Origin of the sequence: Mycobacterium spongiae (assembly GCF_018278905.1) — a bacterium.
Taxonomy (GTDB): Bacteria; Actinomycetota; Actinomycetes; order Mycobacteriales; family Mycobacteriaceae; genus Mycobacterium; species Mycobacterium spongiae.
Window position 1 is genome coordinate 3,515,347 of the sequence record NZ_CP046600.1, and the last position, 115,343, is coordinate 3,630,689.

The following is a 115,343-nucleotide window of genomic DNA, read 5'->3' on the forward strand; positions in this document are numbered from 1 at the left end:
AGCCTCACGGCCGTCGATGTGGTCGACGCCCACGATCCGTCCAGGACGCTGGTCTCGTTCTCCGGCACCGACCTGGTGGACCCCGCCTGCAGCTATGGCGGCTGCAACCGGTTGCGATTGCTCCCCGCCAAGCCCGCCCCCGACTCGAGCATCCCCCCGCGCGCGTCGCGGTCCTTGTTGATCGATTGCGCGTTCGCAGACGAGGCGCAGTTTCCCCGAAGCGGTGATGCTGCGGTTGCATGGCACCGGCGCGACCGCCCCCGGGTCCAAGACCCCGAACCCGATCGACACGTTGGGCGCTGTGTTCGACATATCGGCGGGCCCGCCGCGGGTGATCAGCCCACCGGTGCGGGGCGATAACTGGGTGGCGTTCAACGGATATGCCAGTCCGGGATGGGGCCACCGCGACGCGATTCTGCCGGCAAACATGACCCTCAACAACAGCCAGCGTTTCGCCATTGATTGGAAGCAGGCCAACGACCATGGCGACTTCTACGCCGGCGACCGGACCCGCAACGAGAGCTACGTCGACTACGGATCTCCCATCTATGCGGTGGCGGACGGCACCGTGACCTCGACGCTGGACGGCGTGGAAGCCAACGTGCCAGGCATCCTGCCCGCATCGGACCCCGTCCTTGCTGCGACGTTGACGATAGACAATGTCGACGGCAACCACATCATCATGGACATCGGCTCCGGCATCTACGCCATGTACGCCCATTTGGTCAGGGGATCGCTGCTGGTGAAGCCGGGCGACAAGGTCAAGAAGGGACAGCAGATCGCGGCGCTGGGCAACACGGGTAATTCCAGCGCATCGCATCTGCATTTCCAGCTCATGGATGGCCCGTCGCTGGGAGAAGCCGACGGCGTCCCCTACGTGCTGGACAGCTTCGACTATCAGGGGCAGATTGGCGAGGCAGCGGTCTGGGATGCCGACAATTACCTCAGCGGTTCGTTTTTCGGCTCGCAGCGCCTGCCGGCCCCAGAACAGCGGACCAACCAGCTACCCGTTCTGCTGGCGCTCGTGAACTTTCCGCAGAACTGAACGACGCTAGCGTGGTTGGTCGTGAGCGCCGACGCGACACCCAATCCCCTCGAAGAACCCACGCTTGAACAGCTGCGGCGTCGCACCAGCATGAAATGGCGCGCGCACGCCGCCGATGTGCTGCCGATGTGGGTCGCCGAGATGGACGTGAACCTCGCACCATCGGTGGCCGACGCCCTCCATAGGGCCATCGATGCCGGTGACACCGGATATCCCTACGGAACCGCGTACGCGGAGGCAGTCAGTGAATTCGCCGCGGAGCGTTGGCAATGGCACGGGTTGGCGGTCAGCCGTACCGCCATCGTCCCCGACGTCATGCTCGGTGTCGTCGAAATGCTGCGTTTGGTCACCGATCGGGGCGACACCGTCATTGTGAACTCACCGGTGTACGCCCCTTTCTATGCCTTTGTTTCCCACGATGGCCGCCAGGTGCTCGAAGCACCGCTCGGCCCGGACGGGAGGCTGGATCTGGGCATGTTGGAGGAGAGCTTTGCGCGGGCGCGCGCCTGTGGTGGGAAAGTCGCCTACTTGTTGTGCAATCCCCATAATCCGACGGGAGCGGTGCACACTGCGGACGAGCTCAGCGGCGTCGCCGAACGCGCCCGCCGGTTCGGCGTCCGAGTGGTCTCTGATGAGATTCACGCGCCGATGGTGTTGTCCGGGGCGCGATTCACTCCCTATCTGAGTGTCCCCGGCGCGGGGAACGCTCTCGCGCTCACGTCCGCCTCGAAGGCGTGGAATCTGTGCGGGCTCAAGGCCGCGGTGGCCATCGCCGGTCCCGAGTCGGCCGCGGACCTGCGCCGGCTTCCGGAGGAGGTCAGTCACGGTCCTAGCCACCTGGGCATCATCGCGCACACCGCGGCTTTCAGGACCGGCGGCGATTGGCTCGACGCACTGCTGGCCGGGCTCGATGCCAACCGAACATTGCTGGGCGAACTGGTCGCCGAGCGCCTACCCGGAGTGCAGCTGCTGCGTCCGCAGGGCACCTACCTTGCCTGGCTGGATTGCCGTGGGATCGGCGTCGGCGACGAAAAGACCGACGGGCTTGCGGTGGTGTCCGATATGTCCGGGCCAGCCCGCTGGTTCCTCGACAACGCCCGTGTCGCGTTGAGTTCTGGCCATGTGTTCGGCACTGGCGGAGGCGGGCACGTGCGGATGAACTTCGCGACGTCCCGGGCAATTGTCACCGAGGCCGTGTCGCGGATGAGTGAGGCACTCAAAGGCCGAACTGGTCCTCGATAACGCCGAGCCAGATCTGCGCCGCATCGATGGCAACCTTCTCGCTGATGAAGGCGTGCTGGGTTCCGGTGTACATGTCACGGAACGCCCGTTCCAAGCGACTGCCCTCGCGGATCGAGCTGGTTCCGGCAACAAGATGTGCCCATTGGGCGCAGCTGCGGCTGATATCGGTGGCATAGACGGCGGCCGCCCGCATATCGGCACGCATGGCCGGGGTCAGCTCGTCACCATCGGCAACAGCGGCCTCAGCGGTGGTGAAGGCATCAAGCACCAGCAAGCGAGCGGCCCGCCACGCCGCGACATGGTGTGCCAGGCCTTTCTGGAAGGTGGGGCGACTGGCCAAGGACGCCATGTCGCTCATGCGGTACTTGGTTGCCGCCAGTTCCGCGACGTCGTCGAGCATGCTCTTGGAGACCCCAAGCGCCCACGATGCGTGACCGGCGGCGGTTACCGGCATCAGCCCCATGCGGGTTGCCGGTGAGCCGCCTCGGCGCGGCTCGCGGGTGAACAGCGGAAACGTTCGCCAATGTGGCACAAATATGTCTTGGGCGCTGTAGTCGTAGGAGCCCGTTCCCTTGAGCCCCTGCACATGCCAACCGTCGTTGAACGTGATGTCCGCCCGTGGAACAACCGCGATCTGCATGTCCGGGACGCCTTCGCTGATCCAGCGCATCTCGCCGTTGTCCATCGGGAAGAACCCCGCCGCGATGTATTGCGAATGGCCGGTGCCTGAGCCGAAGCTCCACGACCCGCTCAACCGGTAGCCGCCGTCGGTGGCAGCCCCGTGCCCGTTGGGGAAGAATTGCCCGCCCATCGTGACACGGTTGTCGTGTGCGTCGAACACCTCGGCAAAGCCTTCGTCGGGCAAGTACGTCGCGGCCGCAAACCTCGACGGCAAGTTGGCTATGCCGATCCAGCCGAAAGAGCCATCTTGCCAAGCCATTTCGATCCACGTTTCGATCATCTCGGCGAACGACGGCTCCACGCCACCGGCGGCCACCGGGCTCAACGCCGCCATCAGCCCGGTGGACCACATCTCGTCGACGATTGCACTGGTTAGGGTACGCATCCGCTCGGATTCGCCGGCCTCGGCGGCCACCAGCTCACGCATGCCGCGTGCTAGCGAAACGACCTGGCCACTCACATCGGTTGTCGACGTCATCTGATGTTCCTATCGCTGCCCAACGACCCGAACACTACGCCGCCGGCATCACCCATCAGTCCGGTAAGCCAAACAGCGAAACCACGTCATGATCGCGGCCAGCCGTGTAGCCGCCGTCGACAGCAATGGCCTGACCGGTGACAAAGGAAGCATCGGGAGACAGCAGAAACGCCGCTACGGCCGCGATCTCTTCCGGGCGACCCAGCCGTTGCAGGGCATGCTCCTTGGTGATCGACGCCAGCGGACCCGCCATCTCCGGCTGCCCCAAGACGCTGTCAGTCATCGGCGTCGCGATGAACCCGGGGCAGAGTGCGTTCGCCCTGATGCCGCTCGGGCCGTAGTCGAGCGCGATGTTCTTAGTCAACAACACCACCCCGCCCTTGGCGGCGTTGTAGGCACTGCCGCCCGCCGTGCCTTCGAGACCCTCGATGCTGGCGAGGGTCACGATCGAGCCACGCTCGCCGTCAACCCGAGGCTGTTCGATCATGCGGGCTAGCGCCGCTTTGGCCACCAGGAACGTCGCGGTGAGGTTGATCCCAATCACCCGCTGCCATTCGGCGTCGTCGAGCAGATGGACCGGGCCGCCGCCGGCAACGCCCGCCGAATGCACAACACCGTCAAGCCGGTCGGGCACGGCGGCCAGCACGGCCGCGACCGCGGTTTCGTCGGTCGCGTCGGCCCGCACGAAGGTGAAGCCCGGGCCGAGATCGGGCGGCGCGGACAGGTCGGTGCCCACGACGGTGCCGCCTTCGTCCAGGAGGCGCCGGGCAGTCGCCAGACCGATGCCCGACGCCGCACCCGTCACCACGAACGTCCGCGACCGGGCACGGTCAGCGTTCAACATGGCCGGTCCTGTCTGAGAGGTCGAGCGGCCCTGGATTGCACAGCCAAGGCGGCCGACCCCGCGGCGGCCGCATTAGTTGGACAGGTGAAGTCTGCCACTCTCGCCGGCGCCCCGATCGTGTTTTCGCAATGAAAGTTCGCCTGATCCGCCCAGCGGTGCGCGCTACTGCTCCAGCGCCCGGGCGCAGGCGGACAGGATCCTCAGAAAGGTCGAGCGTAGTAACCGGCTGCTGAGCGCCTCCGTCAGCGTGCCTCCCACATAAACCGGGTGGGTGTAGTTGCTCCGCCAGTCGACGTGGGTGCCGTCCCCCGATGGAGTGAACGTCATGGTGCCACCCCGGTGATCGAACCTGGGGAACGCGCGAACGATGAGGTAGGAGTAGCTGTGGGGCCGATCGTAGGCGGTGATCTCCTCGCGCCCCCACATGCCAACTCCGGTCACCTCCCGAAAGGCTCCCGCGCCGGGTTCGCAACCCTTCGCGTACCCGGCCTTGAGCACCAACGGCGCGGTGGTGAAATTGACCGGGTCGGCCAGCCAGTCGAAGACCTGTTCAACGGGTGCGGCGATCGTCCGCTCGACATGAATCTCGACCATGAGCTCGCCGCCTTCGCACGAACCGAATTCTGCCCGACATGCTAGACCCCCGCCGACCGGCGACGGCTGGCTGGCCCCGGCCGGGGCTGGCGGCCGGATGATTCGAATAGATTCGGATCCATGGCATCCGAAGCCGACCAGGTCGTCGGCATCTACCAACGCCATGCTGACGCGTGGTCCCGTGACCGTGGCGATGAGCTGCGCGAAAAGCCTTGGCTTGACCGGTTTCTGGCTCTGCTGCCGCCGCGTCCCACGGTGCTCGACATCGGATGCGGCAATGGCGCGCCGATCGCCCGCTACCTTGTCGAGCAGCAGTGCCGGATGACCGGGGTGGACGCCGCAAGCGCGATGATCGCCCGGTGTCGCGATCGCTTCCCGGAACACGAATGGCTCGTCGCCGACATGCGCGCCGTGGCGCTGCATCGCCGGTTCGACGGAATCGTTGCCTGGAACAGCCTTTTTCACCTCCCGGCCGAAGACCAACGGCAGATGTTCACCACTTTCGGCGACCACGCCGCACCGGGTGCCGCTGTCATGTTCACCAGCGGCCCCGCGGCCGGGGAACAGGTTGGCACCTATCGGGGCGAGCCGCTCTACCACGCCAGTCTCGACCTCGACGAGTACCGCGCGCTTCTGCACGACAACGGTTTCGACGTGGCAACGCAGGTGGTCGAAGATCCCAGCTGCGGGCGTCATACGATCTGGCTGGCGCAGCGCACGTAGCCACGGCTCCTGCCGATCTGGGGCCGATGCGCCCCCGCCGCACGTGGGCCAGTAGACAATGGCACCTGCAAGACGGCCACTGGACGACGGCCCGAGGCGCGGGCAAGCTGGCGGTGACACCGGCGCAACGCCATCGAAGCAGTCGATCGGAGAAGCAGATCATGGAAGTCCTCAGAACCCCGGAGTCCCGGTTCGAGAACCTGGTGGGCTACCCGTTCGCCGCGCACTATGCTGACGTGGCGGCGAGCGACGGCCAGCCGCTGCGGATGCACTACGTCGACGAGGGCCCGCCCAGCGGCCCGCCGGTGGTGCTGCTACACGGTGAACCGACCTGGAGCTATCTGTACCGGACGATGATTCCGCCGCTCGCTGCCGGGGGACACCGGGTACTCGCACCCGACCTCATCGGCTTTGGCCGCTCCGACAAACCCAGTCGCCGTGAGGATTACACCTACCTGCGGCATGTCGAGTGGGTAACGGCTTGGTTCGAGAGCCTCGAACTGACGGAGGTCACGCTGTTCGTACAGGACTGGGGGTCACTGATCGGGCTGCGTATCGCCGCCGAACAGGGTGACCGGATCGCGCGCCTGGTGGTGGCCAACGGCTTCCTGCCCACAGCGCGGACACGCACCCCTGCGGCCTTCTATGCCTGGCGGGCTTTTGCGCGGTACACCCCCGTTCTCCCCGCCGGCCGTTTGGTGAACTTCGGCACCGCCACCAAGGTGCCCGCGGAGGTGCGCGCCGGCTATGACGCACCGTTCCCTGATAAGACATATCAAGCTGGAGCCCGGGTGTTCCCGCAATTGGTGCCCACCTCGCCCGACGATCCGGCGATTCCGGCCAACCGGGCGGCATGGGACACGTTGGGGCGATGGGACAAACCGTTCCTCGCCATCTTCGGATCTCGCGACCCGATCCTCGGGCGAGCGGACGGACCCTTGATCGAGCACATCCCAGGCGCGGAGGGCCAGCCGCACGCCCGCATCAACGCCAGCCACTTCATCCAGGAGGACAGCGGAGAAGAACTGGCCCGACGAATTCTCGCCTGGCAGCCGATCTCGCGCTAACCGCTTGGCGCTGCCGTTCGTGCCTGGCGCCAATCCTCATACAGCAGCTTGCATCCCAGGTACCCGAAGATGAGGGGGAACACGAAGTACTGGTATTGGGTCCACACCAGCGCGAGCAAGGTGTCGGCGACCCCGCCGGGCATGTTCTCGAAGCCACCGAACACTTCACTGAAGGAGAAGATGAAGGTCGCCACGACGGGCTCTCCGGCTCCCAACACCGGGATCAAGTACCGCATTGAGGAGCGCTTCTTGTTGAGTCGCCAGAACGCCAGGGCGGTCGCGACGTTGATGAAGGCGTAGATCTCCAGGGTGAAAAACGTCGAGTTGTGGTTGACCGTACGCAGGTCGACCGACCCGAACGACGCCAGATCCCACCAGTACATGTGCAGGACGTTCTCGCGGATCCAGGGCGTATAGGCGATGACATCGCCGAGGGTATTCAGGTCGTGAAACACGAACGGAGAGAAAATCACCCACGGAATCTCCCAGAGCAGGTTCGTCATCACATAGGACACCATCCAGAGCACCAGGCACTCGTGGAACAGCGCCATGCGGGGGCGGTGTCTGGCGCCCGGGAGCAACAGCGGGATGAACCATCCGTTGAGCCAGATACTGATTCCGTAGAGCGAGGCTTTGGTGCTCGTAGTGAAGTCGATGGCGCCCAGATAGAACAGGGTCGCCATGACGCCGGTTGCGCCCCAGAAGACGGCGGTCCAGATCCCAAAGGCTCGCCAGGTCCGAGGTGACACCCGGCGCTCCTCAACGGCGACCGGTTCGGCCCGGTCGAGATCGAAACTTGTCAATCTGCTCGCGGCAATGCTCTTGGACGTGCTCGTAGTAGCGCTCGTAGTACTCATGCCCGGCCCGCAATCTGGTTCGTCAGCCCTGGGTACTCCGCCTCCAGTGGCCCTTGCCAATGTCGAAATATCGACATATCGTTCGATATTATGACAGAGAGCGTAACCGCGCCCCCGATACGGAGTCAAGGCGCGTCACCGCCCACGGAGCGGGTGATCGCGGTGATCGAGCTGCTCGGCCGCAATCCGAACAAGCAGTTCTCCTTGGCCGAGATCTGCCGCACTCTGGGCATCAGCCGTGCCACCGGTCATGCGCTGCTGACCACATTGGCCGCTCACGAGTGGGTAATCAGGGACCCGGCAACTGCGCACTACAGTTGGGGCCCGGCCATCTCTGCGCTGGCCAGGCCGGCGAACACGCCGCTACACCGGGGCGCCCTGCAGGCGTTGGCCGCCGCCACTGGCACACAGGTCATGCTGGCGCGCCGGGAGGGCACCACACTGGTGGTGACCGATACCGTCGGCGAGTGTCCACGCGGACCGAGGGTCTGGCGCGGGATGCGAACACCGTTCGTCCCCCCGATCGGACGCGACTATGTCGCCTGGTGGAGTACCGATGCTCAGAATGAGTGGCTGGAGGCCATTGGAACGCCGAGCCGGCAATTCAAGCAGCGAATGACGGACGTGTTCCGCGCAATTCGGCAGCGCGGCTTCGTCGTCGAACGGCTGACGCACCAGTACGTGCGGGTCTACTCCGCGCTGCGGGCGCTGAGCGCTGACGGCCAGGTCGACGAGATCACCGCTCATCTGGCCCGCGCCTACGCTGATCTCGCCGTCATCGACGTGTTGGATGACGAACTGATTGCCGGCGCGACACACAGCGTAGCCACGATATCCGCTCCGATCCGCGACCCCGACGGTACCGCGATGATGACGGTCATGGCCGCGGTGTTTACGACTCTCGACGGTGACGCTATCCGTAGTTTGGGTGCGCAACTACGCGACTCTGCGCGGGAAATCGAACAGCGCATCGGAGCCGATCACGTTGTGCCCCAGGCCTTGACGTCGGACTAATCAGCGATCGGACACGTTCGGCTGTGGCTACTCGTCCTTGAAGAGGAAGTCGGGCGGACCCGCCATCGCAGTTCCGGCGCAGACAACGCCCAGGCCGGTCAGGGCCGCGGAAATGGTGACAAACTTCCAGATCGCGGGGCTTCTCATCGTTGGGGTCCCTTCCTCGCTACCCGCGCATTTCGCGGTCACGTTCAGATTTCCCGACCGATGTGAGTACTAGCGAAGATCACCATGAGAGGTCTCTCATCTGCCCTGTGCCCGGCGATGGTGGCCGTCGCGGCTGTCCACAAGGCAACCTGCAGAAACGATTCCAGCGCCTCTCGACCGCCGATAGCCAGTGCGCCTACGATACGTCAGTGGCCACCCTGGAGAATCTCGACGCACGTCTGTGTGCCCTAGACAAAGCCCTCAAAGAATTGCTCGAGGCGATCAGAGTAGTCGAGGCTACTCAGCGCGTGTTTGCTGACGCGATGCGGGAGTTCGCTATGACAAGAACCACGGCCGAAGACACCAATGCGCGTATTCGCTCGATTCAAGAACGCACCGACGCGATCAACAACCACCTCATCAAGGTCTCCGACAGCTGACACCACCTGGCACCACACCGCCACCCGACCGTGTACTTGGGTATCCTCCGAGCAACTCGCAACGCGCGAGAGATAGGCGGGAGACAGTGGTGAGGGGCGATGGCGATGAGCAATGAGGGTTCTGGTCGGGTTGCTACCCGCACCTGGTTGGCATGGGTGCTGACGGGATCTCTGGTTGTACTGTTCGCGGCCTCCTGCTGGCTGCTGTACCAAGCGGCAGACAATGCACACGTCAGCGAGACCCTGTGGGGCCGCTACGTCTATATCTTCGGCGCCCTCGAGGCCATCGTCTTCACGGCAATCGGATGGGTCTTTGGCAGGGAGGTCCACCGCACTGCGGCGGAGGTGGCCAACCAGGATGCCGCCAGGGCGCGCGCGGAGGTCGACAGGCTCCGCGAGCAAGCCGCTGCGGCCGCAGACCAAGCGGAGAAGGGACGCGCGCTGGCAGAGGCGGTCAAGGCTTCGATCAGCGCACTGGGCGGCATCGAGGGCATCGGGGGTGCCCACCCGCAGGTTGGCTCGACGCCGTCGCAGCTCATTTCGCTCACCCAGATGGCCGAGAAGCTGTTCCCCTAACCCGCGCGCACGGCGCCGGCGTTCCAGTCACGCCAGACTCCCTCATGGCGGCGCCCGCCAACGCGGGACGGGCGCGCTGTTCTATCGTGGCGACTATGGTGGATTCGACGGCGGATTCGATGGTGGATTCGATCGCCACGATGACTGGTCCCGATGACTGACTCCCCGATACACGAGAAGCTCGCGGTATCCGTCCGGCGGTTGATCGACGCAACGATCCGCACCGAGGTGAGCTCCGAAGTCGTCGCCGCGGCTACCAGCGAGATCGACAGCGTGACAGGCCAACTCGGCGCCGCTCTGATGCCTGGATCCTTCGGTGAACGAGCGGTCGCCAACGGGGCGAACCCGGTTTCGGGCAATGTCGTTGTCGGAGCGCGCAACCCGTCGGCTCCCCCGCTGGCGATCCAGCACGAAAGCGACGGATCGGTGTGGACGGAGTTCACTCTGGGTGCGGCGTACGAAGGCCCCCCGGGGTTCGTGCACGGCGGTGTTATCGCCATGATCCTCGACCACGTGCTCGGCGCGCCCGCCCACAAACCGGGACGGCCCGCATACACGGGGACGTTGACAGTGCGCTACCACCGAGCGACGCCTCTGCAGCGACCGCTGCGAGCCGAAGCCCGCATCCAGACCGTCGAGGGAGTGAAGAACTTCACGGTGGGCACCATCAGCGACGTCGACGGCACGACAGTGTCGGCCGAAGGAGTATTCATTCATCGGCGCTAGCCACCGTCGCGATGCCCTCAAGACAGCGGGCGATGAGCGCGACCTGATCACCGCACAGCACGGGGCCGACTGGTGTGCCCGCGCTCCGCCTGTTGAACAAATCAACTGTTTTATTTATGTTTTGAACAAATTGTCTGATATGTTGATGGCGCCGCAGAGGGCGGCACCCCGTGAGCACGGGAGAAAGGGGCCGTCATGGCGTCCACGGCACTGCAAGAGTCTCAGCTTCCGGCCGAACAGTGGCGCGACCGAAAGCGATACCTCTGGCTGGTGGGCCTGGTGCTGCCCATCTCATTGCCGATGAGCGTCGCGCTGGCGTGGGCCTTCGGCAAACTCGGGTTCAGCGCTGTCACCCCGGCGCTGTGGTGGGTCGGACCGATCCTGCTCTACGTGTTGCTACCGATCCTGGACCTGTTCTTCGGCCCCGACGGCCACAACCCGCCCGATGAGGTGATGGAACGCCTGGAGAACGACAAATACTACCGCTACTGCACGTACGCGTTCATTCCCTTGCAAATGGTCAGCTTGGTTCTCGCGTGCTACCTGTGGACGGCCGACAATCTGAGCTGGCTTGGCATCGATGGCGGCCTGGGCATCGTCAGCAAGATCGGGCTGACGATCACCATCGGCGTTGTGGGCGGAGTGGGGATCAACACCGCCCACGAGCTGGGGCACAAGCGCGAAGACCTCGAGCGGTGGCTGTCCAAAATCACCCTGGCCCAGACCTTGTACGGACACTTCTATATCGAGCACAACCGCGGCCACCACGTCCGCGTCGCCACTCCGGAGGACCCGGCCAGCGCTCGATTCGGAGAAAGCTTCTGGATGTTTCTGCCGCGCAGCATGTTCGGCTCGCTGAAGTCTGCGTGGGAGTTGGAAAAGACCCGTATGCAGCGGATCAATAAGACCACCTGGAGCCTTCACAACGACGTCCTCAACGCCTGGATCATGTCGATCGTCCTGTTCGGCGCGCTGACTGCGGTTTTCGGATGGCAGGTCCTGCCGTTTCTCATCATCCAAGCTTTGTACGGCGCGTCACTGCTGGAGTCCGTCAACTACCTCGAACACTACGGTCTGTTGCGGCAACGCACCGAATCCGGACGCTACGAACGGTGTGCACCGGTGCACAGCTGGAATTCCGACCACATCGTGACCAACATCTTCCTTTACCATCTGCAGCGGCACAGTGACCATCACGCCAATCCCCTGCGCCGCTACCAGACGCTGCGCAGCATGGACGGTGCCCCCAACCTGCCCAGCGGATACGCCACGTTGATCACCTTGACCTACCTTCCCCCGCTGTGGCGAAAGGTGATGGACCACCGCGTGATTGAGCACTACGGCGGGGACATCACCGCGGTCAATATCGACCCGCGCAAGCGCGACCAGATCCTCGCCCGGTACGGAGCCCGATAATGGCCGATCCCCGGCGGGCAACTACGTCTACGATGAGGCCAGCGGCGTCGGCGAGAAAGCCGACTTCGAACCCCAGGAGGCCTGACGTGACAACCGATTTCAAGCTCTACCGCTGCATGCAGTGTGGGTTCGAGTACGACGAGGCGCAGGGCTGGCCCGAAGACGGTATCGCCCCGGGAACCCGCTGGGACGATATCCCCGACGACTGGAGCTGCCCCGATTGTGGTGCGGCCAAGTCGGACTTTGAAATGGTCGAAGTCAGCCGGGCCTAGAGACCACGCCAAGAACCACTCGAAGGTCCACGAGAAGCCCACTGCGGCCCGACCACCGAAAGCACCGCCATGCGCACTAATCTCGCCTACATGGTCGAGTCCCAACCCTTGCGAAACCGCAACCCGTATCAAAGCACCGCGTTGAGTCTGATGCACGACGGGGTGTTGAACGCGCTGCACGGGTTGCTTCTCGAGCGGAAGTGGTCGTCGATCACCATGGCGGACGTGGCGACAGCGGCGGGCATCAGCAGAGGCACCCTGTACAACGAGTTCCGCTCGCGCCGCGGCCTGGCTCGCAGCTATGCCCTTCGATTGACCGACATCATCGTCACCGGAATGCGAACGGCGATCAACGACCACTACCAGGACGGCTACGGGGCGATGCGAACCGTGTTTCGCCAATTCTTCGACCGGGTGCACAACGATCCACTCGCACAAGTGCTGCCAACCGAGAACGCTCCCAACGACATTCTCCGGCTGATCACGGTGGATAGTCAGTTTCTGGTAGATCATGCCGTCGAGCAATTGTCGGCGACCTTCCAGCACAGCTGGGTGAACGCCAGCCGGTACGACGCCGAAGTGATGGGCCAGGCCGTGGTTCGGTCCGCGCTCAGCTTTCTCGCCCTACCGCCGAGCGATTCCGACGACGCCGCACGGGGGATGGCCCACCTCCTCGCGCCCTACATCGAAGCCATCAGCACCCGGAGCTGATCCGCCCACACCGCGCTGTCTGCACTGTCTGCGCGATGGGGATCCTCCTCGACGATGAACTTCAGCTCAGCTGGGGCAGGACAGCGGTGGCGAGCAGCTCTAGCTGCGCGATGTCGGAAATGTCCAGCAGCCACGCATAGATGCGTCGCACGCCGAGGTCTGACCACTGTCCGCAACGGTCGACGACCTCCGCCGGGGTGCCCGCCAGGGCGCTCCCGGCGGGCACTTCGATGCCCAGGCGGCCCATTGCGTCGGCGCGACGAGCGATCTCGCCGTCATTGCGGCCGATGCACAGCGCGAACACCGCCGAATAGACCATCGACTCGGCGCGCCGTCCCGAGGCGGCGACCGCCTCGGCCACTCTCTGCAGCTGTGGACCGGCCGCACCGGGTGGCGTGAGTCCCGGAAGGTTGAACTCGTTGGCAAACCGCGCCGCCAGCGCGGGTGTGCGCCTGGCCCCAAGACCTCCGATGATGATCGGCGGGCGCGGGCGCTGAGCCGGCTTGGGCAACGCGGGGCTGTCTGTGAGCTCGTAGTAGGCGCCCCGATAGTTGAACGTGGTACCGATTGGGGTGCCCCACAGGCCGGTGACGACCTCGAGCTGCTCGGTGAGCCGGTCGAATCGCTCACCTAGTGGCGGGAACGGGATCCCGTATGCCCGATGTTCGGCCTCCAACCAGCCTGCTCCGATGCCGAGTTCGACACGGCCACCACTCATCTCGTCGACTTGGGCGGTGGAGATGGCCAAGGGACCCGGATACCTGAATGTCGCCGACGTGACCATGGTGCCGAGTCGGATTGTTGTCGTCTCGCGGGCGATGGCGGCAAGCGTCACCCAGGAATCGGTGGGTCCGGGCAGTCCGTCGCCCTTGATGGGCAGGTAGTGATCAGAGCGGAAGAACGCTGAGAATCCCAGCTTCTCTGCGGCTTGCGCGACAGCAAGCTGGTCGGCGTAGGACGCTCCCAGCTCGGGTTCCACCACGACGCGAAACTCCACAGTGGCAGTCTGCCAGAACCTCCGGGCGATGTGGCGGTCGTCGCCCACACTCGCCATCGCCGAAACCGTTTCAGTACCGTGGCAGGAATGAAGTACCTGGACGCCGAGGGAATCGGCAAAGTCAGTCGAATCGGTCTCGGCACTTGGCAGTTCGGCTCGCGTGAGTGGGGCTACGGGGACCGGTACGCCTTTGGGGCGGCCCGCGATATCGTGCACCGCGCCCGCGCCCTGGGAGTCACCTTGTTCGACACCGCCGAGCTCTACGGGTTCGGCAAGAGCGAGCGGATCCTGGGCGACGCGCTCGGCAACGAACGCGCCGAGGTCGCCGTGGCCAGCAAAATCTTCCCCGTTGCGCCGTTTCCTGCAGTGATCAAACACCGCGAACGCGCCAGTGCGCGGCGGTTGCAGCTCGACCGCATCCCGCTGTACCAGGTTCACCAGCCCAACCCGGTAGTCCCCGATTCGGTGATCATGCCGGGAATGCGCGACTTGCTCGACAGCGGCGCCATCGGCGCGGCCGGCGTTTCGAACTATTCACTCACCCGATGGCGAAAGGCCGACACAGCTCTCGGACGTCCGGTAATCAGCAACCAGGTTCATTTCTCGCTCGCTCATCCAGGTGCGCTCGAGGATCTGGTGCCGTTCGCCGAGCGCGAGAACCGTATCGTGATCGCCTACAGCCCGCTGGCGCAGGGACTGCTAGGTGGCAAGTACGGACTCCACAACCGTCCTGGCGGCGTTCGCGCGCTCAACCCGTTATTCGGCACCGAGAACCTGCGCCGGATCGAACCCCTGCTGCAGACATTGCGCACAGTCGCCGCCGATGTCGACGCCAAACCCGCACAGGTGGCGCTCGCTTGGCTGATCAGCCTGCCGGGTGTGGTCGCCATCCCCGGTGCTTCCAGCGTTGAACAGCTGGAGTTCAACGTCGCGGCCACCGACATCGAGCTGAGCACGCAAGCCCGCGACGCCCTGACCGCGGCGGCCCGCGCCTTCCGGCCGGTGTCGGCGGGGCGCGTCCTTACCGACACGCTCCGATCCCGGGTGCGCCCGAACGGCGGGCCGTAAACGGGGATGGGCGGGTTCCGGAGCCGAGTATGCGTCGGCTACCGACGGCTTGGGCGTCCTCGAGGGCGTTCTAGAGGCCCGCGTTGCGGGCCAGGTCAATGGCGTATTGGTTCACGAACATGCCCGCGCCCGGGTCCCCGCGGCCGCAGGAACCGTCGGATTCCCCGGGACGCTTGATCCACAGGTAGGCGTCGGCATGCGCGCCGCCGGTAGCCGTGGTGGGCGGCGTGCCCAGCGCTCGGCCGCTGGGGTTACACCAGCTGAGCGCGCTGTCGGGCGCTGGTCCGGCACCGTTGCGCGACGTGTCGACGACGTAGTGGGCGCCGTTGGTGAGCCCCGAAACGGCCTCGCCGTAGCCGATTTCCTCATCGGTGGTAAAAAAGTTCGCCGTGTTGACGCTGAAACCCCTCGCGTGGTCCAGACCGATCTCGTTGAGGCGGGCGGCGAGTTCACCGGCGCTCAACCAGCGCGAGTGGCCGCCGTCGAGGTAGACGGCCGCCGCCGGATCGCGGGCGAGGGTATCCACGGCGTAGCGCAACAGGCCGAAGCGTTCTTGCCGCTGATCGGGCGACAGGCAGTCGGCCATGGCGACCGCGTCGGGCTCGACGATGACCGCCGCCGGCAAGGAACCCAAGCCGGATGCGACGCTGTCGATCCATTGCCGGTAGCTCGCCGCCGACCCGAACCCGCCCGATGCGAAGCTGCCGCAGTCGCGATGTGGGATGCCGTACAGCGTCAGCACCGGCATGGCGCCGGCGGCCTGTGCCGCGCCCGCGTACCTCGACACGGTGCCGGCGACAGAACCAGCGGGAAATGCCTGGTCAATCCAGTACGCCTGTGGCGTATTGGCGACGGCGTCCAGCTGAGGATTCGGCGGATCGGCGCTATGCGCCGCATTCATGGCCGAGGAGATGGGGTCGACATAGAACGGTTGGCCGGCTAACGGGTTGGCCGCGTCGGCCAGGCGCACCGCCGGGGCGGGACCGTTCTGCACCGGGTCGGCTGACAAACCGATGGCGAAGACGGTCGCAACCGCCAGAAAAGGAGAGATCCACCGCGCGACCGCGCTAGCAGCTGAGGACATCACGCGGAAAGCATACAGATCCACTACTAGGTGTTCAGGGGGACGCCTGAACCGATCGCCGGGAGCCGCTCCCGTCCTGGTGTCTACGCCGATCTGGCCGTGGCTGCTATCAGGGTGTGCTGCCGACACCTTTGCCGCGGGTGCGGCGGTGGTATCGGATCAGTGCGGGCGCAGACTTGAGTTGGTCCCATAAGGCGAGCCAGCCCCCGCGTTGCAATGATCGCCGCGCTGGGCCGGGCTTGGGCGGCGACACCTTATGCCCGCGATCGGGGGCGCTGCCCTGGTCGAGGAACTGTCGGATCGCCGGTGGGTGCGTCCAGATGTTGAGGTACTCGACGATGCCGCTGGGGTCGACGACGAAGGTGCAGTTGGGCATGCTTCCCAGCGCGCGATGCAACGTTCCGTCGAGGTCATCGATGAGGATTTCGCGCCGCTCGCCTTCGCGTTGCAGGTCGCGGGCGCAGCCGGTCTTGTCGGCGAGGTTGCGGTGTGGACCCCGACGTTCGCCGGGGTGGGCCTCACGCACGTAGAGTACCAGGAACGCCACGTCTGGATGTGCTGCCGCGATCGCGTTCATCGGCACGATTGTCGACACATGAGGTCCGCACGTCGAGGACCCTGTTTGAAGGACAAACGGGCGCCCGGCATAGTCGGCCAGTGACCGCGGTCGCCCATCAATCGTCGTCAGCGCGAAGGGCGGAAACGCCTCGCCGACGCGCGGGCCCTGCTAGTCGCCCAGGGGATAGTACTTGGGGTCGAAGCGGTCGTAATTGTAAGTCGCAGTTGTTGTTTGGGACATGTCAGCCTTCCTCAGGTGGACGGTTATCGGCTGTGGTCGGCGGCCAGCGCACGCGTGTAGGTGTCGACGATGACGGCGATGTAGGCGGCGTGGTCGTGGTGGGTGGGCGGGCGGTCGAGCACATGTGATAGAAGCGCATGAACCTGCAGCGAGCCAAGCAAGCCGAGCGCCACCGCTTCGTGGTCAACGTCGCGGATCAGTCCGCGCTGGGTGCAACGGCCAAGCCACGCTGCCAGAGTCCGGATTCCGAGAACCGGGGCCGGCGGTGACCCGTCGGGTGGTGCGAGCAGGTCACCGATCGAGACCGTGCTCCAGCGCAGCGCGACGTAATCCTGGGATAGGCGGGCGAAGAACTCCGCTGCGGCGGTGGCGAATTCGGAAAGCTGATCGGCGAAGGGGCGGTCGTCGGGTCCGTTGATCAATACGGCGAACACCGGCGGTGGTGACGGTGGGCGTAGCGCGTCGGTGAGCAGCCGATCGCGGCTGCCGAATCGTTTGAGGATGGCCTGACCGGAGACCCCGAGCTGTGCACCGATCGCATCGGTGGACACCGATGGACCGTGCGTGCGGATCATCGATCGGGTCACGTCGAGGATCTCGTCATCGGAGACGCTGCGCGGACGCGGTGACATCAGCCCAGGGCGGTCGGCAGCGTCGAGGCCGTGACGGCGCGCAGTTGTTCGCGACGAGACGGCCGACCACGCCAGGCGATCACACCGTCGGGCCGTACCAACACCGAGGTCGGCCGGTGCGCACGGTATACGCGGTGGGCCACACCACCACGATCCCATACGCAGAGCTGCTGCTGACCCTCGCCGGACGTTCCCGGGCTGGATGCCCGGCGGATCACGACGACGTCGATGCTGGCGTGGAGGAGTTCGCGATGGTCGGTCTGATCGCGCGCGCCACCGTCGAAGCACAGTAGGACGTGCCGGGGCGAGCGCAGGAGGTCGTGCAATCGCATCGTCGAGTCGCCACATTGCAGCGGTGCATCGGGGGCACGCTGGCCAGCACTGGGTTCGCCACCGAGGCGCGCGTGCGGCGATATCGCAGCCGTGGGTCCCGGCAGGGCGGTGCGCGGATAGGACACCGACAGCATCGTCAGGGCTTCGAGCACCCTGAGCCGAATAGGCCGGACGCGGGTCACCAGCTTCAGCATCCGTTTTCGCGCCGCGCGCAGCATCCTGGACTTGGAGGAGACCAACACGGCGTTGCGGCGGGTCTGGGCAAGCATGTGGGCCGCGACCGGCCGACGCTCTGCGTCGTAGCTGTCGAGCAGCGCCTCAGGTGCGCCTCGGCGGACGGCATCAAGTTTCCACACCAGGTTGAACGCGTCGTGCATACCGGCATTCATGCCCTGCCCGCCGACGGGAGAGTGCACGTGCGCAGCGTCGCCGGCCAGCAGCACGCGGCCTTTCCGGTATGCGCCGGCAAGACGGCTCTGGAACTGAAACGGCGCGATCCACCGCGGGTCGGAGAAGTGCGCCCGGCTCCCGACGCGGGCGCTCCACAGCGCCTCGATCGCGGCGAGATCGATCAGCGAAACATCGTGGGGACGAAGCGCATCCGTGTCTAGGGGCGTGGCCAACCGAAACAGCCCGGGTTCGGGCAGCGGGAGGACCGCGGTGGCACCGGCGTCCGACAGGAACAGGTTTATCCGGTTGGCGTCGAGGGCCGTGTCCATGTGCAGGTCTGCGACCAGAAACCACTGCGGGAACGGCTCACCGTCGAACCCAACGCCCAGCTGTTGGCGCACGCTCGAGTGCGCACCGTCGCAGCCTAAGACCCACGACACCGTCGTTTGCTCGCGTCGGCCGTCGGGGTGGGCAAGTTCGACCTCGACGCGGTCGCCCCGGTCACGAAGCGCCGCTAGCCGCACACCCCACTCCACCCCGCCACCGTCAGCGTGCACGCGGTCGAGCAGCACCCGCTCGGTAGCGTCCTGACCCAACGACAACGCGAACGGGTAGTGCGTCGCCAGACCCGCGAACGATAGGTCAGCGATCACCTCTCCGCGGTCATGAAAGCGAAAGCCACCGATCTCAACACCCACATCAACCAGGCGGGCGCTGATATCGAGGCGCTCGAGCAACTCCAGCGTCCGGGCATGAATGCCGATGGCTTTGGACGTCGTTGACAGACCTGACGCCGCATCGACCACGCGCACTGCGACACCACGTCGCCCCAGCTCCGCGGCCGCCGTCAAGCCGACCGGACCCGCACCGACGATCAAGATTCGGTCGCTGCCGTCCATAAGTTGGTAGTCTACAACCAACTTATGGCGCTGGGTAGCGCCCTGCAGCGAGCGAGCGGCTACACCGTGCGCGCGAGGCGGTCGGCGACCAGCTCGGCGAAGCGCGCGGGATCCTCGAGTGCACCGCCTTCGGCAAGAAGGGCCGTGCCGTAGAGCAATTCTGCGGACTCATTCAGCCGGGCCTTGTCCTCATCATCCGGGTTGTCCTGCTGCGCTTGGCGCAGGGCAGTGATGAGCGGATGGCTCGGATTGAGTTCGAGGATCCGTTTGCCGACCGGCACGTTCTGTCCCGAAGCCTGGTAGATGCGCGCGAGCGCCGGGGTCATCCCTAAGGCGTCGGTGATCAGGCAAGCCGGCGACTCGGTAAGCCGGGTGGACAACCGCACTTCCTTGACATGGTCGCTCAGCGTCTCCGCCAACCAGGTCAGCAGGTCGGCGAATTCTTTCTGCTGCTCCTCGCGCTCGGCATCGCTTTTCTCCTCGTCGGAGTCGAGGTCCACCTCGCCCTTGGCGACCGATTTCAACGGCTTGCCGTCGAACTCGGTCACCATGCCGGTCCAGACCTCGTCGACCGGGTCGGTGAGCAGCAATACTTCATAGCCTTTGGTCTTGAACGCTTCGAGGTGCGGCGACTTCAGCAGTTGCTGGCGCGTCTCGCCGGTGGCGTAGAAGATGTCGCTCTGGCCGTCTTTCATGCGCTCGACGTAGTCGGCCAGGGTGGTTGGTTCGTCGTCGCTATGCGTCGAGGCGAACGAGGCAATCTCCAGCAGGCTGCCCTGGTTGTCGAGGTCCGACATCAGGCCTTCCTTGAGGACCCGGCCGAATTGGGTCCAGAACTTCTGGTAATCGTCGGGCCGCTCGGACTGCAGATCTTTGATCGTGGAAAGCACCTTCTTGGTCAGCCGGCGACGGATTGCGTTGATTTGCCGATCCTGCTGCAGGATTTCGCGAGAGACGTTGAGCGACATGTCCTGGGCGTCGACGACCCCTTTGACGAAACGCAGGTACTCGGGCATGAGCTGGTCGCAGTCGCCCATGATGAAGACGCGCTTGACATACAGCTGAACCCCAGTCTTGGCATCCTGGTTGAACAGGTCGAAAGGCGCATGCGACGGGATAAAGAGCAGCGCCTGGTATTCAAAGGTGCCCTCGGCCTTCATCGCGATGATCTCGAGTGGGTCGTCCCAAGCGTGCGCGATGTGCTTGTAGAACTCCTTGTACTCCTCGTCGGTGACCTCATCTCTAGCCTTCGCCCACAAGGCCTTCATCGAGTTGAGGGTCTCCGTCTCGATAGTGACGACCTCGTCGCCACCCTCTTCGGGAGCCGGAGTGCGCCGCTCAACCTCCATGCGAATAGGCCACGCGATGAAGTCGGAATACTTCTTGACGAGATTGCGAATCGTCCATTCCGTGGTGTAGTCGTGCAGCTCGTCCTCGGCGTCCTCGGGCTTGAGATGCAGGGTGACCGACGTTCCCTGCGGAGCCCCCTCAACGGACTCAATGGTGTAGGTGCCCTCACCGCTGGACTCCCACTTGGTGGCTTCGCTCTCGCCGGCCTTGCGGGTCAGGAGCTCGATCTTGTCGGCGACCATGAACGACGAATAGAAGCCGATGCCGAACTGACCGATCAGCTCCTCGGAGGCCGCTGCATTCTTCGCCTCCCGCAACTTCTGCCGCAGTTCGGCGGTGCCCGATTTTGCCAGGGTGCCGATGAGGTCGACGACCTCCGCGCGCGTCATCCCGATGCCATTGTCACGAACGGTCAACGTCCGCGTGCCCTTGTCCACCTCGATCTCGATATGCAGATCCGACGTGTCCACGGTGTCGGCATCGAGATCCTTGTTCCGCAGCGCTTCGATCCGAAGCTTGTCCAGCGCATCCGAGGCGTTCGAGATCAACTCGCGCAGAAATGCGTCCTTGTTCGAGTAAACCGAGTGGACCATCAGATCCAGCAGTTGACGAGCCTCAGCCTGAAACTCCAGCTGCTCGACATGGGTGTTCATGTGACATTCCTTCCGACAAATCGCGACTCGAATCTAGCGATACCGAATCCGGGACTGTGCCAGGGGTGGTCACCCAATTGACGGCCCGGGCTGGTGGCATTCGCCAGACCAGCTGGCTGGTCGGTCCGGCTAGGCCGTATCGCGCGCAAGCCCGTAGAGGGTGCGATCGTGGGCGCAGACGATCAGCAGGTCTGGGTCCCGACGCTGGTGAAGCTCAACGATTCGCGCCTGGTTGTCGTACATTTGTTTGCGGTTGAACGACAGCAGATCTTGCTGAGCCTGGACGAAGAAGGGCACTCGGTGGCGCCTGTCCAGGGTGCCGAGATGATCGAAGGCGTCACCGCAGTGCAAGACCCAGCGGTGACCGGCGTCAACGGCGACCGCGGCGTGCCCACGGGTGTGACCGGGCATCGGCACCAACACCACGCCGTCGCCGATGGCGTCGAGGGGTTTGGCAGCGACGAATCCACGCCACGATTCCCCACCGGGACCGTGCTCCACCAGCTTGGGACCGTGTGCCCATTGGGTACGGCGATAGCGAACGCGCTCGCGGATCGAGGGAGCGTGGATGGCGCCGCGGGCTTCGGCGGCAGTGACATGGATGTCCGCGTCGGGGAAGTCGGCGATCCCGCCGATATGGTCGAAATCACAATGCGTCAGCACGATGTGGCGCACATCGGACGCGCGGTACCCCAGCTGTTCGATTTGGTATTGCGCAGTTTCGGTGGGCAGCAATGCCGGCCGGAGGAAGTGGCGGACCGGTCCTAGCCGAGCGGGATCGAGGCAGTCCCGGGCGCCGTAACCGGTGTCGACCAAGGCCAGCCCGTCGTCGGTCTCCAGCAGCAACACGTGGCAGATCAAGCCGACACCGGGCACGTTCATCGTGCCGCAGTTGAGGTGGTGGACTTTCACCGCCCCGTTCCGTCTCGTCCCGAGATACCCACGGTGTCAGGCTGCCGCATCGTCTCCAAGTCCGCATCCTTACCGGAGTAGCTGGTGGCCCACGGCGCCAATCCGCGCCGTCGACCACGTCAACTCTATCCACCGAACCCATGGGACCTGTCCCGTGGCCTGATGACCAGCACCCGAGCAATCTGCGCCGTGCCCGTTCGCGGCGAAGGAGCTCGGGCAATTTCGCCGGGCACGGGCGGCCGCCGCTCGCTACCATCGCCATGTGAGTGTTTTACGGAACCGCCGATTTCTCCCTGGGGGTGCCGCTGCAGTTCTGCTGGCCGCGGTGCTGCTGATTGCTCCCGTCACGATCAACGCCGGTGCCCCCGGCTCCGTTGCACCGGCCCGGGCGGCTTGCCCCGATGCCGAGGTCATCTTCGCCCGCGGGCGCACGGAACCGCCCGGGATCGGGGCCGTTGGCAATGCGTTCGTCAGTGCGCTGCGGTCGAAGGTCCCGAAGAACATCGGGGTCTACGCGGTGCAGTACCCGGCGGACACGGAGATCGATCAGGGCGCCAACGACATGAGCGCCCATATCCAGAGCATGGCGGGTAGTTGCCCGGACACGCGTTTGGTGCCGGGCGGCTACTCGCTCGGCGCGGCGGTCACCGACATCGTTGTGGCGGTCCCGACCCAGGTGTGGGGTTTCACCAATCCCCTGCCGCCGGGTAGCGACGAGCACATCGCCGCGATCGTGTTGTTCGGCAACGGAAGTCAATGGGTAGGCCCCATCACCGCCTTTAATCCGCGCTACAACGACCGGACCATTGAGCTCTGCCACGGCGCAGACCCCATTTGCAACCCGGCAGACCCGAACACTTGGGAGGACAACTGGCCACAGCACTTGGCCGGCGAATACATCTCGTCCGGGATGGTCAACCAGGCTGCTGACTTCGTCGCCGGAAAGCTGCAGTAGCGACTCGCCCAAATTCTCGTGCACCGGCGGTTTCTCAGTCACCGGCGGTCGCCGGGTTCGCGACAACCGATGACCTGGATGAGAACGTTCTCATCCAGCTATCATCTTCAGCAAAGCGCTGCCGTGAACGCTAGATCACATGCGGACACCGTTGATGATTGCAGTGGCAGTGGTTGCCGTCGCCGGGCTTGGCGCGGCGGCGGGTCTGAGCCTGTCGTCGTCCAGGGACGCCGAACCGCTGGCACCGATCGTCGTTGACGCCCCAGATTGGACACCGCCGGACACACCGCCGGCGTCACTGTGGGAGGCGTCGGGGATCCCGCATCCGCCGCCGCCGGAGAATCTTGACGGCATTTGTCCTCGCGCTGCCGCTGGCGATCAGGCACGATGACGATGAGCCAGACGACTTCCACGACGACTGAGGACGTGAAGCCGGTTGAAACCGTGCGCCACCGCGTTGAATTGCGTCGGGAGTGTGGTCTGGAGACGACAGTGAGCACCACCAACAGCGGTGTACGACGGTTGTGGCACCGGATCGCTCCGTCGGCGGCGCGGACCCGAATCATGGGTATGGTGCTTCTCTTGGTCATGGCGGCACTGGTCATCGTCACCTTCGTGACATGGCGTTTGCTCGTGTCGGTCATCGACGCGCGGATGGACCGAGCGCTCCGACTCGAGGTCGAGGAGTTCGCGGAGCTCACGGCACCCGGGATCAATCCCCGCACCGGACACCCGTTCACCAGCGTCGAACAGATGATCAGCGAGGCGATCGCGTACAACATCGCGCGGCCCAACGAGAAGTTCCTCGGCTACGTAGACGGCAAGTACCGCACCCAAAGCAGGCAGCAACCGGGATACCCGGAGGTGCTCGCGAAGGACGACACGTTCACCAGCCTCGTTGGCTCGGTCACCAAACCGACCGAGGGCCAGTACCGACAGCCCGAGATCGGCGAGGTCCGCTATCTCGCGATCCCGGTCAAGCTCGCGGGCGACCCGTCACGCGGCGTGATCGTCGCCGCCTATCTCGGCGACGCGGAACGCGCCGACGCCAACGGGGCCGCCCGACTGATGCTGGTGGCCGGTGGGCTCACGCTACTGGGCGCGACGGCGGCGGCGTGGCTGGTAGCCGGCCGAATCCTGCGGCCGCTACGCGACGTCACGGAGACCGCGCGGCGCATCACCGACTCCGACCTTTCGCAACGCATACCCACCGGCGCGTACCACAAGGGTGACGAGCTCGATGACTTGGTCCACACGGTCAACGGAATGCTCGATCGCGTGGAGTCCGGGGTATTGGCGCAGCGCCGCTTCATCGATGACGCCGGCCACGAACTACGCACACCGATCACCATCGTGCGCGGCCACCTCGAAGTGCTCGACCCCAACGATCCCGACGATATTCGAGCCACGGCCGCCCTGCTCGACGACGAGTTGGTGCGAATGAATCGGATGGTGTCGGATCTGCTGTTGCTGGCCCGCTCCGTACAACCGTCGTTCGTGCAACCTCGGCCCGTCTACGTGGCGGCCCTGACCCGTGAGGTGTTCGAGAAAGTTACCCAACTCGGTGACCGTGACTTCAGCCTGCAGTCGGTGGCCGAAGTGGACGCCGTGCTGGATCCGCAACGGATCACCCAAGCCTTGGTGGCGCTGGCCGACAACGCGTGCCATTACACCAAAGACGGCGACCAAATCGGCATTGGTTCTGCGGTGATGGGCGAATGGTTGTGGTTCTGGGTATCAGACTCCGGGCCCGGGGTCAGCGCGGAGGACCGAGCGCGGATTTTCGAGCGCTTCGCCCGGGGCACGGCCGGTGGCCATCGCTCCGATGGGGCCGGACTCGGACTGAGCATCGTACAAGCCATCGCTAAGGCGCACGACGGGCACGTCGAGCTTGACAGCACGCCCGGCAGTGGCGCCACCTTCATCGTCGTCGTGCCCGTCGGCAAGGGAGAATCATGTCACGCATCCTGATTGCCGAAGATGAGCCGCGAATCTCCGCGTTCATCGAGAAAGGGCTGTCTGCCAATGGATACGCGGTCACGGTGGTGACAGACGGACCATCGGCCTACGACTACGCAACGACGGGCGATTTCGATCTGATGATCCTTGACATTGGGCTGCCTGAGGTAGACGGCTTCGCGGTGCTAAGCAAGCTGCGCGCGGCGAACCACTCAATTCCGGTCATCATCCTCACCGCTCGCGACAGCGTCCAGGACACGGTTGCCGGCCTGGAAGGCGGTGCCGACGACTACATGCCCAAGCCGTTCCGGTTCGAGGAGCTGCTCGCCCGGGTGCGGCTGCGGTTGACCAGCGAGCGCGTAGGGGAGATCACTGTCTTGTCCTACGGCGGTTTGGAACTAGACTTGCGCACCCGACGCGCCAAGGTTGACGATCGCACTGTCGACTTGTCGGCGCGCGAATTCGCACTCGCCGAGACGTTCCTTCGCCATCCAGGCCAAGTGCTTTCCCGCGAACAGCTGCTCAGCCACGTCTGGGGTTTCGACTTCGATCCCGGTTCCAACGTCGTCGATGTTTACGTGCGCTACCTGCGGCGTAAGCTCGGCGGCGAGCGATTCACCACTCTGCGCGGCATGGGATATCGACTCGAAGCACTGTAATGACGAAGCGTCGCCCGCAATCCCGATAGGCTCGCCATAACGCGGCAACCCCACCGACGTGCCCGGACACGGAGACGGTCATGCAACCAGAGCTGAGCACGGGTTGTTGCGTCGCCGGTGGCGGCCCCGCGGGAATGATGCTGGCCTACCTGCTGGCCCGGGCGGGCGTCGAGGTCATCGTGCTGGAAAAGCACGGCGACTTCCTCCGCGATTTCCGCGGCGACACCATCCACCCCTCGACCCTCGAAGTCATGAACGAGCTCGGCCTTTATGACCGGTTGTTGCAGCGACCGCACCAGCCAACCCCGACGCTGAATGTCCGTTTCGGTACGCAGAAGATCACGGTGGTCGACTTCAGCCACTTGCCGGTGCGAGGCAAGTTCGTGGCGATGATGCCGCAATGGGATTTTCTGGATTTTCTCGCGGCAGAGGCGCAGAGCTATCCCTCCTTTCAGCTGATGATGCGGGCCGAGGTCACGAGCTTGGTCGAGGAGAACGGCCGGATTTGCGGCGTCGTCGCCCATACACCCGACGGCGAGAAGAAGATCCGTAGCGACCTGGTGGTTGGTTGCGACGGCCGGACCTCCACCGTCCGTGCTCAGGCGGGCCTGCGCGTGCTGGATATCGGTGCGCCCATGGATGTGCTGTGGTTCAGGATTTCGCGTCTGACCAGCGACCCGGACGAATCGATGGGCAACTTCGGGCAGGGCGCCATCCTCGTGATGATCAATCGCGGCGACTATTGGCAATGCGGCTATGTGATTGCCAAGGGTTCTTTGGCGCAGGTGCGCGAGCGCGGGCTGGAGACGTTCCGCGCCGAGATCGCGAAGGCAGCACCCTTCTTGGGGGGCCGCACCGAGGAAGTCACCGGGTTCGACGATCTACGGCTGTTGACAGTGGGCGTTGACCGCCTCGAGCAATGGCACCGGCCCGGGCTGCTGTGCATCGGCGATGCCGCCCACGCCATGTCACCGATCGGTGGAGTCGGTATCAACCTGGCGATCCAGGACGCGGTGGCTGCGGCCAATCTCCTGGCCAGGCCGTTGCTGCGCCGGCACGTGAGCGACGCCGACCTACACCGCGTGCAACGGCGGCGCGCGGCCCCGACCCGTATCACCCAGGCGGTGCAGGTGTTATTCCAAAAGAACGTCATCACCGCGGTGTTGGGCAGCCTCGACGAGTTCACGGTTCCGCTGCCGGTGCGGCTGATCGCACGGTGGCCCTGGCTGGCCCGCATTCCAGCACGGATGGTCGGCATCGGTTACCGGCCAGAGCATGCCGACCTGGCAGTGATCGACGGGGGTAGCTAGTCGCGGACGCACTCGATGATGATCGCGGGTGGATAGTGCAGGTAGTCGTCCCAATAGTCGCCCTCGTCGCCAGCTGGCGGCGCGGGCGAAAGTTCGGGCGGGTGTACCACGAAATCACGAAATCCTGCATCGCGGAGCGCGGATTCGTATGCGTCGATGGGCAGGTAGTAGTTCTCGATGACGAGCGGGCCGTCATCGAGAAACGCCGTCAGCTCGATGGGTGCTCCGTCGACTGCCTGTTCGGCGAGCGTGATCTGGAAACCGTACTTGCGGTAGTCGGGCACCTGCTCAAACGCGTACAGGTTCGGATTGGTCGTGATCGTGACGAATCGGCCGCCCGGCTTGACGCGGCAGGCCACGCCCCGACACATCCGTGCGAGCTGGTCGCGGTCTCGCGCGTACACCAAGAGATAGGCGGCAACCGCGATATCGAAGTCTTGTTGCGGCACCACGACGGTGGCGTCAGCGACGTGGTAGTCAATGCCTAGTGGTTCGCGGGCCTCCTCGTCGCGAGCAAGGCCGATCATTTTCTCGGAGATATCGAACCCGACAACGGGCGCGGCGCCGGCGCGCCGCAGGATGCGCGTGTAGTCGCCGGAACCGCAAGCGATGTCGATGAGCTTGCGCCCCGCGACATCGCCGATGTGTTTGAGGAACGAGTACGCCTCAATCCTGGAGCGGACCGGCACGTCCTTTGTCTTGCGATACTGTTCGGCGATCTCGCCCTCGTTGTAGTCGATCACCATAGTGTCCTCGGCTCGCGTAGTCCTCGGTTCGCCCCTGATCGCGCAATATACGCCCTATTTCGACGCCTGGTGATGCGAGCACCGACCGGGCCAGGACCGACGTGCGGCAGGATGGCGGTCACCATGACCGACAGCGAGACCCCAGCTACCAGCCGACGCCGCGACGCCCTGCGGCTGGCGCTGTTCACCGGGTTCTTGCTCGGGTTGTTCTACCTGGTTGCCGTGGCACGCGTCGTCGACGTCGAGACAGTGCGGCGCGCCATCGCGGCGACGGGTCCACTGGCGCCGCTGACGTATGTGTTGGTCTCGACCGCGCTCGGCGCGGTGTTCGTGCCGGGCCCCATCCTGGCCGCCGGAAGCGGTGTGTTGTTCGGGCCGGTGCTGGGCACATTCGTCACGCTCGGCGCGACGATAGGCACCGCGGTCGTTGCCAGTCTTCTCGGCCGCCGCGCTGGCCGGGACAGCGCCCGCGCGCTGCTAGGCGCCGATCGCGCCGATCGCCTCGATGCCCAGATCGAACGGCGCGGATTGTGGGCGGTGGTCGGTCAGCGCTTCGTTCCCGGGATCTCGGATGCGCTGGCCTCGTATACCTTCGGCGCGTTCGGGGTTCCGTTGTGGCAGATGGCGGTTGGTTCCTTTATCGGGTCGGCTCCGCGGGCGTTCGTCTACACGGCGCTGGGCGCATCGATCACACAGTTGTCGTCGCCGCTGGCGTACTCGGCGATCGCGGTGTGGTGCGTGACCGCCATCGTGGGGGCCTTCGCTGCCCGACGCTGGTACCGAAAATGGCGCGTGCACTCCAGCACCCCCGAAGCCACGGGTTCGGGCTAGCTTCGTGGGCGACCGAGCACCGGGGTTTGCGCCAAGAAACTGCGGATCGCGTCGAGCATCACCTGTCCATCGAGCAGTTCCCGGTCATTGTGGCCCACACCGGGAACCACGACGTAGCGCTTGGGCTCGGCGGCTGCGTCGACAAGCCGCTCGCTGAGCGCAGGGGGCACGATGTCGTCGGCGCTGCCAGCGATGACCAGCACAGGCGCGGACACTGAGGCGATGCGCTCGATCGAGGGATAGCGGTCCAATAGCAACCGGCGCAGCGGAAGCCACGGGTACTGCACCGCACCGACGTCGGCCAGCGACGTGAACGGAGACCGCAGTACCAGCGCCGCCGGCGGCCGCCGAACGGCGAGCCCGACCGCCACCGCCGCGCCGAGGGATTCACCGAAATAGGCGATTCTCTTGGGGTCGACGTCGATCTGTTCGGCCAGCCAGTCCTGCGCAGCCTCGGCGTCGGCGGCGAGCCCCTCCTCAGAGGGCTTACCCGGGTTACCTCCGTAACCGCGATAGTCAATGAGCAACGCCGACAGGCCCATCTGATTCAGCGCGACCGCCAGCTCCGCGCGCATCGACCGGTCGCCGGCATTGCCGTTGCATACCAGTACCGCGGGTCCACGACCGCCAGAGGTATGCGGGAAATACCAGGCGCCCAAACGCATTCCATCGGAGGTTTCGATCACGACGTCGCGGCCGGCGGGCAGAACAGCCGACGCGGACGGCACCGGACCCGGCGACGGGAAGTAGATCAACCGACGCTGTTGCGACCAGATAAACGCGATGACGCCCGATGCCACCAGCGCGACGATACCGACAACCGTCAACGTGCGAAGCCGCTTTCGCGACATTAAGCTCTGGTGGCGCAACCGGTTCGCGGGCTGAATGCCGCCCGCACCAGCAACCACCGACTGCTAGCGATCGCGGTGAACGATAATCGAACGGGTGCGCACGCAAGCGGTCGCGACTGAGCGCCGATCCATCATGTTGCGGCTGCCTCCAGTCGTTTTGGTGGCTACGATCGCGGTCGCTGCGTCAATGGCGGGTTGCACCGCGGCGGCACCCCCCAACGCCGCCTCATCACCGCGGGCGGTCGTCGCACCACCACCGTCTCCCAGCTCGGCGGCACCGTCGGCCGTCGCACCACCATCCGATGCGCCAGCCACACCTGCGCCGGCGACCGTCTACCCGGTCACCGCCGCCGAACTGGGCGCAAGCTGGCGGCCGGGCTGCCCGGTGGAGCCGGGACTGCTGCGGCGCGTCGAGGTCAACCACGTCGGTTTCGACGACCAGACCCACCGTGGCGAGCTGATCGTGCACGAAGACCTTGTGCCACAGGTCATCACCATTTTCGAGCGGCTCTACGTGCTGCGCTATCCCGTCGAGAAAATCCGCACGGTCAACAACTATCCGGGCGCCACCGATGAACTGTCCATGGAGGACAACAACACGTCCGCGTTCAACTGCCGCGGCATCCCCGGAACCACCCAGTGGTCGCAACACGCGTACGGCCGGGCCATCGACCTCAACCCCCTGCTGAACCCGTACATCGACGGCGCGGGGGCAATCCAACCAACGAATGCGGCGGAGTACCTCGACCGCGATCGCACCGACCCGGGACTGCTTCACGACGGCGATCCAGCCGTACTCGCCTTCACCGATCAAGGCTGGCAGTGGGGAGGCTTCTGGACGACGCCGATCGACTACCAACACTTCGAGCGACCCTGATCCACGCCGCGCGCGCCAGCGGTGGTCGCAGCTGCGGGAAGTTGTCGTACCCCGCTGCGATGATGAAGTCATGTCTTCGACCGCATCCACCAGCGCCGCTGGGGTGCGTCCTGATGAGCGCCTTGAGGTGTTGTTCGAGGAGTTGGCGGAGTTGACCGGCCAGCGCAACGCGATCGATGGGCGCATCGTGGAGATCGTCGCCGAGCTCGACCGTGACCAGCACTGGGGCGCCACCGGCGCGCGATCAGTCGCGGGATTGGTCGCCTGGAAAACCGGCTCATCTCCGGGCAACGCCACCACTATCGCCACGGTCGCGCACCGACTCGAGGAGTTCCCCCGCTGCGCCCACGGCATGCGGGAGGGCCGATTGTCGCTGGATCAGGTCGGCGTCATCGCCCACCGCGCGCCCGAGGGCTCCGATGCGCATTTCGCCGAGCTGGCCGGGGTCGCCACGGTCAACCAGCTACGCACCGCGCTCAAGCTCGAACCGCGACCCGAACCCAATTCTGACCCACACCCACAACCGTCGATCACCACCAGCAGCGACGACGAGTACACCTGCTGGCGGATCAAACTGCCGCATATCGACGCCGCGAAGTTCGACGCGGCACTGGCCGCCCATCGTGACGCGCTGATCGCCGCATGGCGTCGCGATCGCGAACACAACGACCAGCCATCCGATCACGCGCCCCCGATGCCGGGCACCGTCGACGCCTTTCTGCGCCTGGTCGAGGCCGGATGGGACGCCGAAGCCACCCGCCGCCCCCACGGACAGCACACCACGGTGGTGATGCACCTCGACGTGCACCAACGCACGGCGGCACTGCACCTCGGTCCGCTGCTGTCCGACTCCCAGCGCCGCTACCTGGGCTGTGATGCCACCTATGAAGTCTGGTTCGAACGCGACGGTGAGGTCATCGGCGCCGGGCGAGCGACCCGCCAGATCAACCGCCGGCTTCGCCGCGCCCTCGAACACCGCGACCGGGCGTGCGCGGTACCCGGCTGCGGGGCCAGTCGCGGTCTGCACGCCCACCACATCCGGCACTGGGAAGACGGCGGACCCACCGAGCTGGCCAACCTGGTGCTGGTCTGCCCGTATCACCACCGGCTCCACCACCGCGGCATCATCACCATCACCGGACCCGCAGCCCATCCCACCGTCACCGATGCCGCCGGCCGACCGCTCAGTGCAGGATCGCTCGCGCGCCCACCGATGAAACCCCCGCCGGCGGTCCCACCGTGCCCCGGACCCACCGGCGAACGCGCCAACTGGTGGTGGTACCAACCCTTCCAACCCCACCCACCACCAACAACCAACTAAGTTGATCCCCCGGCGCCGGTCATGGCGGAACATCAAGGCCGACAACGACACCCGCACCCCACCAACCCACCGCCCAAGCCGAGTCGACGCGGCATCGCCGTTGTACGCGGCGGTCGGGGTGGGGGCGGCGAAGGCTCAAGCGGAACCACCCGGTCGCAGCCACGCGGCCGCGTTGGAAAAGTTCAGGCCGGGCGTGGTCCACATCCCCTGGCGCCAAAACGACCAGTCAGGACATTTCACACCGTCACAGTTGACCCAGGCGATGCCATGGCCAGATCGACCACCGGGGCTAGTAGCCCTCAATGAGCGACCAGCCTTTTCAACCGGTCGTTTTCGGCCTAGAGGTCTTTGAGCCGGTTGGCGTCGTTGGCTCCCATTCCGCTCTAGTGAGCAAGCCAGCGATGCCACGTCGATTCGGCGATCTCCGGGTGCCGGCAAACCTCGCTGCGTTCCTGGCCCAAGCCGAGAAACATGTTGCCCTCGGCGAGCTTGCGCGCTTCTTAGATGCTGCCCGCACGTCCGAGCAACAAAGCCACATAACGACTGGGGCTTCCGTGGACCTACGTGCAGGCCCCGGGTGGCTCGAGAGTCAACGTTAGCCTGGCTAACTCGACGCCAAAGACATGCGGTATTGAGTAACACCGGCGATCGATCGGGCTTCCGATCACGAACGATCTACAAGACAAAACGCACGCCTACTGGTTCTCACTCACTTCTTGATTTCTTAGCGGACTACGGCGTGAGCAACGGCTCCGAGGCGCGCGTGACATATAGATCGGCGCGCCACCTCTCCCCCAACACCCGATATGCCTGCTTAATTTCCCTTGCAGATGTTGGGCGTTCAGTATCGAAACGAGTCGCCATCTCGTCCCGCCACCAATCCATTTTGCGTCGATCACCCAGCGGTGAGCTGATCGGTGACCGTAGGGGCGCGTCTTCGTCAGCGCGGGCGTAGGTGTCGAACAGCGTGAGCATAAATGCCTCGTAGGCCGCGAATAGTTCATTGGAAAACAGCACCCGATTGGCGTACATCGTCTCATCCAGTTGGCGCTTCAACAAGATTGCCTGGTCCGGTGTGATCTGCTTCCAGCTTCCGACGAACGTACCGAAACAGAACAACTGGTTCAGTTTCGGCGTGACCACCGAGAAGATCTCGATGCGGCGCGTCACGACCGTTTGGTTCGCCCGCTGCACCACCTCCACACTGCGTAGCCGACGATCCAGGCGATAACCTAGGACTATTACGGCGACAGGCGTCAATACCGCGGCCGCGAGCTTCATCGCTTCAAAGACGATCCACCACCCTTCGCCAGGATCCATCCCAAACTCCTTCCACCGCCGGGGAACGCGTCTATCCAGCATTGTCGCTGAAATTGTGAGGAGCTGCGCTCAGCGCGGCCGCACCACCAAATCCGTTTGAGGTCAAGATCTCACGCGCTGGCTGCCTTGGCGGAACATGCCATGCCAGGTCAGCCGGAAGGATGGCTCGTACATTCATCGGGAAGATCGCAACGCGGTCGGGTCGTTTAGGGATAGATTTGTCGCCATGCTCGAAACGCTAGACCCAATCGGCCTAGCAGTGCAGGGCCGCACCCAAAGCTAGTTGCCTTCCAACGATGCGCGCCAAGACGTTTTAGATGCGAGTCATTCCGTCGTAGTGGTGGGAGCAGAAGATGCATGGTTCGTTGTTTTCGCTGCCATAATCGACTTAGCGCGCCACTGTATTTCCGAAGGCCGTTGCTGTTTCGGCCTCGGGCGCTGGTTCGGCTGCCGGATCGCGGTGGGGCTTGAGTGAAGCTACGCCAGCCAAAAGTGGGGATGGGTCGTCGAAGTCGCCGGTGACATCGGCGACGGCCCTGCCGTCGACGAACAAGCTGTAGAGGTCGTGGTCGGGGAATCCGTGGTTGAGCCGAAGTACCCACCATTGACCGGAGTGCTGTGCGGCATAGGGAAAGAACTTGTATCCGGTCCGCCTCCAATGTGGCCGTGCGGTCTTGTCAATCCCGGGGCCGATCCACTGATGGTCCTTCTGCGCGGGTCACATTGCCATTTAGGCGGCGTCGCCGACATGACGATATCTCAGAGCCGCTGCCTTTGTTCGGTGTTGTTCAGGTTGTGGGAGCTGGTCGGGAATGCTTGGTGCACTGCGTAACTGAGCCGGGGGTTGCTGGGGAAGTTGAAGAGCCCTGGTGTCGTGTTGCGACCGCTGTCGGGCTGTCGCCGCGCAGTTCCGGCCGGGTGGGCGGACCTCCTTGCTGTGGCAGAACGCCTGGACGGAATCTCACAGCAGTCGGTTCCGTGACGAACTCGTAGTTCATCGCACCTCGACGCGCTGTTAGCAGCCCGCGCCATCAGCGAAGACCGGCGCTGCGACTACAAGGCCCACGGGCCGCATCCCGCCCACGGGGAACTCACCCCAGCCGAGTTCGCCCGACGTCACTTAACGGGGCGGAGCACAACTATCCCAGGGACCGTATTGAGGTAGTCAAAGAAGGGGCTGTCGACCACTTTGTTGTTGACCCGCAGTGATGACGCGTTTCGTAGGAAGGACCCATCGGGTGTGTCGACAAAGATGCCAATGTGCGTCACGTCGAGGCCGCCGTCTGCTGCGAATGCTCCGATATAGTCACCACTCCGTAGCTCGCTCACGACGCTGCTGTCGATCTGCTGACTGGGAATGTAGGAGATAGTTCGCGAGACAATCGGTATACCGGGCAAATACACCCCACCAGAATCTTTCTGATTGAGGTCCTTGGTCACCTGAATTGAATTGGCGCCAAGACTCCTCGTGATGTCGGTCGCCACTGGAGGAGCCACCGCGGACCAGTCCGTAAAGAAGTGCTTCCGGCTCCGGAATTCGACGACACCATCCTTATACCGAACGTCGACGAGACGTGCGATGAACTCGTCGCGATCATTGGCTCGTTTCAGCGCCTCCACATAGTCGGCATAGGTGAAACAGTCGACTTTCTGCAGCTGAACGACAAGCTGCTCTGCCTCATCCGCGGAACCGATAAGCGTATGTGCGCCATAGGGCACGCCCACGAACTGCCGTGACAACATCTCCGATCGCTCGGGTGTGCCCATGCTTGACGTGCGAGTCTTAACGCTCAGCAGATTTCGGAGTATGTGCTCGCTCTCGCTGGAGATCCGTACGGAAGGCGACGCCAGTGCATCCGGAGGAGGAGCGGCAGCGGCTGCGAGAGCCAGAATGACCCCTACGCGGACCCCCAGGCGGGCAAGCTTTGTCGCAAAACCGTGTCGGCGTGAAGACACGAATTGCTCCTCACCGGTGTGCGTCAGTTTCACCACTGTACGCAGTGTCGCGGATCGCCAGCAGGTTCAGGGTGTGGCCCAGTCTTCGGCCCACGCGTATAGGGCGGTCAGCAGAACGCCCAGTTCCCGTCCTTTCGGGGTGAGGTGGTAGCCAGCCTCGGTATGGTCGACGACTCCGAGGTCGCGCAGTTCCTTGAGGCGAGTGTTCAGCGAGCCCGGGTTGGTTTCGCATGCCTGTTGAAGCGCACGAAAGCGCAACGGGTCGTGGCGTAGCTCCCAGAGGATGCGTAACGCGCCTTTGCGGCCAAGAACATCCAGGACCACCATGATGGGCCGCCCTGAACGTGAACCGTGTGCGGGTCGACCGGCCGTCGCCGAACTCATGCTATACATTTTATAGCATCGGCAGTAGCCTACAACCATGGAACGCTATAAAAATTCTAGCGCCCGGGTTGCGCCGGCGCCCGAGCCGCTACCACCCGATATCCAGGAGGCCATCGACGCGATCATGAGGGGCCACCCGCCGCTCGCCTTGTTCACCACGATGGCTCGCGACCGGCGCCTATTCTTCAAGTTCTTCAATTCGGGAATGCTCGACCGCGGACATCTGAGCATCCGAGAACGCGAGATCGTGATCGACCGAGTAACAGCGACCTGTGGTGCCGAATACGAATGGGGCGTACACGTGTCGGTCTTCGCGGCTAAGGCCGCGCTCAGCGAGGCCCAAATCGAGTCGCTGACCCACGGAGGACCGGACGACGACTGCTGGACCGACCGAGAAAGAACACTGATCCGGTTGTGCGACACCCTGCACAACGTCTGCACGGTCGACGACGAACTGTGGGCTGACCTTTCCAGCGCGTACTCCGAAGAAGCGATCATCGAATTGCTCATGCTCGCCGGCACCTACCGCACGGTCAGCTACCTGGTGAACGGGTTACAGCTACCGCTTGAACCCAATGCTCGACGGTTCACCGACCTCCCCACCCGTTAACCCGCCGCACACGCGACCTGACGATTCCCTGGCCGGATCTCAGCCGCGCGCCCACCCACGGCCCGATCGTGCTACACAGGCTGGCATGAGCGCCCTTGCCGAGCAGACCCGTTGGATGGATGCGACCGATCAAGCAAAGCTCGTCGCCTCAGGAGAGGTGTCGCCGAGCGAGCTGCTGGAGGCTGCGATCGAGCGCATCGAACGCATCGACCCGGCCCTCAACGCGGTCGTGATCCGCTGGTTCGACCACGCCCGCGAGACCGCCGCCAGCGCCGATCTCCCCAATGGCGCGTTTCGCGGCGTGCCGTTCCTGATCAAAGACCTCTACGCCACATACGCCGGACAACGCATCAGCAACGGCAACCTCGCTTTCAAGGAAGCCCACGTCATCGCCGAGGCCGACACGACGCTCGTCAGCCGCTACCGCGCGGCCGGGCTGGTGATCGCCGGTCGAACGAACAGCCCAGAACTCGGCACCGTACCGACGACTGAGCCGGTCGCGTGGGGTCCGACCCATAACCCGTGGGACACAACCCGCACGCCGGGTGGATCGAGCGGCGGTGCTGCCGCAGCTGTCGCGTCGGGGATGGTGCCGTTCGCTCACGCCAGCGACGGTGGGGGCTCGATCCGGATTCCCGCGTCGTGCTGCGGCCTCGTGGGGCTCAAGCCGAGCCAGGGACGTATCACTCTCGGCCCGGCCCGCGAAGAGAGCTCACTGGCTGTCGAGCACTGCGTCAGCCGTACCGTTCGTGACACCGCCGCCTTGCTCGACGCGACGCGCGGCCCGGGCATCGGCGACACCGTGATAGCACCCCCGCCCACACGTCCATACGTCGACGAGCTTGGCGTGGACCCCGGTCAGCTGCGCATCGGTATCCTCGACCACCATCCACAAGGCGGGCACGTGGATGCCGAAGTGACGCACGCGACGCAGGCCGTTGGCCGGCTGCTCGAATCGTTGGGACACCATGTCGAGGCTTCGTGGCCGTTGGCCTTGGAGGACACCACGTTCAGCTCGAAGTTCGGCGCGTTGTGGAGCGCCAACGTTGGTCTGGCACGGCGCCGCTTCGAGGATCAACTCGGCCGTCGGTTGGCCGACAACGAGCTCGAGCCGGTGAATCGAGCCCAGGCTGACTTCGCCAAACACTTCACTTCCGTCGACTACGCGCAAGCGTTGTCCGCGATCGCGTCGTTTCGAAGGGCGCTTCAGTCGTGGTGGCACGACGGCTGGGATCTGCTACTCACACCTACCGTTGCCGAGCTGCCGATCACACTCGGCACCATCGCCAACGACCCCGAACACCCAATGGCACCAATGCGGCGCTCCGGGGAATTCGTGCCGTTTACTCCCCCGTTCAACACCAGCGGCCAGCCAGCCATCAGCCTTCCGCTGGAGTGGACGGCCCAGGGCCTGCCTGTGGGCGTGCAGCTCGCCGCCGCCTACGGACGTGAAGATGTGCTGATCCGCATCGCCAGCCAGCTCGAGCACGCAAACCCCTGGGCACACCGCACACCCAATATCTGACCGCGAACTGGCGCTCCACATCGCCGCGCCGGCCAGGCTGCCAGGTGTAACCTCGTCTTATGCCATCTGCCCTGGACGGCATGAGAGAGTATTGGGAACGGCTGCGGCGGCAAGGCCTGTGGCCCGTTCCAATCTGGGTTTCCGATGTGAACGACCCAGAGCCCGACGGCGACCCCCAGTCGGCAGTGGACACCCAGTCGGCACCGGTCACCATCAGCGAACCAGACCCAGCCGGCCAAGCCTTTGTCGAGCCGACGTCGTACGACTGGTTTGGCGGCACGATCGTCTAGGGCGCCCCACTTCCCTTCCCTTTCGCAGCGCAGACGCGCACGATGAAAGGGTCCCCGCAAGCCTCACGCGATCGAGAAGGGACAGACGATGAAGGCCAAAGTCGGCGACTTCCTCGTAGTCAAGGGCACCACTACGGAACGACATGATCAGCATGCCGAAATCATCGAAGTCCGTTCGGAAGACGGCTCGCCACCCTACGTGGTGCGGTGGCTGGTAACCGGGCATCAAGCCACGGTCTACCCCGGGCCTGACGCGGTCGTCGAGACCGCCGTCGAACACGCCGCTGCGGCACAGCGTGCCGCGGAGCGGGCCAGTCATCCCAGGAGATAACGAGGCGCAGGCACCCCGGCGATCCAGTCGACGAGCCATGCACGGCGATGAGATGTTCGTCACATTCTCGGGCGGCATGGCGGCGGCGCGAAGGCTAGCAAGCCTGCTGACGCCCCCGTTCCAAGACGCTGTGCCGAAGCGGCCGAAAGGTCGCTGACCTCGACGAAGACCTCTGCGAACCGGATTGGTCACAGCGTGGCGGGCCTGCCTCACCGATGACGGCGGTGAGTCGGCGGGCCAGCCCCGATGACCATCGCTCACGCATGGTCCCATCCTGGTTTGCCGCTCGTCGGTTTCGCGTCCAGCTTCGTGCCAGTTTCGCGGCGTATAAGTCGCCGTGTGAAAAACTTTGTGCGCTTCGCTGCAGCAAGTGCCGCGGTTACCGCCGGTTTGGGGCTCGCGGGCATAGCAACCGCGACCGGCGCCGCGGCCCAAACTGGGCCCGGCTTGTTCGGAACTGACCTGCCTGGTGATCCCGGGCCTGCGGACCCCGGTCCCGGCGGACCTGGTGGACCGGGCGGACCTGGTGGACCAGGCGGACCCGGCGGCCCGGGCGGTCGCGGCCCCGGCGGTCCCGGCTTGCCCGGCGCACCGGGCGGTCCCGGCGCTCCGGGCAGTCCCGGCTTGCCTGGCGGTCCGGGCGGTCCCGGCCGCGGCGGACCCGGAGGCCCCGGCGGACCCGGCGGCCCAGGCGGTCGCGGCCCCGGCGGTCCCGGCTTGCCCGGCGCTCCGGGCAGTCCCGGCTTGCCCGGCGCACCGGGCGCCCCCGGCGCTCCGGGCGCCCCCGGGGCTCCCGGCGGACCAGGCGGACCCGGCGGACCCGGCGGCCCCGGCGGACCCGGCGGCCCAGGGGGTCCCGGCCCCGGGGCCTGATCGGCTGGTGGGCGAGGGCCGTCCGGCAGGAGTGGACCAGTGAGTGGTCGGCTGAAAGCTTGGTTGTCGTGGCGACGTGTTCTCGCCGCAGTCGCCATGGCCGCGGTCCTCGTGAGCGCCCCAGTGACCGTGACGACCGACTCGGGAGACTCAGCACTAGTCGGATCAGTCCCAGTCAACGTCCTCGCCACCGCGCACGCCCAGCCCGACTGTTCCCCGTCAGCGCGGGCCGACTCAATTCGCGACATGGCCCGTTTTGTCGACGAGCACCCGGAGATTCGGACGATGTTGGGTGACGCATGGCGGGAGAGCACCCCGCAAGAGCGACGGGCCGCGATAGAGGCGTACCTGGCCCGGCACCCCGAAGAAGGTGGAGCTTGCCGCCCATAAACCGCCCATAGAGAATGCCGGCATGCCAAGGAATAAGACCCAGGGTTTGCCGGCGACCGTGCTCAGATTACGACCATTCGGTGATCTCGATACGGTGGCACACTCATGAGCGGGAGGCTTGCTGACAAGATCGCCGTGATTTCCGGGGGTGGCACCGGCATCGGCGCGGCTACCGCCCGCCGCTTCGCGGCAGAAGGCGCCCGGGTTGTGGTCACCGGACGGCGACGCGAGCCGATAGAGTCCGTCGCCGCCGACATCGGCGGCGTTGCGGTCGCCGGCGATACCAGCGAAACCGAGCACGCGACCGCCGCCGTCACCGCCGCGTTGACCCACTTCGGCGGGGTGGACATTGTCGTTGCCAACGCCGGCGTCGGGATAGGCGGCGATGTGTTGTCGGTTCGCGATGAGGACTGGCAGCAGATGTTGGACGTCAATGTGACCGGCGCGATGAAGCTGGCCCGTGCGGCGCTGCCGGCGCTCATCGACCGCGGTGGCGGAGCCATCGTCAACATCTCCTCGGTGAGCGCGTTGTCGGCCTCACCCGCCCGCGTGGGGTATGGCGTGAGCAAATCCGCGCTGCTCGCGTTGACCCGATCGATGGCGTATGACTATGGCCGCCAAGGCATCCGAGTCAACACGGTGTGCCCTGGCTGGGTCCGTACGCCGATGGCCGATGCGGCGATGGACTCGTTGGCGAACGCCAAAGACATTGACCGCGAAGAGGCCTACCGAAGGGCCGCAGCGCATCTGCCGCTGAGGCGAGTGGCCCGCCCCGAGGAGATCGCCCACTGCTGCGTGTTCCTCGCCTCCGATGAAGCTTCCTTCGTTACGGGTGCGGTGCTGGTCGCTGATGGCGGCGGCGAGATCGTCGGGACCGGCACACTGGCGTTCGACGACTAGGGACGTACCCCGGCGCCGGCGCCGTTCTCCGGCTTGACGCCGACAACTCTGCCGTACTGTGGAAATCACAGTGGAGGAACGGCCGGCGTGCGCCCGAATCCGAGCGCTCATACCAAGGAGCCGCAGATGAGCACCACCCAGGACATGCCAACGGGCGAATCGATCCAGCTAGAGAGCCCGGACTTCTTGGCCGATCCGTTCGGCGTCTATGACCACTTGCGACGCAACTCCCCGGTCCACCGCGCCACGATGAGCTATATCGGTAACGCCGAGCTCTACGTGTTGGCCCGCTACCACGACTGCGTTGACCTCACCACCGATCCGCGGTTCCGACGCGTGGTCGAAGGCGCCGAGCCACCACCGGTTCCGCAGGCGATCCGATTTCTCAGTACCGACAGCATGATCTACAAGGACGACCCCGAACATCTACGGCTGCGTAACCTCGTCAGCCGGGCGTTCACGCCCAAAGCTATCGCGACGTTGACTGATCGCGTCGAGGCAGTCACGAGCGAACTGCTCGACGGGTTTCGCCGCGGCCAACAAATCGAGCTCATCACCGACTACGCCCTGCCCATCCCGGTCACCGTGATCAGTGAGATGGTCGGCGTCGACGAATCCGATCGGGCTCGCTTCCACGACGGTATGAAACTGATTATCGACGGAGTGACCACCTACGACCTGGAAGCGCTGGCAGCCAAATTCGAAGACCTGATCGACTTCCTGCGCGGCGTCATCGACCGCCGTCGGGCCGAGCCGGCCGACGACATCATGACCGGGCTGATCCACGCGTCTCAGGACGGCGACAGACTCACCGACGACGAGCTCGTGGCAATGGTGTTTCTACTGATCAGCGCCGGTTACGAAACCACCTACAACCTGATCAGCAACGGAGTCGCCGCGCTGCTGACCCACCCGGATCAGCTCGAACTCCTCATCACCAACCCGGAGCTGATCGGTAGCGCCGTCGAGGAGATCCTGCGCTATACCGGCACCATCGGCGGCACCAAACCCAACTACGCAACCGAGGACGTCGAGTGGCACGGGGTTCACATTCCGCGCGGGGCGATGGTCGTCCCGCTGCTGGCCTCGGCGAACCGCGACCCCGCCGTCTTCGACCGGCCCGAAGTCTTTGACATCACGCGATCCCCCAACTACCACATTGCTTTTAGCAAGGGGCCGCACTTCTGCCTGGGCGCCAACCTGGCGCGGATGGAAACCCGCATTGCGATCGGCAATCTCATCGCCAGATTTCCCGATCTGACCCTCGCTGTCGACCCTTCCGAGCTGCAATACGTACCGGTTCCGCTGTGGCGCCGTCTGACCAGGTTGCCCATCACTCTGCGCTGAGAGGGGCTTTGCGGCGCAACTGATACCAGCGTGCGTTGTCGATGGTGAAGCGGCGTCCAAAACGCTTGACCTCGAACGCTTTCATGGCCGCCTGCTCGATGTCGAAATCTGCCGAGAATCGGTCGGCGATTTCGTTGGGCCGCATCCGAATGCCTTCCCACATCACCAGCAACGCGCCGGGCTTGGCGACCGCGGCGAGTTCGCGCGCTAAGGCCTGCTTGCCGTCGTCGGCCAGGGAGTGGTAGCAGCCGTTGTCGATGATCAAGTCGAAGGGTCCCGTGATGCCCTGTTCGGTCAGCCTGGTGACGTCGGCTTCGATGAAGCTGGCGCCGGAGACACCTGCCGCTGCGGCCGTGGCCTTTTGGATTGCGGCGGGCGAGAAATCCACGCCAATGGCACGCCAGCCGTGGCGGGCCAGAAATGCTACGTTGCCGCTGGTGCCGCAACCGACATCCAGCGCGGCACCGGGCGCGACGGCGTTCGGACCGTCGGCAAGGGCACGGATTTCGTCGGGGACCGGGGTGTCCCAGATCGGTCGACGCGCCCGGTACATGGTGTTAAACAGCGCTTTTCGCCACGGCATTGCTAATTCCCTTGTCTGAGGTGGCCCGCCGCGGCGCGCAATTTCTGCTCCGCGAGTAGGTCGTGGGCGGGAAGGATCACCAGATCGGGCAGGTGTTTCTTGAGCGCTCGCACCTTGGCGAACGAATCGGCCAGCAGCTTCTTGTCTCCAATCGCGGGGAACTGGTCGCGGTAGAGCAGTTCCTCGGCGTAGGTCAGGTCGCCGACCAGGAGGAGGGGCGGGGCCGAATTGCGCCGCACCAACATCGACACCGAACCCGCCAGATGGCCAGGAGTGGGCACCACGACCAATGAACCGTCGCCCATCAGATCGAACTTCTCGGTGAATGGCTCCAACGCGGGGTCGTCGTTGGGCTCGAACGGAATCATCCGCCATTTGGCGCCGGGAATCTCGGTGCGCTCACGCAAGACCATGTGGCGCTCGGGGTGATGGGGGCCCCGCATGTAGGCGAATCCCTCTGCGGCGGTGAACAGCTCCGCCTGCGGGATCTCGGCGATGCCGCCGACGTGATCGGAATGGAGGTGGGAGATGACGGCCTTGACCACCATCGCCGCCGAATAACCCGCGCGCTCGAGCTGTACCGAAAGACTGTCGTCCGGCCCGATGTGCCAGCGAAAGATATGCCGCATGAAGAACGCGGTGATCGGGTCGGGCCAGTAGTCGGCATCCGTCTCGACGGCAGGATCCATGCCGGCGTCAAACAGCACCACACCGTCTTGGTGTGCGATCACGTAGACATTGATGGGCAGACGCAGCCAACGCCGGCCGAAGAAGACCCACCAATAGCTAGGTTTGCGGGTCCCGTACACGTGTTCGTAGTGACCCTCACCCGCCCCGGTGGCGATCACGGACACCGCGGTGATCGGGTCACGGTGAGCCAAGCGGTCCATGGGCGGCTCCCGTCGACTCAGGCACAGTTCGTTTCGCACAGGCGTAGGGGCTCTCCCACGGGAGCCTCGAGCGGCCTAGCGATCTGCCTTCCACAACTACAACCGCCGCGATTTGCCCGCTAGAGCAAAATGGCCCTATGACCCAAACGCTGCGACTCACCGCGCTCGACGAGATGTTCATCACCGACGACATCGACATCATTCCTTCGGTTCAAATAGAGGCGCGCGTGTCCGGCCGCCTGGACCCAGACCGGCTTGCCACAGCCCTGCGCGCCGCCGTCGCGAAGCACCCCCTTGCTCGGGCACGACTTGGCCGCGCGCGCCTGACCGCGCGGACACTGTATTGGGAAGTACCCGACCGCGCGGATCACCTCGCCATGGAGATCACCGATGAACCCGTGAGCGAAGTCCGCAGTCGCCTCTATGCGCGGGTTCCCGATCTGCACCGCAGCCCAGTGTTTTCCGTCGCGGTGGTCCGCGAGACCCATGGGGACCGCCTTCTGCTCAACTTCCATCACGCGGCCTTCGACGGCATGGGAGCGATGCGTTTCTTGCTCTCACTCGTTCGGGCTTATGCGGGCGAGCCCGATGAAGTCGGTGGACCGCCCATCGAGGAAGCCCGTGACCTGAAGGGCATTGCCGGCTCCCGCGATCTCTTCGACGTTCTGATCCGCGCCCGGGGGGTCGCCAAACCGGCCATCGACCGGAAGCGAACCACCCGGGTCGCCGCGGACGGCGGCTCGCCGGAGGGGCCGCGATTCGTCTTCGCTCCGCTCACCATCGAGGGCGACGAGATGGCCACCGCACTCGCGCGTCGACCCGCGGGGGCCACGGTGAACGACCTGGCCATGGCCGCGCTGGCGCTGACGATCCTGCGGTGGAACCGCGCCCACGATGTCCCGCTCGCCGATTCGGTGTCGGTGAACATGCCGGTGAACTTCCGGCCGCCGGCGTGGTCGACCGAGGTCATCTCGAACTTCGCTAGCTACCTCGCGATCGTGCTGCAGGTCGAGGAGGTGACTGACCTCGAGAAGGCGACCGCGATCGTCGCCGGGATCACCGGGCCGATGAAGCAATCCGGCGCGGCTGGGTGGGTCGTGGACCTGCTCGAGGGCGGAAACGCGTTGCCGGCCATGCTCAAACGCCAACTCCAGCTGCTGCTCCCGCTGGTCGAAGATCGGGTCGTCGAGAGCGTCTGCCTTTCCAATCTGGGCCGAGTCGACGTCCCCGCATTTGGAGGCGAGGCTGGCGACACCACCGAGGTGTGGTTCAGTCCGACGGCGGCTTTAAGCGTCATGCCGATCGCACTCGGTCTCATCGGTTTCGGCAGGACGCTGCGGGCCATGTTCCGCGCCGACGGACGGGTCATCGGCGACGAGGCGTTGGGCCGGTTTGCCGCGTTGTATCGCGACACCCTGCTGACCTGAGACGGCGCACGGCATTGCCGGTGTCGCCCCGAGTCAGCCGCCGATAGCGCTCATCGGCCGCGCCGGCTGCTGGAATCCGGCGGCGCCGATCCCATGCCCGGCCTTCTTCACCCAAATGGCGTCTCGCCACTGATGGGCAATCGCGACGTCGTCGCCGCCGGTTCGGAGCAATCGGCGCAGGTCGGTCTCCCCGGTGGCAAACAGGCAGTTGCGTAGCTGGCCGTCCGCGGTGAGTCGCACTCGGTCGCAGTCCCCACAGAAAGGTTTGGTCACCGACGCGATCACACCCACCGACGCCGGCCCGCCATCGACGAGCCACCGCTGAGCCGGTGCTGCCCCGCGGGGTCGAGCGTCGGGTGTGAGGGCGAACCTCTCGCGCAGCCGATCAAGAATCTCCTCCGCGGTAATCATCGACGCCCGATTCCACCGATGGTCGGCATCGAGGGGCATCTGCTCGATGAACCGCAGTTCGTAGCCATTGGCCAGGCAGAACCCGAGCAGATCGGCGGCTTGGTCGTCGTTGACGCCACGTTGCAGCACCGCATTGACCTTGACCGGTGCCAGCCCGGCGGCTACCGCGGCAGCCAGGCCATCCAGCACATCGTGGAGCCGGTCACGGCGGGTAATCGCTGCGTAAGCCACGCGATCGACACTGTCGAGGGACACGTTGATCCGGTCCAGGCCCGCATCGGCGAGAACCTTCGCCTTGTGTTTCAGACCCAGACCGTTGGTGGTGACCGATAGATCCGGCCGGGGATGAAGCCCTGCCGCGAAGGACACAAGCTCGGGCAGGTCGCGGCGTAGCAACGGCTCGCCGCCGGTGAATCGGATTTCGGCGATACCCAGCTGGGTGACCGCAATGTGGAGCAGCCGCTGCAGCTCGGCGGTGGACAGCAGTTCGTCGCGAGGCAGCCATTCGAGACCGTCGGCCGGCATGCAGTAGGTGCATCGCAAGTTGCAATGGTCGGTCACCGACACCCGTAGGTCCGTCGCGACGCGCCCGTATTGGTCAATCAGGGCAGGCGAGTCTGGCCGCTGCGCCGATGGAATCGGCGGGGACGGCATACCCAATGCGGTGATGGACACGGTGCTCCCAAGTCAGTGTCGTGGCGCGTGCGGATCTATTCTCCCGCCTCATCGGCAGAACGTCGATTCGACGGCTGTGCGGCAAGCTCGATGCGGGCCGGCACATTCTTGTGCCAGGGTGTCCCGGCCAGCCAGTCCCTGCGATCCACCGAGGTGAGGTCGTTGGGCGCGACCCCAGTCTGAACGCGCGCGCCCTCGGAGTCGCGGTGATGGGTGCCAAGTCCGTTGGGCAGCGAAATGTGGCCTTCGGCCATCATCGGACTCACCTCGACGAGGACCTCAGCGGCGCCGCGCTCGGTGACCAGCCGCACGAAGTCGCCGTTGGTCACACCATGACTCTGCGCATCGGCAGGGCTGATCCGCAATGCCCCCGCGGGATCGCGGCGCCGCCAGGCGGGATCACGGATGATCGTGTTTGCCGTGAACGCACGCCGCTCCCCCGCCGACAGCACCAACGGGAACTCGTCGGTGGTCCATACACCCGGATCGTCGACGATTCCGGCGAGCTTGTCGAGTAGTTCGGGAACCTCGATGGTGAACCGGCGATCGGGGCGGCTGACGTAGTTCCACACATCCGACCACTCGTCAGCGGTGAACGTGATGCCCGACCTTTGCGTCAGTATGGCCTCGAACAGCTTCTCTCCGGGTTCGAAACCCGGTCCGGTGAATCCGGCGCCGCGTACCCCGTGCGGGTTGTGCAGGGCGCACAGATGTGCCACCACCCACAGGCCGGCGGCCGATTGTGCGCCGTCAGGCAAGGTCGGTCCCAACGTTTCGTACAGCAGGTAGGGCGACAGCATGGTGATCGCGGGGTCCGCGGCAAGCGCGGAAAAGAAGGCCAGGGTAAAGCTGTTGCGTCCCCCGCGGGCAGCGGCCCGTAGGTTGGCGATGGTGTCCTCGCCGACAACCCCGAGCGCGCGAATGACCCGGGCGTAGATCTCCGGTTCACTCACCGTTCCGGGCAAGGGATCCAGCACGGGTGCCCGGAGCTGAAATACGTTGTGGGGAAACTCGAAATTGAAGAACGACGCTTCCCATTTCTCGAACTGCGAGCTTGCCGGGAGCACATAGTCGGCGAGGAGCGCCGTCTCGGTCAACGCGACATCGATGACGACGGTCAAATCCAGTGCCCGCATAGCGCGTCGCCATCGCGGCGAGTCGGCCAGCGAATGCGCCGGGTTGTTCGCGTCGATCCACATGGCCCGCAGTCGATCTGGGTGGTCGGTGAGGATCTCTTCGGTGATCGAGTTACACGGAACCAGCCCGGCAATGATCGGCGCTTTCGTGACGAGAGTGTGTTGCTCGGTCCCACCGGGCGCGATAGCAGGCGCCATCGCGGCGACACGAGCGGCAGTCCGATCGAGCACAGCCTTGGCCATCCGGTCGGTTGCCGAAGCGGTACTGCGCCGCCCAGCCAGTGCAGAAACCAGCTTGCCGAACCCCGCGGCTGACGTCGCCGCGGCGATGGCGAGAAGACCGGCGGCCTTGTCCCGCAGGAAGTTCGGTGCGCGCTGCGGTTCGTTCGACGGCGGCAGTCCGGTCAGTGGGACGAGGCTGGAGTGGAGAAACATCGTGCCCGGCTCACCGAAATTGCCGGTGAGAATCCAGATCAGCTTGTTGAGGTAGGACACCAGCGTGCTGTGCGGCCCCTGTTGGGTACCGAGGTCCTCATAGGTCGCTACCGACGAGGCTGTGCCGATGCGATGCGCAGCAGCGGAAATGAGTTCCTCGGCAACGCCGCATCGCTGGGCGTAGTCCGAAATGGGCACTGCGGACAGCGCCGCCAGCACCGGGCCGGAACCTGAGGTGTGCCTGGCGATGAACTCGTGGTCAATCAGATCGTCGCGGACCAGCACGGCCAGTAGCGCTGCTAGACACCATGCGTCGGTGCCGGGGCGCACCTGCAGATGAAAGTCCGCCATTTCCGCGGTCTCCGAACGACGCGGGTCGAGAACGATCATCGACCGCGCCGCGTCGCGCGCGATCTGCTTCAGCGTCGGCCGCGCACGCGGGAAACTGTGCGACTGCCACGGATTCTTGCCGACAAACACCACGACCTCGCTATGCGCAAAGTCCCCCTTGGTGTGGCCGCCGTACAACTTGCCATCGACCCATGTTTCGCCGGTCTTTTCCTGGGCAATGGCGTTCGAGTAGTACTTCGCACCGACGGCGGCTTGCAGCGCTGCCGCGTACATGCCGCCAAGATGATTGCCCTGACCGCCGCCGCCGTAGAAGAAGATCTTGTCCCCGCCGTGGGTGTCGCGGACCGCCGCCAGCTTGGCCGCGATCTCGTCGATCGCAGTGTCCCAGTCGATCTCCTCGTATGTGCCGTCCGCACGCCGCCGCAGCGGCGATGTGATCCGGTCGGGGTTGTTCTGGTAGTGATCGAGCCGCAACGCCTTCTGGCAGGTGTATCCCTGACTGGCCGGATGCTGCTCGTCACCGTGTATGCGCTTGAATCGGCGTCCATCCAGCGTGATTTCGATGCCGCAGTTGCACTCGCACAGGATGCAGGCACTCGTCGCGGTGGCATCGGGCGCGTCCGCTTGCGATTGCAGTGTTATGCCGGACTTGTCAGACACGTTCTGCTCCTTCTGATCTCACTTCGTGGTCCGCTCGGTATCGCGGGCAAGCTCCACGAGCCGCGCCCGCACCAGGTCCGGTTTCTCGTCGACGATGAAGTGTCCGCAATCGGCTTCTTCCAGCGTGTAGTCGTCGGCGTTTGCGTTCTCCGGCGACGCCAGCGATCGGTGGATAGCGAAGTCTTTGACCCCGAAGAGCGCGCGGATCGGAACGGTCGCACGGCGGCTCTCGCCCTTGCGCGCCGAGGCCGGTATTTCGCGCAACAAGAACGTCCGGTAGGTGTCGCGGCCGGCTCGCGCACACACCGGGTCGCGGAAACGCTCGGCGAAGATCGCGACGTCAGCGGGGTCCAAAGCGGCTCCCCGGGATGCCTCGGTACCGAAGACCAGGCGTTCGATCATCTTCGTGTGGCGCTGAAGCGGTATCCCGAACGCGGCCATGACCGGCTGGTATGCCAACAACCGCCACAGATGTGGCGCCAAACTCCGCGGTGACTGCCATGGGTGCGAAATGTTCAGCGGCAGGTAGCCGTCGAATCGCTCGGGGGCGCTCAGGATCATGAGGTAGCCGATCCAGCCACCCCAGTCGTGCCCGGCCAAGAGCGTGGTGGGAAGCCGGAGCTCGTCGAGTAGGGCCAGCACATCGCTGGCGACCTCTTCTTTCGCCCAGCGATGCGGCGGCGGACCTGACCAGCCATAGCCGGGAAGATCCGGCGCGATGATCCGCAGCCCGGCCGGAGGGTCGGCGAGCAGGTCACGATACGCATAGTGGTGCTGTGGCCAGCCGTGTAGGAGCACGACCGGCCTTCCCTCGGCCGGGCCTGCTTCGGTGACGTGGAACCGCACGCCGCGGGCCACGACGAACGAGCGCCGCACTCCGGCAATGGGCGGTGGCTGTGATGAGCCGTTAACTCCGTCGGCCGCCATGAGTGAACTATAGAAAACATAGTTTGAACTTGCAATAAGATAGGATCAGCGGCGACGAAACGGGTTCACCACAGCGATCAGGGCGGCAGGGGCGATGCGAAGCTACGACCAGTTCTGTCCGGTGGCACGCGGACTCGACAAGATCGGCGGGCGATGGGCAATCTTGATCGTTCGCGAGTTGCTACTGGGTCCGAAGCGGTACAGCGATCTCGAAGCGGGCCTGCCGGGAGTGACCCCCAACATCCTTACCGAGCGTCTGCGCGATCTGCAGGAGGCGGGAGTAGTTCGGCGGTCAAAGCTGCCGCCACCGGCGGTTGCCGTGGTCTACGAGCTCACCGACCTCGGCGAAGGGCTGCGACCGGTTGTCGATGCCCTGACCCGGTGGGGTCTGCAGCTGCTGGATGTACCGCAACCCCAGGACAGCTTTCGACTGAACTGGCTACTGGGTTGCCTGCGGGCCAGTTTTCGACCCGAGCTGGCCTCCGCCGTCCGGGAGACCTACGAATACCGCGTCGACGGCGAGGTATTCCATATTCGGATCGCGGACGGCGATGTCGACGTCCGGCACGGCCCTGCTCCGGATCGAGCCTGTGTGATCTCTGCTGACCTGACGTCGTTGCTGGCGGTCGGCGGGCAGCTGTTGGCGCTGAGCGATGCCCAGGCGCAGGGGGTGGTCACCATCGAGGGCGACCGCTGCGCCGCCGAACGGTCGATCACCATCCTTGGGCCGCACCTGGAGGCCACCGGTGGCCAGCACGGCATCATCGGCGCGGTCCGGGCACGATTCCAACCCCAGGCGACCCGCGGCATCGAGGAATCCTACGAATTCCGCGTTGACGACCTCGTCTTTCATGCGTTTGTCAGCGACGGGTCGGTGCGCATGGAGCTCGGTCCGGCAACCGAACCGGCCGCAACGTTGCGCACCGATTTGGCGACGCTGCTCGGACTCGGCGCGGGCACTGTTTCGTTCGCGCAAGCCATAGCTGCCGACCCGGGCGCCCTGACCGGCGACCCGGGGGCAGGTCGACGGATGGCGATCGCGTTCGGCGTCGCGGGCGCAATCATTGGCTTTCCGGCTGGCGCTACTGGTTTCTAGGTGGGACACGCAAGCACGAGAGGCGACGGCGCTGCCAGCCGACGCCGCAATCCGCCGGTGTCTCAACGCAGCTCGCAACTGATCAACAGCGCGGCGCGGTGCTGTGCCGCGGGTACCCACACATCACCACAGAACGACGCTCGTCAGGACGTCCCGTCGCACTCGGCTCGTGTTACCCGCTCGTCTTGGGCACCGACCGCCGGGCCCGGCCATCACGGCGTGGCGCGGCATTCTTGGGTTTCGCCGACCCTTCCAATCGCAGCAGGTGAATGGCGACGTCGGCGATCTCCTCCGGCGTCACCTTCTCGACCGGCCGGTACCAGCGCGCAACCCAGATGAGCATCCCGAGGATCAACCGGGTGGCTACCACAGGATCGTCCTTAGCCAGGTAGCCATCACGCATGCAGGCTGCGACCACTTTGACCCAGATGTTCTCGAATCGTCGGCTCCACGAATGCCACCGAGCCACAACCTCCGGCGGCAGGTCGCCACCACCGAAGAACACGGGCATGTAGCGTCGCATTTGCACGGCCCCGTCAGCTTGAATCCTGATCAGGCTCGTCAGTTGCTCGATCGGGTGGGGCGTCGCGGCAATCGATGCCTTGGCCTTCTTAGTGAGATCGCGAGTGCTGCGCTCGAACAGGATGCCCATCAAGTCCGCTTTGGTGGGCACCGTCCGATACAGTGTCGCCCGCGAGACCGCCAGCTTCTCGGCAACCTCGGGGATTCCTACTGCGTCGTACCCGCCTTCGTGCAACAACTCCGCCACCGCGTCGGCAACCGCGTCACGATCGATCGGCAGCCGCGGCCGTCCACGTGGACGAGCACTCGAGACAACTTCTGCACTCTTCTTTTTCGCCACTACGCTCCTCGGATCACCCAAGCCTCCACTTTAGAGACTCGCTGTTCAAAAAGAACGCTTGGCCGCGAAGAAGAACGGCACTGGGGTTGAGAATGGGACCCCACACGGGTGCTGGGTGCCGCATGCCCACATCTGGCGGCAGTCGAAATCCTCAGCTGCCCAGCGCTGTTCATATGTACAGCAGTGTTCACGTTGGCCGCGACATCGGCTCCCGCGCAGAGAACCACAATGTCGTTGAATTCGAGCGAGTCAGTGCGACAATCGGTCCGGCATGAGTCCGGCAATCAGTCCGGCAATCGGTGCGGCACTGAATCGTCCCCGAGCAGCCGGAGCGGATACGGGTGAAGGCATCCCCGCGAAACCGACCATGCAATTGAATTCTGATGTATGGTCTACGCCGACGGCGTCGTGCGCCGGGCCCTCGCTGGGTCGCCGGCCGGCGAGCGCGTGGGTGCGGGAGGTGTGACGTGTCGTTTGTAATTACGGTGCCCGAGGTGGTGGCGGCAGCGGCGGCAGATTTGGCGGGTCTTGGCTCGATGCTGGGTACGGCCAATGCGGCCGCGGCGGCCCAGACAACCGCGATCGTGGCCGCCGCCGAGGACGAGGTGTCAGCGGGTATCGCGGCGCTGTTGTCCGGTCATGGCCGGGCTTACCAGGAGCTCAGCGTCCAGGTGGCGGGGTTTCACCAACAGTTCGTGCGGGTGTTGACCGCTACTGCCGGCGGATACGCGCACGCCGAGGCCGCGAGCGCTGCGCTGATAGCCAGCCCGGCCCAAGCCGTGCCGCTCGATCTGCTGGCCGCCATCAACGCGCCAAGTCTGGCGCTCACTGGGCGACCACTGATCGGCAACGGCGCGCCAGGTGCCCCGGGTACCGGGGCCGACGGGGGTCCAGGTGGGTGGTTGCTCGGTGATGGTGGGGCCGGCGGCTTGGGTGCGCCGGGGGTGGCAGGCGGGGACGGCGGGGCCGCCGGTCTGATCGGCACGGGCGGCGCCGGCGGGGCCGGTGGAGGGAGCTCCGCGGCCGGGGGTACCGGAGGCAGCGGCGGCACCGGCGGATGGCTGTTGGGCACCGGCGGCTCCGGCGGAGCCGGCGGGGCGAGCACGGCCGGTGGCGGTGCCGGCGGGGCGGGCGGCGCCGGCGGGCTGTTGGGTGCGGGCGGGGTCGGTGGGGCCGGCGGAGACAGCTTCGGCGCCACGACTGACGCGGCGGGCGGAGCCGGCGGGGCCGGCGGGGCTGGTGGGCTGCTGGCCGGCTTGGTGGGCGCCGGCGGCGGTCAGGGCGGAACCGGCGGGTTAGGTGTCATCGGTGGGGTAGGTGGCGTCGGCGGTGATGCCGGGCTGCTGTTCGGCAGCGGTGGTGGCGGCGGAGAGGGCGGCACAAGTAGCGCTGGCTCCGGCGATGTCGCCGGGGGTGCCGGTGGGGCCGGCGGTGCTGCGGGACTGCTGGTCGGCAGCGGCGGGGATGGCGGGGACGGAGGGTTCGGCCCTACCGGCGGGGCGGGCGGCGCCGGCGGTGATGCCGGGCTGCTGTTCGGCAGCGGCGGGACCGGCGGGACCGGAGGATTCGGCGCCAGCGGCGGGGGCAGCGGCGGGGCCGGTGGTGACGCCGGGTGGCTTGGCAACGGCGGAGTCGGCGGAATCGGCGGGGCCGCCATACTCCAGTCGGGCGGTGGGGGCGCCGGCGGGACCGGCGGCACGGCCGGGTTGCTGATCGGCAACGGCGGTGCCGGCGGCCCTGGCGGAGAGGGCGACATGACCGGTGGAGCCGGCGGGAGCGGCGGCAACGGTGGGCTGATCGGCAACGGTGGTAACGCCGGAATCGGCGGCACCGGCACGACCCCGGGCGCTTCCGGCATCGGTGGGATCAGCGGGGCATTGTTGGGTCTGGACGGATTCAACGCGGCGGCGAGCACCTCCATCCTGCGCACTCTGCAGCAAGAGGCGCTAGCCGCGATCAACGCACCCATCGAGTCAGTCACCGGGCGTCCGCTGATCGGCAACGGCGCACCCGGGGATGCCGGCAGCGGTGCCGACGGCGCACCCGGGGGATGGTTGCTCGGCGATGGCGGAGCCGGCGGGTCGGGCGCGGCGGACTCGGGTATGCCTGGCGGTTCCGGCGGAGCCGGCGGGCTGTGGGGTACCGGCGGTAGCGGCGGGATCGGCGGCAGCTCGACGGCGGGCGCCGGTGGAGCCGGTGGTGCCGGCGGCGTCGGCGGATGGCTCTTCGGCGACGGTGGGCTGGGCGCTGCCGGCGGGTTCTCCCAAAACGCCGACGGCGGGGCCGGCGGGGGTGGCGGGGCCGGCGGGCTGCTCGGCGACGGCGGGGCCGGCGGGGCCGGCGGAGCCAGCACCGGCAGTCCCGCCAATCCGGGTGTCGCGGGGGCCGGCGGGGCGGGCGGCAACGGTGGGCTGCTGGGCGCCGGCGGGGCCGGCGGCGCTGGTGGACGCGGTCTTATCGCTGGGGCGGGTGGAGCCGGCGGCAACGGCGGGCTGTTTGGCGGTCCCGGCGGCGCCGGCGGTGCTGGCGGTCCGGGCGCGGCCGCCGGGGGCGCCGGCGGAGCCGGCGGCTACGCCGGGCTGCTGTTCGGTGGTGGCGGCGTCGGCGGAAGCGGCGGAACTGCATCGGCCGGTGTCGGGGGTGCCGGCGGTGCCGGTGGACCCGGCGGATGGCTCGTGGGCGACGGCGGGGTCGGCGGCTTCGGCGGTGTCGGCGACGATGTTGGCGGGGCTGGCGGCACTGGCGGCATCCCCGGTCTTATCGGCGTCGCTGGGGCCGGCGGTGCCGGTGGGACCAGCGTATCCGGGAACGGGGGTGCCGGCGGGGACGGCGGGCTGTTCGGCGGGCGCTTGTTGGGTAACGGCGGCGCCGGAGGCGCCGGCGGGCAAGCTGACATCTTCGGAGATCCCGGCTCCGGCGGGGCTGGTGGGATGGGCAGCAACGGGTTGCTGATCGGCAACGGCGGCAACGGCGGCAACGGCGGTGCCGGCACCGCCCCGGGTAGTGCCGGCACCGGGGGCATCGGCGGGTTGTGGGGCCACAACGGCTTCAACGGGTTGCCATAGCCGCCCTCGGTGCTGCCGTGTCCGCGCAACACGCGATGAGGCAGTCAGTCCGACACCGAGTCGTCCTCGAGCAGCCGGAGCGGATGCAGTCCGTCCACGGCGCCCACGAACGGCGGGTGGACGTTGTAACCCAGCATCCGCTGGATGTCTGGAGACGCCGCCCGCGCGACGTCGCGCGGCACCGACAGGGTGAACGCCTCTTGTGGCCGCAGCCATGCCTCGCAGTACTGCGCCGTGACCGCAAGGCGGTCGCAGGCGGAGTGATTCGCGCCGCCACCGTGCCACAAGGTCCCGACGAAAAAGACGCAGGACCCGGCGGGCATGACCACCGACTCAACGCGGTCGTTCGGGCCCGGCTTGCGTTTGGGCTCCTCCCACCGATGACTTCCCGGAACGACAACGGTGGCCCCGTTGTCTTCGGTGAACGCGTCGATTGCCCATATGGTCGCCGCCCCGAGCGGGGGCCGTGGCCGAGGAACCGGATACAACCCGTCGTCGTGGTGGAGCAACTGGCTCGACTCACCCGGGTTGATGTTGATGACTTGCAGCTGAGACAACAGGTAATTGGGCAGGAACAGGTGGTCGAGCATGGCCAGCACGCGCGGATGGTCGACGAGTCGGTCGCACACCCGGGTCTTGTTCAAGACGCTGTAGACGCGCTGGGTGCTGTGCCCCTCGAAACCGTTGCGGCCGGTGTGGCCCAGCAACGGGATGACCGCGTCCCGGATCTTCCGGCACTCCTCGTCGCTGATCAGGTTCTCCCAGATCACATACCCGTCGCGCTCGATGGCCGCGAGGTCGGCGGCGACCGTCTCGGGGTCGACGGTTGCGCCGCCGCTGGGGACGACCGGGTAACGCTGGGCCAGATCGGTTTTGAGATCGGCGAGCTTCGTCACCAAATCCACATCGGATTTCATGGGACGGTTCTCCTTTCAGCGGACCTTCGTGGCACGCAACGAGGCCTCAGTGCCCATGAAACGAGGATAGGTGAGTTCAGCGCGTTGCTACTGGCGATCGTTGTTGATCTCGAGGGCTTCGCGACTGGCCACCTACGAAGGCAAGTGGCCCCGACGGCCGCCTATGCGCCGTTGGATCCGTTCTGGCCGAACAGTGTGCCGCCGGTGCCGCCAGTGCCGCCGGGCCCGCCGGAGTCGCCAGGCCCACCGTTGCCGCCGTTGCCGATCAACACGGCATTGCCACCGTTACCGCCGGTGCCGGCCACGGCGACGGCACTGACTCCGGCGGCGCCGCCGGTACCGCCGTCGCCCACCTGCGCGGCCCTACCGCCGTTACCGCCAGTGCCGCCGGCGGCGAGATCGCTGGACCCGCCGGATCCGCCTGCCCCGCCGTGGCCGAACAGCATGGCGCCGTTGCCGCCATTGCCGCCGGTGCCGCCGGCGGCGCCAGCACCACCAGTGCCGGCCGCGCCGGCCCCACCGTTGCCGCCGCTGCCGATCAGCCCGACCGCGCTGCCGCCACTGCCGCCGGTCCCGCCGTTGCCGGTTGTTCGCACGCTGTCGCCACCATCACCGCCGTCGCCGATCAGCGTCCCGCCGGCCCCACCGGCCCCACCGTCGCTGTCAGTCCCGCCCCAGCCGCCAGCACCGCCGTTGCCCAAGAACCCGGCGTTGCCGCCGTTACCGGCGGTGCCCGCATCGTCGGCGGCACCGCCGTCGCCGCCGTTGCCGAGCAGCCACCCGCCGTTGCCGCCGTTACCGGCCGTCCCCCCGCCGCCAGCGATGTTGCCGCCGAAGAAGCCGCCGCTACCGCCCTGGCCGATCAGCCGAGCATCACCACCGGCCCCCGCCGTCCCACCGCTGGCGAAATAGTTGATGCCACCGTCACCGCCGTTGCCGTACAACAACCCGCCGACGCCGCCATCCCCACCGGCACCAGCGCCCGGGATTTGGCCGAACCCGCTCGCCCCGCCAGCCCCACCATGGCCGAACAGCCCGACAGCGGCGCCGCCGACCCCGCCGACCCCCGGGGCGCCCGCGGTGCCTAGCCCGCCGATGCCGCCAGCACCGCCATTGCCGAACAGCCACCCGCCGGCTCCACCGGCCCCACCGGGGTGGCCGTTGAAATCGGGCCCGCCGATTCCGCCGTTGCCGCCGTTGCCGATCAATCCTGCAGCCCCACCAGCCCCGCCCGCTTGGCCGGGCGCACCGTTACCACCGTTGCCGCCGTCGCCGTAGAGCAAGCCGCCGGCCTCACCGGCTTGTCCGGGCGCCCCATCGGCGCCGTCGCCGATCAACGGGCGACCCAACAGCGCCTCGGTGGGCGCATTCACCACGTCAAGTGGATCCCCCAGCAGCGTTCCGCGAGTGCCGTTGGTGCCGTTGGTGCCACCGGAGTCGCCGAGCCCGCCGATACCGCCGTTGCCGATCAGCTGGGCGTTGCCGCCGTTACCGCCCGCGCTGGGTGAAACGGCCACGCCGGCGGCGCCGCCGCTACCACCGTTGCCGATCAGCGCGGCCGTACCGCCGTTTCCACCGGTGCCGCCCACGCCGGCGCTGGAGCCGCCGGATCCCCCGGCCCCGCCGTTACCGAACAGCGTGGCGCCGTTGCCGCCATTGCCGCCGTTGCCACCGGTGGCACCGGCAAAGCCGACCGCGCCGGTCCCGCCGTCACCGCCGCTGCCGATCAACCCCACAGCGGCGCCACCGTTACCGCCGGTCCCGCCGCTACCGGTGGTGAACACACTGTTGCCGCCGTTGCCGCCGTTGCCGATCAGCGTCCCGCCGGCCCCACCGGTGCCGCCGACGCTGTTGGAGCCGCCCCAGCCGCCATCACCGCCGTTGCCGAACAGCCCGGCACTGCCGCCGTTACCGCCCGTGCTCAAAAGATTGGCTGCGCCGCCGTCGCCGCCGTTGCCGAATAGCCACCCGCCGTTGCCGCCGTTGCCGCCGGTGCCATTGCTGCCTTGGTAGCCGCCGTTGCCGCCGTCGCCGATCAGCCGAGCATCGCCACCCGCTCCGGCGCCGTCGCTACCCACCAGCGTGTTGCCGCCGTCACCGCCGTTGCCATACAAGAACCCGCCGACGCCGCCAACCCCACCGGCCGCACCGGCACCGGCGGCGCCCTGTCCGCCGATCCCACCGGTCCCGCCATGGCCGAACAGCCCGACAGCGGCGCCGCCGGCCCCGCCGAGCCCGCCGGCGCCTGCGGTGCCCTGTCCGCCGATCCCGCCGGTACCGCCGTTGCCGAGTAGCCACCCGCCGGCCCCACCAGCGCCGCCGGGCAAGCCGATGGCGCCGGTCCCGCCGATCCCGCCATTGCCACCGTTGCCGATCAATCCCGCGGCCCCGCCCACACCACCAGCTTGGCCCGCGACACCGTTACCACCATTGCCGCCATTGCCGTAGAGCAACCCGCCGGCACCACCGGGCTGTCCCGGAGCGCCATCGGCACCATCACCAATCAACGGACGTCCTAGCAACGCCTGCACAGGCCCGTTCACCACATCCAGCGCAGCCGCCATCGGCAAAGCGTTAGCAGCCTCGGCACTGGCATAGGCTCCCGCGCCGGCCGTCATGGCCTGCACGAACTGCTGATGAAACGCCGCCGCCTGCGCGCTAATCACCTGATATGCCTGACCGTGAGCATCAAACAGCGCCGCGATGGCCGCCGACACCTCGTCGACACCGGCGGCCAGCACTCCGGTCGTCGGAATCGCCGCGGCCCCATTAGCCGCGTTGATCGTCGAAGCGATGCTGGCCAAATCCGAGGCCGCCGCCGCCACCATTTCCGGAGAAGCCACCACGAAGGACATCACCGTCTCCTCACACGATGCCTAATTTCCAACGGCCGGTCCCCGCGCACCGCCGAGTCGGCGCTTGCCCACGCCAGCACGGCACAGTCCCAGCAACCGCACCGTAGCGCTATCCCGTCGCCAGATCGACCAATCCGGCTAAACATGACCACAATTCAATTGACGCGATAATTACGGCCATGCACAGCTGTCGTGACCGTAATTACCCACGTCAAAGAGATCCGGCCAACGCGGGCAGCGATGTTTCAACGTCAGCGCGCACCGCACACCGACGTTGGCCGCGAACACCGCGCGACGGGTACCAGATGGATCTGCCACGGTCGCGAGCAAACTCCGATAGCCACAGCGTCGAAGCGGCTGCCAGCCGGGCCACCACGTCACCACCGGCGTTGCCTAGCCAGGCACCGCTACGCCGGGTGCTGTTTGTCGAGCCTATTCTTGCGTTTGGCCAATCCATTCCCGCGCCTCGCCCGCATCGGCGGTGGAGAACGTGCGCAGTTTCGCGGGCATGAGAAATCCAAAAAGCTTGATGGAACGCGCCATCCAGTCGACATCGGTGACAACCGCAAAACGTTCCCAGCTCATGAGATGGCTGAAGCCAAGCTTGGCGTCATCCCAGACTGCGCCGGGACCCACGCCGTCAAAATCGGGGCCTACCTCGTAGTAAATCCGCACTTTCTTGTGGCGATTCAGGCGCTCCTCGATGTCGGGAATCAAGACCGTTTCGTAGTCATCCTTTGTCACATGGCCGTGACAGGCGAAGGCAGCTACGTTGTCGGGGAAGCCGGTAAGCGCCTCAATCATCATGTCCTCCATAACAATAATGACCAACAACATCGATCATCGACGTTGCCTGAACGGCGGCGGTAGAGCCGAAGGTCACTCAGACGGATAGCGCTGGCGACCCGCCTCTCGCGGGCTCAAGCAATAGCAAGCCCCTCAAAAAAATGCCCAGGGAGATGCGCCCGCCAAGCTCCGGCTAATGCGGCCACCAACGAACGTGGGCGCTCGTCCAATTCTTGGATTTCGCTACACCGATGCCAATTTTATGCAAAATTGCCTTAGTTCTGGCGATTAGGCGCTAGCCGGTTGTTCTTGGCCGGTTTGGGAGGTTCCAGATGTCGTTTGTCATTGCGGTGCCCGAGCTGGTCTGGTCAGGGGCAACCGATTTGGCCAGGATCGGCTCGACGCTTCGCGCTGCTGATGCGGCCGCGGCGACACAGACGACCGAGATCGTCGCTGCGGCCGAGGATGAGGTGTCGTCGGCGATCGCGGCAGTGTTTTCCCAGCACGCCCAGAGCTACCAGCAGCTCAGCGCGCGCGTGGCGTCCTTTCATGCCGAGTTTGTGCAGGCGCTGACCGCCGGTGCGGTCGCCTACGCCAGCGCTGAAGCCGCCAACGCTGCACCGCTGGCCAGTGCGCAGGGTCTGCTCAACGCCATCAATGCCCCCGTTCAGGCACTGACCGGGCGCCCGTTGATCGGCAATGGCGCCAACGGCGCGCCGGGTACCGGCGCAGCGGGCGCACCGGGCGGCTGGTTGCTGGGTAACGGCGGGGCCGGCGGGTCCGGCGCGGCGGGTATGCCCGGCGGCGCCGGTGGGGCTGCCGGGCTGATCGGTGCCGGCGGCGCTGGCGGTGCTGGCGGGAGTTCTTCGACCGGTAGTGGCGGGGCTGGGGGCGCCGGTGGGGCCGGGGGGTGGCTGTTGGGCAACGGTGGGTCCGGCGGGGTCGGCGGGGTCGCGATTACCGCCGGTTCGACCGCGGGTGCGGGCGGGATCGGCGGCGCCGGCGGCCTGCTGGGTGCGGGTGGGATCGGCGGGGCCGGCGGTGAGGGCTCCGGTGCCGCCCTGGCTGGCGGGGCCGGCGGTGCTGGCGGGGCCGGCGGGCTGCTGGCCGGGCTTGTCGGCGCCAGTGGCGGTGATGGCGGCGACGGCGGCCTCGGCCGAATCGGGGGTGCCGGCGGTGCCGGGGGCAGCGCCGGATTGCTAGCCGGGTCTGGCGGTGCTGGTGGGGCCGGCGGCGTCGGCGCGGCAGGCGACGGCGGGGCCGGCGGAGCGGGCGGTGACGGCGGGTTGCTGTTCGGCAGCGGCGGGGCGGGTGGCACCGGAGGTGGCAGCCTGAGCTTCGACGGCGGCACTGGCGGGGCCGGCGGGGATGCCGGGCTGCTGTTCGGCAGTGCTGGCGCCGGCGGTGCCGGCGGGTCTGGCGAAGGCGGCGGCGGGGCCGGTGGGGCTGGTGGTAGCGCAGTCTGGCTCGGTAATGGCGGAATGGGCGGGGCCGGCGGGTTCGGCAATACCGGCAACGGCGGTGTCGGCGGAATTGGCGGCAGGGCCGGGCTGCTGATCGGCAATGGCGGGGCCGGCGGATCGGGTGGCGAGGGCGCAGCGACCGGCGGTGCCGGCGGGGCCGGCGGCGACGCTGTGTTGATCGGCAATGGCGGCAACGGCGGCATCGGCGGCACCGGCCCGTCCGTGGGCGACAACGGTGCCGGCGGAATCAGCGGGCTGCTGTTGGGCCTGGATGGCTTCAACGCGCCGGCGAGCGCCTCGCCCGTGCACATCGTGCGGCAAGACGCGCTGACCGCGATCAATGCGCCGATCCAGGCATTGACGGGGCGCCCGCTGATCGCCAACGGCACCCCGGGGGCTGCCGGCAGCGGGGCCGCCGGTTCCCCCGGGGGTTGGCTGCTCGGCGACGGCGGAGCCGGTGGATCCGGTGCCGCGGGTACCGGTCTGGCGGGCGGTGCCGGCGGGGCGGCTGGGCTGTTGGGCACCGGCGGGGCCGGCGGGGCCGGCGCGAGCTCGGCCGTCGGCGACGGGGGCTCCGGTGGGGCCGGGGGTGCCGGTGGGTGGCTGTTGGGCGACGGCGGGGTCGGCGGTTTCGGCGGGTTTTCGCTGGCTGACACCGCCGGCGCCGGCGGGGCCGGTGGCAGCGGTGGGTTGCTGGGCGCCGGTGGGGGCGGCGGTGCCGGCGGCAGTGCCGGGCTCGCCGGTGCCACCAGTGCCGGTGGTGCCGGTGGTGCCGGTGGTGGCGGCGGGTTGTTCGGTGGGCTGGTCGGCGCGGGCGGCGGGGCCGGCGGGAACGGCGGAGTCGGCGACACCGGGGGCGTCGGTGGGACCGGCGGCGATGCCGGACAGCTTGGCGGAGCCGGCGGGGCCGGCGGAGCTGGCGGATTGAGCTTTGAATCCGGGATCAACGGCGCAGACGGCGGGGCGGGCGGCAACGCCGGCCTGCTGTTCGGCAGCGGCGGCGGTGGCGGCGACGGTGCGCCCGGCTCCGTCGGCGGGACCGGCGGGAGCGGCGGCAACGCTGGGCTGCTGTTCTCCAGCGGCGGGGCCGGTGGGCGCGGCGGGTTCGGCCTCAGCCTGGGCGGGGGCGGCGGCACCGGCGGCACGGGTGGCAACGCCGGCCTGCTGGGCGGCGGCGGTGCCGGCGGTGCCGGCGGAATCGGCGTTTCCGACGACGGAGGGGCCGGCGGGGCCGGCGGCGCCGGCGGACAACTCTTGGGCAATGGCGGGGCCGGCGGCGCCGGCGGCGAAGCGGGTGTCAGCGGTGCCCCCGGCGACGGCGGGGACGGTGGTGCTGGCGGCAATGCGGTTCTGGTCGGCAACGGCGGCAACGGCGGCAACGCCGGGACCGGCACACCCGCTGGCAGCCCTGGCACCGGCGGCACCGGCGGGCTGTTGTTCGGTCAAAACGGACTCAACGGGTCGGCGTAGCCGCGGAACACTCGCTACGCGATCCGCTCGCTAGTGGCAGTCTCCACGAGGCCCCGTGGTTACTACCGTGTGCCAGAGGCCGGCCGACGTTACTGTTGCTTGGCCGCAGCGGCGAAGCCCGGGAGCAGGCTCAGGGCGGGTAGGTGGGCGGCGGCTGCGGCGGTGCCGGATTGGATGACGAGTTGGCCGAGGCTGAACAGGCCCGAGTTGCCGGTGCCGGTGTTGAACAAGCCGGTGTTAAACCCGCTGAGGGCACCGCTGGGGAAGGCCCCGATCGCCGCGGTCACCCCGGTGTTGAACAAGCCTGAGGTCACTCCGTTATCCAACGCACCGGCGGCGGAGTTGAAAAACCCGGAGATACTGTGGGCGGTCGCCCCGGAGTTACCCACTCCCGACATCCCGCCCCCGGTGTTGAAGAACCCCGAACTGGCGGTGGCACCAATACCGACCGCACCGGCACTGGTGGTGAACCCGAAACCGGTGTTCACATTGCCCGCGTTGCCGATCCCGGTGTTGACATGACCACCGTTACCGAACCCGGTGTTGGCCCCACCGGAGTTGAAAAACCCGGTGTTGACGTTATTGCCATTGAACCCGCCGGTATTGAGCGAGCCCGCATTACCGAAACCGGTATCCAACAACCCCGAGTTCCCGAACCCGAAGTTGCCGGCACCGGCGTTGCCGAAGCCCAGATTGCCGACACCGGAGTTGCCGAACCCGAAACTGTTGATCTGGCCCGGGAACACCGTATTCGTCCCCGCGCTGAAGGCACCGATATTGCCGTCACCAGAGTTGAAGAACCCGATGTTGTTGGTGCCGGAGTTGCCGAAACCGATGTTGCCGCTGCCCGAATTCAACAACCCGGCCAGGTTGATCCCCACCTGATTGTCACCGGACAGCCCGATCCCGATGTTGTTGCTGCCGGTGTTGCCGAACCCGAAGTTGTTGTTGCCGGTGTTACCGGCACCGATGTTGGCGTTGCCGGTGTTACCGCCACCGAAGTTGCCATCCCCGAGGTTGCCCAACCCGACGTTGTTGTTGCCGGTGTTACCGATACCCATGTTGTTATCGCCCGGCGCCACCGAAAAACCGAACAGACTCCCACTGGACAGATCCACCGGGCCGGCGTTGCCGAACCCGACATTACCGACACCATGGTTACCGAACCCGAAGTTGAAATCACCGATGTTGCCGCCACCCACATTGCTGTTGCCGTTGTTGCCCCCACCAATGTTGTTGTTACCCGGCAACCCCGGGGTGAGCCCACTGTTGAACTCACCACTGTTGCCGAACCCCAGGTTGCCGAACCCGATATTGCCGTTGCCGATATTGGCGTTACCCAAATTCCCGTTACCCAGATTCGGCAGGTCGGCCAGGACCTGCTGCAGGCCCGGGGGCAAAGCCAGGGCGGGCAGGGCGGGTAGGTGGGCGGCGGCTGCGGCGGTGCCGGATTGGATGACGAGTTGGCCGAGGCTGAACAGGCCCGAGTTGCCGGTGCCGGTGTTGAACAAGCCGGTGTTAAACCCGCTGAGTTCCCCGCTGGGGAAGGCCCCGATCGCCGCGGTCACCCCGGTGTTGAACAAGCCTGAGGTCACTCCGTTATCCAACGCACCGGCGGCGGAGTTGAAAAACCCGGAGATACTGTGGGCGGTCGCCCCGGAGTTACCCACTCCCGACATCCCGCCCCCGGTGTTGAAGAACCCCGAACTGGCGGTGGCACCAATACCGACCGCACCGGCACTGGTGGTGAACCCGAAACCGGTGTTCACATTGCCCGCGTTGCCGATCCCGGTGTTGACATGACCACCGTTACCGAACCCGGTGTTGGCCCCACCGGAGTTGAAAAACCCGGTGTTGACGTTATTGCCATTGAACCCGCCGGTATTGAGCGAGCCCGCATTACCGAAACCGGTATCCAACAACCCCGAGTTCCCGAACCCGAAGTTGCCGGCACCGGCGTTGCCGAAGCCCAGATTGCCGACACCGGAGTTGCCGAACCCGAAACTATTGATCTGGCCCGGGAACACCGTATTCGTCCCCGCGCTGAAGGCACCGATATTGCCGTCACCAGAGTTGAAGAACCCGATGTTGTTGGTGCCGGAGTTGCCGAAACCGATGTTGCCGCTGCCCGAATTCAACAACCCGGCCAGGTTGATCCCCACCTGATTGTCACCGGACAGCCCGATCCCGATGTTGTTGCTGCCGGTGTTGCCGAACCCGAAGTTGTTGTTGCCGGTGTTGCCGGCACCGATGTTGGCGTTGCCGGTGTTACCGCCACCGAAGTTGCCATCCCCGAGGTTGCCCAACCCGACGTTGTTGTTGCCGGTGTTACCGATACCCATGTTGTTATCGCCCGGCGCCACCGAAAAACCAAACAGACTCCCACTGGACAGATCCACCGGGCCGGCGTTGCCGAACCCGACATTACCGACACCATGGTTACCGAACCCGAAGTTGAAATCACCGATGTTGCCGCCACCCACATTGCTGTTGCCGTTGTTGCCCCCACCAATGTTGTTGTTACCCGGCAACCCCGGGGTGAGCCCACTGTTGAACTCACCACTGTTGCCGAACCCCAGGTTGCCGAACCCGATATTGCCGTTGCCGATATTGGCGTTACCCAAATTCCCGTTACCCAGATTCGGCAGGTCGGCCAGGACCTGCTGCAGGCCCGGGGGCAAAGCCAGGGCGGGCAGGGCGGGTAGGTGGGCGGCGGCTGCGGCGGTGCCGGATTGGATGACGAGTTGGCCGAGGCTGAACAGGCCCGAGTTGCCGGTGCCGGTGTTGAACAAGCCGGTGTTAAACCCGCTGAGTTCCCCGCTGGGGAAGGCCCCGATCGCCGCGGTCACCCCGGTGTTGAACAAGCCTGAGGTCACTCCGTTATCCAACGCACCGGCGGCGGAGTTGAAAAACCCGGAGATACTGTGGGCGGTCGCCCCGGAGTTACCCACTCCCGACATCCCGCCCCCGGTGTTGAAGAACCCCGAACTGGCCGTGGCACCAATACCGACCGCACCGGCACTGGTGGTGAACCCGAAACCGGTGTTCACATTGCCCGCGTTGCCGATCCCGGTGTTGACATGACCACCGTTACCGAACCCGGTGTTGGCCCCACCGGAGTTGAAAAACCCGGTGTTGACGTTATTGCCATTGAACCCGCCGGTATTGAGCGAACCCGCATTACCGAAACCGGTATCCAACAACCCCGAGTTCCCGAACCCGAAGTTGCCGGCACCGGCGTTGCCGAAGCCCAGATTGCCGACACCGGAGTTGCCGAACCCGAAACTGTTGATCTGACCCGGGAACACCGTATTCGTCCCCGCGCTGAAGGCACCGATATTGCCGTCACCAGAGTTGAAGAACCCGATGTTGTTGGTGCCCGAGTTGCCGAAACCGATGTTGCCGCTGCCCGAATTCAACAACCCGGCCAGGTTGATCCCCACCTGATTGTCACCGGTCAGCCCGATCCCGATGTTGTTGCTGCCGGTGTTGCCGAACCCGAAGTTGTTGTTGCCGGTGTTGCCGGCACCGATGTTGGCGTTGCCGGTGTTACCGCCACCGAAGTTGCCATCCCCGAGGTTGCCCAACCCGACGTTGTTGTTGCCGGTGTTACCGATACCCATGTTGTTATCGCCCGGCGCCACCGAAAAACCAAACAGACTCCCACTGGACAGATCCACCGGGCCGGCGTTGCCGAACCCGACATTACCGACACCATGGTTACCGAACCCGAAGTTGAAATCACCGATGTTGCCGCCACCCACATTGCTGTTGCCGTTGTTGCCCCCACCAATGTTGTTGTTACCCGGCAGCCCCGGGGTGAGCCCACTGTTGAACTCACCACTGTTGCCGAACCCCAGGTTGCCGAACCCGATATTGCCGTTGCCGATATTGGCGTTACCCAAATTCCCGTTACCCAGATTCGGCAGGTCGGCCAGGACCTGTTGCAGGCCCGGGGGCAAAGCCAGGGCGGGCAGGGCGGGTAGGTGGGCGGCGGCTGCGGCGGTGCCGGATTGGATGACGAGTTGGCCGAGGCTGAACAGGCCCGAGTTGCCGGTGCCGGTGTTGAACAAGCCGGTGTTAAACCCGCTGAGTTCCCCGCTGGGGAAGGCCCCGATCGCCGCGGTCACCCCGGTGTTGAACAAGCCTGAGGTCACTCCGTTATCCAACGCACCGGCGGCGGAGTTGAAAAACCCGGAGATACTGTGGGCGGTCGCCCCGGAGTTACCCACTCCCGACATCCCGCCCCCGGTGTTGAAGAACCCCGAACTGGCGGTGGCACCAATACCGACCGCACCGGCACTGGTGGTGAACCCGAAACCGGTGTTCACATTGCCCGCGTTGCCGATCCCGGTGTTGACATGACCACCGTTACCGAACCCGGTGTTGGCCCCACCGGAGTTGAAAAACCCGGTGTTGACGTTATTGCCATTGAACCCGCCGGTATTGAGCGAACCCGCATTACCGAAACCGGTATCCAACAACCCCGAGTTCCCGAACCCGAAGTTGCCGGCACCGGCGTTGCCGAAGCCCAGATTGCCGACACCGGAGTTGCCGAACCCGAAACTATTGATCTGACCCGGGAACACCGTATTCGTCCCCGCGCTGAAGGCACCGATATTGCCGTCACCAGAGTTGAAGAACCCGATGTTGTTGGTGCCCGAGTTGCCGAAACCGATGTTGCCGCTGCCCGAATTCAACAACCCGGCCAGGTTGATCCCCACCTGATTGTCACCGGACAGCCCGATCCCGATGTTGTTGCTGCCGGTGTTGCCGAACCCGAAGTTGTTGTTGCCGGTGTTACCGGCACCGATGTTGGCGTTGCCGGTGTTACCGCCACCGAAGTTGCCATCCCCGAGGTTGCCCAACCCGACGTTGTTGTTGCCGGTATTACCGATACCCATGTTGTTATCGCCCGGCGCCACCGAAAAACCAAACAGACTCCCACTGGACAGATCCACCGGGCCGGCGTTGCCGAACCCGACATTACCGACACCATGGTTACCGAACCCGAAGTTGAAATCACCGATGTTGCCGCCACCCACATTGCTGTTGCCGTTGTTGCCCCCACCAATGTTGTTGTTACCCGGCAACCCCGGGGTGAGCCCACTGTTGAACTCACCACTGTTGCCGAACCCCAGGTTGCCGAACCCGATATTGCCGTTGCCGATATTGGCGTTACCCAAATTCCCGTTACCCAGATTCGGCAGGCCCGCCAAGAACTGCTGCAAACCCGGCGGCAAAGCCAACCCGGGAAGCGAAGCCACCGCCGCCGACGCCCCGGCGTGATACCCGGCCATGGCCGCCACGTCGGCCGCCCACATCTCCTCATAAATGCCCTCAACCGCGGCGATCGCCGGCGCGTTCTGCCCAAAGACGTTCGACACCACCAACTGCACCAACGAGTTCCGATTCGCCACCACCGCCAACGGATCAATCGTCGCCGCACGCGCAGCCTCAAACACACTCACCGCCGCACGCGCCTGCCCGGCCGCCTCCACGGCCTTGGCCGCGGCGGTGGCCAGATACTGCGCATAGGGCGCGGCCGCGGCCAACATCGCCGCCGAGGCCGCACCCTGCCACGCCTGACCCGCCAACTCCGATGTCACCGATGAAAACGACGACGCCGCGGTCCCCACCTCTGCGGCTAGCCCATCCCAGGCCGTGGCCGCGTCCAGCATGGGTGCCGATCCCGCACCCGTGAACATCAGCAATGAATTGATCTCCGGTGGCAGCATCGCGAAATTTGGCACGCTCGAGCTCCTTTCGACGCCGCGCGTCGACCGCGAGGCGACTGGGACGGAGGCGGAAATCGGGGATCTCGCCTGGGATGCTATGTCGGCGGCGCCGCGCAGATCGGGCGCTTCGCGGGCTGATCCCCAATAGTGAGTCCAGCCGCTATTAGAGCCGGGTTGTCGTTGATAGGGATCTGATCTGACGATTACATCCCGGCGTTTCAAGATTTGCCAGCTCGGCCGAATGGCGCCCGCAGCGAAGTTCGAGGTCGTGGCCATTGAACACTGCACCGATTTCACGTGCCAACTGCTCCGGCGCGGGGGTGAACCTCCAGTTCGTCAGGGCAGCAACGGTACTAACGATCAACGGGTCGCGGTCGACAAAGGCAGAACACGCACGAGCGGGCAGGTAATCGTCCCCAGAAGGGGCGGCGGAGCCGCAATCTCGATGGTGGACCCGCAGTTTGCTCGCTGCGGCGCCGCGCATTCGCGTCCTAGCAATGGCGCGACCGATGAGCAAACTGGGAAACCTCGTAGGACAGGTAGCCCCGCACGCCGCCAATGGCGTCCGGCTTGGCCTTCTCTCCCCTGCCGCGTCGGATCCCATGACTACACGCCCGAGCGCGTCGTAGCCCCGCCTGTTGACCGCCAGTGTGTATCTTGCCCGGCCGTTCGTCGATGGGCCTCGGGGTCGCGGCGGTCGCGATCGCTGGCCGCGATCGGGGCGGCACGGGGGGTGGGGCAACGGTGTCCGACCCGATTCCCTTGACCTCAGATGGACCGAGATGGTCGGTGCGCGACCCAGCGATCATGCGTTGAATCTCGGGCCCGTGGGCAGCAGGACAGGCCACATTGAGCTGGTTGAAGCCCTGGGTGTGGCCGGTTTGACGATCCCGTTGACAAGTAGATCTACCATCTGGTAGAGATAGTTTGCAGAGCTTGATATACCAACTGGTAGATCTAGTTTCCCTGACGGATTAGGGCAGTGAAGGCGAGCGCGATGAACTCCAGCAATGGCGACAGCCAGCGTGTGGACGGCCGGCGGCTGCGGTACCAGAACCGGCGCGCCGAAATCCTCGACGCAGCCATGGCTCATCTGTTGGAGAACGGCATCAACGGAATGTCGTTTCGCGCACTTGCTGCGGCCGTGGGCGTATCGCATGTCACCCTGCGCCACCACTTCGGCACAAAGGACGAACTGCTAGGCGAAATCTTCGGCGCGATTGGCTCGCGGTTGGCGGTGCCCGATCACTTCGATGCTGATGACATCGAGTCGATCGTGCAGAAGCTGTTGCTGCGATCGACGCAGCCCGAGACTGACCGCCGGACGCGCCTGGTCTTCGAGGTCTACGGCCAAGCGGTGCAAGACCCGGTCGAGTACCGCGCGTTCCTTGATCGCATGGTCACCGGATGGATCGAAATCATTCGCGACCACGCCCTTAAGGCCGGGTGCCCCCACCACGAGGCCGACAACTTCGCAACGCTGTTGTTTGCGCAAATCCGAGGGCTTCAATTCGACCTGCTTGCCACCGGTGACAACGAGCGCATCGCTGCGGCGTTCAACACCGTCATCGACGGCCTCCGCTTTCAACACGCCCGATGGGCCGGAGCCGCTCAACAGTGGCATCAGACAGGCACGCGATGAATACCCACTCCGCGCTGTCCACGGACATCCTCGACACCCACCGCTGGCCCCACCAACAACGGTGCTGGCGACATACCTACTGCCCCGACACCGGCCACCTGGGCGCCATTCTCACCACCATGCCGCCCCGAAGACCGCCATACCGTGGCCACTAGCCAGACCGGGGCAAATGTCGAAGACGGCAACGCCGCTCGCGGTGGCTCGCGCTGCGGTGTAGGCCTCACCGACGACATGGCTAACACCCCCAAATCCTCCCATTAGCAGGCACATTCACGATGCCGGCTCTCAACAATATTTCTCGATTGGATGGTGTCCATAGTGGACCACAACACACTCATTGACGACAACAGCACACTCACAGACGCAGGCCCCATCGATCCGATGCAGACCAGCAGCCACGCGTCAGCATGGAGGCTCGACAACATCATGACGACGCGGAAGCGGCACAGCCCGGAGCAGATTATGCGCAAATTGGCGACGGCCGATCGGCTGTTGGCCAAAGGCATGGGAACCGCAGCGGTCTGCCGCGAGCTGGGCGTCTCGGAGGCGACGTATTACCGCTGGCGCAACCAGTTTGGTGGCTTGAAAGCTGATGACGCCAAACGGCTCAAAGACCTTGAGCGAGAAAACGCCAGACTCACGCGTCGGCTCGCCGATGCCGAGTTGGAGATGATCGCGCTAAAGGAGATCGCGAAGGGAAACTTCTAGGCCCGGAACGTCGGCGGGCGGCCGTTCAACATCTCCAGTGCGCGCTGGGGGTCAGTGAGCGGTTCGCGTGCCGGGTTACCGGGCAGCCCCGCGCTACTCAGCGATACCAGCCTGCAGCCACGACGCCGGATCCCGATGCGGCGTTGCGAGATTGGCTGCGCAGCTACGCGAAGAAGCATCCAGGACGTGGGTTCCGGCCAGCGTATCGCGATGCCGTTGCTGAAGGCTGGTTGGTCAATCACAAGAAGATTCAACGACTTTGGCGCGAAGAGGGGTTGCGGGTCTCGCAACACCGTCGTCGCAATGGCCAAGACGGCTCGATGGCGCCCGCGGCGACGCACGCCGACAGGCCCAACCGCGTGTGGGCAGTGGGTTTCCAATTCGGGACCACCATCGACGGACGACCGATCAGGATCATGTCCATCGTCGATGAGCACACCCGCGAATGCCTCGGAGGACTGATCGCATACAGCATCACCACCGAAGCCATTGTCTCCGTGCTCGAAAGGCTCAAAGCCGGCCGTGGAACTCATCCGGAAGTGTTGCGCTGTCACAACGGTCCCGAATTGGCCAGCGCGGCAATGGCACAATGGTCCCGGGGACAATCAAGTCTGCGCTTCGTCCCGCCCGGGGCGCCGTGGCGCGACGGCTACATCGAATGGTTCAACTCACGCATACGCGATGAGTGCCTCAACTCCAACAGCTTCTGGTCACTGAATCAGGCCCGGATGCTCATCAACGATTGGAAGCACAACTACAACCACCACCGACGCCATGCCGTGCTCGGCCACTTACCACCTGCCCGCTACGCCGCAAAGTGTGCCCAGCAATAAGCCGACACAATCTGCGGGGAAATCCCTTCGGGGGCTGCGCCATACAGTTATCGGGTCAGAAGGCCAGATCAATGGCGCGCAGTTCGCGGGTGGGGCCGCGTTCGCCGGCTATTCGGTCGACTTCGTAGGTGACCTCATCGGTCTGTTCGGAGATCGTCGCGGCGAGGGCATGCAGCGCGTAGGCCTTTGCGTAGGCAACCGTTTCGGCGGGGTCGAGTTCGTCGGCGTTGACGCGCCGCACGGCGTTGCAGGCCAGGCTGAGCGGGGTTGGAGGGTGTTCGTCGGTCGGCGCTGAGTCGAGAGGTGCCACGGGCGAGATCGTCGCACGGGCCAGCTCGCGGAACTCCCAGAGACGCTGCTTCGGCTGCGGGACCCGTTTCGATGGTCCAGTCGCTATGAGTCGTTGGGAGCTACTGCCAGACCCAGATTCGCGGTCCGATTCGTGCGCGGGTGATTAATGGTGGCTTGCGGATTCAGCACGGACCGCTGGGAGTTCCGCGCACGGGTGTGGTCTCCTGCGTGGGCATTACCTGCGGGAACGGCACCCGATAAGGAGGAGTCAGCTTCGCAAGGGTTGTTGCGGTGTCGGGGACGCATTGCACCTGTTGCGGCACCGCCTTCAATAGCGGGTGGTTGAGAAACGGTGTGGACGCGTTCGGCGGCGCGGCGAAGTTGAAGGTTGACGTCATATCGCCGGTCACACCTCTTCGCCAAGCGGTCAGGTTGGGAACTGGCACACCGAACCGTGTCTCGAGCAACCGCAGCTGCGAGGTGTGGTCGAAAGTGTCACTGACCAACAGCGGGCCGCGGCTGAATGGCGAAATGATAAAGCAGGGGACGCGATAGCCCAGACCAATCGGCCCACGGATGCCGCCGGAACCGGTGACGCTGTCGATATCGGGCACCGTGACGAACTCGCCGGGAGTTCCCGGCGGCGCAGTAGGCGGTATGACGTGGTCAAAGAAACCTCCGTTTTCGTCAAAGCTGACGATCAGCGCGGTCTTTTCCCACACCGCGGGATTGGACAGCAATATGCGGAGGATGTTGACGATCGCGGTGCCGCCGAATGCCGGTGTTATCGGCAATGACGGATGTTCGGATACCTGAAAACCGGGCAGTACCCAGGAAACCTGGGGCAGCCTGTTGGCGAGGACATCGGCGGCGAAGTTAAAGGGATAGCTCGGGGCTATGCCCCGCCGGGCCATCTCGGAGCGCGGATTTTGGGCCTGTTGGAAATCAACAAGCATCCCGTTGTAGCCGAGGACTGTGTTGTTGAGTGCGCCGAGAAGCTTGTTTTGGTACACCTTCCACGTGATGCCGGCATCGCTGAGGTTGTCCGGCATGGTGCGCCAAGTGAAGTTGCCCTGCGGTTGGATGGTGGGGTCTATCAGCAGTGGACCACCGTCGACACCGTCGGGATCGATCCAGGCACTCATCCAGTACAGCCGATTCGGCGAGGTCCCGCCGATCAGCGAACAGTGGTAGGCGTCGCACAGGGTGAACGTGTCGGCTAGCAGATAGTGGATCGGTTGGTCTTGACGCGTGTAGAAACCCATCGTCACCGGGATGTTGCCCTGCAACGTTTGCGCTTGGGCCTGCGCGGGCAACCAATTGTCGTTGGCGCCATTGTTAAATGCCCGGTGCATGTCGATCCATTGGTGGCCGGGATCGTTGACACACGCGCCGTTAATCAGTGGGCCGCGGGTGGTGTCGAACCGATACGGGATGGTGACGCCGGCGGGGTCAACCGACTGTGTCTCAGGGTTCCAACCGGCCTGGGCAAAAAGTGGCGACCCGCTGTCGAACCCGTCAACGCCCGAGAGCGAACCGAAGTAGTGATCAAACGACCGGTTCTCCTGCAGCATGAACACGAAGTGCTCGATGTCGGTCAAGTGGCCACCACACGGGCCAGCGCCGTAGGCCTTTTCGATCACCGGACCGGCCAACGACATCATGGCGCCAGCGCTGGTTGCGGCCGCGACCTTCGCCATGAACTCTCGCCGCGACATGCCGTCGACTGGGTGTTTGCTCACCACCCTGTCCTTCCTGTTGGACATTGCGGTCGACGCTATATTTGCGGAGGCGATCAGCATCCAAACCTGGCCGGTGTGTCGCGCCCGGATTTTGGTGCTAGCCGCCAAGAGAAGTGCGTCGGTCACAGACACCCGCGCCGAGCGGACTGAGCGGGGCGATGAGCCGCCGACGACCACGCACATACAGCGGCGACAACCGTTACTCCACAGGCGTCGTGTAATGCCCCGGGCGGTGCAATCCTGCAAAGCCGGGAGATTGCGTTGGCCGGGCAAATACGGCAAATAGTTGAGCTACAATGTGCCACTATGAGGCCATTGATAGTGGCGTCAATCGGATTCGCCATTGGGCTCAGCTTCGCTCCGGCAGCTAACGCCGATCCCGGCGATATGTCGCCTGTGCACCTATCGCTTCCCTATGCGGCGCCCATACCGCAAGCGCCGGATTCATCCTGCGACCCCAACTACTCGGGCGCCTGCGTCCCGATCGCCAGTGATGTCGATTGCGCTGGAGGCAGCGGCAACGGTCCGGCCTACGTTTCGGGTCCGGTAACTGTGGTCGGGCGCGACATCTACGGTCTCGATCGAGACGGTAACGGAATTGGATGCGAATAGGTCCACCAACTGCTAGCTCCCGGCGGACTTCAGCGTGATTCCCGGTCGTTTCACCACAGAGATTCACGCGATGGCCCACCCCAGCTCCGCCAGCGCCTAGCTGCCGGCCGCTGGCCTACGCCGCTGCGGTGAGGTAAAGCCCTCAATCGGAGACACCGGATCGTTGCGCCACAAACGCCTTGCGACTCCAGTGTCCGGTCTTTTCGATTCCCAGCGCGGTGGTGGTGATGTCACCGCGGGTGATCGTATTGTCCCTTAAATAGACCATTCAGTTGATGTCTAGTGTATGGTCTACCGACAGCTTCGTGTGCCAGGACCTCGCTGGGACGTTGGCCGGCTGGGACGTACGTGTGGGAGGTGTGCTGTGTCGTTCGTGATTGCTATGCCCGAAGTCATGGGTGCAGCGGCGGCGGACTTGGCGGGTGTTGGCTCGACGCTGAGCGCGGCCAATGCGGCGGCGGTGGCCCAGACGAGCGCCCTCGTGGCCGCCGCCGAGGACGAGGTGTCAGCGGCTATCGCCGCGTTGTTTTCCGTCCACGGCGAGGCCTACCAGGCGCTCAGCGCTCAGACGGCGGCGTTTCATGCCCAGTTCGTGCGGGCCCTCACGAGCGCCGCGGGCGCCTATGACGGGGCTGAGGCGGCTAGCGCGTCGCCGTTGCAGGCTTTTGAACGAGGTGTGCTGGGGGCGATCAACGCGCCTGCGCAGGCGTTGTTGGGGCGCCCGTTGATCGGCGACGGTACTAGCGGGACGGCCGGGACCGGAGCCAACGGCGGGGCCGGCGGGCTGCTCATCGGCAACGGCGGCAACGGCGGATCCGGGGCACCCGGCCAGACCGGCGGGGCCGGCGGGGCTGCGGGGTTGATCGGCAATGGCGGTCGTGGCGGGGCCGGCGGTTCCGGCGTCACCGGCCTGGCCGGGGGTGCCGGTGGGGCTGGCGGCTGGCTGCTGGGCAACGGCGGCGTCGGCGGACTCGGGGGCGTGGGCACCGGCGGCGGGGGCGGGGTCGGTGGGGCCGGCGGCGCGGCGGTGGGGTTGTTCGGCCATGGCGGGATCGGTGGGATCGGCGGTGCCGGCGGTGCTTCCCTCGGTGGGGTCGGCGGGGTTGGCGGCAGCGGTGGGTTGTTCTACGGCAATGGCGGCACCGGCGGCACCGGCGGTACCGGCGCCCTGGCGGGCACCGGCGGCACCGGCGGCACTGCCGCCGGGCTGATCGGCAACGGCGGGGCTGGCGGAGCCGGCGCGACCGGCGCCGCCGGCACTGACGGAATGGCGCCGGGAGCAGCTGGCACTAACGGCGCCAACGGAGGGACCGGTGGGGCCGGCGGCAACGGTGGGCTGCTCTTCGGTGATGGCGGCGCGGGTGGCTCCGGCGGCGTCGGCGGTACCGGCGGTCGCGGCGCCGATGGCAATATCGTCGTCAACGGTGGTCGCGGCGGCGACGGCGGCGACGGTGGCGACCCCGGGGCTGGCGGCATCGGCGGGACCGGCGCTGCCGTTGTCGGTGCCGACGGCCCAGCTGGGCAGACTCCCACTTCCGGCGGTAACGGCGGCAACGGCGGCCACGGCGCCGATAGCCTCGTCAACGCCATCAACGGCGGTGATGGCGGCAACGGCGGTAACGGCGGCGTCGTCGGCGACGGTGGGGCCGGCGGTATCGGCGGCGCCGGCGCTCACGGCCCGGACAACACCCCCTTCAGCAGTATCGGCAGTCGCGGCGGTCACGGCGGCAACGGCGGCGACGGGGGCACACTCAGCGGTGACGGCGGCATCGGCGGTCGCGGCGGCATCGGCGGCAACGGCGGCGACAACGCCGGCGACTTCAGTGTCGGCGCTCCTGGCGGGGACGGCGGTGACGGCGGCTCCGGCACCACCGGTACCGGGGGCAACGGCGGGGCGGGCGGCAACGGCGGTACCGCCGGCGTCAGCGCCGGCGGCAGCGCCGGCGGTAGCCAGGGCGGTAGCGGCGGTTCTGGCGGTGACGGCGGCGACAGCATTGGCGGTGACGGCGGTGACGGCGGCAATGGCGGCCTCGCCGCGGATGGCCGCGACAACAACGCCGGCGACAGCATCGGCGGTGACGGCGGTGACGGTGGTGATGGCGGCGACAGCATCACCGGGGCCGGCGGGGCCGCCGGCGCCGCCAGCGGTGGCGGCAATGGCGGCGACAACGCCGGCTTCTTCAGTGTCGGCGGTCGCGGCGGGGACGGCGGCGACGGGGGCGCCAGCACCACTGGGGCTGGCCGCGACGGCGCGGCGGGCGGCAATGGCGGCGACGGCGGCGCCAACGCCGGCACCAGTCAGGGCGGTAGCGGCGGTGACGGCGGTGACGGCGGTACGGGCAGCGGCGGCCCCGGCGATACAGGCATTCTCGGTGGCAGCGCGGTCGGCGGCATGGGTGGCCTCGGCGGCGGGGGCGGTGACGGCGGACCGGCCGCCTAGACACCACCCATCCGCACCACAGCGCGACACACCGCCGATCCGGAAGACAACGGTGCCACCTTGCGCTACGACAGTTCGAACACCAACCGCCTCGCTGATCTCCGCGACCATCCACACGGCCAGCTCACATGCCGGGGCGGTTCGTCACCTCAGATTTCTACGAGACCCGGGACGACCTCCCCGTCTGAGCCGAATCTCCTTCACGCGAGGAACACGAGATCAGATCCGAATTCCGCGGATTTCGTCCTGACCGCACCTCGTAGTCCAATTCACCGGGTCCGGTCAACATGAGGACCGCCTCACGATCGTCTCCTCTAGGAATCACATAAGCCAAGCAACCTGAACGTCGGACGCGATACCCGGTCGCGGTTTGGCGAGATGGAATGAGCGCATCGTGAAACAACCCGTCAACACAGGTAAGGCCGTCACCGTCAGCGTGGCTTTAGCCGGCCGTAGCGATGTCGGTGCTGGAGCCGCGTTGGCGCAGCCGGCAGCGACCGATATGCCGCAGCGGGGAGTGGTCCCGCTTTCCTGTGACGATGGCGGCGAATCGTATGACTCGTGGCTTACCTTGGGGATTGGCACTGGCAACGAATCTGGCCAGTTGTTGCTGCCTCGTAGAACAGCGGGAGACGCGCTGTGAACCCCGCTACCCTACCCACGCTCGCTGCACCTGCAGCCGGGCAGCAGACTGTGGCCGGTGGCCGCGGCTGGCGCGGGGCTCGCAAGCTGCTGCGAGGGCCGTTGGGGCCGCTGGTCGGGGGCCAATGCCTCGGGCAGCTCGCCGACGGACTCGCTCAGATCACGTTCGCGCAGTTCGTGTTGTTCGACGTGGCCCAGGGCGCAACTCCGGCGCGAATCGCCGCGGTGCTGGCGGTGACCTTGCTGCCGTTCAGTTTGGTCGGGCCGTTCGCGGGCATCTTGATCGACCGCTTGGATCGCCGCCGCACGCTGGTGGTCGTCTCGGCTGTGCGGGCCTCGCTGACCATGCTGGCCATCCTCACCGTGATAGCCCAATCGACGATCGCGGCCTACATCGGGGTCCTCATCTTGCTTTCGTCATCGCGGTTCGTCATGGCCGCCAAAGGCGCCGCGCTGCCCCGAACGGTGCCCCGCGCCGATCTGGTCACCGGCAACGCCGTTTCGTCGGTGTTGGGACTAAGTTCACAGTTTCTGGGTGCGGTCGGCGGTTCGCTGATCGTCGGACGGTCCACGGCGGCCGGATTCGCCATCGCCACAGTCCTTTACCTCGGCGCGGCGCTGGTGTTCACCCGGCTCCCGTACGTGGGCAGCAAGCAACGGGGCGAGGTGCTCTCCCAGGTGCGCCGCGTCGCCAAGGAGCTCGCCGACGGGTTGCGGGTGGCGGCGAGCACCGCGGAGATCCGTTGGCCGCTGCTTGCTGTCGCGGGCCATCGAGTGCTTCTGGGCGCCGGCTTCGTTGTCTTGGTGCTCATGGCCGACTCCCGCTACCAGCTGGAAATCTCCGGCTACGGGGTCGCTCTGGCGGCAACGGGATTCGCCGCATTCGCCGGGAGTGCGCTCGCGCCGCCGTTGGCGCGTCGCTACTCGGCGACAGCGCTCGTGCCCCTCTCATTCTTGCCTGCCGCCGCCGCGGCATTCATCGGCGGACTAATCGGCTCGGTGGCCGTGCTGGTCGCCTGCGTCGGCGTGGTCGCCTTCGCATTCCAAGTCTTGAAGATCTCGGTCGACGCGCTGGTCGGTGGGAACGCCCCGGACGCGGTGCGCGGTCGGATATTCGCGGTCTACGACGTGCTCTACAACGTCTCTTTTGTGGCCGCCGGGCTGCTGATGATTCCGCTGTGGCACGCGGATTCCGAGCGGCTGCTGCTGTGGCTGGTGGCCGGCGGTTTCGCGCTCGGATGGGCGGTGTTCGGCACGGCCATGTCGGTCGTGCGACGGCGGGCGAGCCAGTCCCGCGGCACTTGGTGACGATGCAGAAGCTTCCCCGCCGTTGTTGATGGCGCTCAACGAAATTCCCCAGGCGTGCTCGTTGAAATTCCCCACCGGTGAGCGGGGGTCAGTGTATGTGTCTAAGGGTGCTGCTGGTGGCGCGGGGTTTCGGCGGCGGGGGCGGTCACGTAGGTAGCAGGACCCGCCGTCGAGGCTGATGACCATCGGGCGGTGCAGGGGTCGGTCGGGCATGTCTGCGGCTACAGCGGCGTCGCCGAGGATTCCTCCCCGTGCTCCGACGCCTAAGTTGGTGGTGATGACGACTGAAGTCTTCAAATATCGTTGGTAGACAACCGGAAACAGTGCTGAGGCCACCTCGGCCGGCAACGGCAGATACCCCAGTTAGCGATGACCAGGGCGGTGGGTCCGGCGTAGAACCGCGTGGTGGAGGCCCAGCGTCCTTCGATCGCGGCGCGGTGGCGCGGGCGGCCAGATCGGCCGCGGCGGCGAAATAGGTCCGGTAGCCGGAATGGGCGGCTGCTCGCGCCAAGCCCAGACTGAGGTGGGGTTTGCCAGTGCCGGGTGTGCCCGCTAGGCCGCCGATTCCGACAGCAACGGTGCCACATTGCGTGTGGATAGTTCGAACACCAACCGCCCGGCCCCCAATACGGGCGCGACCGACGCAACTCCAACAGCTCGGCCTCGACCTGCACCGGCATCTGATGAGGACACGACACTGGTCGATGCGACCGATCCACCAACCCATCTAGGCCCTCTGCCTCGTACCGCGCCAACCGAGTGTGCAGCGCCTGGCGCAACACCCCAGACTTCTCGGCGACCTGCGAAATCGACAAACCATCGGCAATCACCGACATCACGGCCTGATACCGCTGCTCAGCCACGCTCAACTCCCTCATCTAGGGAGTGCGCCATCATCTTGCGGGCACGCAGGACGAACCGCTGCACACGGTCGCGAGGGTCAAGGGCAGGCATTCACCCACGCTACGACCCCACAGCAACAACAAATCCGCAAAGGAAACAGCCCCGGGTCCCAAGGGAACCGGGGCTGCCCTGTCAAACGCAGGATTACCGCCCGCGCTTGATCGTCCACCCCACATCGCCAGTCTTACCTTCTTGGTCTGGCCGGGCAGGACCTTCACCGTCTTCTTGATGGTGGCCATCGTTATCATCTCCAACCCGCCGGAACTCATCGTCCGGCAGGCTCAGCGCGCCCTGTTGCGCGCCGATCCAGGAGGGGTACGGCTGCCAGGCCCCAACAGCACCAACCGGACCACGGGTCCCGCATGCCACATTAAGCAAGCTATTAAAGCAGAACCTGACCGCGTATTTGGGATGCGGTCCGGGTGTCATGCCCCATTTGAGTCGGCCCCCACACTTAGCATGGAGACCAATTATTCGAACATACGGACGGTGCCTTGTGGCTCCACCGAGAAAGCACAGCACGATGACGCCTACCGACGAGCACTGGCTGCCCCTTGGCATTGAGGGCGACGAGGCCGTGACATTTACCGCGCCGTGGACCGAGATACCCGATTGGTTTCAAGAGTCACTCTGGAAGTGGATCGCGGGCATCCTTCTCCGCCGGAATAGCTACGGCGGAGAAGGATCGTTCGACGCCCCGCGCATACGGCAGGCCGAGCGCGTGCTTCACGTGACGCTGCCGCATCTGGAGGATCACAACGTAAACAGCGGCCCAGGCGCGTTGCGGGAAAGGTATGACCAACTTGGCCCTGCTGCCCTTCTGGCGTTTGTTGATTTCCTGATGTCAGACCTGCCCGTACGTCATGCCTATCTCGACATTCTCGAACAAATACTCGTTGAAGCAGGTTCAGGCTGGCGAGTCAGCACGCGCGCCGGCAAATCTGGTCTCGTAAAGCGACTCCCGGCTGGCGTCACCGATGCGACCGCGGCGATCGTCCAACGCGGTAAGGGCGGAAAGCGCCTAGCTGAGGCCTGGGAAGCTGCCTTCGGTATCAACCCAAATCCTTCGCAGGCGTACCGGCTCGCGGTTAAGGCCGTTGAGGCCGCCAGCGCCCCCGTCGTGATACCCAAAGACCCCGATCCGTCTATGGGCAAGGTCATCGGTCGCATGCTGCAAGGTGGTCAATTCCGACTTCCCCATTTGCGCGAAGAACCGAATGGTGTTACGTCACATGACGTGCTGCTATACAACCTGAAGCAGCTTTGGTGGGGCCAGCACGACCGACACGACGGTCTGCCAGAATCATCCCTTCCCGACGACGTCACTCAAGATGAAGCCGAATCGGCGGTCCTGCTAGCGGTGACTCTGGTCGGCTGGTTCGAGACCGGCAAGGTGCAGCCGTAAAGGGATATTCGCGATGGAAACCTTCGAGTGCGGGTGCTGCGAGCAGGAGCACCTGAACACGCTCGGAGCATCCATCTGGGAGGCATACACCGCGCCGACGCTTTGTAGTACGTGCATCGAGCACTGGGGCAAGCCACTCGAAACGGCAAAGGACCATGCAGCCGAGTAACGCCGCCGTATGGAGGTCGCCATCAACGCGGCCTACAACGCACACGATGACGCCGCCGTGCCAAAGGCGGAAGCGCAGCGCGCCCTCAACTCGCGCGAACGCGCCATTGAGGCGCTGAATGCCGTATCCACCTATCACCATCGCCGCGAGAATGGCTCGGGCTGTGTTTGGGGCAAACACAACTCCCCGACGCTCGGGGTCTTGAGCGATCCGTGGGTTGCGGACCGACTAGTGGACTACAGCCTCCAAGAGAGCGGCCACAAACGTCATCAATCCCACACCAAGACCGGCGGCCGGCCTAACCTGTCGCAGCGTGACGGCGGTTATTGGACAGGCTCACCACGTTGGTTGCCCCACCGGTTCTTGCCTCCGGGTGTGGCGATCGTCATGCAGGTAAACACGAAACCTACCTACACCCCGCCAACAATCCAAACATAGAGGAAGGCAGGGCAAAATGTGCGCATTCACGCCCAAACCCCGACGGCTACTTGGCTTCTGGGAGCACAAAACGCTCGACGGCCCGAGTAAGTTCAGCTGGGGGCCCTAGATTTGGTGCGCCCGGCTCACAGAACGCCCCCCAGCACGGGCGGCAGGCACCGCACCAAGTGCCCGCCGGTGGAGCTGACCACAAGCCCTGACCTGAGCGTGCGGGTAGAAGCCAACCAACCCCAGCCAGAAGGCCCGCCGCAGGGCACCCCGGCGTGCGCGTCAGCTGACGAGCGCGTCCCAGCGGTCAATGGCAATGCCCTGAGAGGCGCGCCGGCTGTTGCATCACGGGCTATTGCTCGTCGTCGTCCTCGTCTTCACGCTGCTCCGCTTCCCACTCTTCGTGAGCTAGCCGCTGGATTTCCGATGCTTCTCACATCGCAGCATCGTCAACCTCATAAGTGACTATGTTCGGCCCGGGACCGGCGCATTCGGAGGCTAGCGGTTCCGAGAAAGCGATCACGTCGGCCACGAAATGCGTCGCTGCATCTAATAGTTGGGCATCGCGGGAGACGCACCCTACTTCCAGATGGTTGCGCGACCCTTCAGTCCAGTTTGCCGAACCCCACCGCACCGCCATAGGTCGAAATCTGGGACCGTCATCTACGATTCCGTATTCCGTTTCGTAGTTCATGAATTCGACTCGACCTATTACCAACATCTTCGCATGCAGGACCGGATTGTTGTGTTCGCCGTCCCTCCACCCCAGAATCCGCCACGACTCGATGACGTGCTCCACGACTTCCCTCGGGGTGCATGGGCCGACCACTACCGCCTTGCCGTCCTTCGCGGGAATTATGCCCGCCAGCCCCGCGATAGCTGAATTGGGAAATCCCCGCGGGAATCCGCCGTCGTCACCCATGAGGCGAGTCACGGCCCTTCGGTTTTTCGTTCCGTTGTCGATCACGACACAAAGCGAGTTCAGCTCCGCAAGCCGGTCGATTACGGCCTTACTCGCCAGCCAGGGCACGCAGCCGATGGCGGCTGAGCCACCGCCAGTCGTGGCCAAGTGCTCATCCAGCACGGTGCACAGGCCGTCAACGACTCGCCCCCGAGCCACGCTCGCGCATCGCTGTCTGCGCCCCATGTACGCGGTCGGCCCGACCACTTGATGAACGGCTGGTAATCGCCGAGCGGCATGCGTTGTATTACACCATCGTCCCAGCCGACACCGGTTTGCGTTCCCACATTGCGAGGAGCGCGCCCAGGACTTGGGTCAGCGCAAAGCGCGCGGCCGCTGCGACGGCGGAACGTATAGCTTGTCGATGCGCTCAACACTGTCCGACGACTTCCCAAGCGCGACAAGGTAACTCTTGACAAAGTCGACGTCATAGCCGGCGTCCATCAGGATGTCTATGGGTGGAAAGTACTTGGCGGCAAAAAACCTTTCGCGTTGTCGCGCATAGCCGTTGTACCCGGCGTCATGCAGGTCTTGCAGTGCCTCTTGGATCTCGGGCGGCACGCCTGGGTGACGTTCGCTGGTCGCGAGGTCAAGAGCTTTCGTCGCCGCTGCCCACCCGATCACCTCGTGCGGGTGAACCGTCGCCACGCCGAACAGTTGCCGGTCAGCCAGCCGTACGCCGAGTTCCAGAAGCTTCAACGGCGGGTCGACGGCCAGCACGGGGCCGCCCCGCTCAGGGGGCTTACCGCGTGCGCTGGCGACGTTGTTGTTGGCGCTGAAGTTCTGGTGGTAGCCCTCCGTGCGCGCCGACATGTGAGGCAACAGCAGTGCCCGCTTACTCCAGTTGCTGCCGTTCTCGCACAGGTAGCCCTCCACCCCGGCGAATGCGTAGGCAAGGCCGTGCACGCTTCCGTCGACCCACACGTTGTCTACCGGTGACATGCGTCCATCATCTCAGCCGCCACCGACACCTACCGACGTGTCACGTCTATGCATCGCACGCCCCTCAGACACGCGGCCCAAGTACCGAGTTAACTAGCGCGCCGTCCGCCCCGGCGCGATCCCGCCGCGCGCCGCGACGACGTCGCGACGAACGGACTCAAGAGCCGATCCGAACAGCCTCGTAAGGCTATCGCCAGGTGTTTCTCAGTGGGGCGGGCGGGGCTCAAACCCGCGACCAACGGGTTATGAGAACCTTGGTCGGGCGCTGTAGCAAACCAGAAAGATTCCGCCAGAGGTCCAATCTCCGCTGTAATCCCCTGTCTCCCAATTCCTCCGATTGGAATTTGCAGCCCAATCGGAGGAGTTAGCGCATCGCAGCAAGCCAGTGCGCTACGAAACTCTGCTGGCACAACGGGCTGTCGAGGTGGTTGTCAACAGCCGCGGCGGAGAGGCAGCAACTCTAGATCCATTGGCTGATCACGTTGGTGCTTGCTTCCCATTGCGAGTGCGGTTCCCGCGCCTACACGTAGGAGTCGATGCCTGTCACGACGCGCTCTATCGTCGCTATTGCATCCAAGGCATCGCTATGGCTCAGCGGGTATAGCGCCCCCACTCCGGCGGGGTCAACATCGCAGCGGTGCACAATTCCGTTCCGCCGTCTCACGATCAGATTCACTTCCGTCTTCGTGTTGTTTGCCGCATTTCCAAATGCTCCCACCCACAGACCGGCGACACCAACCATCGCAAAAGCCTTGGCTACATCATCCGGCTTCTGAAATGTCTCCTGACTCAGCCGCTCGTTAATTGCCGCTCGCGCTCTGAGCTCAAGATCCACTGATGTCGGTGCGCACGTCAACTCGCCAACGGCAGATACATGCAGACCCACACGACTTGCGCTACCAGGCGGACGCGAGCCCTTTACGATGTCGACTGCAAAGTCAAGCACAACGTCATGTACGTAGGAGTCTAACGCCGCGACACATTGAACAAGCGCTGCCCTGTACATATCAGTTGCATCGACAGTTCCGACCGTAATGTCCGCGATCGCTTGACCCAAACCAACAAGCTCTCGACAACGAGTGATATTCGCTTGGAACTGCGCATGTCTTTTCGCCGGCATCTGCGCGGCCTTTAGGACGTCAACTTCTCGATGCGCTCAGCGAGCTCATCAAACTCTCCGTTGAACCGGTCAATATTCTCCTTCTGCGCATCCCAAACCACCCCTACGCTACCGAGGTCCGCTTGCGAAAGGGCGAATACAGGTTTGCGAACTTCTTGCGATATTGCAATCAGAGTATTGAAGTCCTGAATTTGCGCCAGCTGGTAGTGATCATCGAGACCCGCTTCCGCATACTTAGCTGTATCAAGCATAATGGACTCAGAGGTCAACACTGGAACAAGAGAGTCTTTAACGACTTCATTCAGTTTGTCGAAATACCTCTGAAAGGCCTGGGTGGGCTTTTTGCTTTTGATCCTGAATCGCTGAACCAAAACGCCAAGGAACTTTAGATTCGGCGCAGGGAACGGATAGTCTGCATCCTTTAACGCTTCGAGGTTCGCGGCGCGCTTCGCCCAACGTACCCACAGCGGAATCACTCGAGAAAGCGAGTCGATGGCCATTACCGAGAACACGTCTGGACTGCAGGGAACAAAGAAATAGTCAGCAATCGAAACAAGATTTTGATTAATTGCCCCCAGACCAGGGCTTAAGTCAATGAGAACATAATCGGCATCATATTTTTCGGCGGTAATATCAAACAGATGGGCGAAACTTCCAGGCAGGTTTCGAAGCCCCAACAATGATTCGGATAGTTGTTGCGAAATACCTAGAGAGGTTTCATCTTCAGCCAGGGAGATGTGCCCGGGGATTAGGTACAAATTATCCAGGCCTGAGACCGAAACGCACTCAACGGGCTCGAGCGGGACCGGCCGAGATTTAAATGCTGGCTCCAAAGCCTCTTTCAGATTACGACCAGGGTTGTTCTTGTAGAATTCGTCAAGCGCATCCTCACCGCTCAGATCTAGAACCATTCCGGTCAAGTTGCACTGCGGATCAGCGTCGACCAGGATCACTTTGGAACCACGCGAAGCGAGCATCCAACCAAGGTTGAAGCACGTTGTCGTCTTGCTGACGCCACCCTTGTTGTTGAACAAAGCTATCTTCGCGACCAATTCGCCCTCTTCCACTCAGAACAACTAAGGAAGTCTAGCCGGTAGCCATCTTCACATCGAGCAACCTCGACTGCCATCGAGCCAAACAGGTTCGTTCCCGTGGGGGCGAAGCTAGCGCGCCGAGTGCCGCCACCCCGTCGGCTTGCGACGCGACTAGACATCCCAGGGTTTTAAGGTGTCAAGCGGCAGTTGGGGTGCGGTGTGCCCAGGCGGTGTGTTCGTCGTATCGGGTGTGGTGTCGTAGGCAGCCGTGCAGGATGGCGACGAGACGGTTGGCTAGGGCGCGTAAGGCTTGGTGGTGGGTGTCGCCGGCGCCGCGGTGTTGGTCGTAGAACGCGCGGGCGCCGGGGCTGGCCACCAGGGCGCAGAAGGCCCATTGGTCGATGGCGTCGTTGAGACGGCGGTTGCGTGCGTGGCGGGCCAGCACGGCGCGTTTCTTGCCCGACGCAACAGTCAAAGGTGAGGTTCCGGCGTAGTTTTTGCGAGACTTGGCATCGGTGTAGCGATTCGGGTCGTCCCCGAACTCACCGAGCACCCGGGCGCCGAGTACAGCACCGAGTCCTGGCAGGGAGAGGTAGATGTCGGCGTCCGGGTGTGTCTCAAAATGGTCGGCGAGGCTGGCCTCGAGCTCGTTAATCTGGCGGTTGAGCTCTGCGATGATGCTGACCGCGGCGCGGGTGCTGGCCGCGAACGCGGCGCTGACCGCTGCGGGTGCCGATAGCTGCTCGGTGCGCAGCGCGGCGAGGATTTCGCGGGCGCGGGCGGCGATATAGCGCTGGCGCCCGCCGCGTTTGAGCGCAGACTGGATCGCTGGCAGGCTCAGCCGGGTGGCCTGTTCTGGGGTAGGGGCGCGCCTGAGCACCTCCAGGGTGTCGCCGTGGGCGAGGTCCTCGAAAGCCGCCAGTGCGCTCGGGTAGTACTCCCGCAACGTGCTGCGCAGCGCGTTGGTGTGGCGGGTGCGTGCCCAAATCAGGTTCTGATGTGCGCGGGCCAGAACTTTGATGGCTTCAGCGGTGGAGCTGTCGCCGGCGAGCGAGCGATGGTTGTGTCGATCAGTGCGCACCAAGTCAGCCAGCAGTTTGGCATCGCTGGCATCGGATTTGGCTCCCGAGACGTGGTGGCGATCGCGGTAGCGGGCCACCGCCAGGGGATTGATCGCAAACACCTGATAGCCGGCCGCCGCCAGGGCGCCCACCCACAAGCCCCGGTCGGTTTCGATGCCGATCACCACCTGACCCGGCTCCTCGGCGTGCGCCGCGATCAGCTCGTGGAGCTGGCGAACGCCGGTCAAGCCTTCAGAGAGCCGCCGTGACGCCAACCGCGTACCGGCCTGGTCCATCACATGCACGTCGTGATGGTCTTCGGCCCAGTCGTCTCCGATGAAAATCACCCGATGTCCTCCTCCGATTTCCGGTTGTGAGATGAGCCGAGGGCGCCCGGGCGGCAACCTAATGGATCAGTGCTCCACACCGGCACGACATCCCATCAGCGCTACGGGCAACCCCACCATCCGACCGGGGCACGATCTAGTCGTAGAAGTCCACACTCGCTTCAGGCTGCAGAAGTGCTCACCGGCCGGTGGCTCTCAGACCAGCCTCTCCCAACCGAACCCTTACCGATGGAAGCCCCGCCGATCCATTCCCATTAGGCTCCTACGCATACCCCTGTGACCACTTCTTTAGCTTCAGCTCCACCTAATTGGTTGCTGCGTGGCGTTTGGCCGTGTCATCGTTTCACGCATGACGCAGTGCAGGGGCAAAGATGCCTGAAGGCAGCCAATGAGGCGGCGGAGCCGCTCCTGGTCGCTGGCCCATCATGCGACGGGCAGCGCAAGAAGTTGATAGCGGGTGACGACTGGGAGCTGCAGCATTCGGAGCAGTCGGTCACCGGCACGTCGAAACCAACGATTCTGACGGGTGAGTCGCTACAAGCACTAGACCAGTAGATCCTGCTAGAAGCACCCCACACGCATTGCGAGTGGCAGCCACGGCCGTCACCTTGTCCCGCTATGCGTTCAGCGTTGCTGTGATCCAAAGGAACGCGAACTGGTCCTGGCCATCCCGCTCAATATGCTCCCTGACGTGGGAACTTCTTTCAGCATGTTACGCCACCGCAGAATGGGTCGACTGGTTCAACCACCGACGGCTCTACGAGTACTGCGGAGACGTTGCGCCAGCAGACCTAGAGAACGCCTACTACCATCAAACCCAGCCCAGCCACCCGGTCGGGAGCTCAGAAGCAAAGTGACCGGACGCGCCGGGGGATTCAGTCGACCGACCTCGGGCGGTTGAGCGCCGGTTAAAAGCCGGTGCGGTATTTGTAGACGATCGGTGTTAGTTCGCCCTTATCAACCTCCCAAGGCATGCTTAAAACCAATTCTCCACCGGTGGCTGCAGGTTGGTCTCCGCTGCGATCGAGAGTGATGTTGCGGACAACCGCCAAGGCGTTGTTCGGGTGTTCGGCCCGGTGGAGATCGACCTCGTTGCTGGTCAGGACTACCTCTGCGCCGTCGGTGGTGGTGCCCTTCACCTCGACTTTGACAAACTCTTGGCCTTTGGTCGCGTGCACGTCGTAGGACTCGGTGTTGCCGACATCCTTAGTTGAATAACCGAATTCGTCCTCGAGGCAGTCACGCGTGACCTGTACAGCCCGCTCTTCGATCGCAGTTTTCTGCGCAGCGGTGAGGCGTGTACCGAACATGCGTCGCGGATTACTCACCGACTCGACTGCAGCGATTGCGTCCGCGACTTCCGGGGACCTACCGACATCTGTGGTTGACCCCAGATCAGCCAAACCGAGTTGCTGCAGTAGCGGCAGAAACCCCGGTTCGCTCCCTGTCAAGTTCGCGACAACGTCGACCGCGGCCGCCACGAAGGCTTTCCTCGCCCTCTCTGGCCAGGTGTCTTCGTCTGATATGCGGTCGTACACCGACTTTGATAGACCAGCGGCGAGGTTCAGCGACTTCACGTGCGATTCGCTGACTGGCTGCGCACCCGCGGGCTTCTCTAACTCCCACAGCAACGATCCATCTAGCGCGATCCAAGGCATCACCGGGTCAGGACCGGTCTGCGCGACCGCGAACGGCGCCAGGATGTCCGCTAACTCGTCACGGACATCTTGAAACGGAACCATTCGCGGCAGCCCGGCCCGCGCTCGGGCAATAGCCCATAGGAGCACGACGTACTGGTACGGCGCTGGCCTGCCATGGGTTCGATCGACACGCAGTTGACTGATGTCATGTAGCACTCCGCTGTCGACAAAAAACCCCCGTCGCTTGAGAAGTGTGACGACACTCTCGAAGCCACCGCTGAAGTCTTGGCTGGTGAGGTACTTGCGACCCGCACCGAGACCGTGCGCTATTCCGACGACCGTCTTCGAGTCATAAAACCTGCCACTGTGGACAAGTCGATAGGCGAGAGCCCGCCCGAAGTGAAGTTGCTTGCGAATCTCCGGACCGTCGACCGGATCGTCCAGTAGAGCAATCGCGCCGAGCACATCCTCACGCCGGATGTCGCTAATCGCCATCGCGTCATCATATGAAGGCACCGGGCTGCAAGATGATGAATTCTTCGACACGCTTTGAGTCAGCGGCTAACCCTGGCGTCAAGTCCTCATGCGTTGACAGCCGTGGGCACTTCGCCATGGTCAGCCTGCAAGGGTTGCTGGTGGACCCGCCTGCCGGTCTAGGTGACCCCGCTGCTAACGCGCCCCTGACGCGAGGCTGTTTTCGGGGTGCTTGAAGCGGCCAAACAACCGCGCAATAGCGCCTGAAACTGTGATTATGCTTGTGGGGCGAGTCGGACTCGAACCGACGACCAACGGATTATGAGTCCGCGGCTCTAACCAACTGAGCTACCGCCCCGTGACTAGCTAGCTGCGGATATTGTCTCCCATCCCGTGGACTCGGCCGCCACCTACCGCGGTGCTGACGACCGCGTTGCCGAAGGCGCTCGCGACGACAGCCAAGTCATCACTGAGCAAGTGCCCGTAGCGATCAAACGTCAGGGCCGCTCTCGCGGGGCCCAGAAGCATCTGCACAACCCTTGACACTAGCGCCCGGGCTGGGCACCAACGACGCCGTGGTGTGCGGTAGCCAGGGCGGCACAAGTCCTAAGATCCCCGCAGCGTCGCACGAATTGCCGAATGCGCTGTGGCAGTCCTAGACAGCCACACGCTCGCCTCGATGGCTCGGCAGCACCAGACCGGGAGCACGGCAGTCACCTACACCGCTTGTCCTGGTTGTCGATTCGGCAACGCAGACAGTGCCCCTGCCGTTCACGTACATGCTCGGTGAGCGGAGAGCTAGCTCACACTCCCCACGTGGTTGTGTCGAAGCGCATCAGCCTGATTGAAGTGCCGTCAGCCGTGGCCAAGCCGCAGGGTCAGCGTCTTGAATCGTCTGTGGCGCCCCAAGGAACCGAATCGGCCGGTTCGGTCGTCGTGGTCAGCCCGAGGCCAGCGTCGTCGATGCGCCGGCGGATCGCTGGAAGGTGGACTGTGTTGTGGCTGAGGCGCGCCCAGGTGGGCCAGCCCTCAAGGGCGGCCATCACATCGTGGAACGTCACTCCAGGGCGGCTGATGGCCACCGTACGGCCATTGTCAGGCCGGCTTTTGGCGATCACCGCGATCAGTTGGCCGGCGTCTGGCAACTGGGTGTCGCGGCGGAAGCGTAGCTGGTAGGGCCGGCCGTCATCATCGAGGAAGTCAAAGGCCAGCGCATAGTCGATGTCCATGTGTGTTCCCTTCTCGTAGCGTGGCGCGGATTTGTCGGTGGAGTCGTATGGGGCTTCAGCGGACGGCACGGCACACCGGCCCGTGCCGTTCCGGCATTCGGGGTGGTCAGCTCGCTGCGGGGGTGTGGGCTATGCAGCTCGGGGTTCAAGCTCGCCGAGGATGCGGCTTAGCGCGTCGTCACAGGGTGTTGCGCTGTGAGGAGGACATCGTCTCCAGCGATGCCCTTCCGTCCGTCGGCTTCCAACGTGCCGATGGTCCAGCCATAAGTCCAATACATGTTTGGTATGGGAACTATAATCAATTGATATGGAAATCCGGCAGCTCGAATACTTCGTGGCCGTAGCCGAAGAGGCCAATTTCACTCGGGCGGCACACCGGGTCCACGTGGCCCAGCCCGCCGTCAGCGCGCAAATCCGGCGCCTGGAAAGCGAACTCGGCCAGCCCCTCCTAGATCGGTCGCGGCGAAAGGTCCGGCTGACCACGGCCGGCCGGGCAGTGCTGCCCCACGCGACTGCGGCGCTCACCGCCGTCGCCAACATCCAAACTGCAGTCGACGACCTCACTCAATTGGTGCGCGGCAAGGTCAGCATCGGCACCGTGACCCCGCTTGAGTTCGACATCCCCGGACTGCTTGCCGACTTCAACGCCGATCACCCGGCGGTCGAGATCAGCTACACCACAAACACTTCCGACGTTCTCATTGAGAACGTGCAGGCTGGGCTGCTGGACGTGGCGATCGCGGCAGTCGGCCCCGACGAACAGCCCGCTGGTCTAGAGACGACAGTGGTCGCCGACGAGACGATCGTCGCCGCCGTCCGCCACGCCGACGACCTGGCCGCGGCATCAACCATCGCGCTTACCGCGTTGGCCGACCGCTCGTTGATCGCACTCCCGGTCGGCACCTGCATCCGCCGCCAACTCGACAACGCCTGCGCCGCGGCCGGCGTCTCGCCACGCATTGCATTCGAGGCCAACACGTCGTCAACTCTCGCCGAGCTCGCCGAGCACGGCCTAGGAGTGGCGATCATGCCCCGATCACTAGGACAGAACCGAGCCGGCATGCAGCTATTGACGATCGCCCCCGAACTCCGGGTACGGCTGGTCCTGGCCTGGCGATCCTCGAGCCCCATCAGCCCCGCAACCCGCGCCCTCCTCGACAAAGCCCGGACGCGCCTCGTACCGACGACAACCGCAGGTGGTGACGAACGCCCAACGTAGGGCCAGGGCGCGCGCAGCTGGCCGAAGTGTCGGTGATCCGCGTCAGCACGAGCTGTCGCGCCGCGCCCTCAGGCCCCGACCGGACGCAAGAAAAAGACCCGGATCTCGCGAGGAGCGCAACTGGCGCGGTAGCTCTCATAGCCGGCGTAGAAGTCGACCGCTGTGGTCCATGCCGAAGCGCGTTGGTCCCCGCTCAGCAGCTCGGCCTGGTAGGGGCGCGGCGCAGCCTTGAACTCGACCGTACATTCGGGGTGTGCCAGCAGGTTGGCAGACCAGGCCGGGTGTTGTGGCTTTCCATAGTTGGACGCGATTGCGAGCAGGCCGCCAGAGTCTTCAAAGAATGCCAGCGGCTGGGTGCGCCGTTGCCCGGATTTGGCGCCGGTGGTCGTGATCAATCCGACCTTGTCGATTCCAGCCGAGCTCAGCCGGCCCTGTGTTCTGGGGATCACCAGCTTGTCGATGCGCGGAGCGAGGTGGAGGAGGAACTGATAGCCGACCCCAGTCATCAGGGCACGCTCGATCAGCGCCTCATCAAACCGCAACCGTCGCCCACGAACTGAACTTTCCCGTCGAAGTGCCACGACTCGACGGTACCGGCGCAGCATGGGGCCTTACCAGGTGGGCGGGACGCGTCCGCTGCGACGGCTACGACGCCGGCATCGGCCGCTGTGCACGGTTTGCGGCGGTTTTGGTCGATTGACTCAGCCGGCCACGACGATGGCCAAAGTCACGCCCACGGCGAGGAGGATCACCACGCACATGATCGCGGCAATGACACCCGGACGCAGTCGGTGCCCGACCTGCGCCCCACCGCCCGGGTAGTGCAGTGGTTGCGGGATATGCGGGCGCGGTGGCGGTGGTGACATCGTGGCTCCTGGTTGGCTGTGGTTCTTACGCCGACGGTGCGGGGTTCGTTGCGGTGATTGGCGGATAGGGGTGGCGGGCCAGTGCGGCGGTGGCCGTTCCACAGACCTGACAGAACGCGGCATCGGCGCCGATTGCCGCGCCGCAGTGCGCGCAAATCTGATGCGTGTCGGGAGCACGGTCGAGCGCGACGTCTCCGGCGAGGGCTGCCTGGGCTTCCGCCATCAGGGACTTGTGCAACGCTTCGCGCGTGCCGAGCAGCCCGGCCGCGGCCAGCACCAGCGCCACTAGCGCGGTCAGCACGATGCCACGGGCGGCGTCGGGGGCAAGCAGAGTCGTGGCCAACTCGTACAGCACGAGCAGCAGCACACCTTTGGCCACTCCTGGGGCGGGGTTGACGCCGGGGCCGCGTAGCGGCACGACCGCCAAGGCGGCCGCGGTGGCGAAGATGATCGGCTGCAAGAACCCGAGAGTCAGCGCGGTGAACGCCGCTTGAGCCGGATCGATTGTCAGCGAGCCGAACGCCGCGCGCATCGGGTTCCCCGCGCTCGGCACGAGCTGAGCGAATGCGCCTCGTTGCACCACCACGCTCAGGCCCAACGACAGCGCAGCACCGCTCAATGCACAGATCACGACGGCATCGACGGGGTGCCGAAACGCGCGGCGCGCGGTGATCAGCGTGGGCGCGATCAAGACCGCAACAAAAGCCACCACCGGGACCACCACGCCCAGTTCGAGAATCTGGATGGGCGTGGGAAGCCGCTGACGCCACGCGTTCAGCAGCACAGGCAGGTAGAAGTGATCTTGGAGCAGCCCCACACCGACACCGAGCAACAGGGGAAGCGCAAACGCCGCGCCAATGACGGTGATCGGCTCGTCGCGCCACAAGTCGTGATCGTGCACGTAGATCAGTACCACCGCCGGCAGCGCGATCGCGGCCAATACCAGTGCAACGGCAAGCACCCCGAACGCGGCGGCAACCAACGCCCCCATCAACGCCAGACCGACCACCCCTCGGTAGACGTGGTGACGCCCACCCGATAGGTGTGGCATCAATGTGCTCATCAGCGCCAAGGCACGCACAGGTTCCTCGGGATGGGCAGCGAAATGACGGGACCGGTCGATGCCCACATGGAGCGGCGTGCCACATCGGGCGCAGAAACGGGCCGCGTCGGCGTGTGGGGCCGAGCAATTCGGGCAGTCCATTATCTCCTCCAGTTCACCCGCAGCTCTCCTCCAGTTCATCGGCGACTCAATGCCTTACGCGCCTTAACCGAAGTAGCCGTCGAAACCAGCCGTGTGACAATAACCAGGGCAAACTCGCCCGAGCCCATACTGCGAAGGTAAAACTACCCTCGTCGCGGCAGGTGCACCAGCCTGTGTGCGGTAGGGGCGCGGCTGCCGGATGTTCGCGCGCTCAATGCCGCTACAACCGATCGAGTATCGGCACGGTGATGACGGCTTGGGTGTCGCCGAGCTGTTTGTCGCCGATGATGGCCTGGAAGTACTCGCTTCGGATCATGTCGACGAAGAACTCAATCCCGGGATAGTAGACAAGCGCGACCATATCGAATTCGTAGTTGCGCTCAATCCGGACCGCCCTGCCGAGATGCAGCGGGCCGTACCCACCCTCTGCCATGGCACCGAACATCGCCATCCGGTAGCGGCGATCGGCGGCCTGTTGTTCGCGGGTGCCCCTCTTGATGAGGTTGACGATGACGATCGCGTGCGCTCCGAACTCCATCTCCTTGCGGAGTCGACGGGCGAGCTGGTCGGCCTGCTGGAGCACATCTGGATTACGCGTCGGCGTGAAGGGAAAGTGCGACGGCCGACGGCCGACAATCTGGACGGCTCGCATTGCGAGCAGCAGCTGCGGAAACATGGCGCTCAAGCCGGAAAAGCGTTGGAAACCTTGGAGGTAAGCCTCCTGGAAGCGGCCGAGCGCCGTGCTCATCCCTTCTGATTCGGCGTGGCGATCGTAGGCTGCCCGCGAAGGGAATTCGAGCAAGACGACAGCGCTCCACTCCTTCTCACCGATCTGCGCAGAGTAGCGCGGCGCCGCGACGGCCTTTCCCGCATAGATCCATGCCGCCCCCGAGCTCCGGGTCACCCGCCGCAGGACGCGTAGTTCCTCAATGACGTCGGCGCCGGGCGCGACGGTGAGGAACATCAACACATGGAAACCGCCGCGGGACGCACCAAGGCGCTGATCCTCGTGGACCAGTGTGCGCCGCACGCGACCGTAGCGCAGATGTTGCCACAGCATGGCGGCACCAGCGGCCCCAGCGAGCACCGGCAGGCTGCTGAGCGCGATCGTTGCACGGTGTCTGGCGGCACCTCGCGGACGGTCCACTGGCGAGACACGTTGTTCGGTTGACACGTCCATGAGATACACAGTGCCCCAGTCCCCGCGGATCAGTACAGGTAGACAACCGCACCGTCGCCGCCGCGGCACTCGACCAGTGACCCCGTGCTGGTACAGGTCATCGTGTAGGACTCGCCCGTCACCGGACTGACGGCGTCGATCTGGCGGGGCGTGGAACTGGGAGGTCCGCTGGCTCCATAGGCAAGCCGCACCTGTTCGGCGAATGGACACGACGTGCCCGATGTTCCGGCTGCAGATTGAGTGAAGCCGCCCGCGGGCCCAGCCTCGCTAGGACACGCCTGGGCATCGTCTGGGAGCGCGACCGGCGCGGTCGTTGTTGTGGTTGTTGTGGTTGTTGTGGTCGTTGTCCCCGTAGTAGTCGTGGCGCCGACGTCAGATTCCCGGGTCCAGGCTGAGCAACGCCGCGTGTTGAATCCGACATCCGTGGGCAAGATCTTCACCACGTGCGACCCGGTCCCGGCGCCGTTCGCAATGACGTCATCCATGGTCCCGTCGAGCCCCCTTAGCCGCTCCCAATAGCAGCCTCGGCCGCCCTCCGACCGATACGTACCTGGTTCGATGTCGACTCCCACCTGGTAGGTGCCGTCACCGGGAACAATCGTCGGCGCGCGCGCGGATTCGCGAGGCGGCGGAAGCGACGCCGTCGTTCCGGGATATATCGGCGGCAGCCGCGATTCCTCGCTATCGTGCCTCGTCACCCTCGGTGCGGCAGACCTGCCGCCACTGCCGAAACAACCGGACACACCGCAGACCGCTACCACGACGGCGGCGACGACGAACAGCGCTCGAACCCGACGCCCACCGGCGGCCAAACACGCAGCAAGCGTGTTGCTGGCGTTACGGATGATGTCAAACGTCAGCTCGACCGCCTTGGCGTGGGAAAACTAAGAGCGCACCTCGGCGGCAGCGTCGACGGCGAGGTGCGCAAGGATACAAGTTAGCGCATCCGCCTACCACAATGCTGCTTTTGCGCAATCGGCGAGCAAATTCGAGGTTGCGTCGCAAGACCAGTCGCTAGCGATCGGCCACTCACCCCCTTATTGCGCCTGGCTCACCGACGACATGTGGAAGTCGGGTATCCGCAGCGCAGGCATGGCCGCGCGCGTGGCCCAATCCGCGCACTCACGGGGCAGGGTCCGCTCGCTAACCCCTGCCTCGGTGGCCCGTCGCAGCAGGTCAAGCGGGCTTTCGTTGAACCGGAAGTTGTTGACGGCCGCAGTGACCTCGCCATCCTCAATGAGATAGACGCCGTCGCGGGTGAGCCCCGTCAGCAGCAGCGCGGTGGGATCGACATCGCGGATGTACCACAGCGTGGTCAGCAGCAGCCCGCGCTCGGTACTGGCGATCATGTCGGCGAGATCGACCGATCCGCCGGTCATCACCAGGTTATCCGCGGCAACCGCAACCGGAGCATCGAACTTGGCTGCGGTGGCCCGCGGATAGACCAGCGCGTTGATCACCCCGTCGCGGATCCAGTCCACCCGCGCAACGTCCAGTCCGTTGTCGAACACCGACTGCGTCTCCGAGGAGTTGCTGACCGCAACGAACGGGCTACACGCCAGGCCTGGCGCGCTCGGGTCGGAGTACAGGGTGAGCGGCAACCCGGTGAGCCGTTCCCCCACCCGGGTGCCACCGCCGGGCGCAGACAATGCGGTCCGGCCTTCCTGCGCGCCACGGCCGGCCATCGACCATGCCAGATAGATCATCATGTCCGCCACTGTCGACGGCGGCATGATCGTCTCGTAGCGGCCGGCCGGCAGCTCCACCGTGCGCTGCGCCCATCCCAATCGCGTCGATAGCTGCTCGAGCAGCAAGTCCGTTGGCACCTCGGCAAAATCGGGCGTGCCGATCCCCACCCAGGCGCTCGCGTCGCCACGTTTGCCGTTGATCTCGATTGCCCCCGTGGGCTGGGTGTAGCGCCGTCGCAGCCCCGTCGACGACGCCAGGAACGTCGTCGAAACGTTGTGGTGCGCAAAGCCATACAGGCGGTCAGTGCCACGGAACCCGCGGCTCAGCGATCCGGCCATGCCAGTGAAGACACCGACCCCGGTGCCAGGCACCGGCGCGTCCCAATCGGCAGGCTCACCGGCGTCACCGAGCAGCGGCGCGGTATCACCGGCCTCCGGCGCCGAGCGGGCCGCGTCCTGAGACGACACCACCAGGCCGGGAAGCACCGACGGGTCCACTTCGGCGGAGACCACGGTGCCGACGCAGGCGCTATCTCCGCGTCGCACAATCGAGACCACCGCAACGCTGCGGCTGACCGCAACGCCGTTGGTGGTCATCGAATTTCCCGCCCAGCGCAGCGTCGCCTCGACGTTGTCCGTGACCAGCACCATGGTCTCGTCCGCCCGGCTAGATTTGACCGCCTCATCCAACACGATGTTGACGACTTGCTGCGGCTCGATCATCGGCCACCCTCGGTTCGTGTGTTGAGCACGTTGATACCTCGAAACAAGGCCGATGGACAACCGTGGCTGACGGCGGCGGCCTGTCCCGGCTGCGCTTTCCCGCAGTTGATGGCTCCACCGAGCCGCCAGGTGGACGGGCCTCCCACGGCTTCCATCGCATTCCAGAAATCGGTCGTGGTGGCCTGATAGGCGACGTCACGCAGCTGCCCGTATAGCTGGCCGTCCCGGATACGGAAGAAACGCTGGCCGGTGAACTGAAAGTTGTACCGCTGCATATCAATTGACCAGGACTTGTCGCCCACAATGTAGATGCCGTCGTCCACCCGGCTGATCAGATCCGCGGTACTAAGGTCTTCGGTGCCCGGCTGCAGTGACACGTTGGCCATTCGTTGGATCGGTACGTGGTGCGCCGAGTCGGCATACGAACACCCGTTGGAGCGCGGCTCCCCCAGTCGCGGAGCGAACACCCGGTCGAGCTGGTAGCCGACGAACACCCCGTCGCGCACCAGATCCCAGCTTTGCGCGGCCACTCCCTCGTCGTCATAGCCGATCGTGGCCAAGCCCGCGTCTGTGGTGCGGTCGGCGGTCACATTCATCACCGGCGAGCCATAGCGCAAGGTCCCGAGTTTGTCGGGCGTCGCGAACGAGGTTCCCGCGTAAGCGGCCTCATAGCCGATAGCTCGATCGTATTCGGTTGCGTGGCCAATAGATTCGTGAATGGTCAACCACAAGTTGGTGGGGTCGATCACCAGGTCCGTGGGTCCCGCCATCACGCTGGGCGCCCTGACCTTTTCGGCCAGCAGCGACGGCAGCTCGGCTAGTTCGTCGGTCCAGTTCCAGATCTCATCGCCGGCCACTGCTTCCCAGCCCCGCGCCGTGGGTGGCGCCAGGGTGCGCATCGATTCGAAACTTCCCGCCGCGGCGTCGACCGTCACCGCTTCCAGCGACGGCAGTAACCGCACCCGCTGCTGGGTGATCGATGACCCGAAGGTGTCGGCATAGAACGTCTGTTCCTTGACGGCGTTGAAGCGGGCCGTCGCGTGGTCGACACCGTCGGCCTCCAGCAGTCGCCCGGAGTACTCCTGCAGCACGGCGATTTTTTCGGGTGCGGGCACCCCAAACGGGTCGATCCGGTAGTTGGACACCCACGTGGCGTTGGGGTACGCCGGCTCCGGTGCCAGTTTGACCCGCTCGGAGTTCAGCGCCGCCAGCATGGTCGCCACTTGTACCGCGTGGCGCGCGGTTGTGGCGGCGACGCCCGGCGCCAACTCGGCGTGGGAAGCGAATCCCCATGTGCCCGCGACGATCACCCGGACCGCCAAGCCGAGCTCACGACTGATCACTGCGGTTTCCAGCTCACCGTCGCGCAGTTGAATGATCTCGGTGGCGACGCGGTGAATCCGCAGGTCGGCGTAGCTGGCCCCGGCCGCGATGGCTGCCGACAAGGCGGCGTCGGCCAGCACCGAGCGCGGCAGATCCAAGAAGTCGGCATCGATGTCCCGGTTCGGCGTCACGACTCCACCGTAACGACCGGCTTTAATACACCCATGCGCGACGCCCCACGCCGAACCACCACCCTGGCATATGCCCTGCTCGCCCCCAGCCTGTTCGGCGTGGTCGCCTTCTTGCTACTGCCCATCCTGGTCGTGGTCTGGCTCAGCTTGTATCGGTGGGACCTGTTGGGTCCGCTGCACTACGTCGGCCTGGCCAACTGGCGATCGGTGGCTACCGACTCCGACTTCGGCAATTCGCTCGTGGTGACCGCCGTCTTTGTCGCCATCGTCGTCCCGACGCAGACGGTGCTCGGGCTGCTCGCCGCGTCGCTGTTGGCGCGGCGGCTTCCCGGCACCGGCCTGTTCCGCACGCTCTACGTGCTGCCCTGGATCTGTTCCCCACTGGCGATCGCCGTCTTGTGGCGCTGGATCCTGGCCCCCACCGACGGCGCGGTGAGCACCGTTCTCGGACATCGCATCGAATGGCTCACCGATCCCGGCCTCGCGCTGCCCGCTGTGTCGGCGGTCGTTGTCTGGACCAATGTCGGGTTCGTCTCGTTGTTCTTCCTGGCCGGCCTGCTGGCTATCCCCGATGACATCCATGCGGCCGCGCGCACCGACGGTGCCACTACCTGGCAGCGGTTCCGGCGCATCACGTTGCCGATGCTGCGGCCGACCATGTTCTTTGTCGTCGTTACTGGAATCATCAGCACTGCACAGATATTCGATACGGTCTATGCGCTGACCGCTGGTGGGCCGCAGGGCCGCACCGACCTGGTGGCCAGGCGCATCTACGCCGAGGCGTTCGAATCGGGGGCCATCGGGCGAGCTTCGGTCATGACCGTCGTGCTGTTCGTGTTGCTCATCGGCGTGACGGTCGTTCAGCGGTTGTACTTTAGGCGGCGGATCAGCTATGACCTCACCTAGCCGAACCCCCTCAACGGCGGCGATCTATTCCGGGTTGGCGCTCGGCGCGCTGATCACGTTGCTTCCCTTCGCGCTTGGCTTGCTGACGTCACTGACATCCGCGCATCAGTTCGCAACGAGCGCGCCGCTGCAGTTGCCGCGCCCACCCACGTTGGCCAACTATGCTGACCTCTCCGGTGCTGGATTTCCCCGTGCGGCGGCAGTGACCGCGTTGATGACGGCGGTAATCGTGCTGGGCCAGTTGACCTTTTCGGTGCTGGCCGCGTACGCGTTCGCGAGACTGCGCTTTCCGGGACGCGACGGATTGTTCTGGATCTACATCGCCACGTTAATGGTGCCAGCCACCGTCACTGTGGTGCCGCTGTATCTCATGATGGCCCAGCTGGGTCTGCGCAACACCTTTTGGGCGCTGGTCTTACCCTTCATGTTCGGCTCGCCATACGCGATTTTCCTGCTCCGTGAGCACTTTCGCAGCATTCCCGACGATCTGATCAACGCGGCGTACCTTGACGGCGCCAATACCGCCGACGTGATCGTGCATGTGGTGCTTCCGTCCAGCCGGCCGGTGCTGGCGGCCTTGGCGATGATCACCGTCGTCTCGCAGTGGAACAACTTCATGTGGCCGCTGGTGATTACCAGTGGCCGCACGTGGCGCGTGCTGACGGTGGCCACCGCCGAGTTGCAATCCCGATTCAATGCCCAGTGGACACTGGTGATGGCGGCGACCACGGTCGCGATCGTGCCGCTGATCGTGCTCTTCGTGGCCTTCCAACGACACCTTGCGGCATCGATTGTCGTCTCGGGGCTCAAATGAGCAGCGCACGCACATGAACCGTCCGCGCTACTCCACCCTGGTCGCCGGGGCCCTTGCGCTAGTAGCGGTCCTGCTAGCCGCCACGGCGGTGGTGTTGGGGCGCTCGGACGAACCCCACGGCGACAAGATTGTCGTGACGGTCCGGCTCTGGTCGGAACCGATAGCCGCAGCGTATCGGCGATCGTTCGAGGCTTTCAGCCGCGCGCATCCCACCATTGAGGTGCGCACCGAATTGGTGTCCTATTCGACGTACTTCACCACGTTGCGCACCGACGTCGCCGGCGGTAGCGGCGCCGACATCTTCTGGCTATCCAGCGCGTACCTGGCCGCCTACGCCGACAGCGGGCGGCTGATGAAGATCCATGCCGCGGCCGCGGACTGGGAGCCATCGGTGGTCGACCAGTTCACCCGGTCCGGCGCGCTGTGGGGCGTGCCGCAGCTTACTGATGCCGGGATTGCCCTGTACTACAACGCGGACCTGCTGGCCGCCGCGGGCGTCGACCCCGCCGAGTTGGACGGCTTGCGGTGGAGCCCGGGCGGCGGCGATACGTTGCGTCCCATGCTCGCGCGGCTCACCGTCGACGCCGACGGGCACCACGCGGACTCGCCTGGTTTCGATGGCGGCCGGGTTCGCCAATGGGGTTACAACGCAGCCAACGATCCGCAGGCCATCTACCTCAACTACATCGGATCGGCGGGCGGTGTGTTCCAACGCGGCGACGAGTTCGCATTCGACAATCCGCCGGCTATCGCGGCCTTCCGCTATCTCGTTGGGCTGATCAACACCGACCAGGTCGCGCCGCCGGCCGCCGACACCAACGGCAACGGCGATTTCTCCCGCAACCAGTTTCTGGCCGGCAGGATGGCGCTATTCCAGTCCGGCACCTACAACCTGGCACCGGTGGCGCGCGATGCGTCCTTTCCCTGGGGGGTCGCGATGATGCCTGCCGGGCCCGAAGGTCGAGTCAGCGTCACCAACGGTATTGTCGCGGCCGGGAATTCAGCGTCGGCGCACCCGGATGCGGTGCGCCAGGTGCTGGACTGGATGGGCAGCAGCGAGGGCAACGCATATCTGGGCCGCGACGGTGCGGCGATCCCGGCGGTGCTGTCAGCTCAGCAGGCCTACTTCAACTATTGGAACGCCAACGGGGTTGACGTCGCACCGTTCTTCTCGGTGCTGAACGGCTCGGGCATCCCGGCTCCGGCCGGAGCTGGCTTCGCTGCTGGAAACGAAGCTCTGCGACCGTATTTCGATGCGATGTTCCTGGGACGGGGCGACGTCGCAACGATCCTGGGGCAAGCCCAGACAGCGGCCAACGCCGCCGCCCGACGATAGTGGGGGCTCGTCGGGGCCTAGCCGGGTAGCACCAATACGGGTACCGGGCTGTGCCGCACGATCTTGCCGCTGTGGGAACCGAGAAAAACTCGGGCGATCTTGCCACGCGGCGAGGTTCCCAGCGCCAGGATCTCACCGTCGGTCCAGTTCGCCGAAGCAAGCGCCTGCTTCCAACCGTTCCCGGTGACGACGTCCAGCGCAACGTCGGCGTCGACGACGTCCTCGGTTCGCAGCTTTTCCAACATTTCTCGCGCCTGCGCCGCCCACACTTCCAGGACCGTGGTTTCCGAGTGCAGTCCGACCTCCGAGGGATACATCGTCCGGCCGCGCACCGCGAATGTGACCACCCGCACCGGCACCGCATACTCCCGGGCAAACTTAACGCAGCGCCGCACCACATCGGCGCCCTCCGCGGTGGCCGAGTAGCCGCAGGTGATGCGGGACATCGCGCCGGTACGGGATCGGTACCCGTGGGGGCTGATCGCAAGCGGCATCGGCGCCGAATGCAACAGCCGGTCAGCGGTCGAACCGATCAACACTCCCCCGCACGTGGTAGGTCCCCCGAACACGCCAAGATGGGGTACGGATCCGAGCACCAGCACCTGAGCTTCCAGTTCGGTTGCCAGCTCGATCAATCCGGCCGACACCGATCGATGGGCGCGCTTCTGATAGGTCACGTCGATCCCGTCAGCCAATCCATCGAGGCGACCCCGAGCCTCTGCCGCCGAATCCGCGGCGAGTTGATCCGCCCATTGCTCGTATTCCGCGTCGATCCGAGCGAGCGACGGCGTCGGCCATGGCTGCGGAACGATGGTCACCACCGTGAGCGACGTGTGCAGCGTTCGAGCGAGGTCGATGCCCAGGTGCAACCCCGACAGGCCCACCTCGCCGGTGCGGTACCCGACGACGACGCTCACGGCGCTTCCTCGTTCAACGCGCTATGCCGACGACCCCAGAGCAGGTAGAAGATCAATGCCGCCGCAATCCATCCGCTGAAGGCGAGCCAGGTGTACCAGGGCAGGCTGATCAGGATGTACCCGCACGCCAGGACTGACAACACCGGCGTGACGGGGTAACCCGGCACTTTGAACGCGCGGGGCAGGTCGGGTTCGCGCACCCGCAAAATGATCACTCCGATCGACACGACAATGAACGCGGTGAGGGTGCCGATGGACACCATGTCCGCCAGGCTCTCGAGCGGAATGAAGGCGGCCAGGAGTCCTGCGGAGATCGCGACGATCACCGTGTTGTTCACCGGGGTCATCGTGCGCGGATTCACGGTGGCGAACCGCGCCGGCAGCAACCCGTCGCGGCCCATCGCGAACAAGATGCGGGTCTGGCCGTACATGGTGACCAGCGTGACGGTGAAGATCGAGATCACCGCGCCCGATGCCAGAATTGTGCTGGCCAACTCGGCGTGGGTGACGTTGTCGAGGATGACGGCCAGACCGGCCTCTTCCTGCCCCGCAAAATCCTGCCACGGCTGGGTGCCTAAGGCCGCCAGTGCGACGAACACATAGAAACCGGTGACGATCACCAGCGCGGCGATCAGCGCTCGCGGCATGCTCTTCTGCGGGTTCGTTACCTCGTCGCCCGCGGTCGCCACCGAGTCGAGACCGATGAAGGAGAAGAAGATGGTTCCGGCCGCCGCGCCGATCCCGGCGACCCCGAACGGGGCAAAGCCTCTCAGATGGTCGGCGTTGTAGGCGCTGAAGGCGACGATCACGAACATGGCCAGGACGCCGAGCTTGAGCAGCACCATGATCGCGTTGACCGTCGCCGACTCGCTGGTGCCGCGAATGAGCAACATCGCGCATAGTCCGATCAGCACGATGGCGGGCAGATTCACATAACTTGGTCCCATGCCTGGATAGGAGTCCCACGGCGATTCCGACAACGCATGCGGAATCTCGAACCCGAACAGATTGGACAGCAGCTTGTTGGCATATCCGCTCCACCCGACGGCGACTGCCGCGGTGGCCACTCCGTACTCCAGCAGCAGGCAGGCCGCCACACCCATCGCGACGCCCTCGCCCAACGTGGTGTACGCGTACGAGTAGGACGACCCGGACACCGGCACGGCAGAGGCGAGTTCCGCATAGCAGATTGCCGCCAGCCCGGCTGCGACGCCGGCGATCAGGAACGAGATGATCACGCTGGGACCGGCTTCCGGCACCGCCTGCGACAGGACGAAGAAGATACCGGTGCCAATCGTCGAGCCGACCCCCAACATGGTGAGCTGGAACGTGCCGATGCTCCGCTTGAGGTTTCCGGCTGTCCCCTGTGCGACCGGAGCGCCGCTCACCGGGCGGCGCCGCAACATTTGGTCGGCAAGACTCGTCGAAGCAGTTGGCAAGTGCGCCTCCTATCGCGGGACCAGGCTGATTATGAGCCTGCGTCCCGCAAAACGAAAGCAAACTGCCGAACCGCCCAGTCGATCTCCTCGGCAGTGACCACCAACGGCGGCGCGAACCGCAGCGTCGAGCCGTGTGTGTCTTTCACCAGTACCCCACGATCCGCTAGGCGCCGGCTCATCTCTTTGCCGGTCCCCAGTGTGGGTTCGATGTCGACGCCGGCCCATAACCCGAGCCCGCGCACCGCGCGCACACCGCTGCCAATCAGTTCCGCCAGGCGGTGATGTAGGTGGGCACCCAATTCGGCTGAGCAAGATTGGAATTCCCCTCGCGCCACCATAGAAACGACGGTGGTGCCGATCGCCGCGGCCAACGGGTTTCCACCGAACGTCGACCCGTGCTCGCCGGGGTGGAGCACGCCCAGGATCTCGCGGTTCGCGACGACCGCGGACAACGGTACGACACCCCCACCGAGAGCCTTCCCGAGCAGGTAGATGTCCGGCACGACGCCCCAATGGTCACAGGCGAACGTGTGACCCGTGCGCGCGAGACCCGACTGGATCTCGTCGGCGATCAGCAATACGTTGTGCTCCGAACACAGGGCGCGCACGGCCGGCAGGTAGTCGTCGGGCGGGACGATGATTCCCGCCTCGCCCTGGATCGGCTCGAGCAGCACGGCGACGGTGTTGTCGTCGATCGCCTGTGCCACCGCGGCGGGATTTCCGAACGGTACCGAGCGGAACCCCGGTGTGAACGGCCCGAAGCCATCGCGTGCAGCGGGATCCGACGAGAAGCCAACTATGCTGATGGTGCGGCCATGAAAGTTGTTGTCCGCCACAATGATATTGGCCTGGCCGGCGGGAACGCCCTTGACGTCGACGCCCCATTTCCGAGCAACTTTGAGACCACTTTCCACCGCTTCAGCGCCCGAGTTCATGGGCAACACAAGGTCTTTCCCGCACAACTGCGCGAGCGCGGCGCAGAACGGCCCGAGTCGGTCGCAATGGAATGCGCGACTGACCAGCGTGACCGCATCGAGCTGGGCATGGGCCGTCGCAGTGATCTCGGGGTGTCGATGGCCGAAGTTGACCGCCGAGTAAGCGGCCAGGCAATCCAGGTAGCGTCGACCCTCGATGTCGGTGATCCAGGCGCCCTCGGCGCTGGCCGCGACCACGGGCAGCGGCGAATAATTATGCGCTACATGTCTTCCGGCAGCCGCGACGGCCGCCTCGGTTCCATCGAGGGCGCCGGCATCGAGAGCGGGCCCGCCAAGAATCGTCATCGGTGTACCTCCAGCGTGCAACACTTGACGGAGCCGCCGCCCTTGAGCAGTTCGGACAGATCGACGCCGATCGGCTCGAAACCCGCCTGCCGCAGTTGTGCGGCGAACGCCGTTGCTGCGGATGGAAGTACAACGTGTCGGCCATCGGAGACGACGTTCAGCCCGAAAACGTACGCATCGGCGCTGCTGACAATGATGGCGTCGGGAAACAGCATGCGCAGCTGCGCTTGCGCCGCCGTACTGAACGCCGGTGGATAGAACGCGATCGTGTGATCGTCGAGCACAGCCAGCGCAGTGTCGAGGTGATAGAACCGGGGATCCACGAGCTCGAGGGAGATCACCGGCAGCCCTAGCGCCGCGCTGATTTCGGCGTGTGCGCGCCGATCAGTGCGGAAACCATAGCCGGCCAAGACTGTTTCGCCGGCCATCAGCAGGTCGCCCTGCCCCTCGTTGATATGTCTCGTAAAGATCGGCCGGTACCCGAGAGACGACATCCACGCGGCATAGGCCTTCGACTCGCCGGCGCGCTCAGCGAACCGGAATCTCGCGACAACCGCGACGTCACCGGCGATGAAACCGCCGTTGGCCGCGTAGACCATGTCCGGTAATCCGGGCACGGGTTCGATGAGATCCACGCTGTGGCCCAGCCGACGATAGGTCTGGTACAGCCGCTCCCACTGTGCTTGCGCGAGGTACCCGTCGACCGGTGCGCTGACATCCATCCACGGGTTGATCGCGTACTCGACCGCGAAGAAGGCCGGCGAGGTCATACCGTACCGCCGCGCGCGGGGCGTACGGGTGGGCCGGCTGGCCTCGGCGCCCACCGCCGAGGGGGCCGACCCCGGACCCGCTGTGGCGAGATGGTAATCCGTCATAAACCAACGATATTTGCCACTCTCTACACAATCAAACAACGAACGTTGCGCGTCTACCGGCATTATCTTGCGCTAAGTTGTCATATACAGCGATTTATTGCACGACATACGCGGGTTGGAGGGATGGATGGACCGCCTGGACGAGACAGACGAGCGCATCCTGGGCGAGCTGGCCGAGCATGCGCGAGCCACCTTCGCCGAGATCGGCCAGCGGGTCAGCTTGTCCGCGCCGGCGGTAAAACGCCGCGTCGACCGGATGCTCGACAGCGGCGTTATCAGGGGCTTTACCACGGTGGTTGATCGCAACGCGCTGGGCTGGAATACCGAGGCCTACGTGCAGATTTTCTGCCAGGGCAGGATCGCCCCTGATCAGCTGCGAGACGCCTGGGCCGACATCCCGGAAGTGGTCAGCGCGGCGACGGTGACCGGCACGTCCGATGCGATCCTGCATGTGCTGGCCCGCGACATGCGCCACCTCGAAGCGGCGCTCGAGCGCATCCGATCCAGTGCCGAAGTCGAACGCAGCGAAAGCGTGGTGGTGTTGTCCAACCTCATCGATCGCGCCCGGCCGTAGCTGCTTGCTCAGCTTCAGCGACGCACTCCGTTGAGCATCCACAACCCAGCGTCGAGGAAAAGCCGCTCCGCATCCATCATCTGGACCAGCTCCTGAACTTGCGGGGGAAGGGCGCCCTGCTCGACCGGCAGCGGGTGGGTCATCTGCGAGACGCCCAGCAGCAGGCTCAACAGCGAAGTCACCACTCCGATCGCTTGCTCGGGAGTCAACTCGAACAGCGTCGCCACATGCTCACCGACTCGGAATGCGAGGTCGCGGGCGGCCATTTTCAGGTCGATCAGCCGCTGCAGCGAGATGTTCTGCTCGATGACGCTGCCGGCGCGTGCGGCGAGCTGCAGGTAGAGCGGTGCGTCGGTCGCGGTCCGGAAGAAAGCTGCAAGGAAAGGCTCGGCCCCGGTTCCCGCTGGAGTCGCGTCGATGACGGCATCGACCCAGAGCTGAATCTCTTCGACATACAGCGCAAGGAGCACCTCTTCACGCGTCTCGAAATAGAGGTAGAGCGTGCCGCGGGCGATTCCGACCGCCTTGGCAAGCGTGCCCATCGAGAAGCTTTCGAAACCGACGTCGGCGAGGTGCTGTCTGGCCGCGGTCACAATGGCCTGGCGGCGCCGCGCCTTCTGGTCGTCGGATCGCGCCCGCTGAAAGTCCGTGATTTTCGTCGCCTGTGCCACCTACCAGTTCCCGCCTCTTGACAGCTGACATCCTGTCATTAAATTATATATGACAGCCTGTCAGGTATAGGATGGCAGTCGACCAGGGAGATCGCAATGAAGAACACCGCGCGTGTCACCGACGCCTCCGGATCCATGTGGACCGCTGCCGATGTGCCCGACCAGTCCGGCAAGGTCGCCGTCATCACGGGCGCCAACACCGGCATCGGCTATGAGGCCGCGGCCGTTCTCGCCGACAAGGGCGCACACGTCGTACTGGCCGTGCGCAACCTCGACAAGGGCAGGCAAGCGACCGATCGCATCAAGGCCGCTCATCCTGATGCGGCCGTCACCCTGCAACAACTCGACCTCACCTCACTGGTGAACATCCATGCAGCCGCCGAGGAGTTGCGGGCCAACCATCCGCGCATCGATCTACTGATCAACAACGCGGGTGTGATGTGGACCCCCAAGGACACCACCAAAGACCGCTTCGAATTGCAGTTCGGGACCAATCACCTTGGCCATTTTGCGCTCACTGGCCAGCTCCTGAAAAACATGCTGCCCGTTGCGGGGTCGCGGGTGGTAACGATCAGCAGCTTGGGCCATCGGATTCGCGCTCAGATCCACTTCGACGACCTAAACCTGGAGCGCGACTACAACCGGGTGGTCGCCTACGGACAGTCCAAACTGGCCAACCTGCTGTTCACCTACGAGCTGGCGCGACGGCTGACGGCCACCAACGCACCGACGATCGCGGTGGCGGCCCACCCCGGCGCCTCCAACACCGAGCTCACTCGCAACATCCCGGGGATTTTCAGGCCGCCTTTCGAATTGGTGTCGGGACTGTTAGCGCAGAGCGCTGCCATGGGTGCTTTGCCGACGTTGCGCGCGGCGACCGATCCCGGCGTAGGCAACGGCCAGTACTACGGCCCAGGCGGGCTTGGTGAGATGCGCGGCCACCCGAAACTCGTTGGCTCCAGCCCACAATCGCGCGATGCGGACATCCAGCGACGGCTCTGGGCTGTCTCCGAAGAGCTGACTGGCGTCACCTACCCGGTGTAGCCGCTTCGGCCTCGATCTCCCCCACGAGCGCCGCCACCACGCCGAAGGCGAAGTAGAGGGCTGGTAGCCATGGCGCCACACCGAATAGGCCATCGGAGCCCTCGGTGTACCTGAACACGTCGGCGGCTACAAGCCCGATTTCGACTACCACTCCGACAACCGCGGCCAGAGCTCCGCACACGGCCGCGAATCGATCGCCGAGCACACACCAGGTAATCGCGGCAAGAGCGCTGATCAGTACCGTGATCGGAGTCGCCGGCGACGCATGCAGCAACGCGGTCGTGGCGTAAATGCCCAGCACGGCAGCGACCCCGGCCAACCCGTGGCGCACGCTCACCGTGGAGCGGACCGCCGGTAGGTGCAACCGCAGTTCGGCAAGCATGACGGTGGCGATGGCAACGAGGATCGGAAACCATATCGGGCTGCTCCACAGGAAGGGAACTCGATGCGAAGCCGAGAGGTATTCGGTGGTGCCGGTGATGACGTGACAGCGATCGCCAATCAGCCCAGCCCCAGCCCCGAGGGCGAACACCAAGGTCGCGACCGAAACGCGCAGCTTCATGGCCGCACTCTAGTCGCCGCTACCCCGCCCGGCCTGCCTACGAGAGTGACAGCACGGTCTCTATCACCACCGCTGAGCCACTGGCCGCGACCGTGATCGCCAGTGCCACCCAATCCACCAGCTTCGGCCGTGCCGGGTTCGCCGAGAGCTGGCCGGTGCCGCCGCGAGCAGCAATCGCATCCCCCATCTCATCAGCGCGCCGCAGCGTGACCGTCATGGCCGCGGCAAGCAGATCGATCAGCTCCCGGGCGCGCCGTTTGCGTCGAGCCTTGCGGCCCTTCGCTATTCGCTTCGGCCGCAGTCGGCGGGCAGCGTAGAGCACCTGGAACTCGTCAATCAACATCGGGAAGGCGCGCAGCGCGAGCGCCAGAGCGACCGCCCACTCGTCGACCGGGATGCGCAACAGCCGCAGTGGCCGACCCAAAGTCGCTACCGCAGGACCGATTTCGGCGACATTCGTGGTCCAGGACACCATCGCACCCAGACCCAACAACACGATCGACAGCGCGGTGATCCGCAGGAAATGCAACGCACCGCCAAGCCCGAGCTCGACTCCGCCGACGGAGATCACCGGGCTGCCGCCAGCTAGGGCAGCGGTCACGCCGCCGACGGCCAGCACGATCCACAACCAGCGAGGTACCGACGGCAGCGCTCCACGCGGAATATGGGCGATGCGCGCCGCCGCCAGTACCAGTGCGGCCACGACCCCGATCGTCAACCATCCCGGATAGAACGTCAGCAACGCCGAAACGCCAAGAACCACCAGCAGTTTGGTGCCGGCCCACAAGTCGTGGATGGCCGATCCACCCGGAACCGGAACCAGCAGCACCACCGGGCGCCCGGAACGGCGTGCCTCCTCTTGTCCGTTCGGAGACCCCGAAGCAACAGACGTCATGGTCGCTACACCCCCCGCCCGCCGGCCGCGGTGGTCGGTACGGGTTCCAGAGCGCCGTCGCGCAACGCCAGTGTCCGCGGGCAGAGCCCTTCCATCCCGGTGAAGTCATGCGAAATGACCACGACCGTCAGGCCCCGCTCGCGGCGCAGGTCCTCCAGCATCCGCATCAAACCGCGCTGGCTGGCCGCGTCCAACCCCGCCAGCGGCTCGTCGAGGATCAACGCCCGCGGCGAACAGGCAAGCAATCCGGCTAGCACCACCCGACGCATCTGACCCCCGCTGAGCTGGTCGATGCCTCGCTTGGCGAGCGCGGGATCGAGCCCGACGGCGCCCAGCGCCGCACTTACCCGGTCTTCATCGCGTGGCGAAAAGCCCGCTGCTGAGGCAACTTCCCAGTCGACGCGGCTGCGCATGAGCTGCAACCGGGCGGCCTGGAATGACAACGCCACCGCGCCGACCTGCTCGTGAGTCGGCCGGCCGTCCAGCAAGCAGGCACCGCTGGTCGGGATGGTCAGCCCGGCCATGATCCACGCCAGCGTCGACTTGCCCGAGCCGTTGCCACCGTGAATCAATACCCCGTCACCCTGCTCGATCACAACGTTGATATCTCGCAGCGCAGTCTTGGCCCACGGCGTACCTCTGCCGTATTCGTGCCCGACACCCACAAGTTCAAGTACCGGCGGCTGCTCGCCATGCTCCGCACCGGCGGAAAGCACGGGAACATCCGTGGTTTCGACCATGGTGGTGTTGTCCGGCGAGTCGCTGAGATCGATCGTGCGGTCCGCGGACTCGGCCTCGGTGTTGTAGTGCGTGATGTGCACCAGCGCGGTCCGGTGCCGTTTCGTCAAGCCCGATATCACGCCGAGCAGGGCCTCCCGGCCTTGGCGGTCAACCATCGTGGTGACCTCGTCGGCGATGAGCATCGCCGGCTCTCGAGCCAACGCCGCTGCCAGCGCCAGCCGCTGCAGCTCGCCGCCGGACAAACTCCCGGTGTCGCGCTCAGCCAGGCCCGCAAGTCCCACTTCGCTCAGTAATTGGCCGACGTCGATCTTCGTGCCCGGCGGTAGACCCCACACCACGTCGTCAGCGACACGAGTGCCCAGGACCTGGCTTTCTGGATGCTGCAAGACAACCGCCGTGCCGCCCAACTTGCCAAGGCCGACCGCGCCGGGACGTTCCACGATGCCCGACGTCGGTTCGCGGCCGGCCAGCAGCAGCATCAGGGTGGTCTTCCCGGAACCGTTCGGCCCGGTGATCGCTACGTGCTCGCCGACGTGCAGGTCGAGGCTGACCTCGCGCAGCGCGTCTTGGCTCGAACCGGGATAGCGGAACCGCACATTGTCCAACCGCACCGGCACCGGCCCGATCGGGGCGTCGTCGTCGCCGGGTGCGGCGTCGAGTTTGTGCACGTCGGGGATTCCCCGCATCCGCTCTAGCAGGCGGGACAACGCCCACCATCCGAAGATCGACACGACGGTGATCCCGATGGTGAAATGGCCGAGCACTATGAACGGCCAGTAGTGCAGCCCGTCGGCGAGATAGCGCTTCAAGTCTTCGCCGACGCTCTCCAGATGGATCCGCGCCAAGAACGAAGCCAGCCCGTCCATGTTTGCGGTCATGACTTTGAAAATCAGGTGCCGCAGTCGGGTCAGGGCCGCCAGCATGCCGACCATCAACGCGCCGAACGCCAAGCCGGCGAACACCGCGGCCACGACCACCGTGGGGGTGCCCCGGCCCTTGCGCTTGATGACGCCGGTAAGTCCACCGATGTAGGCGCTGTGGACGACCCCCATGAAGCCGCCCAACCCAGCAATGAGGAACGCAATCATCCCTGCGGCGATGGTCGCCGCCGTGAGCGCGCGCAGCCGATATCGATAGGCCAGCAGGGCCATGGGCACGGTGCCCAGCAACGCCAGTCCGGCCGCGAACGGGACGACGACGGAGATGATGGCGGTCACTGCGCACAGCGCCGCCATCACCGCAGCCTGAGCCAACTCGCCCGGTCGCAGTGGTCCACCGCGACGGTGCGCGGGGAGGGGGCCGGACGCGGTCACTTCAACAATTCTGCCAGGCCTGGCTCCATATGATTTGCAGCACACCGCTCCCGGGGGGTTTTGCGCACGAAGGCCGGCACGACTGGTCCCACCTAGCAAAGCTATGAAACGATAGCCCGATGGATTCATCCGCAGCCGCCGCCAACGGGGCCACGGTCGGCGGGCCCGCGCCGGGCCTAGGGGCGGATTTGCTGGGCGTCGTCGCGCAGCTCAACCGGCTGGCTACCCAGCGAATTCAGATGCCACTACCCGCCGCACAGGCCAGGCTGTTGGCCACCATCGAGGCTCAGGGGGAAGCTCGGATCGGCGACCTGGCAGCCGTCGATCACTGTTCGCAACCGACAATGACCACCCAGGTGCGACGACTCGAAGACGCCGGCCTGGTCGCCAGAACCGCCGACCCGGGGGATGCCCGAGCGGTCCGTATCCACATCACATCTGAGGGGATTCGAACCCTGAACACGGTGCGCGCCGACCGCGCCGCCGCCATCGAACCCCAACTCGCCCGACTCGAGCCGACGGACCGCCAGGTGCTCGCGGAGGCGGTCGAGGTATTGCGCCGTCTGCTCGACAACGCCGCCGCGGCGCCAAGCCGCAACACACTGTGAACAAGTGGGTGCATCCGGTGTTTTGAGACCGCTCTGGCGAGTAGAAACAAACTGAACGTCGATCGGTCTGGTGTGATGAGGCGGAGAGGTGGCGGCATGCGGACCGAGGCATCGTGATACCGAGCGCCTCCCCGTTGACCGTGTGGGTCGGAGCCACGCGGTACGTCTTTCACCCCGGCCCTCCCCCCGGCCGCGATATTCGTGTCGGCCGCGGCGCCCAGTGCGACGTCCGCCTGGATTGGCCCGGCCCCATGTACCGAGACGCGACCGGGCAGTACCTCCCCGACGTGCTGCTGCGATTCACGAGCGCGGGGTGGATGGCCATCGATAGCGGCCACACCGGCATCTTCGTCGACGGTGCCCGCGTGTCGACGGTGGATATCCGCGACGGTCAGGCGATCATCGTCGGCGATCCGCAGCGGGGGCCACGGCTGATCTTCCAGCTCACGACCCCGATGGGGCCGACCGATCGACCCACCCACCAACCTGGCGCCGCGGCGTACCCGCCACCGGCCCCGCCCCACCCGGGTCAGCCGACGCAGCCATTGCGGGCCGAAACCGCCGCCGGCGCGATGCCGGCATCCCCCCTCGAGCGAACCACCAGTCCCATGAAATTGCCGCCTTCGTCGGCTGGGGCGGCACAGCGGCCCCCGCGAGAGCCGGTGCGGCCCGAAAGTCGCGGGCCGGCGGAGCGTGCGGCGGAGGTGACGCAACAGTCGCCGTCCGCGCATCCCGACACCGCCTCCGGCGAAGTGGCATCACCAACCAGCCGTCTGCCGCTGAAGTCCGGCGCCCGCACGATCGGTGTGGCCGCATATCAGCTGGGACTTAGCGTCGATGGGCACACGGTGCTCTCGGACGTGTCGTTTACCGCGCGCCCGGGCTCGATGATCGCGGTCATCGGGCCGTCGGCGACCCGCAATGCTTCCTTGCTGGGGCTGGTTGGCGCCACCCGCCCGGCTAGTTCCGGAGTGCTCACGGTGGATGGCCATGATGTGGGCGCCGAGCCCGAGTGGATGCGATCGCGCATCGGGGTAGTACCTCGCGACGACCGCGTGCACCCGCACTTGACGGTCGAAGGCGCGGTGGAGTTTGCCGCCGAACTGCGGCTGCCCCCGGACAGCTCCCCCGACGATCGCCGCCGGCTGGTCGACCAGGTGATCGACGAACTCGAATTGACCGAGCACCGCACAACCCGGATCGCCAAGCTTGGTCCCGAAACGCGCCGATGCGCATCGATGGCAGTCGAATTAATAACCCGGCCGTCGCTGTTGGTCGTCGATCAGCCGAGGGCCGGGAGCGATCCTGGGCACGAAGCCCACGTCATGGCGACGCTGCGCCGGCAGGCCGATCTTGGCTGCGTGGTCGTGATGACCACCTCATCGCTCGCCCACCTGGACATGTGTGACCAGGTGCTGGTGCTCACCGCCGACGGCACAGTGGCCTTCGCCGGGCCACCCAAAGACGTCGAATCCGCCATGGGCACTGCCCATTGGCCGGGCGTCTTGGAGCGGGTCGCCGCCGATCCCGAGGGAGCCCACCGGGCGTTCCTGCGCCGGCGACCTGCGACACCGGCGGCGCCGGCAGTAGCCGACCCAGAGCCTGCGCCTATCGAGCTCACTCTCGGGCAACAGATCTGGCTGGTCGCCCGCCGCCAAGCCCGACTATTGGTTGGCGACCGGCCTTATTGCCTCTTCCTGGCGGTGCTGCCGTTCGCGTTGGCGGCGATGACGCTGCTGATTCCCGGGGACTCCGGCCTGGCCCGGGCGGATCCTTCGGGCACCAACCCACACGAACCGGTTGAGATCTTGGCCGCGCTCAATATTGCCGCGGTGATCATCGGCTTCGCGTTGACGATCCGCGACCTGGTTGGGGAGCGCCGCATCTTTCGCCGCGAACAGTCTGTCGGTCTGTCAGCAACGGCCTACCTGGCGGGCAAAGTCATCGTGTTCAGCGTGGCCGCAGCAGTCCAGACAGCCATCCTCACCACCATCGTCATCGCCGTCAAAGGCGGGCCCGCGCGCGGCGCCGTCCTGTTGCACAATCCGGCTGTTGAGCTCTACGTGAGCGTGGCAGCCACGGCCATCGTTTCGGCGGTCGTGGGGCTGGCGCTGTCCTCGCTGGGGACGTCGCTGCGGGAGGTGCTGCCGCTGCTGGTGCCGGCGATCCTCGCGTCCCTGCTTTTCGCCGGGGGCCTGATTGGGCTGGTGGGCACGTGGGGCTTCGACCAGATCTCGTGGCTCATCCCGGCCCAGTGGGGTTTCGCCGCGTCGGCTTCCACCGTCGATATGCGCAGAGTGGAATCGCTGACTACCGACGTCGCGCCGTGGACCCACTACTGGGGCTGGTGGATGTTCGACATGATCATCCTGCTCGGACTGGGCGCGCTATGGGCGGGATTCGTCCGCTACCGGCTACGGCGGCCATGGGTGAGAAATTGTTATCGCTGACCCACACCACGGATTGACGGCCGCTGGGGAATTTCGGTCCGAGGGTGATGCCCGCGATGCGGCCGCCCGAGTACCAGAAATGTTGTGTCGGAGTGCGCGACGAAATCTGAGGCACCGTTGCGATCAGCCGGCGGGACAGCGGCATCCATGGGATATGCGTACTGCGCCGTGGGGACCCTGGTGGCGACGTCGAACCTCGTGACCCGAGTCAGCACTGGGAGGGCGTCTCTGGTTATGTGCCCGTCGTTATAGCCCGGGTCTTCCATCGCTGCGAACAGCGACGCACCGTCGGGCGTCAGCGTCAGCCCCTCCAGCGCCCGATTGCGGCGCGGCCCAGAGGGCTGCGTGGACATCGACAGACCCGGCGGCAACGTGAACTCACCCAGGTAGGCGAGCATCGGTGTCACTCGGTATCAGATGACCGCTGCGACAAGCAGCCCGACCAGGTAGGTGGCGGCGACGGCGACCGCGCCGAACATCAACTGGCGGGAGGCGGCCCACCACACTGGTTTGCGGGTGAACGGCGCAGTCAGGCCACCCGCGATCAGCAGCCCACCCGCGCCGCACAGCAGCCCGGCGGACAGCGACCCATATCCAAGAAGGTAGGGGAACAACGGGATCAGCGCTCCAATGGCGAACATGACGAACGACACCATCGCGGCCACCCTGGCGGACGGCTTCTCGGCAGGGTCAATGCCGATCTCCTGCACCATGTGGAAATTGACCGCACGGTCCTCGTCGCGGTGGATCTCTTCGGTGGCGGCCCGCGCGGTTTTCTCGGTCATACCCATGTCGACCAGCATGTCGACAAGTTCAGCCCGCTCGGCGTGCGGTCGGCCTCGCAGGAACCTGCGCTCGAGGCGGACCTCGGACTCAATCTGCTCGTTCGACGTGGTCACCGAGGTGTACTCGCCGATTGCCATCGAGAATGCGCCCGCCAGCAAACCGGCGATGCCGCTAACCATGGTGGTATGGGCGCTTTCACCGGCGGCCACACCTGCGATCAGAGCGGTGTTACTCACCAATCCGTCCATCGCGCCGAAAGTGGCCGCCCGCAGCCAGCCGCCGCTGACATCGGAATGGGTGTGCCCAACGTCGTGCGCCGGTTGGGGATGCTGCGTCGAATCGCCTGAGCCTGGCTGGGACATGCCCCCATCTAACGACCGAGCGCAGCCATCATCGAAACTCGCCCCGCCGTAGCCCGTCGCTTCATCCAGCCGCGAGCCCCGTTTGACCCCGAATGGTTTTCCAGGCACGGGTGGCGGGTTACCGTCGGGTATGGCGCCGGACATGACAAGCACTGCCGAACATCTGCGCAACGCGCTGGACGGGCGTTGGCGTGACGTGAAGAACGAGACGCGGGAAAAGCTGCAGCATGAGGCGTTCCGCCCGCACTACACCCCGAACACCGCCATCGCCCGCGCCAAAGTGGCCGAGCAGATGAGGATCCTCGCCGCCGCCGG

At 65.4% G+C, this 115,343-nt stretch carries 102 protein-coding genes, 1 tRNA gene and 4 pseudogenes (2 of these 107 only partly in view); 49 read left to right on the forward strand and 58 right to left on the reverse strand.

Going from position 1 to position 115,343, the window contains the following annotated elements:
• The 3 genes from F6B93_RS22945 to F6B93_RS14255 form a co-directional block, all read left to right on the forward strand.
• Window positions 1-360 carry the 3' portion of a hypothetical protein gene (locus F6B93_RS22945; RefSeq protein WP_246540774.1) on the forward strand. 228 nt of this gene lie to the left of the window's left edge, so the window shows 360 of its 588 coding nt (coding positions 229-588); its start codon lies beyond the left edge, outside the window; its stop codon occupies window positions 358-360.
• Window positions 361-364: 4 nt separating this feature from the next.
• A complete protein-coding gene (locus tag F6B93_RS22950) occupies window positions 365-1,045 on the forward strand; it encodes a M23 family metallopeptidase (protein WP_246540776.1) in 681 nt (226 codons plus the stop codon).
• A 90-nt stretch (window positions 1,046-1,135) separates the two neighbouring features.
• A complete protein-coding gene (locus tag F6B93_RS14255; protein ID WP_211699497.1) occupies window positions 1,136-2,287 on the forward strand; it encodes a MalY/PatB family protein in 1,152 nt (383 codons plus the stop codon).
• On the opposite strand, the gene F6B93_RS14260 is transcribed toward F6B93_RS14255, so the two are convergent.
• From F6B93_RS14260 to F6B93_RS14270, 3 genes are all read right to left on the reverse strand, one after another.
• The gene (locus F6B93_RS14260; RefSeq protein ID WP_211695674.1) at window positions 2,262-3,446 is read right to left on the reverse strand and encodes an acyl-CoA dehydrogenase family protein; all 1,185 of its coding nucleotides are present in this window, start codon (window positions 3,444-3,446) and stop codon (window positions 2,262-2,264) included. The genes F6B93_RS14255 and F6B93_RS14260 overlap by 26 nt on opposite strands.
• A gap of 55 nt (window positions 3,447-3,501) precedes the next feature.
• Window positions 3,502-4,290 carry an SDR family NAD(P)-dependent oxidoreductase gene (locus F6B93_RS14265; protein WP_211695675.1) on the reverse strand — a complete coding sequence of 263 codons (789 nt, stop codon included), beginning with the start codon at window positions 4,288-4,290 and terminating at the stop codon, window positions 3,502-3,504.
• Between the two features lie 162 nt (window positions 4,291-4,452).
• On the reverse strand, window positions 4,453-4,884 hold the full coding sequence (locus F6B93_RS14270; RefSeq protein WP_211695676.1) for an SRPBCC family protein: 432 nt from the start codon (window positions 4,882-4,884) through the stop codon (window positions 4,453-4,455).
• Window positions 4,885-5,004: 120 nt separating this feature from the next.
• Between F6B93_RS14270 and F6B93_RS14275 the strand changes: the two genes are divergently transcribed.
• Both F6B93_RS14275 and F6B93_RS14280 read left to right on the forward strand, forming a co-directional pair.
• Complete coding sequence (locus F6B93_RS14275; protein WP_211695677.1) at window positions 5,005-5,607, forward strand: class I SAM-dependent DNA methyltransferase; 603 nt, start codon at window positions 5,005-5,007, stop codon at window positions 5,605-5,607.
• A 161-nt stretch (window positions 5,608-5,768) separates the two neighbouring features.
• Entirely contained in the window at window positions 5,769-6,674 is a 906-nt protein-coding gene (locus F6B93_RS14280) for a haloalkane dehalogenase (protein ID WP_211695678.1), read from the forward strand.
• Here F6B93_RS14280 and F6B93_RS14285 read toward each other — a convergent pair.
• Window positions 6,671-7,423 (reverse strand): hypothetical protein, encoded by a 753-nt coding sequence (locus tag F6B93_RS14285; protein ID WP_246540777.1) that lies wholly within the window; start codon window positions 7,421-7,423, stop codon window positions 6,671-6,673. The two genes, F6B93_RS14280 and F6B93_RS14285, sit on opposite strands and share 4 nt — an antisense overlap.
• Window positions 7,424-7,621: 198 nt before the next feature.
• On the opposite strand from F6B93_RS14285, the gene F6B93_RS14290 reads away from it, so the two are divergent.
• The 7 genes from F6B93_RS14290 (at window position 7,622) to F6B93_RS14320 (ending at window position 12,833) form a co-directional block, all read left to right on the forward strand.
• On the forward strand, window positions 7,622-8,545 hold the full coding sequence (locus F6B93_RS14290) for an IclR family transcriptional regulator (protein WP_211695679.1): 924 nt from the start codon (window positions 7,622-7,624) through the stop codon (window positions 8,543-8,545).
• 356 nt (window positions 8,546-8,901) lie between these two features.
• Window positions 8,902-9,132, forward strand: coding sequence for a hypothetical protein (locus tag F6B93_RS14295; RefSeq protein WP_211695680.1), 231 nt, complete (start codon window positions 8,902-8,904; stop codon window positions 9,130-9,132).
• Between the two features lie 99 nt (window positions 9,133-9,231).
• Window positions 9,232-9,708 carry a hypothetical protein gene (locus F6B93_RS14300; RefSeq protein ID WP_211695681.1) on the forward strand — a complete coding sequence of 159 codons (477 nt, stop codon included), beginning with the start codon at window positions 9,232-9,234 and terminating at the stop codon, window positions 9,706-9,708.
• A 153-nt stretch (window positions 9,709-9,861) separates the two neighbouring features.
• Window positions 9,862-10,434, forward strand: coding sequence for a PaaI family thioesterase (locus F6B93_RS14305; RefSeq protein WP_211695682.1), 573 nt, complete (start codon window positions 9,862-9,864; stop codon window positions 10,432-10,434).
• A gap of 195 nt (window positions 10,435-10,629) precedes the next feature.
• On the forward strand, window positions 10,630-11,850 hold the full coding sequence (locus F6B93_RS14310) for an alkane 1-monooxygenase (protein ID WP_211695683.1): 1,221 nt from the start codon (window positions 10,630-10,632) through the stop codon (window positions 11,848-11,850).
• Window positions 11,851-11,966: 116 nt separating this feature from the next.
• Complete coding sequence (locus F6B93_RS14315; RefSeq protein ID WP_211699499.1) at window positions 11,967-12,122, forward strand: rubredoxin; 156 nt, start codon at window positions 11,967-11,969, stop codon at window positions 12,120-12,122.
• A 69-nt stretch (window positions 12,123-12,191) separates the two neighbouring features.
• The gene (locus tag F6B93_RS14320; protein WP_211695684.1) at window positions 12,192-12,833 is read left to right on the forward strand and encodes a TetR/AcrR family transcriptional regulator; all 642 of its coding nucleotides are present in this window, start codon (window positions 12,192-12,194) and stop codon (window positions 12,831-12,833) included.
• Window positions 12,834-12,894: 61 nt separating this feature from the next.
• On the opposite strand, the gene F6B93_RS14325 is transcribed toward F6B93_RS14320, so the two are convergent.
• Window positions 12,895-13,887: an LLM class F420-dependent oxidoreductase gene (locus tag F6B93_RS14325; RefSeq protein ID WP_246540780.1), complete on the reverse strand. Its 993-nt coding sequence runs from the start codon at window positions 13,885-13,887 to the stop codon at window positions 12,895-12,897.
• 30 nt (window positions 13,888-13,917) lie between these two features.
• On the opposite strand from F6B93_RS14325, the gene F6B93_RS14330 reads away from it, so the two are divergent.
• A complete protein-coding gene (locus F6B93_RS14330; protein ID WP_211695685.1) occupies window positions 13,918-14,898 on the forward strand; it encodes an aldo/keto reductase in 981 nt (326 codons plus the stop codon).
• Window positions 14,899-14,968: 70 nt separating this feature from the next.
• On the opposite strand, the gene F6B93_RS14335 is transcribed toward F6B93_RS14330, so the two are convergent.
• The 6 genes and pseudogenes from F6B93_RS14335 to F6B93_RS14360 form a co-directional block, all read right to left on the reverse strand.
• Window positions 14,969-15,982, reverse strand: coding sequence for a glycoside hydrolase family 6 protein (locus tag F6B93_RS14335; RefSeq protein ID WP_211695686.1), 1,014 nt, complete (start codon window positions 15,980-15,982; stop codon window positions 14,969-14,971).
• Between the two features lie 109 nt (window positions 15,983-16,091).
• Window positions 16,092-16,676, reverse strand: a pseudogene (locus F6B93_RS14340) (TlpA family protein disulfide reductase); the annotation flags it as partial.
• 128 nt (window positions 16,677-16,804) lie between these two features.
• Window positions 16,805-17,413 (reverse strand): TetR/AcrR family transcriptional regulator, encoded by a 609-nt coding sequence (locus tag F6B93_RS14345; protein WP_211695687.1) that lies wholly within the window; start codon window positions 17,411-17,413, stop codon window positions 16,805-16,807.
• Complete coding sequence (locus F6B93_RS14350; protein ID WP_211695688.1) at window positions 17,413-19,035, reverse strand: FAD-dependent monooxygenase; 1,623 nt, start codon at window positions 19,033-19,035, stop codon at window positions 17,413-17,415. The genes F6B93_RS14345 and F6B93_RS14350 overlap by 1 nt, the downstream gene beginning before the upstream one ends.
• A gap of 59 nt (window positions 19,036-19,094) precedes the next feature.
• Window positions 19,095-21,038: a molecular chaperone HtpG gene (gene htpG / locus F6B93_RS14355; RefSeq protein ID WP_211695689.1), complete on the reverse strand. Its 1,944-nt coding sequence runs from the start codon at window positions 21,036-21,038 to the stop codon at window positions 19,095-19,097.
• Window positions 21,039-21,167: 129 nt separating this feature from the next.
• Window positions 21,168-21,950, reverse strand: coding sequence for an MBL fold metallo-hydrolase (locus F6B93_RS14360; RefSeq protein ID WP_211695690.1), 783 nt, complete (start codon window positions 21,948-21,950; stop codon window positions 21,168-21,170).
• Window positions 21,951-22,212: 262 nt separating this feature from the next.
• Here F6B93_RS14360 and F6B93_RS14365 point away from each other — a divergent pair, with 262 nt between their 5' ends.
• From F6B93_RS14365 to F6B93_RS14385, 5 genes are all read left to right on the forward strand, one after another.
• The gene (locus tag F6B93_RS14365) at window positions 22,213-22,905 is read left to right on the forward strand and encodes a cutinase family protein (RefSeq protein ID WP_211695691.1); all 693 of its coding nucleotides are present in this window, start codon (window positions 22,213-22,215) and stop codon (window positions 22,903-22,905) included.
• Window positions 22,906-23,044: 139 nt separating this feature from the next.
• Entirely contained in the window at window positions 23,045-23,296 is a 252-nt protein-coding gene (locus F6B93_RS14370) for a hypothetical protein (protein ID WP_211695692.1), read from the forward strand.
• Window positions 23,297-23,397: 101 nt separating this feature from the next.
• Window positions 23,398-24,876, forward strand: a complete 1,479-nt coding sequence (locus tag F6B93_RS14375) for a sensor histidine kinase (RefSeq protein WP_246540782.1) — start codon at window positions 23,398-23,400, stop codon at window positions 24,874-24,876.
• A complete protein-coding gene (locus F6B93_RS14380; protein ID WP_211695694.1) occupies window positions 24,861-25,523 on the forward strand; it encodes a response regulator transcription factor in 663 nt (220 codons plus the stop codon). The genes F6B93_RS14375 and F6B93_RS14380 overlap by 16 nt, the downstream gene beginning before the upstream one ends.
• A gap of 80 nt (window positions 25,524-25,603) precedes the next feature.
• Window positions 25,604-26,833, forward strand: a complete 1,230-nt coding sequence (locus F6B93_RS14385) for an FAD-dependent oxidoreductase (RefSeq protein ID WP_211695695.1) — start codon at window positions 25,604-25,606, stop codon at window positions 26,831-26,833.
• Here F6B93_RS14385 and F6B93_RS14390 read toward each other — a convergent pair.
• On the reverse strand, window positions 26,830-27,579 hold the full coding sequence (locus tag F6B93_RS14390) for a class I SAM-dependent methyltransferase (protein ID WP_211695696.1): 750 nt from the start codon (window positions 27,577-27,579) through the stop codon (window positions 26,830-26,832). The genes F6B93_RS14385 and F6B93_RS14390 overlap by 4 nt on opposite strands.
• A 123-nt stretch (window positions 27,580-27,702) precedes the next feature.
• On the opposite strand from F6B93_RS14390, the gene F6B93_RS14395 reads away from it, so the two are divergent.
• Complete coding sequence (locus tag F6B93_RS14395; RefSeq protein ID WP_211695697.1) at window positions 27,703-28,410, forward strand: TVP38/TMEM64 family protein; 708 nt, start codon at window positions 27,703-27,705, stop codon at window positions 28,408-28,410.
• Here the strand turns inward: F6B93_RS14395 and F6B93_RS14400 are convergent.
• Window positions 28,407-29,261 (reverse strand): alpha/beta hydrolase, encoded by an 855-nt coding sequence (locus F6B93_RS14400; protein WP_211695698.1) that lies wholly within the window; start codon window positions 29,259-29,261, stop codon window positions 28,407-28,409. The genes F6B93_RS14395 and F6B93_RS14400 overlap by 4 nt on opposite strands.
• A gap of 133 nt (window positions 29,262-29,394) precedes the next feature.
• Here F6B93_RS14400 and F6B93_RS14405 point away from each other — a divergent pair, with 133 nt between their 5' ends.
• On the forward strand, window positions 29,395-30,138 hold the full coding sequence (locus tag F6B93_RS14405; protein ID WP_425518553.1) for a M15 family metallopeptidase: 744 nt from the start codon (window positions 29,395-29,397) through the stop codon (window positions 30,136-30,138).
• Window positions 30,139-30,208: 70 nt separating this feature from the next.
• The gene (locus F6B93_RS14410; RefSeq protein ID WP_211695699.1) at window positions 30,209-31,459 is read left to right on the forward strand and encodes an HNH endonuclease signature motif containing protein; all 1,251 of its coding nucleotides are present in this window, start codon (window positions 30,209-30,211) and stop codon (window positions 31,457-31,459) included.
• A 341-nt stretch (window positions 31,460-31,800) separates the two neighbouring features.
• Here the strand turns inward: F6B93_RS14410 and F6B93_RS14415 are convergent.
• The 4 genes and pseudogenes from F6B93_RS14415 to F6B93_RS14430 form a co-directional block, all read right to left on the reverse strand.
• A pseudogene (locus tag F6B93_RS14415) lies at window positions 31,801-31,953 on the reverse strand (IS3-like element ISMyma8 family transposase); the annotation flags it as partial.
• A 238-nt stretch (window positions 31,954-32,191) separates the two neighbouring features.
• The gene (locus F6B93_RS14420) at window positions 32,192-32,779 is read right to left on the reverse strand and encodes a hypothetical protein (protein ID WP_211695700.1); all 588 of its coding nucleotides are present in this window, start codon (window positions 32,777-32,779) and stop codon (window positions 32,192-32,194) included.
• A 1,116-nt stretch (window positions 32,780-33,895) separates the two neighbouring features.
• Window positions 33,896-34,693 carry an N-acetylmuramoyl-L-alanine amidase-like domain-containing protein gene (locus F6B93_RS14425; RefSeq protein WP_425518554.1) on the reverse strand — a complete coding sequence of 266 codons (798 nt, stop codon included), beginning with the start codon at window positions 34,691-34,693 and terminating at the stop codon, window positions 33,896-33,898.
• A 108-nt stretch (window positions 34,694-34,801) separates the two neighbouring features.
• Window positions 34,802-35,119, reverse strand: a complete 318-nt coding sequence (locus F6B93_RS14430) for a winged helix-turn-helix transcriptional regulator (protein ID WP_211695701.1) — start codon at window positions 35,117-35,119, stop codon at window positions 34,802-34,804.
• A 37-nt stretch (window positions 35,120-35,156) separates the two neighbouring features.
• On the opposite strand from F6B93_RS14430, the gene F6B93_RS14435 reads away from it, so the two are divergent.
• The 7 genes from F6B93_RS14435 to F6B93_RS14465 all read left to right on the forward strand — a co-directional run bounded on the left by F6B93_RS14435 (window position 35,157) and on the right by F6B93_RS14465 (window position 41,385).
• On the forward strand, window positions 35,157-35,729 hold the full coding sequence (locus F6B93_RS14435; RefSeq protein WP_211695702.1) for a carboxymuconolactone decarboxylase family protein: 573 nt from the start codon (window positions 35,157-35,159) through the stop codon (window positions 35,727-35,729).
• An 85-nt stretch (window positions 35,730-35,814) separates the two neighbouring features.
• Window positions 35,815-37,254, forward strand: coding sequence for an amidase (locus F6B93_RS14440; RefSeq protein WP_211695703.1), 1,440 nt, complete (start codon window positions 35,815-35,817; stop codon window positions 37,252-37,254).
• A gap of 59 nt (window positions 37,255-37,313) precedes the next feature.
• Window positions 37,314-37,544, forward strand: a complete 231-nt coding sequence (locus tag F6B93_RS14445; protein WP_343232703.1) for an antitoxin MazE-like protein — start codon at window positions 37,314-37,316, stop codon at window positions 37,542-37,544.
• 88 nt (window positions 37,545-37,632) lie between these two features.
• Entirely contained in the window at window positions 37,633-37,875 is a 243-nt protein-coding gene (locus F6B93_RS14450; RefSeq protein ID WP_211695704.1) for a DUF1918 domain-containing protein, read from the forward strand.
• Between the two features lie 339 nt (window positions 37,876-38,214).
• The gene (locus F6B93_RS22965; protein ID WP_246540787.1) at window positions 38,215-38,748 is read left to right on the forward strand and encodes a hypothetical protein; all 534 of its coding nucleotides are present in this window, start codon (window positions 38,215-38,217) and stop codon (window positions 38,746-38,748) included.
• Window positions 38,749-39,243: 495 nt separating this feature from the next.
• Entirely contained in the window at window positions 39,244-40,038 is a 795-nt protein-coding gene (locus tag F6B93_RS14460; RefSeq protein WP_211695706.1) for an SDR family NAD(P)-dependent oxidoreductase, read from the forward strand.
• Between the two features lie 126 nt (window positions 40,039-40,164).
• The gene (locus F6B93_RS14465; RefSeq protein ID WP_211695707.1) at window positions 40,165-41,385 is read left to right on the forward strand and encodes a cytochrome P450 family protein; all 1,221 of its coding nucleotides are present in this window, start codon (window positions 40,165-40,167) and stop codon (window positions 41,383-41,385) included.
• Here F6B93_RS14465 and F6B93_RS14470 read toward each other — a convergent pair.
• The gene (locus F6B93_RS14470) at window positions 41,372-41,968 is read right to left on the reverse strand and encodes a class I SAM-dependent methyltransferase (protein ID WP_211695708.1); all 597 of its coding nucleotides are present in this window, start codon (window positions 41,966-41,968) and stop codon (window positions 41,372-41,374) included. The genes F6B93_RS14465 and F6B93_RS14470 overlap by 14 nt on opposite strands.
• 2 nt (window positions 41,969-41,970) lie before the next feature.
• Window positions 41,971-42,858, reverse strand: a complete 888-nt coding sequence (locus F6B93_RS14475) for an MBL fold metallo-hydrolase (RefSeq protein WP_211695709.1) — start codon at window positions 42,856-42,858, stop codon at window positions 41,971-41,973.
• Window positions 42,859-42,995: 137 nt separating this feature from the next.
• Between F6B93_RS14475 and F6B93_RS14480 the strand changes: the two genes are divergently transcribed.
• On the forward strand, window positions 42,996-44,285 hold the full coding sequence (locus tag F6B93_RS14480; protein WP_211695710.1) for a condensation domain-containing protein: 1,290 nt from the start codon (window positions 42,996-42,998) through the stop codon (window positions 44,283-44,285).
• Window positions 44,286-44,318: 33 nt separating this feature from the next.
• Here F6B93_RS14480 and moaA read toward each other — a convergent pair whose 3' ends face one another.
• Genes moaA through F6B93_RS14495 form a run of 3 tightly spaced genes read right to left on the reverse strand, consistent with a single transcriptional unit; the run spans window position 44,319 to window position 48,880 of the window.
• A complete protein-coding gene (moaA, locus tag F6B93_RS14485; RefSeq protein WP_211695711.1) occupies window positions 44,319-45,371 on the reverse strand; it encodes a GTP 3',8-cyclase MoaA in 1,053 nt (350 codons plus the stop codon).
• Window positions 45,372-45,406: 35 nt separating this feature from the next.
• Entirely contained in the window at window positions 45,407-47,929 is a 2,523-nt protein-coding gene (locus F6B93_RS14490; protein WP_211699505.1) for a molybdopterin-dependent oxidoreductase, read from the reverse strand.
• Between the two features lie 42 nt (window positions 47,930-47,971).
• Window positions 47,972-48,880, reverse strand: a complete 909-nt coding sequence (locus F6B93_RS14495) for an alpha/beta fold hydrolase (RefSeq protein WP_211695712.1) — start codon at window positions 48,878-48,880, stop codon at window positions 47,972-47,974.
• Between the two features lie 94 nt (window positions 48,881-48,974).
• Here F6B93_RS14495 and F6B93_RS14500 point away from each other — a divergent pair, with 94 nt between their 5' ends.
• Entirely contained in the window at window positions 48,975-49,976 is a 1,002-nt protein-coding gene (locus tag F6B93_RS14500) for a winged helix-turn-helix transcriptional regulator (protein ID WP_211695713.1), read from the forward strand.
• A gap of 172 nt (window positions 49,977-50,148) precedes the next feature.
• Here the strand turns inward: F6B93_RS14500 and F6B93_RS14505 are convergent, their stop codons facing one another.
• Entirely contained in the window at window positions 50,149-50,838 is a 690-nt protein-coding gene (locus F6B93_RS14505) for a TetR/AcrR family transcriptional regulator (RefSeq protein ID WP_211695714.1), read from the reverse strand.
• Window positions 50,839-51,305: 467 nt separating this feature from the next.
• Between F6B93_RS14505 and F6B93_RS14510 the strand changes: the two genes are divergently transcribed.
• Entirely contained in the window at window positions 51,306-53,903 is a 2,598-nt protein-coding gene (locus tag F6B93_RS14510) for a PE family protein (RefSeq protein ID WP_211695715.1), read from the forward strand.
• Window positions 53,904-53,947: 44 nt separating this feature from the next.
• On the opposite strand, the gene F6B93_RS14515 is transcribed toward F6B93_RS14510, so the two are convergent.
• From F6B93_RS14515 to F6B93_RS14525, 3 genes are all read right to left on the reverse strand, one after another.
• The gene (locus F6B93_RS14515; protein WP_211695716.1) at window positions 53,948-54,820 is read right to left on the reverse strand and encodes a phytanoyl-CoA dioxygenase family protein; all 873 of its coding nucleotides are present in this window, start codon (window positions 54,818-54,820) and stop codon (window positions 53,948-53,950) included.
• A gap of 161 nt (window positions 54,821-54,981) precedes the next feature.
• Window positions 54,982-57,675 (reverse strand): PE family protein, encoded by a 2,694-nt coding sequence (locus F6B93_RS14520; protein WP_211695717.1) that lies wholly within the window; start codon window positions 57,673-57,675, stop codon window positions 54,982-54,984.
• 432 nt (window positions 57,676-58,107) lie between these two features.
• Window positions 58,108-58,512, reverse strand: coding sequence for a SpoIIAA family protein (locus F6B93_RS14525; protein WP_246540788.1), 405 nt, complete (start codon window positions 58,510-58,512; stop codon window positions 58,108-58,110).
• Between the two features lie 281 nt (window positions 58,513-58,793).
• Between F6B93_RS14525 and F6B93_RS14530 the strand changes: the two genes are divergently transcribed.
• Complete coding sequence (locus F6B93_RS14530) at window positions 58,794-61,394, forward strand: PE family protein (protein WP_211695718.1); 2,601 nt, start codon at window positions 58,794-58,796, stop codon at window positions 61,392-61,394.
• 89 nt (window positions 61,395-61,483) lie between these two features.
• On the opposite strand, the gene F6B93_RS14535 is transcribed toward F6B93_RS14530, so the two are convergent.
• A complete protein-coding gene (locus F6B93_RS14535) occupies window positions 61,484-67,132 on the reverse strand; it encodes a PPE domain-containing protein (protein ID WP_425518555.1) in 5,649 nt (1,882 codons plus the stop codon).
• Between the two features lie 997 nt (window positions 67,133-68,129).
• On the opposite strand from F6B93_RS14535, the gene F6B93_RS14540 reads away from it, so the two are divergent.
• The gene (locus tag F6B93_RS14540) at window positions 68,130-68,774 is read left to right on the forward strand and encodes a TetR/AcrR family transcriptional regulator (protein WP_211695720.1); all 645 of its coding nucleotides are present in this window, start codon (window positions 68,130-68,132) and stop codon (window positions 68,772-68,774) included.
• A gap of 426 nt (window positions 68,775-69,200) precedes the next feature.
• Window positions 69,201-70,315, forward strand: a protein-coding gene (locus F6B93_RS14545; RefSeq protein ID WP_211699507.1) for an IS3 family transposase whose coding sequence is annotated in 2 segments (ribosomal slippage) — window positions 69,201-69,468 and window positions 69,468-70,315 — 1,116 coding nt in all. Because the reading frame shifts where the segments join, the coding sequence is not laid out codon by codon here.
• Between the two features lie 55 nt (window positions 70,316-70,370).
• Here F6B93_RS14545 and F6B93_RS14550 read toward each other — a convergent pair.
• Window positions 70,371-70,625 (reverse strand): hypothetical protein, encoded by a 255-nt coding sequence (locus F6B93_RS14550; protein ID WP_211695721.1) that lies wholly within the window; start codon window positions 70,623-70,625, stop codon window positions 70,371-70,373.
• Window positions 70,626-70,788: 163 nt separating this feature from the next.
• Window positions 70,789-72,372 (reverse strand): phospholipase C, encoded by a 1,584-nt coding sequence (locus tag F6B93_RS14555; protein WP_425518456.1) that lies wholly within the window; start codon window positions 72,370-72,372, stop codon window positions 70,789-70,791.
• Window positions 72,373-72,654: 282 nt separating this feature from the next.
• On the opposite strand from F6B93_RS14555, the gene F6B93_RS14560 reads away from it, so the two are divergent.
• A complete protein-coding gene (locus F6B93_RS14560; protein WP_246540789.1) occupies window positions 72,655-72,960 on the forward strand; it encodes a hypothetical protein in 306 nt (101 codons plus the stop codon).
• A gap of 142 nt (window positions 72,961-73,102) precedes the next feature.
• Here F6B93_RS14560 and F6B93_RS23420 read toward each other — a convergent pair whose 3' ends face one another.
• Entirely contained in the window at window positions 73,103-73,228 is a 126-nt protein-coding gene (locus tag F6B93_RS23420) for a hypothetical protein (RefSeq protein ID WP_281426088.1), read from the reverse strand.
• 96 nt (window positions 73,229-73,324) lie between these two features.
• Between F6B93_RS23420 and F6B93_RS23425 the strand changes: the two genes are divergently transcribed.
• The 3 genes from F6B93_RS23425 (at window position 73,325) to F6B93_RS14575 (ending at window position 77,350) form a co-directional block, all read left to right on the forward strand.
• Window positions 73,325-75,400, forward strand: coding sequence for a PE family protein (locus tag F6B93_RS23425; protein ID WP_211695723.1), 2,076 nt, complete (start codon window positions 73,325-73,327; stop codon window positions 75,398-75,400).
• Between the two features lie 394 nt (window positions 75,401-75,794).
• Window positions 75,795-76,043, forward strand: a complete 249-nt coding sequence (locus F6B93_RS14570; RefSeq protein WP_211695724.1) for a hypothetical protein — start codon at window positions 75,795-75,797, stop codon at window positions 76,041-76,043.
• A complete protein-coding gene (locus tag F6B93_RS14575; RefSeq protein ID WP_211695725.1) occupies window positions 76,040-77,350 on the forward strand; it encodes an MFS transporter in 1,311 nt (436 codons plus the stop codon). The genes F6B93_RS14570 and F6B93_RS14575 overlap by 4 nt, the downstream gene beginning before the upstream one ends.
• Before the next feature lie 144 nt (window positions 77,351-77,494).
• Here F6B93_RS14575 and F6B93_RS22975 read toward each other — a convergent pair.
• Both F6B93_RS22975 and F6B93_RS22980 read right to left on the reverse strand, forming a co-directional pair.
• Window positions 77,495-77,906, reverse strand: a pseudogene (locus F6B93_RS22975) (ATP-binding protein); the annotation flags it as partial.
• Between the two features lie 2 nt (window positions 77,907-77,908).
• A pseudogene (locus F6B93_RS22980) lies at window positions 77,909-78,228 on the reverse strand (helix-turn-helix domain-containing protein); the annotation flags it as partial.
• Between the two features lie 548 nt (window positions 78,229-78,776).
• Here F6B93_RS22980 and F6B93_RS14590 point away from each other — a divergent pair.
• Together F6B93_RS14590 and F6B93_RS14595 are read left to right on the forward strand one after the other, a co-directional pair.
• Window positions 78,777-79,658, forward strand: a complete 882-nt coding sequence (locus F6B93_RS14590; RefSeq protein ID WP_211695727.1) for a hypothetical protein — start codon at window positions 78,777-78,779, stop codon at window positions 79,656-79,658.
• A gap of 178 nt (window positions 79,659-79,836) precedes the next feature.
• Window positions 79,837-80,265 (forward strand): hypothetical protein, encoded by a 429-nt coding sequence (locus tag F6B93_RS14595; protein WP_211695728.1) that lies wholly within the window; start codon window positions 79,837-79,839, stop codon window positions 80,263-80,265.
• A 421-nt stretch (window positions 80,266-80,686) separates the two neighbouring features.
• Here F6B93_RS14595 and F6B93_RS22985 read toward each other — a convergent pair whose 3' ends face one another.
• The 9 genes from F6B93_RS22985 to F6B93_RS14645 all read right to left on the reverse strand — a co-directional run bounded on the left by F6B93_RS22985 (window position 80,687) and on the right by F6B93_RS14645 (window position 89,061).
• On the reverse strand, window positions 80,687-81,283 hold the full coding sequence (locus tag F6B93_RS22985) for a hypothetical protein (RefSeq protein WP_246540790.1): 597 nt from the start codon (window positions 81,281-81,283) through the stop codon (window positions 80,687-80,689).
• Between the two features lie 246 nt (window positions 81,284-81,529).
• The gene (locus F6B93_RS14610) at window positions 81,530-82,156 is read right to left on the reverse strand and encodes a hypothetical protein (RefSeq protein WP_211695729.1); all 627 of its coding nucleotides are present in this window, start codon (window positions 82,154-82,156) and stop codon (window positions 81,530-81,532) included.
• Window positions 82,157-82,676: 520 nt separating this feature from the next.
• Window positions 82,677-83,042 carry a hypothetical protein gene (locus tag F6B93_RS14615; RefSeq protein WP_211695730.1) on the reverse strand — a complete coding sequence of 122 codons (366 nt, stop codon included), beginning with the start codon at window positions 83,040-83,042 and terminating at the stop codon, window positions 82,677-82,679.
• A gap of 245 nt (window positions 83,043-83,287) precedes the next feature.
• On the reverse strand, window positions 83,288-84,343 hold the full coding sequence (locus F6B93_RS14620; protein ID WP_211695731.1) for a ParA family protein: 1,056 nt from the start codon (window positions 84,341-84,343) through the stop codon (window positions 83,288-83,290).
• A gap of 163 nt (window positions 84,344-84,506) precedes the next feature.
• Window positions 84,507-85,718, reverse strand: coding sequence for an IS110 family RNA-guided transposase (locus F6B93_RS14625; RefSeq protein ID WP_211695732.1), 1,212 nt, complete (start codon window positions 85,716-85,718; stop codon window positions 84,507-84,509).
• A gap of 908 nt (window positions 85,719-86,626) precedes the next feature.
• Window positions 86,627-87,853 carry a phosphorothioated DNA-binding restriction endonuclease family protein gene (locus F6B93_RS14630; RefSeq protein ID WP_211695733.1) on the reverse strand — a complete coding sequence of 409 codons (1,227 nt, stop codon included), beginning with the start codon at window positions 87,851-87,853 and terminating at the stop codon, window positions 86,627-86,629.
• A 263-nt stretch (window positions 87,854-88,116) separates the two neighbouring features.
• Window positions 88,117-88,190, reverse strand: a tRNA-Ile gene (locus F6B93_RS14635).
• A gap of 8 nt (window positions 88,191-88,198) precedes the next feature.
• Window positions 88,199-88,360, reverse strand: coding sequence for a hypothetical protein (locus F6B93_RS14640; RefSeq protein ID WP_211695734.1), 162 nt, complete (start codon window positions 88,358-88,360; stop codon window positions 88,199-88,201).
• A gap of 350 nt (window positions 88,361-88,710) precedes the next feature.
• Window positions 88,711-89,061 (reverse strand): hypothetical protein, encoded by a 351-nt coding sequence (locus tag F6B93_RS14645; RefSeq protein ID WP_246540791.1) that lies wholly within the window; start codon window positions 89,059-89,061, stop codon window positions 88,711-88,713.
• A 307-nt stretch (window positions 89,062-89,368) separates the two neighbouring features.
• Here F6B93_RS14645 and F6B93_RS14650 point away from each other — a divergent pair, with 307 nt between their 5' ends.
• On the forward strand, window positions 89,369-90,280 hold the full coding sequence (locus F6B93_RS14650) for a LysR family transcriptional regulator (protein WP_211695735.1): 912 nt from the start codon (window positions 89,369-89,371) through the stop codon (window positions 90,278-90,280).
• A 68-nt stretch (window positions 90,281-90,348) separates the two neighbouring features.
• On the opposite strand, the gene F6B93_RS14655 is transcribed toward F6B93_RS14650, so the two are convergent.
• The 7 genes from F6B93_RS14655 to F6B93_RS14685 all read right to left on the reverse strand — a co-directional run bounded on the left by F6B93_RS14655 (window position 90,349) and on the right by F6B93_RS14685 (window position 97,455).
• Complete coding sequence (locus F6B93_RS14655) at window positions 90,349-90,861, reverse strand: nitroreductase family deazaflavin-dependent oxidoreductase (protein WP_246540792.1); 513 nt, start codon at window positions 90,859-90,861, stop codon at window positions 90,349-90,351.
• Between the two features lie 120 nt (window positions 90,862-90,981).
• Window positions 90,982-91,146, reverse strand: a complete 165-nt coding sequence (locus F6B93_RS14660) for a hypothetical protein (RefSeq protein WP_211695736.1) — start codon at window positions 91,144-91,146, stop codon at window positions 90,982-90,984.
• 25 nt (window positions 91,147-91,171) lie between these two features.
• The gene (locus F6B93_RS14665; protein WP_343232704.1) at window positions 91,172-92,389 is read right to left on the reverse strand and encodes a zinc ribbon domain-containing protein; all 1,218 of its coding nucleotides are present in this window, start codon (window positions 92,387-92,389) and stop codon (window positions 91,172-91,174) included.
• A 181-nt stretch (window positions 92,390-92,570) separates the two neighbouring features.
• Window positions 92,571-93,530 carry a hypothetical protein gene (locus F6B93_RS14670; RefSeq protein WP_211695737.1) on the reverse strand — a complete coding sequence of 320 codons (960 nt, stop codon included), beginning with the start codon at window positions 93,528-93,530 and terminating at the stop codon, window positions 92,571-92,573.
• A 29-nt stretch (window positions 93,531-93,559) separates the two neighbouring features.
• On the reverse strand, window positions 93,560-94,228 hold the full coding sequence (locus tag F6B93_RS14675; RefSeq protein ID WP_246540793.1) for an Rv1352/Rv1906c domain-containing protein: 669 nt from the start codon (window positions 94,226-94,228) through the stop codon (window positions 93,560-93,562).
• Window positions 94,229-94,567: 339 nt separating this feature from the next.
• Window positions 94,568-95,941 carry a metallopeptidase TldD-related protein gene (locus F6B93_RS14680; protein WP_211695739.1) on the reverse strand — a complete coding sequence of 458 codons (1,374 nt, stop codon included), beginning with the start codon at window positions 95,939-95,941 and terminating at the stop codon, window positions 94,568-94,570.
• Window positions 95,938-97,455 carry a TldD/PmbA family protein gene (locus tag F6B93_RS14685; RefSeq protein ID WP_211695740.1) on the reverse strand — a complete coding sequence of 506 codons (1,518 nt, stop codon included), beginning with the start codon at window positions 97,453-97,455 and terminating at the stop codon, window positions 95,938-95,940. The genes F6B93_RS14680 and F6B93_RS14685 overlap by 4 nt, the downstream gene beginning before the upstream one ends.
• A 33-nt stretch (window positions 97,456-97,488) precedes the next feature.
• Between F6B93_RS14685 and F6B93_RS14690 the strand changes: the two genes are divergently transcribed.
• The 3 genes from F6B93_RS14690 to F6B93_RS14700 are packed head-to-tail and all read left to right on the forward strand — an operon-like array spanning window position 97,489 to window position 100,511.
• Window positions 97,489-98,361 carry a carbohydrate ABC transporter permease gene (locus tag F6B93_RS14690; RefSeq protein WP_211695741.1) on the forward strand — a complete coding sequence of 291 codons (873 nt, stop codon included), beginning with the start codon at window positions 97,489-97,491 and terminating at the stop codon, window positions 98,359-98,361.
• Window positions 98,348-99,175, forward strand: a complete 828-nt coding sequence (locus F6B93_RS14695) for a carbohydrate ABC transporter permease (protein WP_211695742.1) — start codon at window positions 98,348-98,350, stop codon at window positions 99,173-99,175. The genes F6B93_RS14690 and F6B93_RS14695 overlap by 14 nt, the downstream gene beginning before the upstream one ends.
• A 13-nt stretch (window positions 99,176-99,188) precedes the next feature.
• Window positions 99,189-100,511 carry an ABC transporter substrate-binding protein gene (locus F6B93_RS14700; RefSeq protein ID WP_211695743.1) on the forward strand — a complete coding sequence of 441 codons (1,323 nt, stop codon included), beginning with the start codon at window positions 99,189-99,191 and terminating at the stop codon, window positions 100,509-100,511.
• Window positions 100,512-100,528: 17 nt separating this feature from the next.
• On the opposite strand, the gene F6B93_RS14705 is transcribed toward F6B93_RS14700, so the two are convergent.
• From F6B93_RS14705 to ddaH, 4 genes are read right to left on the reverse strand one after another with little or no spacing between them, the layout of a single operon-like run.
• Window positions 100,529-101,428 carry a universal stress protein gene (locus F6B93_RS14705; RefSeq protein ID WP_211695744.1) on the reverse strand — a complete coding sequence of 300 codons (900 nt, stop codon included), beginning with the start codon at window positions 101,426-101,428 and terminating at the stop codon, window positions 100,529-100,531.
• Window positions 101,425-102,867: an amino acid permease gene (locus tag F6B93_RS14710; protein WP_211695745.1), complete on the reverse strand. Its 1,443-nt coding sequence runs from the start codon at window positions 102,865-102,867 to the stop codon at window positions 101,425-101,427. The genes F6B93_RS14705 and F6B93_RS14710 overlap by 4 nt, the downstream gene beginning before the upstream one ends.
• 29 nt (window positions 102,868-102,896) lie before the next feature.
• Window positions 102,897-104,147, reverse strand: coding sequence for an ornithine--oxo-acid transaminase (rocD, locus tag F6B93_RS14715; protein ID WP_211695746.1), 1,251 nt, complete (start codon window positions 104,145-104,147; stop codon window positions 102,897-102,899).
• Complete coding sequence (gene ddaH, locus F6B93_RS14720; RefSeq protein ID WP_211695747.1) at window positions 104,144-105,022, reverse strand: dimethylargininase; 879 nt, start codon at window positions 105,020-105,022, stop codon at window positions 104,144-104,146. Before ddaH ends, rocD begins: the two co-directional genes overlap by 4 nt.
• A 127-nt stretch (window positions 105,023-105,149) precedes the next feature.
• Here ddaH and F6B93_RS14725 point away from each other — a divergent pair, with 127 nt between their 5' ends.
• Window positions 105,150-105,596 carry an Rv2324 family transcriptional regulator gene (locus tag F6B93_RS14725; RefSeq protein WP_211695748.1) on the forward strand — a complete coding sequence of 149 codons (447 nt, stop codon included), beginning with the start codon at window positions 105,150-105,152 and terminating at the stop codon, window positions 105,594-105,596.
• A 14-nt stretch (window positions 105,597-105,610) separates the two neighbouring features.
• On the opposite strand, the gene F6B93_RS14730 is transcribed toward F6B93_RS14725, so the two are convergent.
• The gene (locus F6B93_RS14730) at window positions 105,611-106,267 is read right to left on the reverse strand and encodes a TetR/AcrR family transcriptional regulator (protein WP_211695749.1); all 657 of its coding nucleotides are present in this window, start codon (window positions 106,265-106,267) and stop codon (window positions 105,611-105,613) included.
• Window positions 106,268-106,363: 96 nt separating this feature from the next.
• Here F6B93_RS14730 and F6B93_RS14735 point away from each other — a divergent pair, with 96 nt between their 5' ends.
• Complete coding sequence (locus F6B93_RS14735) at window positions 106,364-107,311, forward strand: SDR family NAD(P)-dependent oxidoreductase (protein WP_211695750.1); 948 nt, start codon at window positions 106,364-106,366, stop codon at window positions 107,309-107,311.
• Here the strand turns inward: F6B93_RS14735 and F6B93_RS14740 are convergent.
• The 3 genes from F6B93_RS14740 to F6B93_RS14750 are packed head-to-tail and all read right to left on the reverse strand — an operon-like array spanning window position 107,295 to window position 110,822.
• On the reverse strand, window positions 107,295-107,873 hold the full coding sequence (locus F6B93_RS14740) for a diacylglycerol-binding protein (protein WP_211695751.1): 579 nt from the start codon (window positions 107,871-107,873) through the stop codon (window positions 107,295-107,297). The genes F6B93_RS14735 and F6B93_RS14740 overlap by 17 nt on opposite strands.
• Window positions 107,874-107,910: 37 nt before the next feature.
• Window positions 107,911-108,768, reverse strand: a complete 858-nt coding sequence (locus F6B93_RS14745; RefSeq protein ID WP_211695752.1) for a CbiQ family ECF transporter T component — start codon at window positions 108,766-108,768, stop codon at window positions 107,911-107,913.
• 5 nt (window positions 108,769-108,773) lie between these two features.
• Window positions 108,774-110,822 carry an ABC transporter ATP-binding protein gene (locus F6B93_RS14750; protein WP_211695753.1) on the reverse strand — a complete coding sequence of 683 codons (2,049 nt, stop codon included), beginning with the start codon at window positions 110,820-110,822 and terminating at the stop codon, window positions 108,774-108,776.
• 119 nt (window positions 110,823-110,941) lie between these two features.
• Here F6B93_RS14750 and F6B93_RS14755 point away from each other — a divergent pair, with 119 nt between their 5' ends.
• On the forward strand, window positions 110,942-111,430 hold the full coding sequence (locus F6B93_RS14755; protein WP_211695754.1) for a MarR family winged helix-turn-helix transcriptional regulator: 489 nt from the start codon (window positions 110,942-110,944) through the stop codon (window positions 111,428-111,430).
• Between the two features lie 251 nt (window positions 111,431-111,681).
• On the forward strand, window positions 111,682-113,880 hold the full coding sequence (locus F6B93_RS14760) for an ABC transporter permease (protein ID WP_246540794.1): 2,199 nt from the start codon (window positions 111,682-111,684) through the stop codon (window positions 113,878-113,880).
• On the opposite strand, the gene F6B93_RS14765 is transcribed toward F6B93_RS14760, so the two are convergent.
• Window positions 113,871-114,278, reverse strand: coding sequence for an esterase-like activity of phytase family protein (locus tag F6B93_RS14765; RefSeq protein ID WP_246540795.1), 408 nt, complete (start codon window positions 114,276-114,278; stop codon window positions 113,871-113,873). The two genes, F6B93_RS14760 and F6B93_RS14765, sit on opposite strands and share 10 nt — an antisense overlap.
• Before the next feature lie 15 nt (window positions 114,279-114,293).
• Window positions 114,294-115,028: a VIT1/CCC1 transporter family protein gene (locus tag F6B93_RS14770; RefSeq protein ID WP_211695755.1), complete on the reverse strand. Its 735-nt coding sequence runs from the start codon at window positions 115,026-115,028 to the stop codon at window positions 114,294-114,296.
• A 130-nt stretch (window positions 115,029-115,158) separates the two neighbouring features.
• Here F6B93_RS14770 and F6B93_RS14775 point away from each other — a divergent pair, with 130 nt between their 5' ends.
• Window positions 115,159-115,343, forward strand: the beginning of a protein-coding gene (locus F6B93_RS14775) for an acyl-CoA dehydrogenase family protein (protein ID WP_211695756.1). The gene runs 1,756 nt beyond the window's last position; only the first 185 of its 1,941 coding nucleotides appear in the window; its start codon is at window positions 115,159-115,161; its stop codon lies beyond the right edge, outside the window.

Coding starts and splice junctions, on each gene's coding strand:
- F6B93_RS14630 (WP_211695733.1), bottom strand. CDS start 87,853: ATGGCGATTAGCGACATCCGGCGTGAGGATGTGCTCGGCGCGATTGCT.
- F6B93_RS14435 (WP_211695702.1), top strand. CDS start 35,157: ATGGAACGCTATAAAAATTCTAGCGCCCGGGTTGCGCCGGCGCCCGAG.
- ddaH (WP_211695747.1), bottom strand. CDS start 105,022: ATGACGGATTACCATCTCGCCACAGCGGGTCCGGGGTCGGCCCCCTCG.
- F6B93_RS14430 (WP_211695701.1), bottom strand. CDS start 35,119: ATGAGTTCGGCGACGGCCGGTCGACCCGCACACGGTTCACGTTCAGGG.
- F6B93_RS14555 (WP_425518456.1), bottom strand. CDS start 72,372: ATGTCCAACAGGAAGGACAGGGTGGTGAGCAAACACCCAGTCGACGGC.
- F6B93_RS14640 (WP_211695734.1), bottom strand. CDS start 88,360: ATGCTTCTGGGCCCCGCGAGAGCGGCCCTGACGTTTGATCGCTACGGG.
- F6B93_RS14525 (WP_246540788.1), bottom strand. CDS start 58,512: ATGTTGTTGGTCATTATTGTTATGGAGGACATGATGATTGAGGCGCTT.
- F6B93_RS14255 (WP_211699497.1), top strand. CDS start 1,136: ATGAAATGGCGCGCGCACGCCGCCGATGTGCTGCCGATGTGGGTCGCC.
- F6B93_RS14500 (WP_211695713.1), top strand. CDS start 48,975: ATGCGAAGCTACGACCAGTTCTGTCCGGTGGCACGCGGACTCGACAAG.
- F6B93_RS14530 (WP_211695718.1), top strand. CDS start 58,794: ATGTCGTTTGTCATTGCGGTGCCCGAGCTGGTCTGGTCAGGGGCAACC.
- F6B93_RS14280 (WP_211695678.1), top strand. CDS start 5,769: ATGGAAGTCCTCAGAACCCCGGAGTCCCGGTTCGAGAACCTGGTGGGC.
- F6B93_RS14520 (WP_211695717.1), bottom strand. CDS start 57,675: ATGTCCTTCGTGGTGGCTTCTCCGGAAATGGTGGCGGCGGCGGCCTCG.
- F6B93_RS14595 (WP_211695728.1), top strand. CDS start 79,837: ATGGAGGTCGCCATCAACGCGGCCTACAACGCACACGATGACGCCGCC.
- F6B93_RS14350 (WP_211695688.1), bottom strand. CDS start 19,035: ATGGACGGCAGCGACCGAATCTTGATCGTCGGTGCGGGTCCGGTCGGC.
- F6B93_RS14480 (WP_211695710.1), top strand. CDS start 42,996: ATGACCCAAACGCTGCGACTCACCGCGCTCGACGAGATGTTCATCACC.
- F6B93_RS14320 (WP_211695684.1), top strand. CDS start 12,192: ATGCGCACTAATCTCGCCTACATGGTCGAGTCCCAACCCTTGCGAAAC.
- F6B93_RS14680 (WP_211695739.1), bottom strand. CDS start 95,941: ATGATCGAGCCGCAGCAAGTCGTCAACATCGTGTTGGATGAGGCGGTC.
- F6B93_RS23420 (WP_281426088.1), bottom strand. CDS start 73,228: ATGGTCTATTTAAGGGACAATACGATCACCCGCGGTGACATCACCACC.
- F6B93_RS14725 (WP_211695748.1), top strand. CDS start 105,150: ATGGACCGCCTGGACGAGACAGACGAGCGCATCCTGGGCGAGCTGGCC.
- F6B93_RS14410 (WP_211695699.1), top strand. CDS start 30,209: ATGTCTTCGACCGCATCCACCAGCGCCGCTGGGGTGCGTCCTGATGAG.
- F6B93_RS14420 (WP_211695700.1), bottom strand. CDS start 32,779: ATGGATCCTGGCGAAGGGTGGTGGATCGTCTTTGAAGCGATGAAGCTC.
- F6B93_RS14670 (WP_211695737.1), bottom strand. CDS start 93,530: ATGGACGTGTCAACCGAACAACGTGTCTCGCCAGTGGACCGTCCGCGA.
- F6B93_RS14660 (WP_211695736.1), bottom strand. CDS start 91,146: ATGTCACCACCGCCACCGCGCCCGCATATCCCGCAACCACTGCACTAC.
- F6B93_RS14315 (WP_211699499.1), top strand. CDS start 11,967: ATGCAGTGTGGGTTCGAGTACGACGAGGCGCAGGGCTGGCCCGAAGAC.
- F6B93_RS14390 (WP_211695696.1), bottom strand. CDS start 27,579: ATGGTGATCGACTACAACGAGGGCGAGATCGCCGAACAGTATCGCAAG.
- F6B93_RS14290 (WP_211695679.1), top strand. CDS start 7,622: ATGACAGAGAGCGTAACCGCGCCCCCGATACGGAGTCAAGGCGCGTCA.
- F6B93_RS14735 (WP_211695750.1), top strand. CDS start 106,364: ATGAAGAACACCGCGCGTGTCACCGACGCCTCCGGATCCATGTGGACC.
- F6B93_RS14260 (WP_211695674.1), bottom strand. CDS start 3,446: ATGACGTCGACAACCGATGTGAGTGGCCAGGTCGTTTCGCTAGCACGC.
- F6B93_RS14495 (WP_211695712.1), bottom strand. CDS start 48,880: ATGGCGGCCGACGGAGTTAACGGCTCATCACAGCCACCGCCCATTGCC.
- F6B93_RS14345 (WP_211695687.1), bottom strand. CDS start 17,413: ATGTCACCGCGTCCGCGCAGCGTCTCCGATGACGAGATCCTCGACGTG.
- F6B93_RS14400 (WP_211695698.1), bottom strand. CDS start 29,261: ATGTCGCGAAAGCGGCTTCGCACGTTGACGGTTGTCGGTATCGTCGCG.
- F6B93_RS14380 (WP_211695694.1), top strand. CDS start 24,861: ATGTCACGCATCCTGATTGCCGAAGATGAGCCGCGAATCTCCGCGTTC.
- F6B93_RS14665 (WP_343232704.1), bottom strand. CDS start 92,389: ATGAACTGGAGGAGAGCTGCGGGTGAACTGGAGGAGATAATGGACTGC.
- F6B93_RS14690 (WP_211695741.1), top strand. CDS start 97,489: ATGCGCGACGCCCCACGCCGAACCACCACCCTGGCATATGCCCTGCTC.
- F6B93_RS14765 (WP_246540795.1), bottom strand. CDS start 114,278: ATGCTCGCCTACCTGGGTGAGTTCACGTTGCCGCCGGGTCTGTCGATG.
- F6B93_RS14370 (WP_211695692.1), top strand. CDS start 23,045: ATGCGGACACCGTTGATGATTGCAGTGGCAGTGGTTGCCGTCGCCGGG.
- F6B93_RS14395 (WP_211695697.1), top strand. CDS start 27,703: ATGACCGACAGCGAGACCCCAGCTACCAGCCGACGCCGCGACGCCCTG.
- F6B93_RS14515 (WP_211695716.1), bottom strand. CDS start 54,820: ATGAAATCCGATGTGGATTTGGTGACGAAGCTCGCCGATCTCAAAACC.
- F6B93_RS14305 (WP_211695682.1), top strand. CDS start 9,862: ATGACTGACTCCCCGATACACGAGAAGCTCGCGGTATCCGTCCGGCGG.
- F6B93_RS14460 (WP_211695706.1), top strand. CDS start 39,244: ATGAGCGGGAGGCTTGCTGACAAGATCGCCGTGATTTCCGGGGGTGGC.
- F6B93_RS14470 (WP_211695708.1), bottom strand. CDS start 41,968: ATGCCGTGGCGAAAAGCGCTGTTTAACACCATGTACCGGGCGCGTCGA.
- F6B93_RS14330 (WP_211695685.1), top strand. CDS start 13,918: ATGAAGTACCTGGACGCCGAGGGAATCGGCAAAGTCAGTCGAATCGGT.
- F6B93_RS14700 (WP_211695743.1), top strand. CDS start 99,189: ATGAACCGTCCGCGCTACTCCACCCTGGTCGCCGGGGCCCTTGCGCTA.
- F6B93_RS14335 (WP_211695686.1), bottom strand. CDS start 15,982: ATGTCCTCAGCTGCTAGCGCGGTCGCGCGGTGGATCTCTCCTTTTCTG.
- F6B93_RS14755 (WP_211695754.1), top strand. CDS start 110,942: ATGGATTCATCCGCAGCCGCCGCCAACGGGGCCACGGTCGGCGGGCCC.
- F6B93_RS14385 (WP_211695695.1), top strand. CDS start 25,604: ATGCAACCAGAGCTGAGCACGGGTTGTTGCGTCGCCGGTGGCGGCCCC.
- F6B93_RS14610 (WP_211695729.1), bottom strand. CDS start 82,156: ATGTCACCGGTAGACAACGTGTGGGTCGACGGAAGCGTGCACGGCCTT.
- F6B93_RS14745 (WP_211695752.1), bottom strand. CDS start 108,768: ATGACGTCTGTTGCTTCGGGGTCTCCGAACGGACAAGAGGAGGCACGC.
- htpG (WP_211695689.1), bottom strand. CDS start 21,038: ATGAACACCCATGTCGAGCAGCTGGAGTTTCAGGCTGAGGCTCGTCAA.
- F6B93_RS14270 (WP_211695676.1), bottom strand. CDS start 4,884: ATGGTCGAGATTCATGTCGAGCGGACGATCGCCGCACCCGTTGAACAG.
- F6B93_RS14760 (WP_246540794.1), top strand. CDS start 111,682: ATGTACCGAGACGCGACCGGGCAGTACCTCCCCGACGTGCTGCTGCGA.
- F6B93_RS14405 (WP_425518553.1), top strand. CDS start 29,395: ATGTTGCGGCTGCCTCCAGTCGTTTTGGTGGCTACGATCGCGGTCGCT.
- F6B93_RS14450 (WP_211695704.1), top strand. CDS start 37,633: ATGAAGGCCAAAGTCGGCGACTTCCTCGTAGTCAAGGGCACCACTACG.
- F6B93_RS14695 (WP_211695742.1), top strand. CDS start 98,348: ATGACCTCACCTAGCCGAACCCCCTCAACGGCGGCGATCTATTCCGGG.
- F6B93_RS14740 (WP_211695751.1), bottom strand. CDS start 107,873: ATGAAGCTGCGCGTTTCGGTCGCGACCTTGGTGTTCGCCCTCGGGGCT.
- rocD (WP_211695746.1), bottom strand. CDS start 104,147: ATGACGATTCTTGGCGGGCCCGCTCTCGATGCCGGCGCCCTCGATGGA.
- F6B93_RS14475 (WP_211695709.1), bottom strand. CDS start 42,858: ATGGACCGCTTGGCTCACCGTGACCCGATCACCGCGGTGTCCGTGATC.
- F6B93_RS14445 (WP_343232703.1), top strand. CDS start 37,314: ATGCCATCTGCCCTGGACGGCATGAGAGAGTATTGGGAACGGCTGCGG.
- F6B93_RS14325 (WP_246540780.1), bottom strand. CDS start 13,887: ATGGCGAGTGTGGGCGACGACCGCCACATCGCCCGGAGGTTCTGGCAG.
- F6B93_RS14275 (WP_211695677.1), top strand. CDS start 5,005: ATGGCATCCGAAGCCGACCAGGTCGTCGGCATCTACCAACGCCATGCT.
- F6B93_RS14535 (WP_425518555.1), bottom strand. CDS start 67,132: ATGCTGCCACCGGAGATCAATTCATTGCTGATGTTCACGGGTGCGGGA.
- F6B93_RS14540 (WP_211695720.1), top strand. CDS start 68,130: ATGAACTCCAGCAATGGCGACAGCCAGCGTGTGGACGGCCGGCGGCTG.
- F6B93_RS14465 (WP_211695707.1), top strand. CDS start 40,165: ATGAGCACCACCCAGGACATGCCAACGGGCGAATCGATCCAGCTAGAG.
- F6B93_RS14310 (WP_211695683.1), top strand. CDS start 10,630: ATGGCGTCCACGGCACTGCAAGAGTCTCAGCTTCCGGCCGAACAGTGG.
- F6B93_RS14650 (WP_211695735.1), top strand. CDS start 89,369: ATGGAAATCCGGCAGCTCGAATACTTCGTGGCCGTAGCCGAAGAGGCC.
- F6B93_RS14265 (WP_211695675.1), bottom strand. CDS start 4,290: ATGTTGAACGCTGACCGTGCCCGGTCGCGGACGTTCGTGGTGACGGGT.
- F6B93_RS14440 (WP_211695703.1), top strand. CDS start 35,815: ATGAGCGCCCTTGCCGAGCAGACCCGTTGGATGGATGCGACCGATCAA.
- F6B93_RS14300 (WP_211695681.1), top strand. CDS start 9,232: ATGGCGATGAGCAATGAGGGTTCTGGTCGGGTTGCTACCCGCACCTGG.
- F6B93_RS14645 (WP_246540791.1), bottom strand. CDS start 89,061: ATGGACATCGACTATGCGCTGGCCTTTGACTTCCTCGATGATGACGGC.
- F6B93_RS14560 (WP_246540789.1), top strand. CDS start 72,655: ATGAGGCCATTGATAGTGGCGTCAATCGGATTCGCCATTGGGCTCAGC.
- F6B93_RS14770 (WP_211695755.1), bottom strand. CDS start 115,028: ATGTCCCAGCCAGGCTCAGGCGATTCGACGCAGCATCCCCAACCGGCG.
- F6B93_RS14590 (WP_211695727.1), top strand. CDS start 78,777: ATGACGCCTACCGACGAGCACTGGCTGCCCCTTGGCATTGAGGGCGAC.